Below are 112,788 nucleotides of genomic sequence, written 5' to 3'. Positions count from 1 at the left end.
TCGAGCCGCTCGCCCCGCAGACTCGGGTCGATACCCGCCGCCCGCAGCGCCGCCTCGGCCTTGTCGGCCGATCCGGCCCACCCGGTCAGGGCGGCCCGCAGCGTCTTGCGGCGCTGCGCGAAGGCCGCGTCGACGACGGCGAACGTCGCCTCCCGGGTGGCGGTCGTGGTGGGCGGTTCTCGCCTCACGAGCCGCACCAGGGCCGAGTCGACGTTGGGCACCGGCCAGAACACCGATCTGCTGACGCTCCCCGCGCGGGTCGCGTGCGTGTACCAGGCCGCCTTGGCGGAGGGCACGCCGTAGGTGCGCGAACCGGGCGGTGCGGCGAGGCGGTCGGCCACCTCGGCCTGCACCATCACCAGCGCGCTGGCGAGCGAGGGCAGCGTCGCGAGCGCGTGCAGCAGTACCGGGACCGCGACGTTGTAGGGCAGGTTCGCCACCAGCGTGGTCGGCGCACCGATCCTGGGGTCGTCGGCCGGGATCGTCATCGCATCGGCGTGCACGACCTGCAGCCGTGGCGCCGCGGCCGGCGCGATGGTCGCGACCGTGCCCGGCAGCGCCGCCGCGAGGCGGCTGTCGATCTCGACCGCGACCACCTCGGCGCCGGTGGCCAGCAGCCCCAGCGTGAGCGACCCGAGGCCCGGACCCACCTCGAGCACGCGGTCCGCCTCGGTCACCTCGGCGACGCGCACGATCCTGCGGATCGTGCCGCCGTCGAGCACGAAGTTCTGCCCGAGCGCCTTGGTGGGGCGTACGTCGAGGCGCGCGGCCAGTGCGCGGACGTCAGAAGGGGTCAGCAGCCCGGCCTCGGGGGCGGTCGGCTCGCTCGGCGTCACGCCGTGAGCCTGCCACAAGCGGTGCCGCAGCACACACCAGCCGGACACCTCGGTCGCCTGGACGTCGAGGGCGGCGCCTCCGGGCCGAGACGTGTCGCTAGCGCAACCCGAGCTTGGCGGAGCACGCGGGCCACTGGCCCCAGCCGGCGCGCGCCTGCAGGATCTGCGCGCGCTGCGTCTGCTCGGCTGCGCTCGCGTCCGAGGGCAGGCCGCTGCCACCGACCGCCTGCCACGTGGGCAGCGAGAACTGGTACAGCCCGTAGTAGCCGTTGCCGGTGTTGGTGCTCGGGTTGCCGCCCGACTCGCACTGCGCGAGCGCGGCCCAGACGTCGCCGCTCACGGAGCCGCTGCTGCCGCCGCTGCCGCCACTGGAGCTGCTGCTGGAGCTGCTGGAGCTGCTGGAGCTGGTCGTGCTGGTGGGCTGCGGCTTGGGCTTGGGCCGCTCGGCCGTGCCGTGCTCGACCACGCGGTCCTGCGGCTGGGTGGTGACCTCGGTGCGCACCAGCTGGCTCGAGGTGACCTCGCCGTCGACGAGGTACTGGACGTAGGTGTAGGTGCGCTCGCCCTCGGCGCCCTCGGAGACGACTCGCGACTGGTCCTCGTACAGGTCGTCGGTGTCCCGCTCGATGGTCTCGAAGTCGAGCGCCTCGGTGCGGGTGTCCTCCTGCGTGGCGATCCGCGTGATCGTGACCACGGGCGTGCCGTCCGTGGCCGTGCTGACCTTGACGCTGTCGAGGTCACCGACCTGGATCTCGGCGCGCAGCAGTGCGGTGCTGAGGTCGGCGACGCCGTCGAGCTCGACGGTGCGGGACTCGCCGTCGACCTCGAAGATGACCGGACCGTCGGCGACCAGCGGGAGATCGAGCGCGAGGCGGCCCTCGCTGCGGGAGGCGGCCATGCTGGCGGTGCGGCCGCTCGCGGCGAGATCGGCGAGCGCAGCAGCGGTGGTGTCACCCACGGTCCAGAGGCTGGTGGTCTCGCCGTCGATCGTCACCTCGATCTGGTCGGCGTACCGCACGACGACCTCGGCGCCGTCGGTGAGGGCCTCGTCCGCTCCGGGCACCACCAGGTCGTGCTCGCCGACCGTGATGCCCTGGTCGGCGAGGACACCGGCGACCGAGCCCGCGAACGTCGAGACGCTCACGGTCTCGCCGTCGACGTCCACCTCCACGGTCTTGTGGGCCGCGGCGACCGCAGCCCCGGCGCCGCCGATGACCAGGGCGGCTGCGGCGCCGAGCGCCAGCAGCGCGCGCTTGCGGCGCGGTGCTGGGGCCTGCGTCGAGGTCTCCTCGGCGGTCATGTCGGCCGCAGCGCCGGCGGGGGTGATCTCGTCGGTCTGCTCGGGTGTGTTCTCGGCGTGTTCAGGTGTAGTCACGTGGAGGGTCCTGATGCGATCGCGCGAGACACCGGTACGGTCTCGCTGAGGGGCCGCCGCTGCAGGTCGATCCGACCCGGGGCGTGCATGTACGGCGCAGTGCCGCGAGCCAACGTAACCGAATCGTGACCTGGGGCCAAGGCTGCGTGACGGACGTCACCCGGCCCGTGAAGGACCTGTGGGTGACGCGTGCTCAGTACCAGCCGACCGACTGACTGTGACCCCAGGCTCCGCACGGGCTGCCGTAGCGCCCTTGGATGTATCCCAGCCCCCAGGTGATCTGGGTAGCCGGGTTGGTGCGCCAGTCGGACCCGGCGGTCGCCATCTTCGATCCCGGCAGCGACTGCGGGATGCCGTAGGCACCGGACGACGGGTTCTGCGCGTACGGGTTCCAGTTGCTCTCGCGCTGCCAGAGCCGCTCGAGGCAGCTCCACTGGTCCGAGCCCCAGCCGTAGGCCGCCAGCATCGACTGCGCGATCGAACGCGGGTCCGCACCGGAGTAGGTAGGCATCGGCCCGCTGCTGCCACCGGAGGAGCCCGAGGACCCCGACGACGTCGAGCCGGTCCCCACCAGCACGACCTCGTTCACCGGCTGTGCCGCCACGACCGAGGCGAGCTCGGTGCGCTGGGTGACCTCGCCGTCGGCATAGGTGGTCTGGAACGTGGTGACCTGCGCGCCTTCGACGCCCTGCGTCTGCACCCGCGTGGTTCCGGCAGGAAGTCGTGATGTCTTCTTCTCGATCGTCTCGAACTCGAGCGTGGTGACCTCGGTCTCGATCTGGGTGCCCACGCGCTCGACGGCGATCTCGGCGCCCTCCGCCGGCGGCTGTCCCATCGGGGCGGAGACGACGTCGTCGAGGTCGACCACGATGCCCGCGTCGATGAGGGCGTCAGCGAGGGTCTGGGTGGTGGAGCCGGTGAGGTCGAGGGTCGTGCCGTCGACCGTGACGGCGAAGCTGACGTCCTCTCCGGCCTCCAGCGAGAGCGGCTCCCGGAACCCATCGGATCGGGAGACCTGAGCCCACACGTCGTCACGACCGGTGACATCGGCGATGTCGGCAGTGGTGTCGGCTGCCGAGCCCCCCGCACGGCTGGCATCGGCGAACAGCAACGAACCGACCAGCACCACCGAGAGCGCAGCGACGCCGAGCACGTACCGCAGGGGCCGCGGGATCGCGGGGCTGGCGGGGGTTTCCGCGCGGTGGCTGCGACGAGTTCCGGAGCGCACGTTCGATGCGCTCCCGTTGTCGGAGGGCACTGGAGGGGGTGTCCTTCGGTCGGGGGACGGGGTCATCGACCGGGAGGGCCGATAGGGCACCGTAACCGATTCGTGATCATCCGGGAAGTGCGGGTTGGTCGCCCTTCACACCTCCTCCACACGGCCAGGGGTATGCGCCGCCTCCTCGCGAGGCGCCTACCAGGGCCCGTAGATGCTGGTCGCGTTGGCGTGGAGCCTCTCGCACAACCACGCCAGGTCGTCGCCGCGGACCTCCGCGAGGCGCCGCACCGTCATCGGGAGCAGGTAGGGCGCATTCGGTGCGCCGCGGTGCGGTGCCGGGGTCAGGTACGGCGCGTCGGTCTCGACGAGCAGCTGCGTGGCGGGCACCACGGCGGCCGCGTCCCGGACGGCGTCGGCGGATGCGAACGTCACCGGGCCGGCGAACGACAGGTAGTACCCGCGGCGCGCGCACTCGGCCGCCATCTCGGCGTCGCCGGAGAAGCAGTGGAACACGGTGACCTCGGGTGCGCCGTCGCGGCTGAGCACGTCGAGGACGTCCGCATGGGCGTCGCGGTCGTGGATCTGCATCGGGAGCCCGAGCTCCTTCGCCAGCGCGATGTGGGCGCGGAACGACTCCCGCTGCACGGCCCTGCCCTCCTCGCCGGCGCGGAAGAAGTCGAGCCCGGTCTCCCCCACCGTGCGGACACGCTCCCCTCGCGCGAGCTCGGCGATGCGTGCGATCGCGTCGTCGAGCGAGGCCGTGTGGCGTGGCAAGGGGGCCGGCTCCAGCCCGTCGGGGGCGATCTCGCGCACCCCGGCGTGCAGCACCGCCTCGTTCGGGTGGATCGCGACGCCGGCCACCAGCCGGGGGTGCTCCTGCGCCCACCGCACGCTCACCTCGGCAGAGTCCAGGTCGCAGCCGATCTGCACCGCGGCCGCCACACCCACCGCCGCCGCCCGCTCGAGCTGGGCGGCGACGCCCGGGTCGGGCACCCCGTCGTCGAGCACCTCGGGGATCGACTCCAGATGCGTGTGGTTGTCGATCACCGGGGCCGGCAACGGCTCCGGGTCCGCCGGCCACTCACCTCGCCTGCGCGCCATGCTCCACCCCTCCGATTTCAACGCACTTTCGACCGGTTTCCGATTTCACCGCACTTCTGACCGCGCCTCGACTGCAACCTCGCTCGGTCGAAGGTGCGTTGAAGTCGCTGGGGTGGTCAGACGTGCGTTGAAATCGGTCAGGGCTCGTCGACGAAGCGGGGAAAGACACCGGCCGGGGCGGGCAGCGGCGATCCCGGCACCAGCGCCGTCGGCAGCTCGGCGAACGAGACCACCTCGGGAAGTCCGAGCTGGGCGAGAAGGCGACCAGCCGCCGTCGGCATCACGGGGTGGACCAGGATCCCCACGACGCGCACGACCTCGAGCGTCACCGACAGCACCGTGGCCATCCGAGCCGGGTCTTCTCTGCGCAGCACCCACGGCTCCTGCGCGGAGAAGTACCGGTTGGTCTCCCCCAGCACCGACCACAGCTCCTCGAGGTAGGCGCTGATCTGCTGCCCGTCGATGTGCTCGCGCGCGATCTCCAGCAGCGGCTCCAGCCGTGCCAGCAGGGCGCGGTCGTCGTCGGTGTGCTCGCCGGGGGTGGGGACCACGCCGTCGAGATTCTTCGCGACCATGCTCAGCGAGCGCTGCGCGAGGTTGCCCAGCTCGTTGGCGAGGTCCGCGTTGATGCGGGTGACGACCGCCTCGTGGCTGTACGAGCCGTCCTGGCCGTAGGTGAACTCCCGGCACAGGAAGTAGCGCATCTGGTCGAGGCCGTAGGTCTCGGCGAACGCGAGCGGGTCCACGAAGCCGCCGTCGGACTTGGACAGCTTCTTGCCCTTGTCGTACAGGAACCCGTGGATGAAGACGCGCTTGGGCAGCTCGATGCCGGCGCTCATGAGGAAGGCCGGCCAGAAGATCGTGTGGAACCGGGTGATGTCCTTGCCGATGATGTGCACGTCGGCAGGCCAGTAGCGCCGGAAATCCGCGCTCTCGGTGTCCGGGTACCCGACGCCGGTGATGTAGTTCGTGAGCGCGTCCACCCACACATACATGACGTGCGCAGGATCGTCAGGGACGGGGACGCCCCAGTCGAACGTGGACCGCGAGATCGACAGGTCCCGCAGCCCCTGCTTGACGAACTGCACCATCTCGTTGCGCCGGAAGTCCGGGCCGATGAACTCCGGTCGCTCCTCGTACAGCTCGAGCAGCTTGTCCGCGTAGGCGGAGAGCTTGAAGAAGTAGCTCGGCTCCTCGGTCCAGGTCACGGCGGTGCCCGACGACGTCGCGATCCTCGTGCCCTCGGGCGTCACCTCGGTCTCGTCCTCGGTGTAGTAGGCCTCGTCGCGGACCGAGTACCAGCCGGAGTAGCTGCCGAGGTAGATGTCGCCGTTCGCCTCCATCGCCCGCCAGATCGCCTGGCTCGCCTCGATGTGATCGGCGTCGGTGGTGCGGATGAAGCGGTCGAAGTCGATGCCCAGGCCACGTTGCATGGCCTCGAACCGGTCGGAGTTCCCGCGCGCGAAGTCGGCGGGTGACATGCCGAGGCTCTCGGCGGTCTGCATCATCTTGATGCCGTGCTCGTCGGTACCGGTGAGATGCCGCACGTCGTAGCCGTCGAGGCGCTTGAAGCGTGCCAGCACATCGGTGGTGATGTACTCGTACGCCGTCCCCATGTGCGGGGCGCCGTTCGGGTAGGCGATCGCGGTGGTGATGTAGAACGGCGGGCGCGCGGCGCCGTCGGGAGCAGGCTCGGTCATGATGTCCGGAAGCCTACCGACGCGCCGGTGCGCGTCCGACACTGCAACGATCTCGTGGCCAGATGCGGTCAATCGTCCGTGTGAGCGTTCACAGCGCGATCTGGCAACGAGTCTGGGTCACCGCTCAGGCGCGCAGGTACCGCAGGAACAGCATCGGACCGCCCGGCAGTGCGTGCGCCAGCCGCATCGGCACGGTGTGCTGCGGGCCGCGCGCGATCCGGGACGCCGCGCCCGACTCCAGCACCGGGCTGATCGTCAGGCACAGCTCGTCCACGGCCTCGAGCGCGATCAACGATCCGAAGAGCCTCGGCCCGCCCTCGCAGAGCACCTGCCGGAGCCCGCGTTCGGCCAGCTCGGCCCGCACCGCCACCAGGTCGACGGCGTCCTCGCCGTGGACCACGAGGTCGGCGACCTCCGCCAGCGCGGCATGACGCTCGCGTGGTGCCGCGTGGTGGGTGATGACCAGCGGCCGCACCGGTGCGCTGGTGAAGAGCGCGCTCGCCGGGTCGAGGTCCAGCGAGTGCGACACGATCGCCAGCGGCGGGTGCGCCGGCAGCCCGTTCTCGACGCGCCACCGTTGCGCGGGCGCGTCGAGCAGCGGCCCGACGTAACCCTCGACCCGGATCGTGCCCGCGCCGACCATGACGACGTCGGCGAGCCGCCGCAGCACCGCGAACACCTGCTGGTCCCACTCGTCGTTGAGGCCGCTCGAGCGGCCGTCGCGCCACGCCGCGCCGTCGAGGCTCGAGACGAAGTTCACGCGCAGGTGCGGCGCAGACCGGTCCGGCAGGGCGTAGTGCGCGAGCAGCGCGGCGTCGTCGAACATCAGAGCGGGTCGGCGTCGATGTTGTGCTTGAGGTACGCGGGCTCGCGCAGACCCAGCACGGCCTCGGTCATCCGCACCGCGTCCACGGTCTCGCGCACCTGATGCGCCCGGACGATCCGCGCCCCCGCCGCCACGCACAGGGCCGTGGCCGCGAGCGTGCCGTGCAGTCGCTCGCCCTGCGGCCGGTCGATGCTCTCGCCCACGAAGTCCTTGTTCGACAGCGCCACGAGCATCGGCAGCCCGATCGCCGCGACCTCACCCAACCGGCGGGTGATCTCCAGCGTGTGCATGGTGTTCTTGTTGAGGTCGTGCCCGGGGTCGATGACGATCCGGTCCTCGGCGATGCCCAGCGAGCGCGCGTGCGCGACCCGATCCCTCAGGTAGCCGACCACGTCGGTCACCACGTCGTCGTACTGCGGGCGGCGGTGGTGCCGGTGGGGCTCCCCGAGCGAGTGCGCCACGACGACCGTCGCTCGTGCCTCGGCCACCACCTCGCCCAGCCCGGGCACCCGCAGACCCATCACGTCGTTGATGACGTCGGCGCCGCCGTCGAGCACGGCCTGGGCGACCTCGGGCCGATAGGTGTCCACCGAGATCACCACGTCCGAGATCGCCCGGATCCCCTGCACCAGCGGGAGCACGCGGTCGATCTCCTCGGCCACGGACACGTCCGGGGTGTCGGGCGAGAACGGGATGCCGCCCACGTCGACCCAGTCGGCGCCGTCGGCAACGGCGCGCTGCGCCTGCGCGACCGCGGCCTCGAGCGCGAAGGTGGCGCCCTTGTCGAAGAACGAGTCGGGGGTCCGGTTGACCACCGCCATCACCGCGGTGCGGCGGGCGAAGTCGAACGTGCGGCACCCGATCGTGCGCGGCCGCAGGGCAGCGACCTCGGGCGGGGTCATGCGAGCCGGGTGAGGCCGCGCTTGAGGTTGCGCACGGCCTGCGCTATCCGCTGCTCGTTCTCGATCAGCGCGAACCGGACGTGCCGCTCGCCGCCCGGGCCGAACCCGACGCCCGGCGAGACCGCTACGTCGCACTCGTTGACCAGGTGCGTGGCGAACTCGATCGAGTCCATCTCGTCGTAGGCCTCGGGGATCCGCGCCCACGCGAACATCGTGCCCTTGGGCTTGAGGATGTCCCAGCCGATGCGCTGCAGTCCGTCGTAGAGGGTGTCGCGGCGGGACTCGTAGATCGCCGACAGCTCGGCCGGGTAGTCGACCGCCTCGTTGAGCGTGACCGTGGCAGCGATCTGGATCGGCTGGAAGGTGCCGTAGTCGAGGTAGGACTTCAGCTGCGTGAGCGCCTTGATGACATCGCGGCGCCCCACCATGAAGGCGACCCGCCAGCCGGCCATCGAGAACGACTTGGTCATCGAGTAGAGCTCGACCGCCACCTCCCGCGCGCCCTCGCACTGCATGATCGACGGCGGCTGCCAGCCGTCGAAGCACATGTCGGCATACGCGAGGTCGTGCACGAGTGCGACGTCCCGCTCGCGCGCCCAGTCGACCAGGCGCTGCAGGTCGGCGAGCTCCACGGTGGCGGTGGTCGGGTTGTGCGGGAAGCTCAGCACCACCACGCGCGGCTTCGGCCAGCCCAGCTCCCACGCCTCCATCACGCGATCGATGTACTCGGCACCGTCGCTGCCGTCACCGATCGGGACCTGTCGGGCGTCCGCACCGGCGAAGTACGGCCCCCAGATGTGGATCGGGTAGCTCGGGGTGGGCACGATCGCGGCGTCGCCGGCGCTGAGCAGCACCCACATCAGGTGGCTGAAGCCCTCCTTGGCGCCGATCGTCGAGATGATCTCGTGGTCGGGGTCGAGCGTGACGCCGAACCGGCGCTGGTAGTGGTTCGCGACCGCGAGCCGCAGGTTCGGGATCCCCCGGGACGAGGAGTACCGGTGGTTCCGCGTGTTGCGGGCAGCCTCCGCGAGCTTCTCGACGGCGATCTCCGGGCTCGGCAGGTCCGGGTTGCCGAAGCCGAGGTCGACGACGTCGCGACCGGCTCGGCGGGCCTCGAGCTTGAGGCCGTCGATGATCGTGAACACGTACGGCGGCAGGCCGTTGATCCGGCGGAACTCCATGGGTCCCGAGGCTACTCGTGCGATGGCAGAGTGGAGACATGGCAGCCACGCATCGGGCACTGATCGTCGTCGACGTGCAGCCCACCTTCTGCGAAGGTGGCGCGCTCGCGGTCGAGGGAGGCAACGCCGTCGCCGTGGCGGTGGCGGCCTACGCGGCCACGCACCGTGGCGGCTACGACGCGGTCGTCACCACGCAGGACTGGCACATCGACCCGGGCGCTCACTTCAGCGAGGCGCCGGACTTCGTCGACACCTGGCCCCCGCACGGGGTGGCGGGCACCGACGAGGCCGAGCTGCACCCGGCGCTCGCGGACCTCGCTCCCGACCACTCGGTCAAGAAGGGCCGCTACGAGGCCGCGTACTCGGGGTTCGAGGGCGTCGACGTCGCAGGCCGCTCGCTCGCGGAGCTGCTGGCGGCACGGGGGATCGAGAGCGTGGACGTCGTCGGGATCGCCGAGTCGCACTGCGTCAAGCAGACAGCGCTCGATGCCGCTGGACTCGGCCTGCGCACGCGCGTCCTCACCGACCTGACAGTGCCGGTCTCACCCGCGCAGGGCGAGACCGCACGCGCCGAGATGCGCTCAGCCGGTGTGGTGCTGGAGCGGTCGGCCTAGGACATCAGCAGGAACGTCACCACCACGGCGACGAGCGCCACGACCACGCCGATCCACTGCATCGGGATCCAGAACAGGGTGTGGATGTTGCGGAGCCGCTTGCCGATCACAGCGGACTCGTGGGCCAGCATCGCCTCCGCCTGGCCCTGCGCCTCGGCCTGCGAGGAGGGAGCGATACCGGGCGAGGCCTGGAACTGGCCGTTGGCGACCGCGAACTGCAGCTCCGCGCGGCGCTGCGCGACCCACTGCTGCGTCTTCTTCTCGGGATTGATGACGTTCAGCCACCAGCCGGCCGCGAACGTGCCGGCCGCGCCGATGAGGAGGCCGAGGCCGACGAGCGGCCCGTTCACCTCTCCCTCAGGTGCTACCAGGGAGCTCAACCCGAAACCGATCAGTGCCCCTACTGCCACGATGAGAACGGCAAGGAACCCGAAGCCACGCCAGATGATCATTCGCGGAGACTACTGGCGGTCAGCGACGTCGCAGCCACGCGTCCACGGGGAGCACTCCCCATGCCTCAGCGCTCGATCGTGGGGGTCCTCGCGTCGTCGGCCTTCTCGGCGATGAAGCCCGCGAGGATCTCCCCACGCAGCGCGATCAGCTTCTCGCGCACGGCATTCTTCTCGCGCCTGGAGCCGCCGTCGCGCAACAGGTGGGTGGCGCGCTCCAGGTTGTCCAGCCGGCGCGACCACTCGACCGCGCGCTGGGTCTCGTGCTCGTCGTCGGCGCTCGTGCGGATGTAGGAGACCTGCTCGCGCAGCACCGCGATCGTCTCGAGCATCCCGGCCGGCCCCCTGGTGCGCTTCGCGACCAGCTTGGTCACCGCCTCCTGCACGCTGTGCAGGATCTCGGGGTGATCCTTCAGATACTTCGTCACGACCGGACCGGCCGTACCGACGATCGTGGCCACGGTGCCGAGGAACTTGCGGTCGACCGCCATCAGGTGCCCTCCTTGCGCGACGTCGGGTCACGATAACCCGCGCCTGCTCTTCTGGCCGCGAGTGCGCCCTCGTAGAGCTCGCGACGGCTCACGCCGGTGCGTTCGGCCACCTCACCGGCCGCGTCCTTCAGCCGGGTGCCGGCCTCGACCAGCGCGAGCACCTCCGCCACGTGGTCGGCTGCCTCCGCAGCCACCGGCACCACACCGGCCACGACGACGGTGATCTCGCCTCGCACGCCGTCGGCTGCCCACTCGGCCAGAGAGGCGAGGCCACCGCGCTTGACCTCCTCGTAGGTTTTGGTCAGCTCGCGGCAGACCGCAGCCTCCCGGTCCTCGCCGAACGCCGCCGCCATCGCCGTCAAGGTGTCGGCGATCCGGTGGGTCGCCTCGAAGAACACCATCGTGCGCTGCTCGGCGGCCAGGTCCTGCAGTGCTCGACGGCGCTCCCCAGCCTTGCGAGGGAGGAAACCCTCGAAGCAGAACCGGTCGGTGGGCAACCCCGAGAGCGCGAGCGCGGCGAGCACGGCGCTCGGGCCGGGTACCGCCGTCGCCCGGATCCCGCCCTCGATCGCGGCGCGCACCACCCGATAACCCGGGTCCGAGACGCCCGGCATGCCGGCATCGGTCACGACGAGCACGGTGGCACCACCCTCGGCGGCCTCGACGAGCTCGGCGGCACGGGCGGCCTCGTTGTGCTCGTGGTAGCTGACGACCCGGCCCCCGATGCTCACGCCGAGCCTGGTCGCGAGCGCACGAAGGCGGCGGGTGTCCTCGGCGGCGACGACATCGGCCTCGGCCAGCAGCCGCAGCAGCCGCGGCGGGGCGTCCTCGGCATCGCCGATCGGAGTCCCGGCGAGCACGACAACCCCAGTGGATGGCACGGGCCGAGTCTGCCAGCACCCGCCGACCTCGGGACCTCTGTCCTAGGCAGTGCCTCGAAAGTCAGGACCTCGGTCCCTGAAACCGGGGGTGTGCAGCCGAAAGAATTCTCATGAGCGATCAACCAAGACACCGCTCGACCACCATCCCTACTCCGCTAGGACAGAGCAATGACCACCACCCGCGACCACGCAACTCAGGCCCCGACCGCCGCCCGCGCGGTCGTCACCCAGGAGTCGATCGTCACGAGCCCGCTCGCACGCAAGGTGCTCGCAGTCGCTCGCATCGTCATCGGCTTCTTCTTCCTCTGGCCCTTCCTCGACAAGACCTTCGGTCTGGGCTTCGGCACCCCCGCTGAGCGCGCCTGGATCAACGGCGGCACCCCGGCCCAGGGTTACCTCAACAACCTGGACCCGGCGCAGCCTCTCGCCGGCTTCTTCCAGTCCGTCTTCGCCAACCCGGTCGGTGACTTCATCTTCATGATCGGCCTGCTGGGCATCGGCGTCGCGATGATCGTCGGAGCCGGCATCCGCATCGCCGCCATCGGTGGCACGCTCCTCATGGCCTTCATGTACGTGGTGGCGCTGCCGTGGATCGCTGGCGGCACCAACCCGGTGCTCGACTCGCACTGGGTGGAAGCCCTCCTCCTCCTGATCGCCGCCGTCACCCTCGCGGGCGACACGTGGGGACTCGGCAAGTGGTGGGCGAACCAGAGCATCGTCCGCAAGAACCCCTGGCTCCGCTGAGCCACTCGTTCGAAGCCCTCGGCACCCGTGCCGGGGGCTTCGTCGTGCCCGACGGCGTGTGCCAGCACCTGCGCACTCACACCCGCCGAGTTCGTTGCAGATCGCCGAGTTCGTTTGGTACTCCCAACGAACTGGACGATGTGGAACGAACTCGGCGACAGGAGCGGCCGGGCAGGGTGCCCGAGGCGGCTGAGCCCCACACCGAGCACACCTACACTCGACGCCGTGAGGGGAGCCGACGACGACGCGCACGCGTCCGCCGACGACGAGGCGTGGGCACCCCAGATCGTGGAGGGGCCTGACGCGGCCGACAGGTCGGACGAACCCCCGCCCACGGTGAGCGAGCCCGCAGAACCCGAGGCTCCGCCGTCGAGAACCAAGCCTCCGCTCCCGGTGCGGCACTCGATCAAGGGTCAGAGCTGGAGCGAGCTGCGCACCCGCTGGTCGGCGCCGGCGGTCGCGGTGGCGGGGCGCAGCCGGGAGGTGATCGAGTCCGACCTGCTCTCCCGGCTGGTGCGGCCGATCCCCGGGTCGCGGCTGACCTCGTGGATCGTGACGCTGCTGATCACGGGCGTGGCCGCCGCCCTGCGGCTGCTGTACCTCGGCCGCCCGGGCCGGATCGTGTTCGACGAGACGTACTACGTCAAGCAGGCGTACTCGCTGCTGGCGCTCGGCTACGAGGGCGACTGGATCGAGGAGAACGAGGAGCAGCCGAACGAGCGGTTCGCCGCGGGTGACTACTCGATGCTCTCGGACGAGGCGGACTACATCGTCCACCCCAGCGTCGGCAAGTGGATGATCGTGGCCGGCCTGAAGCTGCTCGGTCCGAACGACCCGGTGTCCTGGCGGCTCGGCGCTGCGGTGGCCGGCACCCTGATGGTGCTGCTGCTGATCCGGATCGCGCGCCGGTTGTTCGCCTCGACCGTGCTCGGCGCGACCGCCGGCCTGCTGCTCGCGATCGACGGCAACCACCTCGTGATGTCCCGGATCTCGATCCTCGACATCTTCCTGGCCTTCTGGGCGCTGGTGGCGTTCGGCGCGATCCTGCTCGATCGTGAGCAGTATCGACGGCGGCTGGCCGCTCGCGCTGCCGCCGAGCTCGACGAGGAGGGCACCTACCGAGATCCGTGGGGGCCTCGCGTCGGTCCGCGCCCGTGGCTGCTGGTGGCCGGCGTCGCGCTGGGGCTCGCGTGCGGCGTGAAGTGGTCGGGCCTCTACTTCGCCGCAGCGTTCGGGCTGGCGGTGGTCGCCTGGACGATCAGCGCGCGACGCGCCGTGGGGGTGCGCTACTGGGTGGGCGCAGGCGCGCTGCGCGACGGTGTCCCCGCGTTCCTGGCGATGATCCCCGTGGCCGCCGCCACCTACGTGCTCACCTGGTTGCCCTGGTGGCGCAACCCCGACTCGTACATGCGGCAGTGGGCGGCCACCACCAACGCACAGGCGGAGGTCCCCGAGCGGCCCTGGATGCCGGACTGGCTGAACTCCTGGTGGGAGTACCACCTGAGGATGTGGGACTTCCACAACAACCTCACGACCGAGCACACCTACCAGTCGCACCCGATCGGCTGGCTGATCCAGTGGCGTCCCACCTCGTTCGCCTGGCGCTCGGTCGAGGAGGCCGACGGCGCCTGGCAGACCTGCGGCGCCGATCGCTGCGCCGGCGCGATCCTCTCGGTCGGCAACCCGGTGATCTGGTGGGGCGCGGCCCTGGCGCTGCTGCTGGTGATCTGGGCAGCGGTACGGCGCCGCGACTGGCGTGCCTGGGCCATCCTCGCGGGCTACGCGGGTGGCTACCTGCCGTGGTTCGCCTATGCCCACCGCACGATCTTCACGTTCTACACGGTCGCGTTCGTGCCGTTCGTGGTGCTCGCGCTGACCTACGGCCTGGGCGAGCTGATCGGATCGCGCGCACTGCCGCTGCGGGAGCGGCGGCCCGGCATCTGGGCCGCCACCGCCGTGGTGGTCGCTGCCGTGCTGGTGTCGGCCTTCTTCTGGCCGATCTGGACCAACCAGTGGGTCCCCTACTGGTTCTGGCGGCTCCACATGCTGCTGCCGACCTGGGTGTAGTCCAGCCCAGCCGGAGCCGGGCCGGTCAGGTCATGGCTGTCGGCTCCGCCGTCACTCCGGGGTCGGCTGGGCGAAGTCGGCCACGTCCGGGTCGCCACCGGTGCGCTCGCCGCGCTCGAGCCCCTCGATCGCGTCGATGTCCTCGGGCTCGAGGTGCACCCCGAGCGCAGCCCAGTTCTCCGCCATGCGCGACGGCGTCACAGACTTGGGGATGACGATGTTGCCCTGGGCGATGTGCCAGGCCAGCACGACCTGCGCGGGCGTGGCGTCGCGCCGCTCGGCGATCTGGAGCAGGACCGGGTCCTCGAGCAGGCCCTTCCCGGCGCCCAGCGGTGACCAGGCCTGCGTCGCGATCTGGTGGGCGGCGTTCCAGGCGCGCAGCCGCTCGATCTGGAGGTACGGGTGGCACTCGACCTGGTTGAGCACCGGCGTGACGCCGGTGGCATCGATGATCTGCTGCAGGTGCGGACCGTGGAAGTTGGAGACCCCGATCGAGCCGACCGCACCCTGCTCGTGCAGGTGGACGAGCGCCTTCCAGGTGTCCACGAATTTCTCGAGCGGCGGCGCCGCCCAGTGGATCAGGTACAGGTCGACCTTCTCGACCGCGAGCCGCTCGAGCGAGGCCTCGTAGGCGCGCAGGGTCGTGTCGTAGCCCTGATCGGCGTTCCACAGCTTGGTGGTGAGGTAGACATCCTCACGCGCCAGCCCGGACCCTGCGATCGCGCGACCGACGCCACGCTCGTTGCCGTAGATCGCTGCGGTGTCGATCAGGCGGTAGCCGACACGTAGCGCCTCCTCGACGGCGGGCTGCGCCTCGTCGTCGGGCACTCGCCACACCCCGTAGCCGAGCTGGGGGATGGTGGTGCCGTCGTTGAGATCGACGAGAGCGTGGCCGTGGTGGAGATCTGCTGAAGTCACGCGCAGCAGGCTAGGGCATCGGGCACGCTCGCCCGTTCGCCCAGCGCCTCAGCGTCCAGGAAGCGGGCGCTCGGTGTGAGCAAGCCCTCGCGACTCCCACAGCGGGACGTGCGCCGGCAGGTCCTCGGCGAACGCCTCCCAGTCCCGCACGTCGGGTGCCGACCACGCGACCTCGGCCACGGCGACGAGGCGCGGCAGCAGCATCGAGAACAGGTCGTCCTCGGTCTCGATCGTCTCGGTCCACAGCGCGGCCTCGACGCCGAGGATCGACTCGGGCGGGAGGTCCGGGATCACGGTCGCCGGGTCCCAGTCGTAGGAGTCGCGGACGTCGACCAGGCCGGCCCAGGTCTGGCCGAGCGGGGAGCTGGCGTCGTACTTCATGTCGAGATAGGTGCGGTTGCCGGGACTGAGGATGATCTGGTGGCCACGCCGGGCGGCCGCGATCACCTCCGCCGGGTCGGCGTTGGAGTCCCACCACTGCAGCACGGACCGTCTGTCCTGCAGGGCCGGCGCCGCCTCCTGCCAGAACACCGGGCGCTTGCCGAGCCCGAGCACCAGTGCCTCGACATGCCGGACGAACGCGGTGTACTCCTCCGGCGTCAGCAGCCTCACCTCGTCGCCCCCGACGTGCAGGAAGTCGCCGGGCGTCTGCTCGACCAGAGCACCGATGACGTCAGCGAGGAAGCCCTCGGTCTCGGCGAGCTCGAGCCGCAGCGTGGAGTGGCCCACGTCGATGCCGGTGTAGATCTCGCGAGCCTCGCCGTCGCTGTTGAGGCCAGGCACAGCGTGCAGCGCGGCGGCGGTGTGACCAGGGAGATCGATCTCGCCGACCACGGTGATCCCCTGCTCGGCGGCGTAGGACGTGACCTCGGCGAGGTCGGCCACGCTGAGGAACCCGCCCGGTCCGCCGCCGACCTCCGAGGAGCTGGAGCGCTCGATCAGCTCGGGGCGGGCCGGCACCTCCAGACGCCAGCCCTGGTCGTCGGTCAGGTGCAGGTGCAGCACGTTGAGCTTGTACCGCGCCGCGAGGTCGATGACCTTGCGCAACGTGTCGGGGCCGAAGAAGTGGCGGGAGATGTCGATCATCAGTCCGCGCCACGGGTAGCGCGGGGCGTCGATGATCTCCAGCGCCGGCACCACGCCGTCGACGGACAGCTCGAGCAGCTGCATCGCGGTGGCGCTCGCGGCCTGGGCCCCGGCGCTCTGGTTGGCGGTGAACTCGATGCCCCGCTCAGCGGTGACCGAGAGCGTGTAGGACGCGTCCTCACCGACCTCACCGAAGCCGCCGGAGACGACGAGCTCACCGTCCTCCGGCACCCGGTACTGCTCACCGTCGGCGAGGGTGAGAACGGTCGGGGCGGGGATCAGCGGAAGGCTCACACCCCCAGTCTGCCGACTCCCCACCCGCATCGCCACCGAGGGTCGTAACCTGCAGGCGTGGAGAACAGCTACGTATTGCCCGGCCAGGAGTACTCGCGCGACACCTCCTACATCGAGTCACGGATCACGCGCGACGGCGGTGACGGCTGGCCGGTGGAGCCCGACCGGTACCGCCTCGTGGTCGCACGTGCGTGCCCGTGGGCCAACCGCACGATCATCGTGCGGCGGCTGCTGGGGCTCGAGGGCGCGATCTCGCTGGGGATGTGCGGACCGACCCACGACATGCGGTCCTGGACGTTCGACCTCGACGAGGGCGAGCAGGACCCGGTGCTGGGCATCCACTGGCTCGCCGAGGCCTACTACCGCCGCGTGCCGGGGTACCTGAAGGGCATCACCGTGCCCGCGATCGTGGATGTCCCGACCGGCGCCGTGGTGACCAACGACTTCGCGCAGATCACGCTCGACCTGTCCGGCGAGTGGAAGGACTTCCACCGCGACGGCGCACCCGACCTCTACCCCGAGGCGCTGCGCGAGGAGATGGAGCCGGTGATGCAGCGGATCTACACGGAGGTGAACAACGGTGTGTACCGGTGCGGCTTCGCCGGCTCGCAGGAGGCGTACGACTCCGCGTTCGAGCGGTTGTTCACTGCGCTCGACTGGCTCGAGGAGCACCTGAGCACACGCCGCTACCTGATGGGCGAGACCATCACCGAGGCCGACGTGCGGCTGTTCACCACGCTGGTCAGGTTCGATCCCGTCTACCACGGGCACTTCAAGTGCAACCGGAACAAGCTGATCGAGATGCCTGTGCTGTGGGCGTACGCGCGGGACCTGTTCACGACACCCGGTTTCGGTGACACGGTCGACTTCGAGCAGATCAAGTCGCACTACTACGAGGTCCACACCGACGTGAACCCGAGCGGGATCGTCCCGGCCGGTCCTGATCTGGCGGGCTGGTTGGAGCCGCACGGGCGCGAGTCGCTCGGCGGCCGGCCATGGGGCGACGGCACGCCGCCCGCGCCGCCGCTGCCGGCCGAGACCGTGCCGCAGCACGCCACGCCGTTGCCCGGCGGCGTCGCGCCCGCCTGAACCGGTCGCTGACGGCGGCTCGTCCGCAGCGCCGTACCGGTCCGCGACCCCGCCTCGCGGAGTACCGTGCGGCTCGTGGACAGGGTGCGACGGCGCTTCCCGGTCGCCGTGATCGGTGGTGGTCCGGCGGGGCTCGCCGCGGCTGCGGCGCTCAGCGCTGCAGGGCTCGCGCCCGTGGTGCTGGAGCGCGGCGAGGGGGTGGGGACGAGCTGGCGGGCGCACTACGACCGGCTGCACCTGCACACGGCACGATGGCTCTCAGGCCTCCCGGGACTGCCCTTCCCGAGACGGGTCGGTCGCTGGCCCGCCCGTGACGACGTCGTGCGCTACCTCGAGGAGTACGCGGCTCACCACGATCTGGAGGTCCGTAGCGGCGTCGAGGTCCGGCGGGTAGACCCTGACCCGGGCGGGCGCGGCTGGGTGCTGCGCTCCCCGCAGGGCGATCTCGAGGCGGGAGCCGTGGTGGTCGCTACCGGCTACAACGCGGTCCCGAGGATCCCGGACTGGCCCGGGCAGGGCGGATTCACGGGCTCCGTGACGCACTCTCGCGACTACCGGTCCGGCGCTGCCTACGCGGATCGTGACGTGCTCGTCGTGGGGGCTGGGAACAGCGGCGCGGAGATCGCGGTGGACCTGGCCGAGTCCGGGGCGCGGCGAGTACGGCTCGCGGTGCGCCGGCCGCCGTACCTGATGCCCCGCTCGATGCTCGGGGTCCCCACGCAGCTGATCTCGGTGGCGATGCGCTACGTCCCCACCCCGGCGGCCGACGCCATCGCCGAACCCGTTCGCCGGCTCGCTGTCCCCGATCTGAGCGCATCGGGATGGCCACGCCCTGTCGGCGGTCTGTTCACCCGCGGGCGGGCGGGCGCGATCCCGATCCTCGATGTCGGCCTGGTCGCCGCGCTGCGGGCAGGCGACGTCGAACCGGTCGCAGCGGTCGCCGGTTTCGACGGTCGGGAGGTGGCGCTCGCCGACTCCAGTCGCATCACCCCCGACGCCGTCGTGGTCGCGACCGGCTACGGGCGCGGGCTCGAGCCACTGGTGGGGCACCTCGGCGTTCTCGACGGGCGTGGAGAACCGCTCGTCCACGGCGCTCGCACCGCACCGGCCGCGCCCAGGCTGCACCTCATCGGCTTCAGCAACCCGATGAGCGGGATGTTCCGCGAGTTCGGGATCGATGCCGGTCGCATCGCCCGTGCACTGTCCCGCGGGGGTGCCGCCGCCGCCCGTGGCCGGTTGACCACCCCTGCCACCTGCTAGGAGCTGAGCTGGGCTGCGAGGGTGGCCGGGGCCTGCACCCGGTAGGAGTCGGTCAGCAGCTCGGTGAGCTCCTGCCAATCGGTCGCGTCGTCGACGATCATCCCGATGACGTTCGCGCCCCAACCCGCGCGGAAGTAGGGGTGGCCGAGGTGCTCGAACGCGGCGACCTCATCAGGCTCGCCGTGGAACATGATCCGAAACTGCTGGTCCTCGCCGCCGAAGACGTGCGCGATCGTGCTGGTGCCCACGCGCCAGCGTTGCCCGACCCACGCATCCTCGCGCCGAGCCTTCGGGAAGCCGGACATGATCTGCTCGAGCCGGTCGAGGATCTCCTCGGGCACGTCGGGGCGGTCGCTCACGGTCCAGTGGTACCAGCCGGCGCCGACACCTCGAGGCCGAGCAGCGCGTTCTCCACCACCTCGGCGAGCGCCGGGTGGATCCAGTACTGCCCCCGCGCGATGTCCAGCACGTGCTGCCCGAAGCTCGCGCCCTGGATCAGCGGCTGGATCACCGTCGAGGCCATGGTGCCGACGCAGGCCGCGGCCAGGATCTGGCCCTCCGGCGTCGCATGCACCGTCAGGAACCCTTCCTGGTCCTCCAGCGCCCAGCCGTAGGCGATGTCGCCATAGCGCTGGGTCTTCGTGACGTAGGAGATCCCCGCGGCGTCGAGCTGCGGGGCGGTCGGCCCGAAGGACGCGACCTGCGGGTGCCCGAAGACGGCGTGCGGCACGAACCGGTGGTCGCTGGTCTGCGGGGCGGCATCGATCTTGCCGAGCGCGACCGCGAGGTTGTGCGCCACCACCCGCGCCTCGTGGTTGGCGACGTGCTTGAGCTGCCACGGCGAGCAGACGTCCCCGAGCGCCCAGGTGCCGGGCGCGGTGGTGCGCTGCTGGTCGTCGACCACCACGAAGCCGCCGGCGTCGACCTGCATGCCACCCTTCTGCGCGTCGAGGCGGTCACCGTTGGCGACCCGCCCGACGGCGAGCAGGATCACCTCGGCCTCGAGGACCTCGGTCTGACCGGCCTCGTCCTCGACCGTGACCCGCCAGACATCACCCACGCGCTCGGCCTCGCGAAGGTGGGTGGAGGTGCGAAGGTCGAACCGCCGTCGGGCCGCTTCGGTGACGGCCTGGGAGACAGAACGCTCCTCATGGGTCAGCAGCACGTCCGAACGCTGGACCTGCGTGAGCGCAACACCGAAGGCTGCGAACACGTGCGCCATCTCGCACGCGACGTAGCCACCGCCGAGGACGAGCATCCGGGGCGGCAGCGTCTCGAGCCGCATGATCGTGTCGGAGCTGTGGAGGCCGTTGTCAGGATCGAGCCGCTCGAGTCCGGGTACCTCCGGGAGGACGGCGGCGCGCGAGCCTGCTGCGACCACGACAGTCTCGCCGCTGATCTCGGTGCCGTCGGCGAGTCGCAGCGTCCGCTCCCGCACGAACGTGGCGTTCTGGTCGTACAGGGTCACGAAGTCCTGCGAGCGCCGGTAGGCCTCACCGCCGTCGGCGATCGGGTCGATGCGACCGAAGATCCGGTCCCGGATCGCGGGCCAGTCCACGGTCGGCTCGCCGAACGTGACACCCAGGCGCGCGGCGTCGGCCGCCTCGACCACGCGGTCCGCGGGCAGCACGAACATCTTGGTCGGGATGCAGCCGACGTTCAGACAGGTCCCACCGAAGCGCCCCTCCTCGATGATCGCGATGTCCAGACCCTCGAGCTCCGGCGTGACCAGCGAGTTCCCCGACCCGGTCCCGATGATGACGATGTCGTGATGCGGCATGAACCCAACCTAGGTGGTGACGACGGCGTCGCCTGCCGACGTCCTGCGCTGGCGCTCGACGGTGAGGCGGCGCCGGGTCTGATGGTGCGTGACTCGATCGCCACCACGGCATCCCATGACTGCTCGGGGACAGTGACGAGCCAGGGGGCGGGGCGAGCCGCTCCCTGCCGGTCAGCCGAGGAGAGACTCCAACAGGTCCGCGCCCCCGCGCCGTCCGTTCAGTCGGCGCACCCGCTCCCCCAGCTCGGCGGCTGCGTGCGAGTGCGGGCCGTCGGCGAGCAGCTGCTCGAGAGCGCTTCGTATCCGCACCGCGCTCGACCTCCGCGACAGTGACGCGCCCACGCCGGCGCGGGTCACCATCTCTCCGACGAAGGGCTGGTCGGACATCGGGTCGAGGGGCAGGACCAGCAGGGGAACCCCGTGCGCGAGCGTGACCATGGTGGTCCCGTGACCACCGTGGCCGACGACGGCGGACGCCCGCGGCAGGACGTCGACGTGGCGCAACCAGCGGTGCACCTCGACGTTCCCAGGCACCCGGAGAGTGGACGGGTCGAGAGTCGGACCCGTGGTCGCTATCACCCGGACGGCCATGCCGTCGACAGCGTCGAGCACGCGCTGCCACGTCGGCGCCAGAGCCGGGAAGCCGTAGGTGCTGAGACTGGCCAGCACGAGCGGTTCTGTCGGTTCCGCGGGCACGCCGAGACTGACCGGGCCGACGTGCACGACGTCCCCGTGGCCGGCGTCGAGCTCGGCGACCGAGGCAACCATGGTGACGCGGGCGGCGTCGAGCAGGTCGAAGGGGCGCAGCCCGAGCAGACGCAGCAGCGGACCGCCTGGGCGCAGGGAGGTGCGCAGGAAGCCGTCGAACGTGTGCCCCAGCACCACGTACGCATGGCTCGCCCTGCGCAGCTCGTCCATCACACCGAAGAGCACAGTGTCCACGACGACGACGTCCGCCGGCCGCTGCGCGAGCTCAGCGACCACGTCGCGCCCCATCGCCCGGTTGCTGATCAGTCGCAGCAGGGCCGCTGGGGAGACGCCGACCCGAAAGTCACCGGCTGTCGGGTACGGCGCGAGCGTCAGGCCCGCTTCCGCAAAGGTACCGACCTGGCTGGCGAGGCCGAGGAAGCGCACCTGGTGGCCCCGGTCCTGCAGCTCCTGGGCGATGGCGATCGACGGCGCCTGGTTGCCGCCGCCGTCCCAGGTCGCGAAGAGGTAGTCAGCCACGTCTCTCCTTCTCGCCCGGGGGCCGCGTGCTCGGCACCCGACAGCACTCTCGTCTCCACGGCACGTGCGCAGGTCGTCATCGTCCGATCACGACCACGCCTTCCCTACCGTACAGCGGTTGTGTACCATTTGGAACATGCCAGATACCCACCGCGACAGAAACGCGACCGGGCTGCCGGTCGCGCCGAGGGACGGCCTCGTTCTGCGGTCCGGGCACAGCACCGACACCCGCGGCCTCACTCGGGCCGCCCGGTGAGACGGCCCGGACCCGTGACGACGGCGGGACAGGGCGTCGGCGTCGGCACGCTCCTCGCCGAGGCAGTGCCGGCATGGGACACGCGGTCTCGCCACAGCATCCGTGTCGACGCGACACCCGCCGCACTGCTGGCCGCCGCCGACGCCCTGACCTGGCGCGAGGTCCCGGCATTCCGGCTGCTCCTGACGCTGCGGGGCATCGCCGGATCGAACACGACGTCCGCTGCCCCGGTGCTCAGCTGGTTCACCTCCATGGGGTTCAAGGAGGTCGCGCGGACCGGCGAGGAGCTCCTCGTCGTCGCCACCCAGCCGGTTCGCCGCGGGCCCTCTCCCACGACCCCACGGAGTCTCGAGGCCTTCTGTGCGTTCAACGAGCCGGGTTACGTCAAGATCGCCTTCAACTTCACGGTGACCGAGGGCGTACTGGCCACCGAGACCCGGGTGCTCGCGACCGACCCGCGTGCACGTCGACGCTTCGCGGTGTACTGGTTCCTCATCCGCGCAGGCAGCGGAGTGATCCGGCGGGTCTGGCTGCGGGCGATCCGCTCACGGGCACTGGCTCCCGCCCGGGAACGACCGCCTCGATCGTGCGACTCCTCGACGACCGCGTCGTGAAGCGAGCTGTGCGGCTCCTGCTCAGGCTCGGGCTGACCCCACGGGCATCTGCGCTGCTGGAGACGAGCAGGCGCCGCACCGAGCGGCCGAGCACGGGACCAGCGCCGGCGGCGCCCGATCCGCGTGGGGACTCATCGAGATCGGTGCGTCCCGCACCCTGATTCCCATCGACCCACCCGGGGCTCGGCGACGCTGCTCGCCCAGTCCTGACCGACGACCAAGGAGATCCCCATGCGGATAGCCATCGCGGGAGCGACAGGCAACATCGGCCGCCCAACTTCCGACGCACTCGAACGTGCTGGGCACGACGTGGTGCGGATCAGCCGCTCGCTCGGCATCGATCTGACCACCGGAGCGGGGCTCGAGGAGGCCCTGCGTGGTGCCGACGCGATCATCGACGTGACCAACGCGACCGCCGCGGACTCCGCGGAAGCGGTGCGACGCTTCGGCACGAGTACGCGCAATCTCCTCGCTGCAGGCGAGCGCGCGGGCGTCCGGCACCACGTACTCCTGACCATCGTTGGCCTCCACCGGGTCGAGGGCAACGCGCACTACGCCGGCAAGCGCGAGCAGGAGCGACTGGTCGAGTCCGGTCCGCTGCCGTGGACGATCGTCCCGGCTACGCAGTTCCACGACTTCGCCGAGATGGTGGCGTCGTGGACCGAGCACGACGGTGTCGCGACGATCCCACCATTGCTGGTCCAGCCGATCGCACCGGCCGACGTCGGGAAGATCCTTGCCGAGATCGCCGTCGGCGTTCCCCAGGGTCGACACGTCGATCTCGCCGGGCCGCAGACGCAGGACCTCGTCGACATGGCGCGGCGCACGCACCAGGCCCGTGGTCGCACGGTGCGGCTCGTGCCCACGTGGTCGGGGGTCTTCGGCCCCGCGATGGCCGGCGACGTGCTGCTCCCAGGCGACGGCGCGCGCATCGCGCCGACCACGTTCGAGGACTGGCTGAGCCAGCAGCACTGAGCCGATGGAGCGCCGAGAGCCAGCACCCCTCACCACTCCACCCACCGGAAAGGTCGAACGATGATCACCGTGACCCGCCGCATCGAGGCGACACCGCCGCAGCTGTGGCAGCTGGTCAGCGACGTGGAACGCTGGCCCGAGCTTGTCCCGACCGTCGACGACGTGGAGAACGTCGGCTGCACGGGGCCCACCAGGGAGGGATCGCGGTTCCGGGTGCGCCAACCTGGTCTCGTCCCCGCGACGTACGAGGTGACCGACTGGCGGCCGGGCGAGAGCTTCGCCTGGCGGGCATCGACGCCGGGCCTGCTCACCGTGGCCACCCACGAGCTCCTCCCCGACGGTGAGGGAACGCTCCTCCGGCTCAGCATCGGTTGGCACGGCCCGCTCGCGGTCGCGATCCGGGCACTGATCGGCAAGAAGGCCAGGCGCTACGTCGACCAGGAGGCGCTGGCCTTCGCCCGTGCCGCCTCGTCCATGTTCTCCCGGGAGCACCGATGAGCGCCGCGACGGTCCTCGTCGTCGGGGCCGGCCCGACCGGTCTGACGCTGGCGGTGGAGCTCGCTCGCCGTGGCATCTCGGTGAGGGTGATCGACAAGGCTGCGGCTGCCAGCACCGATACCCGCGCGCTGGGGATGCAGGCGCGGACCCTCGAGCTCTACGAGCGGCACGGAATCACCACCGCCCTGCTCGACAACGGGCTGCGGGCGCAGCGTTTCAACGTCTACAGCGAGGGCCGACGCATCCTGCGGGCCGACTTCCACAGTCTTCAGACGCGCTACCCCTATCTGCTCATGATCCCGCAGAACGACACCGAGGCCATCCTCGCGGCCAGGCTGGCCGACCTGGGTGTGAGGATCGAGAGGCGCGTTGCGCTCGACTCCATCACCCAGTCCCCCGATGGCGTCACCGCCGTCCTCACCCGTGCTGATGGAAGCGCCGAGACGGCCATACTCGACTGGGTCATCGGCGCCGACGGCGCGCACAGCACGGTCCGGCGCGCGCTCGACGTCGAGTTCATGGGCTCTGCCTTCGAGGAGAACTTCGCGGTGGCGGACCTGCGGATCGGCTGGGACCGCCCTGCCGAGGAGTTCTTCGCGTTCCTCAACCGTGGCCGGTTCGCCGCCTTCTTCCCGATGCTCGGCGGCTGGCACCGGGTCGCCATCGCCCAACCGCACGCCGCCGGGCGCCAGGACCGGAGCATCACGCACGCAGAGCTGCAGCAGTCGATCAGCGACTCCGTCCCGGGCAGCGCCGTCATCGAGGAGGTGCGACAGGCCGGGCTCTTCCGGATCAATCAGCGGCGAGCCGCCTCGCACCGCCTGGGCCGGGTGTTCCTCGCCGGGGACGCCGCACACATCCACTCAGTCATCGGCGCCCAGGGCATGAACACCGGCATCCAGGACGCGTTCAACCTGGGCTGGAAGCTGGCCGAGGTCATCACCGGGACCGCCGATCCCGGGCTGCTGGACACCTATGCCTCCGAACGTGCCCCCGTCGCCGAACGACTGGTGAGGGCCACACGTCGGGTGACCCGCTTGACGCTGGTGAAGCACCCGCTCGTCACAGCGGCGCGCCGTCACGTCGCACCGTTGCTGCTCGCCCGCCGCCCCGTGCAGGTCAAGCTCACTCGCGCGATCTCCCAGCTCGACGTCTCCTACCACGACCACCGGGGCTCGGCGCCGGCAGGCCGGGCAGCTGTAGGCGACCGGGCGCCGGACACGCCGGCCAGCACCGGCACGCGAGTGCACGAGCTCCTCCATCCCACCGCACACACCCTGTTCAGCGTGGCGGTGCCCGACGACGAGATCCGCTCCGCACTCGGAGACCACGACCGGCACGTCCATGTCGTGCCCCTCCCTGCCGGGTCACCGGCAGCGCGTGCGTACGGACTGCCGCGACCCGCCGTGGTCGTCGTCCGGCCCGACGGGTACGTCGCAGCGCGGGCGCCTCGGAACGACCTCAGTGCGGTCCGCGCGTACCTCGACCGAGTGTTCCTCCGTCGCGAGTCCCACGCTCGGTTGAGCTAGGGAGACCCCGCCGTCCTCGCTCCGCTGCGGCGGACTCCTCGAATCACTGGCCTTCTCAACGCAGAAGGACCAGGGCGAAAATCGTGCCCTGGTCCTTCTGTGTTGTGGAGCTAGGGGGACCCCGCCGTCCTCGCTCCGCTGCGGCGGACTCCTCGAATCACTGGCCTTCTCAACGCAGAAGGACCAGGGCGAAAATCGTGCCCTGGTCCTTCTGTGTTGTGGAGCTAGGGGGATTCGAACCCCCGACCTTCTCATTGCGAACGAGACGCGCTACCAACTGCGCCATAGCCCCAGGTCGGCGACAAGAATAACACCCTGCCGCCGTCGTGATGACGTCGGCTCAGCCTGCTGCGCGGCGGCGAGCGAGGACGGCCTGGACGTCGATCGCCGGCTCCACCGGGGTGCGCTTCTGAGCGGGCTCGACGGCGGGAGCTGCCTCGCCGCCCTCGGCCGCCACGGGCTCGATGACCTCGGTGGGGGCGCCCATCGCCAGCGGCGACACCTCGCGGCGCGGGGCGGACTGCTTGAGCGTGTAGGCGGGCGGAGGCACCGGGACCGGGGTCCAGGCACCCTCCCGCGGTGCGTGAGCGGCGGCCTCAGGCGCGATGGCCGGGGCGGCCTCGGCCACCAGGGTCGTCGGATCGACGTCGACGCGGAGCTGGGGCTTGCCGCACCTGCGGACGCTGGACGACGCGCGGTCGCGTGCGTGCGCCGCGATCGCCTCGAGCTCGCGCTCCCAGCGCGCGTCCGCGGCGTTACCGGCGGTCGCGGCCCGGCGGCCGAGCAGCACCACACCGGCCAGCGCGACGGTCGCGAGGATCGGAGCGACGATCGGCCACGTCAGCAGCGCGAAGCCTGCCCACAGGCCGGCGGCGCCCAGGAGCAGCAGCCCGGTGAGCGCGAGCCGACGGCGCGCAGCAGCAGCGCGACGGCTCGAGGCAGCAGCGCGGGCAGCGCGGGCGGCCGCGAGGCGGCGCGCGTCTGCAGCAGCGAGCTGGCGATCAGCCGGGGAACTCATGGGAACCTCCTCGTTCGCCCGCACCTGGTGGACGAACACTCTGCCTGTTGTCGGTGACGATCCCGCTCGACGCCCCGCCGTCGCGACGATCCGGAGATCGTCGGAGTAGCGGTCATCGACCCGGGAGTCGACCACCACCTGCCGCGATCGGATCGCGGTAGGGATGATGTACGCGAAGACGATGACCCCGATGCCGAGCAGAACCCAGCCTGCGATATCGCCCACGTCACGACGGTAGGTCCGGCGAGGGCCGCCGCCCCGCTACCGGCTCGGCGTGTCGAGCACTAGCCGCGTCTCGCGGCGAGTCTGCTGGTCAGACCGGTGCCGATCTCCTCGGCGGTGAGGGCGAACGTGCGGTGGTCGCACCACTGGCCGTCGATGTGCAGGTAGCGCTCCCGCACCCCCTCGTCACGGAAGCCCAGCTTCTCGACGACACGCAGGCTCGGGGAGTTCTCCGGCCTGATGTTGATCTCCACCCGGTGCAGCTCGAGCGAGAAGAAGCAGAAGTCGGCGGCGAGCGCGACCGCCCGCGGGATCAGTCCCCGCCCGGCCCAGCGCTCCCCGATCCAGTATCCGATCGCGGCACCCCGCAGCGAGCCCATCGTCACCCCCGAGATCGTCAGGTGCCCGACGAGCTCACCCTCGAACTCGACGCCGAAGCTGAAGCCCGCGCCACTGCGCGCCGCTCGCGCCTGGTCGCGCACGTACTGGCCGAAGGTCGGGCGCCGCGACCCCGGGTCGGGCGAGGTCGCCTCCCACCGACGCAGCCACCGCTCGTTCTCACGACGCAACCGGTCCCAGGCGGCACCGTCCCGGCGGCGCAGCGGCCGCAGACGCACGACGCCGTCAGTGAGGTCCACCGGAGCACCATAGGGCTATCCGAGCACCCGATGGCGTCAGGATCGTGAGATCCCGGGGTGCCGAGTGGCGTTCGGACCCCTCGGTAGGGGAAGGTGGATCCCATGTGGTCGGTGTCGTCCCTTGTCACGTCAGACGCGACCCTTGACACCGAGGACGCCAAACACCTGCTGCGCGAGGCGGTGCGCACCCACCGCAACGCCCGCAGCCCGCGTGAGCGCACCCAGGCCGGCGAGGCGATCGCCACGCACGCGAGCGAGATCGTCGCGGACGCCGGCTGCGTCGCCGTCTACGCGGCCCGACCCAACGAACCGGGCACCGGTCCGTTGATCGAGCACCTGCACTCGCGTGGCATCGACGTGCTGCTGCCCATCCTCGGTGCCGGGCTGAGCCGCGATTGGGCCCTCCACAAGCCCGGCGGCACGCTGGAGATGCGCGCGCCGGGCCGCCCGCCCGAGCCGGAGGGCCCCGGGCTGGGCATCACCGCGCTCCAGCGCGCCGACGTCGTGTTCGCACCAGCGCTGGCTGTCGACCGCGCCGGTGTCCGGCTCGGTCAGGGCGGCGGCTGGTACGACCGCGTGCTCGAGCACCGGCGCCCGGACGCCCCGGTGGTCGCGATCGTCTTCGAGGACGAGGTCTGCGACGCCCCGCTCCCCCGCGCCGCCCATGACCGCACGGTGGACGGCGTGCTCACCCCGGCGGGATGGTGGTTCGTCGGGGAGTGACCCCGACGGCTGGTCTCAGCCCGGCGGTCGCAGCGTCAGTCTGTCGGTGCCCGCTTCCTCGACCGCGTCGGAGCTGAACGCCCACGGGTACGTCTCGCCCTCGGCCCACGAGTGGAACTGGTCGGAGTAGTTCTGCGAGAGCGGGTGCCCCGAGTTCCCGGTCAGCTGCACCCAGGTGGAGGCGTCCCAGTCGGACAGATCGAGGACCATCCGCATCGCGGGCACCCAGGTGACGTCGAACACGGGGTAGGTCAGCTGGCCGTCGTCGGCGACCTCCCAGGTGGCGGCGTTCCAGCCGTTCGCGTTGACGATCGAGCTTCCGCCCGCCACCCCGACAGGGGCGGGGTTGACGAGGTTGCGGATGATGCCGGGCATCGCCTCGCCGCCCAGGCTCTGGTGCTCGGGCGCCGCCTGGTGCAGCGCACCCCAGCGCCACTCCTGCGGGTCCTTGCCCAGCAGGACGGTCAGCTGCGCGCGGGCGTCGATGAGCGCTTGCGCGAGCATCTGGTCGCGCTGCTCCACGACCGTGAGGGTCGCGCGATCGTCCCACCACGCACTCTCTGGGTCGGTCAGCAGCCCACGCACCGCCTCGAGCCACTGTGCGCCGCCGTCGGGGCGTTGCGCATCGGGCACCTGGTCCCAGAACGTGAGCCGCAGGACGTTCTGCCAGACGGCGGCGAAGTAGGCGGCCGCCGCCGAGTCGGTGTCGTTGCGGTAGTCCCAGTCGTCGAACAGGTCGACGGCACGCTCCGTGAAATCCGCGATCTCGGGCGACTCCGCCTGCGCGTCGATGTCGACGGCGTCGAGCGCCGGCACGAGCATCTCCGCGAACGGGTTCGCATCGATCAGCTGGATCTCGGTCATGTCGGCCGCGGTGAGGCCACCGCCGTCGGCGATCTTCGCCTCGAGCGCGTCGCGAATCGCCTGCGACCGGTAGCCGTAGTCGTAGTCGGCGGTGAGGAAGGGGGCGGCGCTCGGCTCCTGCACCGCCTGGTTGGCCGCCACGATGAAACCCTCGTCCGGGTTGATCGCGTGCGGCATATCGGCGGCCTCCACGTAGCCCTGCCAGTCGTAGCGCGGGTCCCATCCGGGCCGCGGCCACGAGCCGTCGCTGGGCACGACGCCGTCGCTCACCTTCGTGCGGATAGGCACCTTGCCGGGTGCCTGGTAGCCGATGGTGCCATCGGTCGTCGCGAACACGATGTTCTGCGTGGGAACCTCGAACACGGCGGCTGCAGCCGCGATCTCCTCGGCGTTCGTGGCGGTATCGAGCAGGAAGATCGCGTCGGCGGTACGGCCCGGGATCAGCGCGGTCCACTGCATCGCCACGGAGAAGCCGTTCACGCCCGCGGGCGGCTGGCCCTCGATCGAGGGGCGGTCCGAGGCGTCACGCGAACCGGTGAGGACATCGGAGATGATCGGCCCGTGCCCGGTCGTGCGGACCACGATCGTCTCGGGCTCACCACCGTTGACGGCGATGACCTCCTGCCGCTCGGTCAGCGGCACCCGTTCGCCGTCGTACAGGTAGGTGCCGTCCGGGTAGACCCGCTCCAGGAACAGGTCGGCCGCGTCGCTCCCCATGTTGGTGAAGCCCCAGCCGAGATCGGCGTTGTGCCCGATCACGACGCCGGGCAGCCCGGCGAAGCTGAACCCCGCGACGTCGAACTCGCAGTCGGGTCCCACCGTGGTGCAGTGCAGCCCGTTCTGGTACCAGATGCCCGGCTGCGAGATCCCGAGGTGCGGGTCGTTGGCGAGCAGCGGCAACCCGGACTCGGTGTGCTCGCCCGAGACCACCCAGCTGTTGGACCCGATCCCGTCACCGTTCCCGAGAAGGCTCGGAACGGCGTCGAGGGCAGCCTGCACATCGGCGAGCGCGCTGTGCATGCCGGCGTCCGGCAGCGGATCGCCGGTCGCTGTCTCCGTGGTCGGGGTCTCGTCGACCTGGGCGCTCTCCGCAGCCTCGAGGGCGGTGTTCGCCTCCAGCAGCGCGGGCGTCGTGAGGATCGGGAGGTTGCGCTCGGTCGGGTACGGCGGGAAGACCGTGCTCACCATCTCGAGCGCGACGTCGGCACCGTAGCCTGCCGCCTGCCCGTAGATGGCAGCCCGACCGAGCTCGTCGCCGTAGTTGCCGAGCAGGTCCCACGCCATCGCCTTGAGCCACGCGAGCGAGTCGATCGGCGTCCACGGCTCGATCTCGCCGACCTCGACCTGCATGTCGAGCACCGTGTACTCCAGCGCGAGCTGGCCTGGCTCGCGCGCCTCGATGTAGGCGTTGACACCCTCGGCGTACGCCTGCAGGTATGTGCGGGTCTCCTGCGACAGCAGCGGCCACTCCTGCTCGGCGACGTGCCGCCACCCGAGCGTGCGGATGGTGCGGTCGGCGCCCAGCCCGGCTGCGCCCACGAGCTCCGAGAGCCGCCCCGCGGTCAGGTGGCGCCGGAAGTCCATCTCGAAGAAGCGATCCTGCGCGTGCACGTAGCCCTGCGTCATGAAGAGGTCGTGCGACGTGGACGCGTAGATCTGCGGGACGCCCAGATCGTCCCGGACCACCTGCACCTCGGCATTCAGCCCGTCGATGCGGAACTCACCCGCGTGATCGGGCAACGCCCGCCGCGAGACCGTGAACAGGGTCACCGCACCGACGACCAGCACCACCGCGAGAACCGCGGCGACACCGATCCCGACGCGTGGCCACACCGACATCTTCGACACGACAGCGAGGGTAACCGGACCTGGGTGGGTCGTCGGACTGCCGCACCGGACGTAGAATCGCGCTTCGTGCCCACCTATGCCTATGCCTGCACGTCGTGCGGCCACCGTTTCGACATCTACCAGGCCTTCTCCGACGACGCCCTGACGGAGTGCCCCGAGTGCGGCGGCGCGCTGCGCAAGCAGTTCGGCAACGTCGGCGTGGTCTTCAAGGGTTCCGGCTTCTACCGCAACGATGCTCGTGGCACGAGCAGCAGCTCCTCCCCCGCCGAGCCGAGCAGCAAGGAGTCCGGCAGCAAGGAGTCCGGCAGCACCGCCCCCGCGAAGGAGTCGAAGCCCGCGAAGGAGTCGAGCAGCGCATCGACGGCCAGCGCCAGCTCGAGCAGCACCTCCGCGAGCAAGGCCTCCTGACCCGGCTGTCCACAGGTGCGCGCCGATGCGCGCCTGTCCACAGCACCCCCAGGTGCTTCCGGTGAGGGCTCGACGGCGGCCCTAGCGTCGCCCTCATGGCTCACCTCGCGCGGTCCTTCCGGCCGCTCCTGCGGCGCTACCGATGGTTCGTGGTGGCGCTCTGCCTCGCTCTCGCCGCATGGGTCGTCGTCGGCGAGCTGCGGCCGCCACCAGCACCGACCGTGCCGGTGCTGGTGACCGCACGCGACGTTCCGGCAGGCACCGTGCTCACAGCGGCGGACCTCCGGATGCAACCAGCCACGCACGCACCTGACGGAACCGTCGGGTCGGAGATCGCCGTCGGCTCCCGCCTGACCGTGGGACTGCCGGCGGGCGTGCCGGTCGTCGACACCATGCTGCTGGGCCCCGGGCTGGCCGACGCGGCGCCGCCCGGGTGGGTCGTGGTGCCGGTACCGCTCGCGGACCCGGTGCTGGCGGACCTCGTGCGCGTGGGCGATCGCATCGACCTCTATCTGGCGGCCGCCGACACCGGTGGACGGCTGACCGAGGCGGAGCTGGTCACCACCGGTGCGCTGGTGCTGGCACGCGCGAGCCCCGACGACCCGGGAGCCTCGTGGCTCGCTGGATCCGGTTCGAGCGACGACGGCGTGGTCGTGGTGGCGATCCGCCCCGACGATGCCTCGGCACTCGCGGGCGCGAGCGGCTTCGGACCGTTCCGGGCGGTTCTGGCCGCCGCCTGAGCACGACGACGGCCGGGACCCGCGCTCCGCCGGGTTCCGGCCGTGTGCGTCGGCTCAGCCCTGCTTCTGCGCCTTGAGCAGGTCGCGGATCTCGGTGAGCAGGTCGATGTCTGTCGGCGCCGGCTCGTCCTCGACGATGCCCCTGCGCTTCTTCTGCAGCTCGGTGAACTTGTTCATCGGCACGACGAACACGAAGTACACGACGAGTGCGGTGACCAGGAACACGATCAGCGCGTTGAGGATCGCCCCGATGTTGATCAGGGTCGGGTCGACGCCGTCGACGGTGTCGCCGGCGCGCAGGTCGATACCCCAGCCACCGGCGTCCGGGGGTCCGAACGCGTTCAAGATGGGCGTCACGATCGACGACACGAACGCGTTGACCACCGCGGCGAACGCGGAACCGATGACGACAGCGATCGCCAGCTCGACCACGTTGCCGCGCATGATGAAGTCCTTGAACCCCTGGATCATCGGGGCGCCTCCTCCTGGTGTGACGGGCGCCGGCCGGCGCCCGTGGCGTCCACGAGGGTAGCGGGCCGGCACCGGCACCGTGGGATCAACTCCAGTGAGGCGGTACGTCGCGCCGCAGGGCGTCCTCGCGGTTCTCTGCGCTGTCGCCCCAGGCGCGGTCGTCGTCCTCCCAGGCGCGCTCGTCCGTCGCGGGCTGCTCGACCCCGGGTCTGACGACGCGGCGACGTCGGCGTCGGCGGCCGTCTGGCGCAGGTGCAGCCGGGCTGTCGGGCTCGTTCACCCGCTCGTTGATCCGTTCCCGGTCTTCGGGTCATCCTCAGCGGCCTCGGCGAAGGCCTGGGGGGCCTCGTCGGACTCGTCGGCGTCGTCGTCGATGACGGCCGGCAGGGCCGGGCGGGTGAGCGTCGGGTCGGCAGCCCCGGTGCGCTCGGCGACGATCTGCTCCACCAGCTCGCGGATCGTGAGGGCCTCACCCTGGGGATCCATGAACACCGCCGTGGAGAACACCATCCGCACGTGCCAGCCCCGGTTCTCCAGCCGTTGCACCCAGTGGCGGTCCCGACGACGCAGGCTGGGTTCGGTGACGTAATCGGCGTCGTCGGTGAGCACGGCGAGCAGCAGCTCGTCCGGCAGCGCCGGATGGCCGATCGCGAGCGGGATCCGCACCCCGCCCACGGGGCCGTAGCGTGGCACCACCGTCAGGCCGAGCCGTTCCAGGCGGTCGGAGAGATCACGGAGCAACCGGTCCGGCACGTCCTCGTTCTCGTCGAAGACACTCCGGGCGGCGACGCCCTCACGCGCGAAGGCCAGCAGGTCGCGGAGCACCACGGCGCCGGCCGCGCGCAACCGGTCCGGGTCCAGCTCGTCGGCATCGAGGCAGGAGACCACGGTGAGGGTGTGGCGGCATGCGTCCAACGCGTCGACCAGCAGCTCCGCGCCGTGCGAGGAGCTGATCGCGCCGAAGCGGTACAGCACGCGGCCGTGCGGCGTCTTGCCGTACCCGACGGTGAGGATGACGGCATCGCGACGCAGCCCGGCGACCGACTCGATGTCCACCACCGTGAACGGCTCGGGTGCGGATGGGTCGAAGAACCGCGCCATGCTCGCGCCGGCTGCGGTCGACATCACGGCCTCACGCACCCGGTCGGCGTGGCGGGCGTTGAGAGCGATCACCGCGAGCGAGGAGTCCGGGCGTGTGAGCGCGTGCTCGATCACGAGGTCGACGACGCGGTCCACCTCGGCCTGCACGCTCTCGATCGACTCGGCTCCCGGCCCGGGCATACCGGTGCCGGCCACGAGCTGCAGGCTGATCCCCGGGGGGCGCGGCGGGCCGGGTACCGGGCGGATGACGTCGCCGTAGCCGTGCTCGGCGAGGAACCCGGCGATCTCGGCGTCCAGGTCCAGCCTGTCGCCGGGCAGCTCGACGCTGGGCAGCACGTGCGCTGCCGCCACGAGCCCGGCGCCACCGCGGCGCGTGTCACCGACCACGACGACCTGGCGACCTCGCGAGATCGCGGCGATCGCCTGCTCTGTGGGCAGGTGCTGCACGGCGTCGAGGACCACGAGGTCGACGCTGCGCTCGCTTCCCAGCACCTGCGGCACCAGCATCGGCGGCACGATCCAGATCGGTCGGGGCGCCCAGACCACGGGGCCGAAGCGCCGCTGCAGCTCCTTGAGATCGGTGACGCGGTTGCCGCGCACCGCACGGTAGAAGTCCTGCGCCGCAGGCTTGTCCGAGCCGATCGTGGTGCGCACGTGCTCGGCGACCCTGGTCAGCACCGGGTCGCGCAGCGAGGCGGTCTGGGCGGTGTCGAGCTCTCGCAGCCTCGCCGAGGCGACGTCGAGGGAGGAGGCATCGAGCTCGGCCAGCGCCGGGTCGCCCCGCAGCAGCTGCTCGAGCAGGCTGGACCACCAGGCGAGGTCGAACTCGGGGCCCACCAGCTCGGTGGGCACCCTGCGTGCGGTGAGGTCCTCGACCAGCGGCCCCAGCCCGAGCCGCTTCAGCACACCCAGCACTCCCGCCCGCTCGGGCATCTGCCGGAGCGTCGCGTCGTCGTCGCCGAGTCGGTCGAGCTTGCTGTGCAGATCGGCGAGCGGCACGTCCAGCAGATCGACGTCACCCATGGCGGGCGAGAGCACGTCCTGCAGGGGCTCCACGAGCCGCCTGACATCGTGCTCGGTGCTCAGGATGTTGGTCATGCCTTCGGGCAGCCGCGGCCAGCCACCACCGGCGCAGTGCCGGCGCCAGAGCTCACGACGGGCCTGCACCGCGAGCAGCTCGGCATGCACGTCGGCGACAGCGACACCGGGGCGCAGCAGATCCTTCGCCTGCTTCTTGAGGCGGCGGCGCTCGCCCCACGAGAGTGTGATCCCGTGCCGTTCGCGCCAGGCTCGGCTTGCAGCCGCGGCCGCCATGTCGTTGGCGCTGCGCTCGAAGACCTGCGGTACGAACACGTCGAGACTGGCGCGGATCCCCTCGAGAAGCTCGAGCTGCTCGGACCACTGGCCGAGCGTGTGCGCGACGTCGAGCCCCGTCTGGGCGGCCGTGGCCTCGACCTGCTCCCGCAGGGTCGGCAGCAGCGCCGCGAGCTCCCGGACCCGCTTCAGCGTCTCGGTGGCGTGCTCGGAACCGGTGAGCACCGCCCCGTACCAGGGGGTGTCGGAGGCGCGGAGCCGGAACGCTCCCAGCGCGGCGGCGTGGGCCAGCTCCTCGCGTGCGTGCTGACGCTCGGCGAGCGTCATCTCGACGGCCTTCGGGTCGAGCCGCACCTGCGTGCGGGGCCCCGGTCGTTGCGAGGTCAGCTCCGCGAGCTCCTGCATGGCGAGGTATGCCGAGGCATCCCACGGGCGGCGAGCGGTATGCAGGGCGTGGATGTAGTCGGAGAGCGCGGCGCGGGCCTGGCCGAGCTCGTACCGCATCTCGGCGACGTGCGGGTCGAACTCGGGAGCGCGGGCGTCCAGCCCGTCCACCAGACGATCCGCTGCGGTCTCGCGCCAGTGGGTGTCAGCGCCGAGGTCGAGCACGAGGTCGGCGAGGCCGAGCGACCGCAGGCTGGCGTGCAGGGACTCGCCGGCCCTCTTGGTGCCGGGCACGTAGAGCACCCGCTTGCCCTCCGCGGCGGCCTGGGCGGCCAGCGCTGCCACCGTGGCGGGCACGTCGACGCCGGGAGGCGCGTCGACGAGCAGGTGCCCACCACCCGCCACCGCGTCGAGCACGCGGTGCTGACCGGCGTCGAGATCACCGACCCCGAGCTCGCTCTCGGGGTCGGGGTCGGCCAGGCGTCGCACCGGGAGCGGGCGACGCAGGCTGCGGATGTCGGGCTCGCTGCCCGCGAGCGCGGCGACCACCTCGTGCCGGCGCAACCTGTCGGCGTCGAGGTCCTCCGCCAGCGCCTGGCCCGGGTGCACGAAAGCGCCGAGGACGACCCTCGGCTCGAGCTTGAAGCCCTGCACCACGCCCTCGGCGGCGTCGTCGAGCGCTGCGAGGGCGGGGGCGGGCGTGAAGCCGTGAGCGGCCTGGGTCGCAGCGATGAGATCGGCGGGGTCGAGGTCGACACCCCGTGCCCGCAGCGCACGGATCAGGACCGGGTTGATCTCCACGGCCGGATCCAGCTCGAGGTCCACCTCGGCGTCGGCCGGGTGCGCGGTGATCGTGACCGGCCGCAGCAGCACCGGGATGTTGACCGCACCCTCGGGCCCGTGTGCGGCGGACCCCTCTCCGGCGTCGGGCGGGGGAACGGTCCAGGAGGCCACGCCGATCGCGACATAGGTGGGGGCGAAGCCGTAGCGTTGCGCGAGCTCGTCGGTGCGAGCCCGCACGATCCGCGCCCGACGGCGGGCATGGGTCAGCGCCGAGCCCTCGCGCGCGAGGTTGCTGAGCCGCGTGGTGCGCCCGGCGAAGAGCTGCGCGATGCCGTTCGGGTGAGCGGCGGTGAGGTCCACGAGCGCATCCCCGAGGCTCTCGACGTCCCAGAGGGCGCTGCCCCCGGCGAGGTCACCCAGCCGGTTGCGCCAGGTGGTCGTCGCCTCGGCCACCGGGTCCTGCGGTGTGGGCTCCTGCTCGCCCCCGTCGCCCCCATGCTCCTCCGCAGCCGCCGCGGCGTCCTCGGAGGTGGTTTCGGCCCCGGCATGGAGGTGCCGAGGCGACTTGCGGGGCGGGCTCACCCACCCACGCTAACCGCGCTGCGCATGAATGCGCGCCCTGACGCGCGGAACCGCAGCGATCCAGCGCGGGCTGCGGCGCCTGAGCACGGTGCGCGCCGCGCAGGGGGCGAGCGGCACGCACCGGCTTGCACAGTGTGCGCCGTGCGGAGGGTTCGTGCAACACGTTGCGGTTTCACCGATGAGCGTGCCGCCGGATCCACGAGTGCTGTTGCCTCTCAGGTCGCGTTCGGTGGCGCGATGTCCGGCTCCGTGACGACCGGAACCGTGACGGTCGGCGGCGTCAGCCGGACCACCACCCACGGCAGCATCTTCTGCACGAGCGGGCCGATCGCGAGGGCGTAGAGCACGGTGCCGACACCGACCAGGCCGCCGAGCGCGAACCCGATCGCCAGCACCGTCACCTCGATAGCGGTCCGGACCAGGCGCAACGAGAACCTGGTGCGCCGGGCGATCCCGGTCATCAGACCATCGCGCGGACCGGTTCCCAGCTGGGCGCCGATGTACAGCGCGCCGGCCAGCCCGTTGAGCACGATGCCGCCGAGTATCAGCAGTACCCGGACCAGCATCGACTCGGGCACCGGCATCAGCCACAGGCTGACGTCGGTCGCGATGCCGATGACGAGGACGTTGGCCACCGTTCCCAGGCCCGGCATCTGCCGCAGCGGGATCCAGGCGAGCAGCACGAGCGCACCGACGATCGTCACGATCGCACCGAAGCTCAGCCCGGTCTTCTCCGTGAGCCCGCTGTGGAACACGTCCCACGGGTCGAGGCCGAGCGAGGACCGGATCATCATCGCCATCGAGGTGCCGTACAGCCACAGCCCCACGAGGAGCTGCACGAGCCGACGCGGCAACCGGCCGGCGCGCAGCTGCTCTCGCGGGCCGAGGTTCGCCAGCACGTCCGTGGTCACCGGATGACCCTGCCACCGTCGGCCGGTCCCGCCAAGCCCGATTCCGTACGTCTCAGCTCCCGCGGACCGAGTGATCTGCTCGCGCGTGCACCCAGGCTCGCCGCGCTGCGGAGGCGGGCATGTGTTGACACGTCGCGAATCTGCACCGAACTCGTGGCCAGATTCACGTTTCGCGCCGTTTTCGGCCAATCCTGGCGATCTGGACACGACTTTGGGTCACGACGCGCACATGCACCAAAGTCGTGGCTAGATTCACGTTTCGCGCCGTTTCGGCCAATCCTGGCGATCTGGACACGACTTTGGGTCACGACAGCCGGCGCACTCCGTCGCCAGCTCCTCCCGAATCACGCCGGGTCACGGCTGCGCAAGCGCCTTGTGCCCCCGGCGCACTCCGTCGCCAGCTCCTCCCGAATCGCGCGGGGGCCAGCGGCGCAAGCGCCTTGGTGCCCCCGGCGCACTCCGTCGCCAGCTCCTCCCGAATCGCGCGGGGGCCAGCGGCGCAAGCGCCTTGTGCCCCCGGCGCGATTCGAACGCGCGACCTACCGCTTAGGAGGCGGTTGCTCTATCCCCTGAGCTACGGGGGCGGGGACAGCGGGGACCATCCTCTCAGGTCTCTGGCACGCTGACGACATGGTGACCTCCGTCGCGAGTCGCACGATCGCCCTGCCTGCCGAGGTCTGCTTCGACAGGCTCACCGCGCTGCGCAACCACGAACGACTGATCCCGCTGACCAGGATCGATGCGCCGGACCGGCGACCGGAGGTGGGTGACGTCGTCGTCGCCACCACCGCGGCACTCATCAAGGACACCATGGAGCTGGTGCGGTACGAGCGCCCCGGCAGCGACGGCGTCGGGCGGGCAGCCTGGATCAAGCTCGGCCCGGCGCTCCACGGCGAGGCCGAGATCGTCGTCTCCCGCCTGCGCGAGGACTCGTGCCGCGTCGACTGGCTCGAGCGGGACATCCGCCTGCCAGGGCTCCCCCTGACCACCGTTCCGCTGACCGCTTCCCTCGGCGTCATGACCCGCCTCGCCCTGGCACGGTTCGAGAGGCTGCTCCGCCGCGCCGCGTGACGGAACCCTCGCGCCGGTCACGCCTCGGCGCGCCGCGGCGGCTTTGGTCATCGCCGACGTCTCGTGATGTGAGAATGGCGGCGCTCCGGCCACCCGTACCGAGGAGAACCTGCCCGTGCGCCACTACCTGATGTGCCCACCCACGCACTACACGGTCCGTTACCAGATCAACCCCTGGATGCACCCCGACGAGCCCACCGACGCCGCTCTCGCGATGCGGCAGTGGGAGACGCTGCGGGACACCTATCTCGACCTCGGTCACCAGGTGGACCTCATCGAGCCGCTACCCGACTACCCGGACATGGTCTACGCGGCGAACGGCGCGACCGTCGTCGACGGCGTGGCGTACAGCGCGAGCTTCACCTACCCGCAGCGTCAGGCGGAGGGACCGGCGTACCTCGCGCGCCTCGCGGAGCTGGGGTTCGAACCGGTCGCGGCGACGTCGGTCAACGAGGGTGAGGGCGACATGCTCGTCACCTCCAAGGCGATCCTCGCCGGCACCGGGTTCCGCAGCACCGTGGCCGCGCACCAGGAGCTCCAGGAAGCGGTGGGGCGGGCGGTGGTCTCGCTCACGCTCGTCGACCCGAGCTACTACCACCTCGACACCGCGCTCGCCGTGATCGACGACGACCTGATCGCCTACTACCCGCCGGCCTTCTCCGCCGGCAGCCGGTCGGCGCTGGAGCACCTGTTCCCGAACGCCATCATCGCCACCGACGCCGACGCGAAGGTCCTCGGGCTCAACGCGGTCTCGGACGGCAGCAACGTGATCGTCGCGCCAGCCGCCCACGACCTCGCGGAGGCGCTCACCGCCCGCGGCTACCACCCGATCCCGGTGGACACCAGCGAGCTGCTCAAGGGCGGCGGCGGTGCCAAGTGCTGCACGCTGGAGCTGCGCCGCTAGCGCAACCTCACCGCGCCCAGGGCGCGATGGGCGGCAGTCCCTCGTCCTGGGTGCGGGCCGGGACCACCATCACCGGGCACGCGCTGTGATGCAGCAGCGCCTGCGACGTCGACCCCAGCAGCATCCCTGCGAACCCGCCCCGGCCGCGGGTGCCGACCACGACCAGGTCGACCGCCGTCGAGAACTCCGCGAGCAGCGCGGCGCCGGTGCCGTCGAGGGCGTGCCGGCGTACCTCCAGGTCGCGACCCGCCAGCGCCCGATCGACCGTCACGTCGAGCCCGGCCTTGCAGTCGGCGAGCAGCGTCTCGCTGTCCACGCTCGTGGGCAACCAGCCGAGCAGGCCGGTCCCGGTGCCGATGGGGATGCCGGAGACGGCGGTGAGCTCGGCCTCCCACACCGTCGCCTCCTCGATCGCTCGGGACAGCGCGCCCTTGGCGGACGGCGAGCCGTCGACGCCCACGACGATGCGCCGGATCGGCAGCGGCAGCTCGGCGTTCTCCCGGTACGGCACCACCACGGTCGGGCAGTGCGCGTGGGCGGGGAGCGCCGAGGACACCGTCCCCAGGATCCGCTCGGCGAAGCCACCCTTGCCACGGGTGCCGACGACGGCGAGACACACCTCCTTGGACGCCTCCACGAGCACGCCGGCCGGGTCACCGGTCTCGAGCGCCGTCGTCACCTCGACGCCGGTGCCCGCGACGCGCGCGACGGCCTCGTCGAGCGCGGCCTGGGCCCCGTCCCGGATCGCGGCGTCGTCGAGGGTGGCGTATCCACCATCGAGGGACGCCGCGGCGAACGTCGGCAGCGCGTAAGCACACACGATATGCAGGCGCCAGCCGATCTTGGCAGCGTGCGCCGCGGCCCAGTCGAGCGCGTACAGGCTCGGTGCCGATCCGTCGACGCCTGCCATCACCACCTGGTCGTGGGTCATGACCGTTTCACCCCCATCGTGTGGGTATCTCTTGACTCGATTGTGCCCTGTCTCGAGACACTCGGGCGCCACAACGGAGAGTGGGTTCACCTCGAGAGACGCCGCGCCGCGCTCAGCGCGCGCCGCGTCGAGCGCGACACCCGGTCAGGAGCCGGCAACCACCGAGGGCGGCAGCTACCCCTGATCCCTCAGATATGCGTCCAGGCGGCGTTCTGCTCCGCGCTCTGCTCGACGGCGGTCAGCAGCCGCTGGATCGCTAGCCCCTCCTCGAAGGACGGGCTGGGGTCCTCGCCTGTGGCGATCGCCTCCAGGAAGTCGCGTGCCTGGTTGACGAACGTGTGCTCGTACCCGAGCCCGTGCCCGGCGGGCCACCAGCCGTCGATGTAGGGGTGGGTGGGCTCGGTGACGTCGATACGCGTGAACCCGGCGCGATCACCGGCTGCGGCGTCGTAGTAGCGCAGTCCGTTCATGTCCTCGAACTCGAACACGAGCGAGCCGGCCGAGCCGTTGACCTCGAGCACGATGTGGTTCTTGCGGCCGGTCGCGAACCGGGTGGCCTCGAACGTGGCGAGCGCACCGCCGTCGGTCCGGGCGATCAGCACCGCGGCGTCGTCGACCGTGACCTCGCCGGTCTCGCCGCCACCACCGGAGGTGGCAGCACCCAGCGCGCCGTCTCCCTCGGGCAGTGGCCGCTCCCGCACGAACGTCTCGGTCTGCGCGGCGACGCCGTTGATGCGCTGCCCGGTCACGAACTGCGCCATGTCGAGCACGTGCGCGCCGATGTCGCCGAGGGCACCGGAACCGGCGACCTCCTTGCGGAGCCGCCACACCAACGGGAAGTCCGGATCGGTGATCCAGTCCTGCATGTACTGGCCGCGCACGTGCCGGATCTCGCCGACCGCGCCATCGGCGACCATCCTGCGCATCAGCGCCACTGCCGGCACGCGCCGGTAGCTGAAGCCCACCATCGAGAGCGCGCCGTCCGCGCGGGCGGTCGCAGCCACCGCAGCCATCTCCTCGGCTTCGGCGACCGTGTTCGCGAGCGGCTTCTCGCACAGGACGTGCTTGCCCGCCTGCAGCGCCGCGATCGCGATCTCCGCATGCGTGTCGCCGGGCGTGCAGATGTCGACGACGTCGATGTCGTCCCGCGCGATCACCTCGCGCCAGTCCGTGGCGAAGGACTGCCATCCCAGCCGCTGGGCCGCCTCGGCGGCCTTGCCGCCGTCGCGCCCGACGACGACCGCCATCTCCGGGTGCACGCCCAGGTCGAAGAACCTGTGCACGTTGCGCCAAGCCTGCGAGTGAGCAGCCCCCATGAAGGCGTAGCCGATCATCGCGATCCGCACCGTGCGCTTCTCGCCATCCGTCATGTCCGTGACCTCCTCGTCCCGCCCCGCGCTCACGCCGTCGCGGGGTCGTCGCCCAGCGGCACCGGCTGCGGCCGCTCGCAGCGGCTGCGGACCGGGACCACCGCACCGGTCGCCGCCGACTCCAGGATCCGCTCCAGCACCTCGTACACGTGGTAGCCCAGCTCGAGCGACGCCCGGTGCGGCTCACCGGCCTCGTGCGCGCGCGCCAGATCGGCCAAGCCGTACCCGCGCCCGGCCCCGCGATAGCCCGCGATGTTCTCGACGGGCTCGAACGTACGCTTCCTGCCCAGGCTGACCTCGCCGTCGAACGTGTTCGGGTCGGGCACACTGATGCTGCCCTCGGTCCCGTAGACCTCGATGCGGGGCAGCGTGCTCGCGACGACGTCGAAGCTCACCACGAGCGTGCTGACCGCACCGTTGGTGTGGCGCAGCAGCGTCGAGACGGTCGTCTGGACCTCGACGGGGAACACCTCACCCGCACGCGGCGCGCCTACGGGCGCGACCCGGCTCTCGTGCGGGCTCACCGACATCGCGGCCACAGACTCGACCGCGCCGAGCATCGTGACGAGCGAGGTGACGTAGTAGGGCCCCATGTCCAGCAGCGGCCCGCCACCGACGGCGTAGTAGAACGCCGGGTTCGGGTGCCACGACTCGTGACCTGCGCTCAGCATGAACGCCGTGGCCGCCACCGGCTGCCCGATGTCGCCACGCTCGATCAGCGCCCGCGCGGTCTGGGTGCCGGTCCCGAGGACCGTGTCCGGGGCGGACCCGACACGGCGGTCGGCTGCCTTCGCTGCCGCCACCATCGCGTCCGCCTCGGCGAGCGAGGTCGCGAAGGGCTTCTCGAGGTAGACGTGCTTGCCCGCCTGCAGCGCCGCGATGGTCAGCGGCGCGTGCGCCTGCGGCGTGGTGAGGTTGAGGATCACGTCGACGTCGTCGCTGGTCAGCAGGTCCTCGACACTGCGCACCGGCACACCGTGAGACTCGCCGACGGCGGCGGCGTTCGCCTCCAGCGCGTCCGCGACCGCCACCAGGCTCAGGTTGGACAACCGGGGCAGCGCCTCCAGGTACTGCCGCGAGATGTTGCCGGCCCCGAGCAGACCGACCCTCATCGGCTGGCCCACAGCAGCCCGCGCTTGATGATCGTGTCGACGGTTTCGTCCTCGAGCACGTCGACGCGGTGGCCCGGCGTGCTCACGAAGATCTTGCCCTTGCCCCACAGCCGGGTCCAGACGGCGGGCGAGGTCACCTCGCGGTGCCACGGGTCCCACGGCCGCACCTTCTGGGTGGTGGTGGCGAGCACATCGATGTAGGAGTCGGCGAGCACCCAGTACTGCTCGGTGACCAGCGAGAACTGCTCGATGCCGGCCATGATCGGGTGCTCCCGGCCGAGATCGCTGATCTCGACGGTGTAGGGCACGTAGTTGTCCTCCATGCCGCCCACGCGATCCTCGGGCGCCTTGCCCGGGTGCGTCGCGAACTGGCCGCCCACGAGGTGCAGGTAGTCGCTGCTGTTCCGGTAGGAGTCGGCGATGCCGCCGTGCCACCCGGCGAAGCCGGTGCCTGCCTCGACGGCGGCGATGAGGCCCTTGAGCTGGTCGGGCTCGATGGTGCTCATGGTGTTGCACTGCACGATCAGGTCCGTCGCGGCCATCCGCTCGGCGTCGGCGTACGGGGCCGGGCTGTCGAAGACCTCGACCTCGAACCCGGCGGCTTGCAGGTGCGGGATGTAGCGGTCGGTGGCCTCGACCGGCTGGTGGCCGTCCCAGCCGCCACGCACCACCACGGCACGGCGGGAGATGGAGGGGTCGAACCCCGGGATCGTGGCGGTCAGCGTCACTGCAGAGCCCTCTATTTCGCGGATATCACAACAAATCAGGTAGATCGTAGCGCGACGACGGCGGTGGGACGACCCCTGCCCACCCAACGAGAACGGCCCGCACCGTGATCGGTGCGGGCCGTCGTCGTGATCGAGACCTGGATCAGCCGACGCGGATGAAGACCGGGTTCGACATGTAGATCTGGCTCTCGTAGAGCGGTGTGCCCGGGCTTCGAGCGGCGATGTGCATGCCGTTGCCGGTGTAGATGCCCACGTGGCCGGGCGCCCACACGAGGTCGCCGGGGCGTGCATCCGCGGCGGACACGACGGTTCCGGCGTAGCGCTGCGCCGAGGAGCTGCGCGGCAGGCTGATCCCCACCTGGGCGAAGACGTACATCGTGAAGCCGGAGCAGTCGAAGCCCGACGGGCTGGCACCGCCGTACACGTACGGCACGCCCGTGTACCGGCGGGCGATGTCGACGATGGCCGAACCGCTCGGGTTGGCCGGCGCGCTCGCCGTGGTCGCCGTCTCGACCGCGGTGCGCTCTGCCGTACGCGACGTGGTCGTGCTCGTGTACGTGGGGCGCTGCACCACCGGCGGCGGTGGGGGCGGGGGCGGGGGCGGGGGCTCGGAGCTGACGTCGGCTGCGGTGGACGAGAAGGCCCAGGTGGCGTCGGCAGCGACCGTGATGGTCGGCGACGTCGCGATCGCGTCGTCGTCGGCGATCGCTGTCAGGTTGGCCATCGGAACCGGCCCACGCGCCGCAGGGGCGGTGAGGCCACCGGCGACGCTCGCGGACGCGGTGAGCGTCAGCACGATGCCGGAGGATGCGGCGGCGACGACCGCACGGCGGGCAGCAGGGCCGGTGAGGGCCGAGCCGACCGAGCTGAGCGGGGTCGTCGGCCTGGCGGCCGCGCGATGTCTCGCGGAGGCGGATCGGGACACGTGTTACCTCTCCTGTCGCCTGCGAAGTGAGCTGTCGGGTTCGGGTGGGAGTACACCCGGTCCGCCGAGCCGGTCGAGACCGGCCCGGGAGGACTTCACCCCAAGGCGCCTGAGCGCCGGAAGTGGGTCCTCCGCCCCTGTCATGTCGGAATAGTTCGGCCTCGGACCGGTGACAGGGTTAGGCGCCGGATCAAGGACTCGCAGGAGGAGGGATCCGGCGAGCGCTGTCACGCTACCCGACGATTCACTCAAATGTCACGCTCAGGTCACGGCCTGGGGGTTGGGGTCGAGTGATATTCCTCACTCGGCGGCGACGAACAGGTGCCTGGCGAGGTCGTCGCCGAGCTCGAGCGAGGACTCGTTGCCAGCCGCACGCAGCACGATGACGGAATCCTCCAGGCGGACCTGGAGCTGCTCGCCCGGCCTGATGCCGAGCTGTTCCATCTCGGCGAGCAGCTCGACATCGACCTGCAGCGGCTCCCCCACGCGCACCAGCCGCAGCTGGGCCGTCGTGGTCGTCGCGACGCCCACGAGGCTGACGACCGCCTCGTCGGCGGCAGCCTCGAGGCCGAGCTCAGCGAGCCCGGGGATCGGGTTGCCGTACGGGTCGTGCTGCGGCTGCCCGAGCAGTCCGACGAGCCGACGCTCGACCTGCTCGCTCATCACGTGCTCCCAGCGGCACGCCTCTTCGTGGACGTGCGGCCAGTCGAGCCCGATGACGTCGACGAGCAGCCGTTCGGCGAGCCGGTGCTTGCGCATCACGTGCATCGCGCGGGCCTGCCCGAGCTCGGTGAGCTCCAGATGCCGGTCGTCGGTGACCACCATCAGGCCGTCGCGCTCGAGCCGCGCGACGGTCTGCGACACCGTGGGGCCCGAGTGGCCGAGACGCTCGGCGATGCGGGCGCGCATCGGGAGGATCCCCTCCTCCTGGAGCTCGAAGACGGTTTTCAGATACATCTCGGTGGTGTCGATCAGATCGGTCACGTCGACACCACTCCACCCCGGCTGCCCCAGCTCACGTTCTCGCGCACCGTTCCAGCCTAGCGACGGCCTCCGACGGCGTACCCATCCTTTCCAGGCTGTGGGCGTCCTGACGTGCGCGGGGCCGTACCTGGGATCATCGCCTGCATGACCGCGCTCGCCATCCCTCGTGACCTGCTCCCCGCCGACGGCCGTTTCGGTTGCGGACCGAGCCGGATCCGGCCGGCGCAGATCGACGCGCTCGCCGCGCTGGGGACCACGCTGCTGGGCACCTCGCACCGGCAGGACCCGGTGCGCTCGCTCGTGGGCCGTGCGCGCGAGGGGCTCGCGACGCTGCTCGGGGCGCCGGAGGGCTACGAGGTCGCGCTGGGCAACGGCGGGTCGACGGCGTTCTGGGACGTCGCGACGTTCTCGCTGATCCGCGAGCGCGCGCAGCACGCGACGTGCGGCGAGTTCGGGGCGAAGTTCGCCGCAGCGAGCACTGCGGCACCGTTCCTGGCCGAGCCGCAGGTGGTGGCGGCCGAGCCCGGCACCACGGCCACCCCTGTCGCGGCGCCCGGGATCGACACCTATGCCTGGACCCACAACGAGACCTCGACCGGGGTCCTCACGCCCGTGCTTCGACCGCGCGGCGCCGACGCCGACGCACTCACCGTGGTCGACGCGACGTCCGCCGCGGGTGGGGTGAAGGTCGACCTCGCGCAGACCGACGTCTACTACTTCGCCCCCCAGAAGGCGCTGGGGTCCGACGGCGGGCTCTGGTTCGCCATCCTCTCCCCTGCCGCTGTCGCGAGGGTGGACGAGCTGTCCTCCCGCTGGGCGCCCGCCTCGCTGTCGCTGTCGGCCGCGCTCGCGAGCTCGCGCAAGAACGAGACGCTCAACACGCCGGCACTCGCCACGCTGGTGCTGCTGGTCGATCAGGTCGAGTGGCTGCTGGATCGCGGCGGGCTCGACTGGGCCGCCGAGCGCACCGCGACGTCGTCGGCCGCCCTGTACGACTGGGCGGAGCAGCGTGACTGGACCACCCCGTACGTGGTGGATCCCGCCCAGCGCTCCCCCGTCGTCGGCACGATCGACCTCGACGAGAGGATCGACGCCAAGGCGGTCGCGGCGGCGCTGCGCGCGAACGGCGTCGTCGACGTCGACCCGTACCGCAAGCTCGGCCGCAACCAGCTGCGCGTGGGGATGTTCCCCTCGACACCGCCGGCGGACGTCGAGGCGCTCACGCGCTGCGTCGACTTCGTGGTGGACGCCCTCGCGTAACCACACCCCGATTTCAACGCACTTTCGACACCCCTCTCGATGTCAACGCAGTGTCGACCTGGTCGAAAGTGCGTTGACATCGGGCGTGCTACGCGGCCGTGCGGGTTCCCGACTCGTCGGCGGCGACATCGATCTGAGCCTGCTCGCGGGCGGCCCGCTCCTCGGGGTGCGTGAGCACCAGGTGGGGGCGGGGTCGCCGCTCGTAGGTGACCTCGATACCCCACCGGCGGCGGCTCCACGCCGCTGCGGCCACAGCGACGGCGATCGTGCTGATCGCGCCCACCAGGATCGACCACCGACCACCCCATGTCTCGGCGACCCAGCCCACGATCGGTGAGCCGATCGGCGTCGCGCCGAAGAGCACGAGCACGTACAGGCTCATGACGCGGCCACGCATCTCGGGGTCGGTGGAGAGCTGGATGGCGGCGTTCGCCGACGTGATCATCGTCAGCGAGAAGAAGCCGACCGGGATCGTCGCGATGGCGAACAGCACATAGGTCGGGGCGAGCGCCATCAGCGCCGAGGAGACGCCGAAGCCGAACGCGGCACCGACCACGAGTCGCACGCGGGGGCGCACCCGACGCGCCGACAGGAGCGCGCCGGCGAGGGAGCCGATGGCGAGGATCGACCCGAGGATGCCGTAGCCGTCGGCGTCCCGGTGGAACACCTCGGTGGCCATCACGGCAGAGGTGAGCTGGAAGTTGAGCCCGAAGGCCGCGACCACGAACAGGACGATCAGGATCACCACGATGTCGCTGCGGCCGCGCACGTACCGCACGCCGGCGCGGAGCGCTCCTGGGGCGCGCGGGGCGCGCGGGATCTTCTCCAGCTCGGCGGGCCGCATGGCGAGCATCGCCGCGATGGTGAAGGCGAACGAGGCCGCGTTGATGAGGAACACCCAGCCGGTCCCCACCGCAGCGATCGCGAGCCCGGCGATGCCGGGTCCGATCAAGCGGGCTGCGTTGAAGGAGGCGCTGTTGAGGCTGACCGCGTTGCCCAGCCGCTCCGCCGGCACCAGCTCGGAGACGAAGACCTGCCGTGCCGGCGCGTCGAGCGCCGAGACCACGCCGAGCCCGAGCGCGAGCGCGTAGACGTGCCACAGCTCCGCGTGCCCGCTCAGCACGAGCGCACCGAGCACCGCAGCGAGGACGCCGAGCAGCGCCTGGGTGACGATGAGGATCTTCCGCGGGTCGAAGCGGTCGGCGAGGATGCCGGCGATCGGGGTCAGCACCACCGCAGGTGCGAACTGGAGCCCGGTCACGACGCCGACGGCGAACCCGTCGTGGTCGGTCAGCTCGGTCAGTACCAGCCAGTCCTGCGCGATGCGCTGCATCCAGGTACCGACGTTCGCCACCAGGGCGCCGAAGAACCAGATCCGGTAGTTGCGGATGTTCAGCGAGGCGAAGGTCGTGCTCACGTGTGCGTTGTTGCCTGTCGTTCGTGGTCGGTCATTGGGAGTAGATGCGCCGCAGGATCTCCTCGGCCGCCGAGAGCGTCGCGCGCTCCTCGCGGGTCAGTGCGGCAAGGCGGCGCTGCAGCCACTCGTCACGACGCCGGCGCGTGGCAAGGATGTGCTCGCGACCCTGCGGCGTCGCGTCGACGAGAACCTGTCGACCGTCGCCGGGGTGCGCGTTGCGCTCCACCAGGCCGGCCTCCAGCAGGTGCTGGACGATCCTGGTCATCGACGGCGGCCGCACCCGTTCGCGCTCGGCCAGGTCGCCGGGCGTCATGGGGCCGTGCCCGACGAGCTGTCCCAGCACCGCCATCTGGGAGTCGGAGAGGTCGCCCACCCGCTGGTCACGCAGCCGCCGCGAGGTGCGCAGCAGCGTGGTCCGCAGTCGCGACGCGAGCGGTTCAGGGCGCCGCGGGCCCGGGGCGGGAGGGGTGACCGGTTCAAACATCGAAACGATTCTATATCATTAGTTAGACTAAGTAAATGTCGTCCTGGAGATGTGGGCGGAGGCACACCCGCCCGCCTCCCCTACGATCGATGGGTGCGCGCACTCGACCCCCAACGCAACCAGCAGGAGCTGCACCCCGCGCGCGTGAACACGAAGAAGCTCTTCTTCACGGGGTCGGCGTGCTGGCTCGTGGCGCTGACCGTCGTCGGCGCCCTCCACCTCGTGGGTCGATCGCTCGACGGTCGGCTCGCGCTGATGTGCCTGACCGGGCTGGTGCTCGGCGTGCTTGGGTACGTGTGGGCCCACGCCATCCAACGGGAGCAGCCCGACCTGTGAGAGACATGAAGATCCTCGTCCCCACCGTCATCCCGATCGATCTCGAGGCGCCCGACGGCGTCACCCGGGTCGACTACGACGTCACCCTCCCCATCCCGGACGAGCACCGCGACGCCGAAGCCGTGGTGGTGTGGCTCAACCCGGGCGAGCGGATGAAGGCACTGCCGGCCGAGCTGCCGAACGTCCGGTGGGTGCAGGGTCTGATGGCCGGCACCGACTCGGTGGAGGCTGCTTTCGCGGGGACCGATGTGGTGATCGCCGCCGGCACCGGGTTGCACGACCAGCCGGTGGCCGAGCACACGCTCGCGCTGATGCTGGCCGCGGCGCGGCGCCTCGACGAGGCGTTCGCCGCGCAGACGCAGCGGGAGTGGCTGGACGAGCACGGCGGGAACCAGATCCGCAACCGGCAGGGCCTGACCACGTTGTCGGGAGCGCGCGTGCTGATCTGGGGCTTCGGCGGCATCGGCGCCCGGCTCGCCGGTTACCTGAGCGCCCTCGGCGCCGAGGTCACCGGAGTCGCACGCAGCGCCGGGGAACGTCACGGCTACCCGGTGATCACGCCGGCGGACCTGCCGACCGAGCTCCCCCGTACCGATGTGCTGGTCGACATCCTCCCGGGCTCGGCCGAGACCGACGGCGCGGTCGGCGCCGAGGTGTTCGCGGCACTCCCGAGGCACGCCTGGTTCGTCAACGTCGGCCGAGGCGTCACGGTCGACGAGGAGGCGCTCGAGGCGGCGCTTCGCACGGGCGAGATCGCGGGCGCCGCGCTCGACGTGTTCCGCACCGAGCCGCTGCCGGCGTCCTCCCCGCTGTGGGCGGCACCCAACATCATCATCACCGCGCACGCCGCGGGTGGCCGCCCGCAGCAGCCCGGCGCGCTGATCGAGGAGAACCTGCGCCGCTATCGCTCCGGTCGGCCGCTCCTGGGCGTCACGGCCGGGGAGGCCAGCACGTCGTGACGAGCTACCGATGGATGTACCGCCTCGGCTTCACGCCGTGGGAGCGGTACGCGAGAGCCGCCGGGCCCGACGTCGAGGCAAGGATCGCCGGCGTCGGTGCCGAACGAGGCACCGCCCCAGGCCGTGCTCTGGACCTCGGGTGCGGGCGCGGCCTGCACACGCCGCGGCTCGCCCGCCACGGCTGGGAAGCCGTGGGCATCGATCTCGTCCCGGAGGCGATCGCGGCCGCCAGGGAGCACAGCAGCGATGGCGTGCGCTACGTCGTGGGTGACGTGACCGCCCTGCCGATGGCAGGGCTCGGCACCTTCGACCTGTTCCTCGACATCGGGTGCTTCCAGGGGCTCGAGGCCCAGCAGCAGACCGCGATGGGAGCCGGCGTCACCGCGCTCGCGACGCCAGGAGCGGAGTTGTTGATGCTCGCGTTCGGGCCGTCGCCGATGCGGCGCTTCGTCGAGGGCGTCAGCCGTGAGGAGGTGGCGGCAGCCTTCCCCGACTGGCAGCTCGTGCAGGTCTCGGACGCACCGGTCGAGGGGCTCGGCTGGCCGATGAACCGCACATCGCCGCAGTGGTACCACTTCCGGCGTCAGAACCGCTGACACCGAAGGAACCGAGCCGTTAGCGTCGGGCGCGAGTCCCGTCCGTCACGACGAAGTGAGATCTCGTGCGCTCCCAGCCCGCCAGCGCCCGTCGCGCGCACCGACCCGCACTCCTGGTCCTCGTCCTCGCGCTCGTCGCCTCGCTGCTGACCGCCGGGCCAGCGACGGCGGCCCCCACCACCTCTGGCGACGTCACCTCGCCCGTGGACGCCGGGACCTACCGGCTGTCCTCGGCACAGGGGCCTCGCTGCCTGCCGATCATCATGGCGACGACCTGGCACAACGGTCAGGATCTGGGAGGTGCGACCGGGAACCGGCTCTTCGCGATCGCCGACGGCGTGGTCACGCGAGCGCAACCGGACTCTGCAGCCGGGCAGTGGATCACGGTGCGCCACGTCATCGACGGCGTCACGATCACGGTGGGTTACTCGAACGTGGTCAGCGCGACCCAGTACGTGAGGGTGGGCCAGCGAGTCTCGCAGGGCCAGCGCATCGCGACCATGGGCAGCACCGGCGTCTCGACCTCGCCGCACCTGCACCTCGAGGTCTGGCGCGGCGACTACGGCGACACCCTCCTCAACCCCGAGACGTGGTTCCGCCGGCAGGGCATCGACCTGCGCGCGGACGCGGACCTGATCACCCAGGTGAAGACCCCCACCGAGTGCCGTTATTACGCGAACGGCACCACGCGCGTCTACCGCACCGCCTCGACATCCTCGACCGTGCTCGCCACGGTGCCCTCCCGCACGGTGCTGACGTCGACACCTGGTTCGCAGTCAGGAAGCTTCATCCGCGTCAGCGTCAACGGCGTCACCGGTTGGGCGCCCCGCGGCAACGTCACGCCGACCGACGACGCGTGGACCCAGCGGCACCTGCTCGGTGACCACGACTACACGGGCGACGGCGTCTCGGACCTGCTGGCCGTCACCTCCGGCGGCTCGCTGCGGCTCTACCCCGGCAACGGACGCGGCGGATTCCTCGCCTCGCGGCAGGTCGGTAACGGCTGGAGCGGGTTCGAGATCCTGACGCCGGGCGACTTCAACGGCGACAGGCGCGCCGACATCCTCGCGGTCGACCGGAGCGGGCGGTTGCGCCTCTACCCCGGCAACGGGCAGGGCGGATTCCGCAGCCACGTCCAGATCGGGCACGGCTGGGGGTCCTTCTCGCAGCTGTTCGCGATCGCCGACTTCAACGGCGACCAGCGCGCCGACCTGATCGCGGTCGACTCCTCGGGCCGGATGCTCCGGTACCCGGGCCTGGGCAACGGCCGCGTCGGCTCCCCCACCCAGATCGGCCACGGGTGGGGCGTCTTCGACCGGGTCATGGCGGGCGGGGACATCAACGACGACAGCTCGCCGGACATCCTGGCGATCGATGCGCGCGGTCGGCTGTTCGTGTACTTCGCGAACCCTCAAGGCACGATGAACGCCGGTCAGCAGATCGGTCACGGCTGGGCCAACATCACGATCGTGCCGGTCGGCGACTTCAACCGGGACACATACTCCGACGTGCTCGGGATCGACAACACCACCGGGCGCCTCTACCTCTACCACGGCGACGGCAACGGCCGGGTGCGGTCAGCGACCCAGGTCGGTCACGGCTGGCAGGTCTTCGTGCAGGTCGTCTAGGGCTGGGGAGCACTCGAGGACTCGAGGCCGGCGGCCACCTCGCACGCGTCGACGGGGTGGTCGACGCCACCAGTCGCCCTCGCGAGCAGGGCACGCAACTGGTCACGCTCGGCCACCGTGAGCTCGCCGAGCAGGGAGTCCTCGATGTCACGGACCTGCCGGCATGCCTCCGAGAGCGCTCGCGCGCCATCGTCCGTGGCGACCACCTGTCGCTGCCGGCGATCGCTCGGGTTCGGTCGCCGCTCGACCAGACCGGCCTCGGCGAGATCGTCGATCAGGTAGGTCATCACGGTGCGGTCGATCCCCAGGTGGGCCGCCAGCGCAACCTGGCTCGGCTGCGTCCCGGCGGCAACCTCGCGGAGGGTGTGATAGCCCCGCGGGCCGTGCGGCACGTTCTGCAGACATGGGCTGATGGCCTCGCGATAGCTGCGCAGCAGCGTCGCCAGCATCACACCCAGGTCCTTGTCCACGGGAACATCCTAAGCCAGATGTGTTGTTGAGCCAATCATCTGCTAGACATACGATCTGACTGGAAGAGGTACACATGACCGACCTAGGGATCGTGCTCGACCTGAGCGGCTCGCCGTCCGGCCCCACCATCGCCGAGATCGCGCGAGCCACCGAACGAGCCGGGCTCGACGTGATCGTGGTGCCCACGCCGGCCGAGGACGGCCTCGACGGCTGGACGGTGGCGACCTGGGTCGCTGCTGCAACAGCACGGATCGCGGTCGGACTGAGCCGCACCAGGCCGGTCATGCCACAGCCGACGGGTGCCGCGATCCCCATCCCCGCCGTCGCCGAGAAGGCTCGTGAGAGCCTCGACCTCCTGGTGGGGCCGCGTCTGCTGGAGAAGGGGTGGACGGAGGCGCCGGCCGATGCCGGCCCAGACCAGGTACGCGCACTCGCCAAGGACGGGCACACGGTCGTCGTTCCCGTGACCTCTGTCGCCGACGTCGAGCGAGTGGCCGGCCTGCTGCCCGACCGGCCACGCTCGACGCGCGGCGCGGCTGCGCGCGCCCGCCGACGGCCCGGGATCGACTACGACAACGTGCCCGCGTCGCTGGCCGACACCGCTGTCGAGCCGGGCGACCCCCGCTACCGTTCGGTGCGCTCCACCTACATGCGCGGCGGCTCCCCCGGTCTGGTGCTGCGACCTCGCACCGCGGACCAGGTCGCAGACGCGCTGGCGTTCGCTCGCGAGCATCGCGACCTGCCTCTCGGCATCCGCAGTGCCGGGCACGGACTCAGCGGCCGCTCCACGAACGACGGCGGGCTGATCATCGACGTGGGCGGTATCGACTCGGTCGAGGTTCTCGACGTCGAGCGCCGGCTCGTGCGCGCGGGCCCCGGGGCGACATGGAAGCAGGTGGCCACGGCGATCGCACCGCACGGCTGGGCGATCAGCTCCGGCGACCACGGCGGCGTGGGCGTGGGCGGTCTCGCGACCGCGGGTGGCATCGGGCTGCTCGGTCGCGCGCACGGGCTGACGATCGACCACGTCCGAGCCGTCGAGATGGTGCTCGCCGACGGCACCCAGGTGCGCGCCTCCGCCGAGGAGAACTCGGACCTGTTCTGGGCGGTGCGCGGGGCTGGCGCCAACTTCGGCATCGCGACCGCCTTCGAGCTCGAGGTCGACGAGGTCGCCGAGGTCGGCTGGGCGCAGCTGACGTTCGTGAGCGAGGACGTCGAGGCATCGCTGCTCGCGTACGCGCGGGCGCAGACGCAGTCACCTCGGGACACCACGGTCTTCCTGGTCACCGGATCGCCCCAGCGCGGGCAGTCGGTCATCCAGCTGTACGGGATGGTGGAGTCGGCTGACCCCGACACGATCATCGAGCGGCTCAACGCCTTCGTGCCGGTAGGACAGCTCGCACAGCAGCAGGTGGTGCTCACCACCTACGCGTCAGTGATGTCGACGGCAGCCGACGTGGGCCCGGACGGTCACCACGGTGCCGGTGAGCCGGTGGGGCGGTCGGGCTTCCTGCCCGAGCTGACGCCCGAGTTCGCCCGTGACGCGGCGGCGGCGCTGCGCGGGGGGCGGCTGCGCTGGTTCCAGCTGCGGGCGATGGGTGGCGCGATCGCTGACGTGGCACCGCAGGAGACGGCCTTCAGCCACCGTGACCCCGACTTCCAGGTGACCGGGCTCGGCGCGTTCCACGCGGAGATGGACGAGGTGTGGCAGCCGCTCGAGGCTCACATGGAGGGCCTCTACCTCAGCTTCGACACGGCGCCCGGGCCGGGCCGGGTCGAGCGCGCGTTCCCGCCGCCGGTGCTGGACCGCCTCCGCGACCTCAAGAGCCGATACGACGCCGACGGACTCTTCCGAGACAACTTCCCCCTCGCCCCAGGAGCACGAGCATGACGGACTACGGCCACGATCTCCTCTTCGGGAGCTTCATCACCCCCAGCGCGGCGGGAGCGCAGCAGGCGCTGCAGCTCGCGCAGCTCGCGGACGCCGAGGGGCTCGACCTGGTGTCGTTCCAGGACCACCCGTACCAGCCCGCGTTCCTCGACACCTGGACGCTGATGACGTGGGTCGCGGCGCAGACCTCACGTGTGCGGATCGTGCCGAACGTGATCAACCTGCCGCTGCGCCCACCCGCGCTGCTCGCACGCCAGGCGGCATCGCTCGACCTGCTCAGCGGCGGTCGCTTCGAGCTCGGTCTGGGTTCGGGTGCCTTCTGGGACGCCATCGAGTCGATGGGCGCCCGCAGGCTGACCGCGGGCCAGGCGGTGGCCGCGCTGTCCGAGGGCATCGACATCATCCGCGAGCTCTGGGACACCGGCACCCGTGGGGTTGCTCGCGTGCCGGGTGAGTACTACAGCGTCGACGGCGCCAAGCGAGGTCCGGCGCCCGCGCACCCGGTCGGGATCTGGATCGGCGCCTACAAGCCCAAGATGCTCGCGCTGACCGGCGCGAAGGGCGACGGCTGGCTGCCCTCGCTCGACTACCTCCCCGAGGGCGTCGACTCGCTGCCGACGCTGAACGCGCACATCGATGCGGCTGCGCAGGAAGCCGGGCGGCCAGTGACGGCGGTGCGGCGGCTGCTCAACCTCATGCGTGCGGAGTTCTCGACGAACGGCACTGGGTTCCTGGACGGCCCGCCGCAGATGTGGGCCGAGCAGCTCGCTGACGTCGCGCTCCTGCACGGCGTCTCCGGCTTCATCCTCGGGGGCGACGACCCCGTCAAGACGCAACGGTTCGCGGCCGAGGTCGCACCCGCGGCGCGGGAGATCGTGGCCGCCGAACGGATGTGACCTGCGCGTCAGTCCAGTGTGATGCGGACCGAGCGTGCGCGGCGAACGGCGTGCTCGAGGACCGCAGGCGTTGGGTCCGACAGGTCGTAGAGGTCGCGCGCGGGCAACGTGCGCAGTCCCGCCAACCGCGGATCCTCGATCACGGCCGCGACCAGCGTGCGATCGCCCCCGCGTACGAGCGCCTCCAGCCTCGCGTCGCGCAGGTGGGTCACCGCGTGCTCGGTGACCGCCGTGACCAGCTCGTCGGCCTGCTTGCCGCGGCGGCGTGCGAACCGCTGCTGGGACCAGCCACCTGCCGCGGTCCGGGACTGCACGTGGCGGCGGCCGACCTTGCGAGTGGCGAGCGCCGCGCCCTCGGCGACCGCCACGGCGTACCCACCGCGTCGGATCAGCAGCAGGCCGATCCGCCCGGGCGGCGCCGTCGCAGCGATCAGGTCCTCGACGGAGGCCGCGTGGACCGTGCCCCACGAGGCGAGCGTGGCCTGGGCACCGTCGGCACTGACGATGTGGCCGCCGTCGATCGCTATCGGACCGTGGCGGTCGGCGAAGCCGGCGAGCCAGCGACCGAGCCGGTCGTGATCGACCTCGACGGTGCGGGTCATGTCCGCTCCGGCGGCGGAGCCGGCCGCCCCGGCACCCAGCGTCCGAGTGCAGCGGCGGTGGCGGCGGCGATGGGACCCATCGCGGTGATACCGAGGGCGAGGGACCCGAGCGCGGCGCCGGCGGAGACGATCAGCGGGCCGCCTGCGTTGCCGGAGTCGGCGAGCAGGCGCCAGGCGCCGAGGAACTGAGCGCGCTCCCCGGGCGGCGCCGTGTCAGCACCGAGCGTCATGATGACGCCGGACCCGATGCCGTTGCCGAAGCCGAGCAGCATCGCCGCGGCGGCGAGGCCGCCCACCGTGCCGGTGAGCGGTATCAGCACCATCGCCACGCCCATGATCAGCATCGAGGGGATCGCGACCCAGCGGCGGCCCTTGAGGTCCATGACCTTGCCGGCCGGGTAGAAGAGCAGCATGTCGATACCGCCCGCGATACCGAACACGAGGCTCGTCGTCGCGGCACCGAGCTCGAGGTGCTCGGCCCACAACGGGATCACCGTCATGCGCGCGCCGCGCATCGCACCGACGAGCAGCACGGCCACTCCCAGGGTGCTGAGGACCCGGCGATGCGCCCTGACGACGTCGAGCAGCCTGGTCGGTCTGGGGCGGTCCTTGCGCGACCTGTCCGGGTCGGTCGCGACCGCGACGACGACGGCCGCGAGGATGCTCGTCGCGACGCCGAGCCAGTAGATCGACGCGGTCCGATCGGTGACGTGGGCGATCGCCGCCCCGGCGAACGGACCGATGAACAGGCCGATCCTGGCGACGCCGCCGAGCGTCGAGAGCGCGCGTGCTCGCCTCAGCACCGGCACCGACTCGGTCAGGTACGACTGCCTGGCCAGCCCGTACACCGCCTCGGTGGCGCCGAGCAGCAGTGCCCCGAGCCCCAGCACCAGCAGATGGGGCGCGAGCGCGAGCAGCGCCATGCCGACGACCGCGACGGCCGAGGCGATGATCATCGCGGCCCGGTCGCCGAGGCGTGCGGCCACGGCTCCCGCCGGCAGGTCGGCGAGTATCCGCCCGATCGGGAGCAGCGCCGTGATGACGCCGGCGGTCGCCAGATCGGCGCCGAGCTGTCCTGCGCTCACGGCCAGGACCGGCATCATCGCGCCGATCCCGATCTCGAAGACGAGGGACGGCAGGTAGACGCCCGGGATCAACGCCGTCCATGACGGCGTCGGGCCCGGGCGTTCGTCAGTCACGCCGAGCGATCATGCCAGGCACGCCTGACGGCGTGCCCGTGCGGATCAGCAGATGAACTCGTCGCCATCCTTGCCGCCGCCGGCGAACGCCAGCTCGCCACGGATGAACTCGTCACCATCCTTGCCACCGAACGCAGCAGCGATGAACTCATCACCATCCTTGCCGCCCAGCGCCGCACGGATGAACTCGTCACCATCCTTGCCACCGAACGCAGCAGCGATGAACTCGTCACCATCCTTGCCACCGAACGCAGCAGCGATGAACTCGTCACCATCCTTGCCACCCAGCGCCGCACGGATGAACTCGTCACCGTCCTTGCCGCCCAGCGCCGCACGGATGAACTCATCACCATCCTTGCCACCGAACGCAGCAGCGATGAACTCGTCACCGTCCTTGCCACCGAACGCAGCAGCGATGAACTCATCGCCATCCTTGCCACCGAACGCAGCAGCGATGAACTCATCGCCATCCTTGCCACCGAACGCAGCAGCGATAAACTCATCGCCATCCTTGCCACCGGCATAGGCCAGCTCGGCACGGATGAACTCGTCTCCATCCTTGCCACCGGCGAGGGCGGCGCGGATGAACTCGTCACCGTCCTTGCCACCGGCGAGGGCGGCGCGGATGAACTCGTCACCGTCCTTGCCACCGGGCAGGATGGGGCCGTTCGAGGGTGCAAGACGGGTGACGGAAGTGACGTACTTCGTCGTCAGGGCAGTAACGACCGAGGGGTACATGGGGGCTCCTTCTCAGGACCGTGTGGAGTTGTCAGGGGGTAAGTGCCGGGATGGCACTTCACGGTAACGCGCGCGCGACAACTCCTACGAGGTGACCTGAAAGTCCGCTCGGGGTGAGAAGGGGGTGGAAAAAGAGGACGCTATTCGCTATTCAGAGGGAGGGTCCGTGCGGATGACCTCGATGTCGAGCTCGTCGATCAGCGGCTCCGCCTGCTCCCAGTCGTGGCCGCTGCGCGAGACATCGGTCTCCGAGTGCGCACCGCAGCCGTGATCGAAGCTGACGACCTTGCCGTCATCGGGCGACCACTCGTTCGCGCAGACCCCGAAAAGCGTGCCGAGGGGCCCTGCGAGGGGGATGATGAAACCGCAGGTGGCGCAGTCCGCGCCAGCCGCACGGGCGCCGGCGCTGGCCGGGCCGTGGACGCCGTCGTACCAGCGGGCGGCTGCGGCGTCGATCGCCGCGGAGGTCATCACGCGCTCGCGGTCAAGGCCGAGCTCGTGGATCGCGACGCGGTCGATCTCCGGGTCGCCCGTGGGGACGACGCCGCTCTCGAGACGCTCGTCGGAGCCGTCGAACGGCAGCCGGTCGGTCGGGCTGAGGTCGCCAGGTGCGAGGCGCTCGGCCCAGGGCAACCACACCTTCGCGAGCAGCGCACCGTCGCCAGGGAGCAGCCCGGTCTCGCACACGGTGGCCGTGCGGGCGCGGGGTGCGCGAGCGACGGTGACGATCCAGTGCCAGCCCGAGTAGCCCGGCATCAGGCACGCGAATGCGTGGGTGCCGAACCGCTCGCCGTCCAACGTGAAGCCGAGGTGCTCACCCACCTGACCGGGGTCGGTCTCGCTCTCGATCACCTCACGAGCGAGGTCGACGGCGCCCGCGAGGACAGCGTCCTTCGCGGGACGGCGGGTGCTGGTCTCGGTCGTCGTGCTCACCTCAGGCGTCGAACTCGTCAGCGACGGCGCGCATCACGGCCGCGATCTTGGTGGCCTCGGCGCGCTCGGGGTAACGCCCCGCTCGGAGGCGGTTGCCGGAGCGGTCGAGGAGCTTGATGAGATCCTCGACGATCGGCACCATGTCCTCGGCGGGCTTGCGGTGACCGCGCGAGATGGTCGGCGCCGGTTCCAGCACGGTGACCGAGAGGGCCTGCGGGCCACGGCGGCCATCGGCCACGCTGAACTCGACGCGGGTGCCCGGCTTGGGAGCAGCGGCACCAGCAGGCATCGCCGAGGCGTGCAGGAAGACCTCACCACCGTCGTCGGACGCGATGAATCCGAAGCCGCGGTCGGCGTCGAAGAACTTGACCTTGCCGGAGGGCACCGTGTTCCTGCCTGTTCGTGCGAGGGCGCGCGAGAGCGCACCGGATGGACCTGGGGACAAGCGTACGTCACTACGATCGTCAGAATGGCCACCAGCGATCCCGCGCTCGTCGAGGCACTTCGCGCGGCCGACGACGCCTGGCTGGCAGCGTTGCTGGAGCGCCGACCCGATCTTGCGCGCCCCGTCCCGTCCTCGCTGACGGCGATGGCGGCACGGGCGGGCACACGGGCCTCGGCGAGCCGGGCCGTGGCAACCCTCGACGTGCGCGACCTCACCGCTCTCGAGGCTCTCGTGGTGATGTGCGGCGGCGGTGGCACGACGACGGTCTCGGCGCTCACCACGGGTCTGGGGGTCGATCCGGAGGGCTCGCTCGAGCGACTTCGCGCGCTCGCTCTCGTGCTCGGCGCCGATGACGCGCTCATGCCTGCGCCAGGGGCTGCCGAGGCTGTGGGCCCCACCCCGCTCGGGCTCGGACCGCGGCTGCGGTCGCTCCAGGTGAGCAGCTTCGAGGGCTGGCCGACCACGGTGCCCGCGCTGCGCACCCTGATGGGCTCGGCGCCCGAGGGTGCTCGCAAGCTGCTCGAGGCACTCACCTGGGGTCCACCGGTCGGCACGCTCGGCACCGAGATGCCGCCCGCCGCCCGGTGGCTCCTCGACCACCAGGTGCTGCACCGAGCCAGCGCCACCGAGGTGGTGCTGCCGCTAGAGGTGGCCGTTGCTGCGCGTGGCGGGCGGCTCGCCCGGGACGTGCGGCAGGAGCCACCGCTGGGCGATGCCGCCACGCGGCGGGCCGATGTGGTGGCGTCCGAGGTCGTGACCGCCGCGGACGGCATCCTGCGACATCTGGAGATGCTTCTCGCCGGCTGGGCCAAGGAACCACCGACCACGCTGCGTGCCGGTGGCATGGCGGCACGGGACATCAAGCAGCTGGCGACCACTCTGGCGGCGACCACCGAGCACGCCGTGCTCGTGTGCGAGCTCGCGGGCATGATCGACCTGGTCGGGCACGTGCACGAGGACGAGGGCACGCGTTGGGCGCCCGCCCCGGCCGCCGAGACGTGGCCCGAGCGCACTCCGGAGGACCGCTGGGCTGACCTGGTGACGGCGTGGCTGGGCTCGGCGCGCGTGCCGTGGCTCGCGGGCACCCGGAACGACCGCGGGGCCCTGCGTTCGGCCCTGGCGCCGGACTTGCACCGGTCCTGGGCCGCACCGCTGCGGCGCCGGGTGCTCGACGCCGTGGCGGCCTGGCCCGAGAACACGGCACCGTCGGCGGCGCAGGTGCGCGCCTACCTGCAGTGGCAGGCACCGCGCTCGGTCCCGCCTGCCGCCACGGTGGTCGCCGTGCTCGCCGAGGCCGAGACCATCGGCCTGCTGGGCGCCGGGGCTCTGGGGCCGGCCGCACGCACCTTGCTGGAGGGTGGCGACCACGACGCCGTCGCGGCCGCGCTCCGGGGCCTGTACCCGGCCGCCGTCGAGGAGATGATCGTGCAGGGGGATCTCACCGGCATCGTGCCCGGGCGACCCAGCGCCGAGCTGGCCCGGCTGCTGGACTCGTGCGCCGACGTCGACAGCCGCGGCGCCGCGCTCACCGTCCGGTTCACACCGACCTCGATCGCGCGAGCCTTCGCCGCGGGCGGCTCGGCCGAGGGCCTGCTGGAGCGGCTGCAGCGGGCCTCGCTGGCACCGCTGCCGCAGCCCCTGGAGTACCTGGTCCGCGACATCGCGCGGCGCCACCGGCGAGTCCGCGTGCAGCCGGCGTCAGCGATCATCCAGGCCGACGACGAGGCCGCCGTCGCGGCCCTGCTGAGCGACCCGCGGCTCGCCGACCTGGGGCTCCGGGCGATCGGCCCCACGGCGCTGGCCGCCGATGCGACCCCGCTCACGGTGCACGAGGCGCTGCACGGCGCCGGGGCTGCGCCGCTCCTGGAGTCGGCTGAGGGTCGGCCGCTGCAGCTCACCTCGGGGCGGGCGCGCGCCGCACGTCCTGCGGAGCTGGAGGGCCCGCCACGCGAGGGGCCGGTCGCCGTGCCTGAGGCCATCGCCACGATGCGCGCCGGCGAGCGCCGGGCGGCCGCGCTGCTGGCCGGCACCGAGACGAGCTCGACCCCCTCCGACGAGCTCGACCTTCTGCGTGCCGCCGCCGCTCAGGGCACGCAGGTCCGGATCGTCGTGGCAGGCAGCGGCGGCATGCGGCAGGAGCGTGTGGTGCGGCCGCTGTCCGTCGAGGCCGGGCGTATCCGCGCTCTCGATGCCGCCCGCGAGGCCGAGATCACCGTCGCGACGCACCGGATCGTGGGTGTCCGCCCGGCCTAGGCATGTCTCGTGACTACGTGCCCGAGCGCAGCACCTCGGCGACCTTGACGCGCTTGCCGGTCCGCAGCAGCGACCTGTCGTAGATGAGCGCGGCCACCCGGAGCGCGATCACCGTGGCGACCACGAGCACGCCGAGCGCGAGGAGCGACTCCCACACCGTCGTCGTGCCGAGGAACACCCGCATCGGCACCGCGACCGGGGCCGAGAACGGGACGTAGCTCATCACAGCGAGCGCCGTCGGGTTGTTGTTGAAGACGATCACCAGCACGTACGGGATCATCACCAGCATCATGATCGGGCTGGTCGCGCTGGCGAGATCCTCGACGCGGGACACGAGCGAGGCCGTCGCCGCGTACAGGGCGGCGATCATCACGAACCCGACCGTGAACAGGGCCACGAACCAGAGCAGCGGGATGCCGAGGCCGTCGAGGAGGAGCGAGCTCCCGGTCGCAGCGCCGGCCCCGATGACCATCAGCGCCACCAGTGCGATCTGCGCGAACGCCAGCAACGAGTTGCCGATCACCTTGCCGGCGAGCAGCGCCCGGGCCGGGATGGTCGCGAGCAGGATCTCGACGATCCGGGTCTGCTTCTCCTCGACGACGCTCTGCGCGATCGTGTTGCCGTAGGTCATGGCGGACATGAAGAACACCAGCCCGAAACCGAGCCCGATGAAGTACGTGAGGAACGGGTTCGGTGCGTGGGGATCGAGCAGCTCGACCTGCGGCGTGATGCTGAGCGCCTGGATCAGCCCTTCCGGCGCGGAGCGCTCACCGATCACGGTGAAGCCCTCGGTGCCCGAGCCGACGACGCCGGCCTCGACCGTGCCGTCAAGGATCAGGTCACGGACCTCGTCCTCGGTGCCGACCTCGGTGACCTCGTAGCCCTCCAGGGCCGAGACCGCCCCGGCGGCGTCCGCGGTGGCCGCGACCGTCGTCGTGCTCTGGAACAGGCTGCCTGCCTGGGTGCCGATGACGGCGGAGGCGAGCACAGCCGCGAGGAAGATGATCGTGGAGATGATGAACGCCTTCGAGCGCAGCCGCACCATGATCTCGCGCTTGGCGACGATGCTGACGGCACGGCTGAAGGAGAGCCCGCGCTCGGCGGTCTGAGGGGTGGTCAGGGTTGTCATCGGACGACCTCCGCGAAGATCTCGGTCAGGGGGCGGTTGAGGGGGCCGAACGACGTCACGGAGCCGCGCTCGACCGCCTGGCGCAGCACGGTGTCGGCCAGCTGCGGGGAGTCCGCAGCGAACCGGACGTGGCCGGCGTCGAACTCCACGACCTGCACGCCGGGGACGTCGCGCACCCAACCCGTGTCGGCCGAGGTGACGAGCATCCACTCCGGGCTGCTGTGCCGGGCGCGGATCTCCTCGCGGCTGCCGGCGGCCCGGACGCGGCCGTCGGCGATGATGACGAGGTCGTCGCAGAGCCGCTCGACCAGGTCGAGCTGGTGGCTGGAGAACAGCACGGGCGCCCCGGCGTTCGCGACGTCGCGCAGCACCTCCAGCGTGGTCTCCACGGCCATCGGGTCGAGACCCGAGAAGGGCTCGTCGAGGATCAGCGCGATCGGGTCGTGCACGAGCGCCGCCGCGATCTGGGCACGCTGCTGGTTGCCGAGGCTGAGCGCCTCGACCGTGTCCTTGAGGCGCTCGCCGAGCCCGAGCCGCTCCAGCAGGTCCGTGCCCCGTGCGCGTGCAGCTGCCGCGGTCATGCCGTGCAGCTCGCCGAGGTAGACCAGCTGGTCGATGACGCTCATCTTCGGGTAGAGCCCGCGCTCCTCGGGCATGTACCCGATGCGCGAGCGGTAACCCGGGCCCATGGGGACGCCGTCGACCTCGACGGTGCCTGAGCTCGGGGCGAGGACGCCGAGGACGATGCGCATCGTCGTCGTCTTGCCCGAGCCGTTGGCTCCGACGAAGCCGGTCATCCGGCCGGGCGCGACGTCGAAGGACACGTCGTGGAGAACCTGATGGTTCCCGAAGGAGCGGTTGATACCGCGGAGCGAGATCATGCGACCACGCTAGGGCCGCGCCGCACCCCACCGGATCGCCCGCGCGGCGGAAGCGTGGCTCTCGCGGATTCCCCCGCGCGGCGGAGCCACGCCGCTGTCGGGCTACGATCCCGGCGCCACGACACCGTGCTCGTAGGCCCAGATCACCGCGTGGATCCGGTCACGCACGCCGAGCTTCATCAGCACGTTGGAGACGTGGGTCTTGATGGTCGCCTCGCCCAGGAACAGCTCCGCCGCCATCTCGGCGTTGGACCGACCGCGCGCCAGGTGCATGAGCACCTCGCGCTCGCGCTCGGTCAGTCCCTCGAGCCTCGACGGCGCAGCCGGCGCCTGGGGTGCCGCCGCCGCCGCACCCTGGCCGGCATAGCGCTCGATCACCCGCCGGGTGACGGCGGGCGAGAGCAGCGCGTCACCGCGTGCGAGCGCGTGCACCGCCTCGATGAGCTGCTCGGCCTCCGAAGACTTCAGCAGGAAGCCACTGGCCCCGGCATCGATCGCCTCGAACAGGAAGTCGTCGCGGTCGAAGGTCGTGAGGATCATCACCGCGGCACCGCTGCCGCCGGCAGTGATCTCGCGGGTGGCCGCGAGTCCGTCCATCACGGGCATCTGGACGTCCATGCAGATCACGTCCGGCTGCAACGCGGCGGCCTGCTCGATCGCGACCTTGCCGTCGGACGCCTCCCCCACGACCTCGAAGCCGGGCTCGGTCTCCAGGATGGTGCGAAACCCCACCCGGACGATCGACTGGTCATCGACCAGCAGAATGCGTGTCACGTGTCCCTCTCGGTGGTGCTCGAGACCAGATCCTCCCGCACGGCCGCGCCCGTGGGGATCGCTGCCCGCACCAGGTAGCCGCCCCGGCTCTTGGGCCCCATCTCGATCCTGCCGCCCAGCGCGGCCACACGCTCGGCCATGCCCCGCTGGCCCACCCCGAGACCGGGCGCACGCGAGCTGATCGAGGCTGCGCCGTCGTCTCCGATCTCGACCTCGAGAGCCTGTGCGAGGTAACGGATGCGGACATCGGCACCGGCACCGAGGCCGGCGTGCTTGCGGGTGTTGGTGAGGGCCTCCTGGATGACCCGATAGGCCGTGAGCTCGACGGCGGGGCTCAGCTCGCGTCGCTCCCCCACCACCTCGAAGTCGACCGGACCGTGGGCGCGGGCCTGGTTCACGAGGTCGCGCACGTCGGCGAGCGTCGGCATCGGCGCGTTCGACTCGTCCGTGCTGCGCAGCGCCCCGACCATCGTGCCGAGCTCGGAGATCGCCGTGCGTGCACTCTCCTCGACCGAGCGCAGCGCGGTGGCGGCGCGCTCGGGGTCACGCGATAGCACGCGGCGGGCCGCACCGGCCTGGATGCCCATCGCGGAGACGTGGTGCGCGACGACGTCGTGGAGCTCACGCGCGATGCGGAGCCGCTCGAGCGAGATCGCCTGCTCGGTCAGCTGCACCTGCTGGGCGCGGACCTCCGCCTGCGCCTGCTCCAGCGCCTCACGCTCGACCGCCTGCTGCCAGGACCGGTCCCCGAACACCCACCCGGCTGCGAAGTAGGCCGCGTTGACCATGACCTGGACCATGAACCACGAGAAGAACGCCTGCACGCCGTGCTCGCCCGTCTCGGGCGAGTAGAAGCCCCGGATGCCGGCGCTGGCGAGCCAGATCGCCATGACGATCACGGTGGCCAGCCGTGCGCGGAAGGCGAGCGTCCGATTCGTGCACCAGGCACCGACCGAGTAGAACGGCAGGAACAGCACCACCTGCGAGACCGTGATCTCCATGGCGCCGAGCTCGCCGCCCACGGCATAGGCGACGCTCGTCGCCACCATGGCGACCACGGGGTGGGTGCGCCGCACCGCCAGCGGAGCGGCGATCAGCACCGAGAACGGCGCGGCCATCCACATCGGCTGCTGGAACTGCTGGATCTGCGCCGTCCACACCAGCACGGCGACCAGCGCACCGGCGAATGCCAGCGCGAGCGCGGTCAGCGCGTCGGCGCGCACCATCGCGGCGTCGGCGGGTCGGCGCAGGTCTGCCATCCGGCCAGGGTAGGGCGGGTGCAGCCGGACCGCCCATCCGCCTACCGGCGGGACCGCCTCCCCCGCGTGACGGAGAGAGCGGTAGCGTCAGGATCGTGAAGATCACCAAGCATGAGCACGCCTGTCTGGCCGTCGACGGCGACGCCGGCACCCTCGTCATCGACCCCGGCTCGTTCTCTGGTCGTCTCGTCGACCTGGAGGCGGTCCGCGCCGTCGTCATCACGCACGAGCACGCCGACCACTGGACCTCCGAGCACGTGGCCGACCTGCGCCAGCGGTTCCCGGAGGCTCCGATCTACGGCCCCGCGGGCGTGGCTGCCGCGGTCGCGGCCAGCGAGGCCGGTGACGTGGTCGAAGCCGTGGCACCCGGCGACATCCGTGAGGTGGGCGGCTTCCGGCTGGAGTTCTTCGGCGGCACGCACGCCGAGATCCACCGCACGCTGCCACGGGTCGACAACGTGGGCGTGCTGATCGACGGCCGGCTCTACCACCCAGGCGACTCGCTGGTGGCGCCAGGGGTGCCGGTCGAGATCCTGGCCGCGCCCGCCGGCGCGCCGTGGCTGAAGATCGGCGAGACGATGGACTTCGTGCTCGAGGTCGCCCCGAAGCAGGCGATCGCGATCCACGACGCCGTGCTCTCCGAGGCCGGGCTGCGCATCTCCGAGGCACGCATCACCGGTGCGGTCGAGAGCGTCGGCGGGACCTACGTGCAGCTCCGCGCGGGAGATGCCGTCGTCGTCTGAGGCGCGCTCGGACGCCCGCGGCCAGCTCGCGCCTCCCCGAGCGGTGACTGCGCCACGCGGCCGGCCCCGCCGGGTCGGCTCCGGCTGCCGAGCGCGCACATCGCCGGTGAGCTAGCACCGCGCAGTGTGCGATCTCACCGTGGATGTGCGCAGTCAGCCCGAGCAGGGCACGCAGCGCGAGAGACAATGGTCGGATGCCCGATGGCCCCCTGATCGTCCAGTCCGACAAGACCCTGCTGCTCGAGGTCGACCACGAGCAGGCTGCGGCGTGCCGTCGCGCGATCGCTCCGTTCGCGGAGCTCGAGCGCGCGCCCGAGCACATCCACACCTACCGCCTCACCCCGCTGGGGCTCTGGAACGCCCGCGCCGCGGGCCACGACGCCGAGCAGGTCGTCAACACCCTGCTCGACTACTCGCGCTACCCGGTGCCGCACGGGCTCCTCGTCGATATCGCGGAGACCATGGCCAGGTACGGGCGGCTGCAGCTGCTCAGCCACCCCACGCACGGGCTGGTGCTGCACGCGACCGACGTCGCCGTGCTCACCGAGGTGCTGCGCTCCAAGCGCACCTCGGGGCTGGTCGGCATGCGGATCGACGAGAGCACCGTGATCGTGCACCCGAGCGAGCGCGGGCACCTCAAGCAGGTGCTCGTGAAGCTCGGCTGGCCGGCGGAGGACCTGGCGGGCTACGTCGACGGTGAGGCGCACGAGATCGATCTCGACGACAGGGACTGGTCGATGCGGCCCTACCAGGCGGAGGCGGTCGAGACGTTCTGGCACGGCGGGAGCGGCGTCGTCGTGCTCCCGTGCGGTGCGGGCAAGACGATCGTCGGGGCGGGCGCGATGGCCGAGGCCAAGGCGACCACCCTGATCCTGGTGACCAACACGGTCAGCGCGCGGCAGTGGCGCGACGAGCTGGTGCGGCGCACCACGCTGACCGCCGAGGAGATCGGCGAGTACTCCGGCGCCCGCAAGGAGGTCCGCCCGGTCACGATCGCGACCTACCAGGTGCTCACCACGAAGCGGAAGGGCGTCTACACGCACCTGGAGCTGCTCGACGCGCGTGACTGGGGCCTGATCCTGTACGACGAGGTGCACCTGCTCCCGGCCCCGATCTTCCGGATGACGGCGGATCTGCAGGCCCGGCGGCGGCTCGGTCTCACCGCGACGCTCGTCCGCGAGGACGGCCGCGAGGACGAGGTGTTCAGCCTCATCGGCCCCAAGCGCTACGACGCCCCCTGGAAGGACATCGAGAGCCAGGGCTGGATCGCGCCGGCCGAGTGCGTCGAGGTGCGGCTCGACCTGCCGCACGCGGTGCGGATGGCGTACGCCTCCTCGGAACCGGAGGACCGTTATCGGATCGCCTCGACGGCGAAGGCCAAGACCGACGTGGTCCGCCACCTGGTCGACTCGCACGAGGGCGAGCAGGTGCTCGTGATCGGTCAGTACCTCGACCAGCTCGAGCACCTGTCCGAGACGATCGGGGCGCCGCTGATCACCGGTGCGACCACGGTCAACGAGCGGCAGCGCCTGTTCGAGGGGTTCCGACAGGGCGAGATCAGCACGCTCGTGGTCAGCAAGGTCGCGAACTTCTCGATCGACCTGCCGGAGGCCTCGGTCGCCATCCAGGTCTCGGGCACGTTCGGGTCACGCCAGGAGGAGGCGCAGCGGCTCGGCCGCATCATGCGCCCCAAGGCCGACGGCAAGACCGCGCACTTCTACACGGTCGTCACGCGCGACACGGTGGATGCGGAGTTCGCTGCGCACCGGCAGCGCTTCCTCGCCGAGCAGGGCTACGCGTACACGATCGTGGACGCGGAGGACCTGCTGGCGCAGGCGTAGCCAGCTGCCCTAGGCGAGCACCCGGTCGCAGACCAGCTGGGTGAAGGTGCGGCCGATGACGGCGGCGAGCTTCTCCAGCTGCTCGCCCGCCTCACGATGGCGGGCACGGGCCGCCTCGACGTCGCCGCCGTGACGCTCGGTCCATGCCGCGAAGGTGTCCTCGCCCGCCTCCGGATGGAACTGGACGCCCCATGCGGAGCCGACGCGGAACGCCTGGAACGGGTACTGGCGTGAGCTCGCGAGCCACACCGCGCCCTCGGGCAGCACGCTGATCGCGTCGTTGTGGCTGGATGGCGCCAGCACGTCGCGACCGAGCGCGTCGACGATCGGCGAGAACAGCGGGTCTGCCTCGCCGTCGGGCCGGACGCGCACCTCGACGACCCCGCGCTCGGGCCCGCTCGGGGCGTTGACCTCGACCTCGCCGCCGAGCGCGACGGCGAGGAGCTGCGCCCCGAGGCAGACGCCGAGCGTGGTGGTGCCGTGCTCGACGGCATCGCGCAGGTAGGTGCGGACGGCCGGGAGCCAGGGGGCGCGCTCGTCGTCGTAGGCAGACATCGTCCCGCCGAGGACGAGGAGACCATCGATCTTGGAGATCGGGGGCAACGTCTCACCGGCGTCCGGTCGGACGACCACGAGCTCGGCGGAGCCGAGGGCGGGGCGCAGGAGGTCGAGCGGGACGGCGTCCTCGTGCTGGATCACGGCGATGCGGGGAGTGGTGTTCTGCACGGGCGGGAACCCTACCCCAGTGCGCTGGAGCGCTCCCAGGAGCGGTGTACGCAGGACTCACCATCGCGCCGCGTTGCGCCCTCCGTGACCAGGCGCGAAGATCACCAGGTGAGCAAGCAGACAGCAGTCCGCGCGGTGGCGGCCGTCGGAGTCGCGGCGGCAGCGGGGCTCGTGCTCGCTGCACCGGCCTACGCCGAGCCCCCGTTCGCCCTGGACGACCGGGTGGTCGACCGCTCGAGCGAGCAGGTGGCGGCGGCCGATCTCGAGGACCTCGCCGCCGCTGCTGACGAGGTGGTCGCCGAGACCGACTACGACCTGTGGACCGTCTACGTGGACTCCTTCGACGGGATGCGCGCGGTCGACTGGGCGAACGAGACGGCGATCGCGACCAACGCGAACACGGACGTGCTGCTGCTTGCGATCGCCGTCGAGGACCGCGAGGTGGCTCTCTCGGTCGCTCAGGAGGCCCCGCTGTCCGACGCCGACATCAGCGACATCGAGGCTGCGGCTCGGAGCGAGGTCGGCAGCGGCGACTGGACCGGCGCCTCGCTGGCGGCCGCCGGCGCGGTCATCGAGGTCACGACGGGGAGCGCGGCGCCGACCACGGAGCCCGACGACGAACCCTCCGGCGGCAGCAACGGCCTGGGGTGGGTGCTGGGCGGCGTCGCGGTGCTGGCGGTCGGCGGCGGGGTCGTCGCGATGGCACGCCGCTCCCGCAGGAGCCCGGAGCCCGGGCAGCCACCACAGCCGAGCGGGCCGCCGACGCCCGAGCAGCGATGGGCCTCGGTGAGCACGGCCGAGCTCGGCCAGCGCGCCGGGTCGGCGCTGGTGGCGCTCGACAACGACGTGCGCTCCTCTGCCAACGAGCTCGCCTTCGCGGAGGCGCAGTTCGGCATCGAGGCCACCCGCGACTTCAAGGCCGCGCTGGCGCAGGCGCAGCAGCAGCTGGCCCACGCGTTCACGATCCAGCAGCAGCTCGGCGACTCGACGCCGTCCGAGGACGCCCAGCGCAGGGGCCTCGTCGAGATCCTGGGGCTGTGCGAGGCAGCTGACGAGGCGCTCGACTCCCAGACGGAGGCGCTCGCCGACCTGCGGTCCCTGCAGGAGAACGCGCCCGCGGTCCTGGACGAGCTCGAGACCCGCGCCCGCGAGCTCGCGGGTCGGGTGCCCGCCGCGAGGGGCACGCTCGGCCAGCTGGGGGCGATCTACCCTGCCACGGCGCTCACCACCGTGGCGCGGGCGCCCGACCAGGCCGAGGCGCTGCTCGCCTCGGCGCGGCAGTCGATCACCGAGGGCCGGTCCCGTGTGCAGGCCGACGACCGCGGCACCGCCGTCGCCTTCGCGCGGACCGCCGAGGATGCGCTGCAGCAGGTGGGCACGCTGCTGGAGATGGTCGCGCACGCGGGCGACACGCTGGCCGAGGCCAGCTCCGCCCTCGACGGCGCGATCGCCTCGCTGACCTCCGACGTCTCCGATGCCGGCAGGCTGGCGCCGAACGACTCGACGGTCACGCCGGCCGTCGAGCGCGCGCAGGCGGCGCTGCAGGCCGGTGCGGCGGCCAGGAACGGCGGCGACCCGATCGCTGCCCTGTCCGAGCTGGCAGCGGCTGAGCAGGCCCTCGACGCCGCGCTCGCACCACGCCGCGAGCAGGAGCAGGTCCACCGGAAGGCGGCCGGCCAGCTCGCCGGACAGCTCGCTGCGGCCGAGGCGGCCATCGGCCGGGCGAACGCCTTCATCGAGACCAACCGCGGTGCCGTGCAGACCACCGCGCGGACCAGGCTCGCGACCGCGTCGGAGTCGCTAGCGCGGGCGCGCAGCCTGCAGGAAAGCGATTCACAGGGCGCGCTCACAGCGTCGCGGGCTGCGCACGACGCGGCCACGAGCGCCCTCCAGCTCGCGCAGAACGACGTCAACGGCTGGCGCCGGAGCACCGAGAGCATCGGCGGTGGTGGCTACTACGGCCGCTCGGGCGGCATCGACGCCGGCTCGCTGATCCTCGGTGGCATCCTCAACGAGGTTCTCGGTGGCGGCCGGCGATCGGGCTGGGGCGGCGGATCCTCGTGGGGTGGCGGCGGTAGCCGCTCGGGCGGGGGCTGGGGCGGCAGCCGCTCCGGCGGCGGGCGCACCAGCATGGGCCGCAGCATGGGATCGATCGGCCGCAGCAGCTCTCGGCGCAGCGGTGGCAGCAGTCGCCGCGCGGGCGGCGGGAGGCGCCGATAGACCTAGACCTTGTTCCGCCTCAGCACGAACTCACGAAGGGCAGTACCTCATGACCGAGAAGCAGACCATCCTCGGGCGCATCGCTCAGCTCACGCGCGCCAACATCAACTCGCTGCTCGACCGGGCCGAAGACCCGGAGAAGATGATCGACCAGCTCGTCCGCGACTACACGAACAACATCGCCGAGGCCGAGCAGGCGATCGCGCAGACGATCGGCAACCTGCGCCTCGCCGAGCAGGACTACAACGAGGACGTCGCAGCGGTGCGGGAGTGGGGCAGCAAGGCGCTCGCAGCCTCGCAGCGGGCCGACCAGGCCCGCGCACAGGGCGATGCTGCTGCTGCCGATCGCTACGACAACCTCGCGAGGATCGCGCTGCAGAAGCAGATCGGATTCGAGAGCGAGGTCAAGGAGGCCGAGCCGATCCTTGCGTCGCAGAACCAGGTCGCCGAGAAGCTCAAGCAGGGGCTGGCGATCATGAAGGATCGCCTGGGCGAGCTCAAGACGAAGCGCGACCAGCTGGTCGCCCGCGCGAAGTCGGCCCAGGCCCAGCAGCAGGTGCAGGAGGCCATCGGGTCGATCAACGTGCTCGACCCCACGAGCGAGCTCGGCCGGTTCGAGGACCAGGTTCGCCGTCAGGAGGCACAGGTGGCCGGCCAGGCCGAGCTGCAGGCCTCCTCGCTCGACGCCCAGTTCTCCGAGCTGGAGCAGCAGGGCGACATGCTCGAGGTCGAGGCCCGGTTCGAGGCGCTCAAGCGCGGCGGCACGGTCCAGGACGCACCCGCTCAGCCCGCTATCGAGGATGCACCGGTCGACCAGCAGCAGTGACGGCGACCACCAGCTGAATCGCCTCGACGCGACGGCCCGACTCCCTCCGGGGGCCGGGCCGTCGGCGTCAGGCGACGAACGAGCGCATGGGCAGGGTCTCGCGCGGCGGGGCTCAGCGACCGGCCGCACGCTCCTCGATCCTCGCGACCTCCTCGGGCTTGCCGTGGAAGCGCCGCACGCTCCACACCAGCAGCGCGATCCCGATGAGGCCCGAGAGCACGAGGGTGCTGCCGGTGCCCCGACCGCCTGGCAGCCACAGGATCTCGGGCAACGGCCACCACGGCGGCATCGGCGGCTTGAGGAGCCACAGCACGCCGAACCCGATGATCGTCAGCGCGAACAGGGTCGAGACCACGATCCGCGGCACGGTCTCGACGCCCTCGGCGGCACCCTTCATCGCCCGGATCTCGATCGGGCGCAACCGCTTCTCTGCCCACGTGTAGTGCTGGGAGAGGATCGCAAGGCCGGCGAACACCATCACCAGGCCGGGCCCGGGCAGCACGAGCGCGGCGATGCCAGCCACCACCAGTACCCAGCCCAGCACCAGCAACGCGATGTCGCGGGCCTTCGCCATGCGTTGCTCCCTGTCGTCGCCTTGCCATGAATCTGGGTCACGGTACCCGGCTGCGGGACCAGGTGGGCGACGCCGTCCAGGATGCCTCGCTCGGGGCGTCAGCGCGCGACGGCCACCACCAGCAGAGCGAAGGCGACGACGAGCAGCACGACCCTGACGGCGTGCCCACGGTCCCAGCGCCGCATCACCTGCTGCCAGTCGCTGGGTGGCTGTTCGGGATCCCACCGCGTCGCACGCGTGTTCATGGGGACGAGATAGCCGAGCGACAGCGCGGTGATCGCCCCGTACGCCACGACAGCCCCCGTGAGCGGCCCGCGAGCGCCGTCGTCCCATCCGACCAGCAGCGACGCGACCACGAGGACCAGCGCGACGCCGTAGGCCACCGGCATGGCGCGTCCCAGCGCGCCCGCACCCTGCGTGCGGCCGCGGAGCATGCTGGTCTGGTCGAGGGTGGCGAGGATCGGGCCGACGACGACGCTGACCGCGAGCTCGAGCCCGGCGAGCAGGCCTGCGACGACGGCGGTGGCGATGACGAGATGTTCCATAGGTGTCATCGTGACTTTAAACTGCCACGCATGGAAGTACTGTCTTCAGTGTCAGTGTCCCTTGATCGCCCGGTCGCTCAGCTGACACAGCCGGACGAGCGCGAGCTGCGGGAGTGTCCCGTGGACACGGCGCTGTCGGTGATCGGCGGCCGGTGGAAGGCCACGATCCTGTGGCGGCTCTCCGAGCGGCCGATGCGGACGAGCGAGCTGCGGCGCAGCATCCCGGCGATCACCGAGCGGATGCTGATCCGGCACCTGCAGGAGCTCGTGCGAGACGGCGTGCTCACCAGGATCGACGCGGGCACGGTGCCTCCCCACGTGACGTACGAGCTGTCCGAGTACGGCCAGACCCTGGCTCCCGTGGTCGGGGCGCTGTGCGAGTGGGGCCGCGGTCACCAACGGCGCGGCGGAGCGTGAACCAGCAACCCGACGCCCGGAGCCGGTCGAAACCATAGGCTTGCCAGGTGACGGAGACCGAGGAGACGCCGCAGAGTGCGCGACAGACCTACCTGCTCGTCGATGGCGAGAACATCGACGCGACGCTCGGGCTGAGCGTCCTCGGGCACCGCCCCGCCCCCGAGGAGCGGCCACGCTGGGACAGGATCACGGAGTTCGCCTCACGATCCTGGCAGCAACCGGTGCGAGGCCTGTTCTTCCTCAACGCGAGCACCGGTCAGATGCCGATGAGCTTCGTGCAGGCGCTGCTCGCCATGAGCTACCACCCGATCCCGCTGGCCGGCTCGGGCTCGGAGAAAGTCGTCGACATCGGTATCCAGCGCACCCTCGAGGCGCTCAAGGACCGCCCCGGCGACGTGCTGCTGGCCTCGCACGACGGTGACTTCCTGCCCCAGCTCGAGTCGTTGCTCGACGGCGAGCGCCGGGTGGGCGTGCTGTGCTTCCGCGAGTTCGTCAACGCCAAGATCACCGAGCTGACCGGCGCCGGGTTGGAGGTCTTCGACCTCGAGGACGACGTGGCCGCCTTCAACGTGCCGCTGCCGCGGGTGCGGATCATCCCGCTCGAGGCGTTCGACCCGAACCGCTACCTCTAGACATCTCCCCAGGCGACTCTCAGGAATCTTCCAGTCTGGGCGCGCACACTGGTTCGCATGAGTACTGCAGCACCCGACCGGGCCGAGGCGCGCCTGCTCGTGGTCGACGACGAGCCCAACATCCGCGAGCTCCTGGCAGCAAGCCTGCGGTTCGCGGGCTTCGAGGTCGACACCGCTGCTGACGGCCAGCAGGCCGTGAAGAAGGCGCTCGAGGCCGAGCCCGACCTCGTGGTGCTCGACGTCATGCTCCCCGACCTCGACGGCTTCACCGTCACCCGCCGGCTGCGCGAGCAGGGCAAGCTGATGCCGGTCGTGTTCCTCACCGCGCGTGACGACACCACCGACAAGGTCGCCGGGCTCACGGTCGGGGGCGACGACTACGTCACCAAGCCCTTCAGCCTCGACGAGGTGATCGCGCGCATCCGTGCGGTGCTGCGCCGCGCCAAGGCCGCCGCCGCGATGACCGAGGACTCGCTGCTGCGGGTCGGTGACCTCGAGATGGACGAGGACGCGCACGAGGTCCGGCGCGCCGGTGAGCCGATCGACCTCTCCCCCACCGAGTTCACGCTGCTGCGGTACCTGATGCTCAACGCCGGCCGCGTGCTCAGCAAGTCGCAGATCCTCGACCACGTGTGGGCCTACAACTGGGGCGGCGACGGCGCGATCGTCGAGTCCTACATCTCCTACCTGCGCCGCAAGGTCGACAACCCCTTCGACGCGGAGCCCTTGATCCACACCAAGCGCGGCGTCGGATACATGCTGCGCGCGCCCCAGTGACCGGCGCGGCGCCCCAGCCGCACCCTGAGGGGCTCCGGGCACTGCCGCTGCGCTGGCGACTCTCGCTCATCACCGCGGTGCTGATCATCGTGGCGCTCACGCTGTCCGGCGCCGCGGTCGTCGCGCTGCTGCGCAACTCGCTGATCCAGCAGGTCGACGACCAGCTCTTCTCGGCCGCCCAGTCCTACGCGAACGACGTCAGCCTGTCTCCGGAGTACGTCTGCCCCTCCAACCAAGCAGGAGGATCCACCGACAGCCAGGCAGCACAGCCCACCGACTACTTCGTGCAGGTCGAGCTCGTCAACGGCTGCGACCTGCACGTGCCCTCCACCACGGCGGCCGACGGCTCCGAGCCCGACATCCCCGACCTGCCGGCGCCGCTCGGTCGCGGCGAGGAGTTCACGGTCTCGTCGACGGCGGGCCCGGCGCTCTGGCGCGTCGGCAGCTACTCGCTCTCCACCCCGGACGGCCTCGAGGTCGGCACCATGGTGATCGCGGTGCCGCTGGCGTCGACGCTCGACACGATCGCGAACATGATCAAGACGATGGTGCTGGTCGGACTCGCCGTCGTGGTGGCCGGGGCGCTCGCGGGCTACGCCGCCGTGCAGAAGTCGCTGCAGCCGCTGCGCGACATCGAGACGGCAGCGGGTGCCGTGGCCGCCGGGGACCTCTCGCAGCGCGCGCCCTTGCAGCCGCCCACCACCGAGGTGGGTCGCCTCGGGATGTCCTTCAACGCGATGGTCGCCGAGCTGGAGCGCGCCTTCGCCGAGCGCCAGGCCTCGGCGGCCCGCATGAGCCGGTTCGTCTCCGACGCCTCGCACGAGCTCCGCACGCCGCTCGCCTCGATCCGGGGCTACGGCGAGCTCTACCGCATGGGTGCTGTCCCGCCCGAGGAGGTACCGACGACGATCGGCCGCATGGAGGACGAGGCCACCCGGATGGGCGGGCTCGTCAACGACCTTCTCGCCCTCGCCCGCCTCGACGAGGGCCGCGGCCTCCGGCTCGGCAGCGTCGACCTCATCTCGATCGCCTCCGACGCGGTCGCCGACCTCGGCGCTCTCGACCCCTCCCGCCGGACCCAGCTCATCGCCGACGGGCCGGTAACGATCCACGCCGACGGCGACAAGATCCGCCAGGTGGTCACGAACCTCGTCGGCAACACCGTGCAGCACACGCCGCTGGGCACGCCGGTCGAGATCGCCGTCCATGCCGACGGCGGCTGGGCCGTTCTCGAGGTCCGCGACCACGGCCCCGGCATCGCCCCCGAGGACTCCGCGCGAGTGTTCGAGCGCTTCTACCGGCCAGACACGTCCCGCACCCGGGCCAGCGGCGGCAGCGGTCTCGGGCTCGCGATCGTGGCGACGATCGTGGCCGCGCACGGCGGGTCGGTGCGGCACGAGCCGACGCCCGGGGGCGGGGCAACGATGGTGGTCCACCTGCCGCTCGCCGGTCCGCCCGGGCAGCACGCCTAGCTGGCCCCGCCCTTCCACCCCGAGCGGGCGTCGTCGGCGTCCATCGCGCGCCTGCGTGTGGACTCGCGCACCCTGCGGCTCAGAGGGGTTGGACCGCCTCGGCCGGCACGTGCGCCCACACTCTCGCACCCGGGCTCAGATGGCTGACGCTCGCCGCGTCGACATCGGCGAGCACGTCGGGGTGGTCGGGGGTCGCGAGCCGCACCCGTACCCCGCCGGTCACGGGCTCGAGCCACCGCACGGTCGCCTCCCAGGAGTTCTCCCGCCGGTCCCGTTCCTCGGACACGACGACGGCGGCCGGCCGGAACCGGAGCTTTGTCACCTTCGCGCGACTCGCCCTGGGCGCGGGCCGCAGCCCGCCAAAACCGGCCGGGACCAGGTTGACGCCCACGAACGCGGCGGTGAACGCGGTGCGCGGCGCCCCGAGCACCTCGGCACGCGGTCCGCGCTCGACCACCTGCCCCTCGCGCAGCACCGCGACCTGATCGGCGAGCAGCGCGGCGTCGAGCACGGCGTGGGAGACCAGCACGGTGGTGAGTCCGGTCTCGCGCAGCACCTCGCCGAGCAGGTGGCGCAGCTCGGGGGCGGCCGAGGCGTCGAGAGCGGCAAGCGGCTCGTCGAGCAGCAGCACCTCGGGCTCGGCCGCGAGCGCCCGTGCCAGCGCGACACGCGCGGCCTGCCCACCAGAGAGCTGGCGTGGGCGGCGGTCGGTGAGAGAGGCGACCCCGAGCCGGTCCAGCCAGCCGTCGGCACGAGCCAGCGCGTCCCGCTTCCCTCTGGCGCGCAGCCCGAACGCCACGTTCTCGCGCACCGTCAGGTGCGGGAACAGCAGCGGGTCCTGCCCGAGCAGCCCCACCCGGCGCTCCGACGGCGGTACGAGGCGACCGGTCGCCGTCGAGAGGGCGCGGCCCTTCCAGCTGATCTCGCCCCGGTGGGGCGCGAGAAGACCGGCGACGACGTCCAGCAGCGTGGACTTGCCCGACCCGTTGGGTCCGAGCACGGCGAGCACCTCACCGGCCGGGACGTCGAGGCACACCTCGAGCGTGAACGATCCGCGCCCGGCGGTGACGTCGACGAGCAGGCTCACCATGCCTCCCGACGCCGCACCGCCGGCACCAGCACGAGGATCGCCAGCGCGGTGGCGACCAGCAGCACCGACAGCACGAGCGCCACGTCGCGTGTCACGCCCGCGCCGTTGAAGGCGGTGTAGATCGCCATCGGGACCGTCTGCGTGACGCCGGGCCGGTTGCCCGCCACCAGCGCGGTGGCGCCGAACTCACCGAGCGCACGCGTGAACGCCAGCACGGTGCCCGCGAGCAGGCTCGGGGCGATCAGCGGCAGGCTGACCCGCCGCAGCACGGTCGCCGGGCGGGCGCCGAGGGTCGCGGCGACCACCTGATAGCGGTCCCCGACCGTGCGCAGGCTGCCCTCGACCGTGATGACGAGGAACGGCAGGCTCACGAACGTCTGCGCGAGCACCACCGCCCACGGCGTGAACGCGATCGAGACACCCGTCGCCTCGAGCCAGCGCCCGAGCACCCCGGTTCGCCCCACCACCGCGAGCAGCGCCACACCCCCGACCAGCGGCGGCAGCACCAGTGGCAGCGTCACGAGCGCACGCAGGATCGCGGCGGCGCGCGGGCGGGCGCGCGCCATCGCGAGAGCGAGCGGGACACCCAGCAGCAGGCACAGGAGCACGGCGAGGGTCGCCGTCCGGACCGAGAGCCACAGCGCGTCGAGGGCGGCCGGCGAGGTGATCGTCGCGGGCAGCCGGGCCCAGTCGACGCGCGGCAGCATGGCCAGCAGCGGGATCACCAGCAGCGCGAGCCCCAGCCCGGCGGGCACGAGGATCCAGGCCGGCAGCCGCGCGCCGGTGCGCGCCTCTTGCGCCATCACGGCCCGCCGAAGCCGTGCTCGGCGAGCACGGCGCGACCCTCGTCGGACAGCACGAAGTCGACGAACGCCGCCGCTGCCTCGTCTGCGCCGGCCAGCGTGGTGATCGGGTACTGGTTGACCACCTGGCCGGCGCCGCTCGGGACCACGGCCTCGAGCACGTCCGAGCGCGCGACCACGTCGGTGGCGTAGACCAGGCCGGCGTCGACCTCGCCGCGTGCGACCCGCTCGGCCACAGCCGTGACGTTCTGCTCCTGGCTCACCGCCTCGACCGTGAGGGCGTCGACGTCGAACAGCGACCACGTGGCCGCGCCACATGGCACCTCGGGCGCGCACACCACGTAGTCGAGGCCGTCCAGATCCTCCAGCTCGGCGATGCCGAGCGGGTTGCCGGGCGCGACGGCGATCACGAGCGTGTTGGTCGCGAACACCACCGGGTCGCTCGCGTTGAGGCCAGCGCTGACGAGGTCGTCCATGGTGGCCGTGTCGGCGGAGGCGAGCACATCCGCGTCCGCACCCTCGGTCAGCTGGGTGACCAGCGTCGCGGAGCCGTCGTACACCGGCGGCGCCACCGTCGCCGGGCTCACCTGCTCGAACTCGGTGATCAGGTCGGTGAACGCCGCCTGCAGCGAGGCGGCCGCGTAGACCGTCACGGTGCCGCTGACCTGGTCTGCGGGGTCGCCGTCGATCTCGGCACCGCCCGCGCAGCCCGCGAGCACGACGACGGCGGTCGCCGCGGCGAGCGCTGAACGCAGGGCTCGGGTCGTCACCGGGCGCGTTCCTTCTCGACGATGACCGTCGTCGCCTTGACGACGGCGACCGCCGTCGACCCGACCTCGAGCCCCAGGTCGCGCACGGCTTCCGACGACATCAGCGACACCACGCGGAACGGCCCGCACTGCAGCTCGACCTGCGCCATCACCGTATCGGCGGTGATCGCGGTGACGAGCCCGACGAACCGGTTGCGCGCGCTCGAGGCGTGCGGGTCGTCCTGGGCCGCGGTCGCGACCGCCTGCGCGTGCGCGGCGAGCTCGGCGCCGTCGACGACCGCCCTGCCCGCCGAGTCGGTCGTCGTGGCGAGCTTTCCCTGCTCGACCCATCGGCGCACGGTGTCGTCGCTGACCCCCAGCAGCCGAGCCGCCTCGCTGATCCGATGTTGCGCCACGAAGCAGAGAATACCGCCGCATCTGCGGGCCCGAGCCCAGGATTGTCACCGGCCGCTCGTGACGAGATCGCACGTCTGGTTCGAGATCGCACTCCCGGGGGTGCGATCTCGAACCGAGAGTGCGATCTCGACTCGCCGGGCGTGGCCGACGGCGGCGCTCACCTCAGGCGGTCGGCGGGCCGTCGATCTCGTAGGCGGCAGCCCTGGTCTGGATGGCGTGCAGGCGGGCGAGGTCGAACTTCGGCTTGCGGTCGAAGTCGTAGATCCCGTTCTCCTCCTGGAAGGTGTCGGTCAGCTGCGTGTAGCAGTAGCCGAACATCCGGGGGTCGTCGAGGAGGGCGTCGGTGAGCCCGGCGAACCGGACGTAGAACTCCTCGAGGTCGCGCACGCGCTCGCCGTATCCCCAGGACTCGCTGCGGTCCTTGGCCTGCGCGGCCGCCTTGGCGGCCTCCTCGGCGTTCCACCAGATCCCGCCGTACTCGGAGCAGAAGTAGGGCTGACCCGCATAGGGCAGCGAGATCGAGCGCCCGTCGTGCTCGTTCGCGTACGGCTCGTCCTGCGCCAGCCCGGACATGATCTCGGCGAACGTCGCCGGGTCCTGCTCGTAGTTGTGGGAGTCGTAGACGTCGACGTCCGGCACTCGGTGCGAGTAGCCGGAGGCGTCGATCACCGGGCGGGTGGGGTCGGCCAGCTTCGTCGCCTGGTACATGGCGTGCGTGACGTCGTCGAGCTGGGTGATGCGGTCGCTGATCGCCTGGAACGTCTCGTTCAGAGGGCACCAGCCGATGATGGCCGGGTGGTTGATGTCGCGCCGCAGCGCCTCCAGCCACTGGGTCACGAACGAGGCGGTGGGCTGCTGGTGGTCCTCGATGTGGCCGGGCACGCGGGCGCCCCAGTCGCCGAACTCGCCCCACACCAGGTAGCCGAGGCGGTCCGCGTGGTAGAGGTAGCGCTCCTCGAACACCTTCTGGTGCAGCCGCGCGCCGTTGAAGCCGGCCTGCATGCTCAGCTCGATGTCGGCCACCAGCGCCTCGTCGCTCGGCGCGGTCATCAGCGTCTCGGCCCAGTAGCCCTGGTCGAGCACGAGGCGCTGGAAGACACGCTCGCCGTTGATCAGCACCTGCTGGCCCCGGATCGCCACCGAGCGCAGCCCCGCGTAGGACTCGACGGCGTCGACGACCTCCCCGGCGGCGTCGAGCAGCCGCACCTGCACCTCGTACAGGTGCGGGTCCGTGGTCGACCATGCCCGCCGGCGCCCCTCGGGCAGCACGAGCCGCACCGAGGGCGCAGCCTCCGCCCCCGCCTCGGCGCGCCCACGGACGGCCACCCCGTCGGCGTCGGCGATCTCGACCTCCACCGCCAGGTCCGAGCGCCCGGTCCGCAGCACGGCCGCGACGTCGAACGCACCGTCCGTGAAGCGTGGTGTGATCTGGATCCGTTCGATGCGGCTGCTCGGCACCGGCTCCAGCCACACCGTCTGCCAGATCCCGGTGGTGCGGGTGTAGTTGCAGGCACGGTTCGCGTACTCCACCGACTGCTTGCCGCGTGCCTGCGGGCCGTCGGCCGCGTCCCGGGCGCGCACCACGATGGTGACGTCCTCGCCTGCGCGGGCCACCCCGGCCAGGTTCGCCGTGAACGGCGTGAACCCGCCCCGGTGGCGCGCCACCTCGGTGCCGTTCGCCCACACGGTCGCGTCGTGGTCCACGGCGCCGAGGTGCAGCAGCACGTCCTCGCCCGCCCAGTCGGCCGGGATCGTCACCGTGCGGCGGTACCAGACCGCGTGCAGGTAGTCGACGTCCTCGATCCCCGAGGCCTGCGACTCGGGCGCGAACGGGACCGTGATCTCGCGCTCGAGGTCGCGCTCCAGCAGCCCCCGCTCCAGCCCGGAGTCGCCGCGGTCGATCTCGAACTGCCAGGCGCCGTTCAGGTTCAGCCAGCGCTCACGCACGAGCTGCGGGCGGGGGTACTCGGGGCGGGGGATGCTCATCGTCGAAACTCCGGGGTTGCGGGGTACCAGGATTGGATTGCTACGTAGCATTGTACGAGAAGGTAGGTTGGCGCAACCCCCGCGGGTGCGGGTCGCGATCCGAGCGAAGGAGGTCCCGTGGCCGTCACGATGCGCGACGTCGCCGAGCACGCGGGCGTCTCCCAGCGCACGGTCTCGAACGTGGTCACGGGCTCGGTGCCGGTGCGTCCCGAGACCCGCGAGAGGGTCATGGCGAGCATCCGTGCGCTCGGGTATCGCACCTTCGCGCCGGCCCGGCAGCTGCGGCAGGGGCGCACCTCCACGGTGGCGCTGGCCCTCCCCCGGTTGACCGAGCCGTACTTCGCCGAGCTCGCGCAGTGCGTGATCGATCGCGCCGCGCAGGAATCGCTGCGGGTCACCGTCGTGACGACCGCGTCACGGCGTGAGGACGAGCTCGCGATCCTCGCAGGCGACCAGGTGTTCGCCGACGGCGTCATCATGTCCTCGGTCGCGCTCACCCCCGAGGACGAGTCGCTGCGACATCCTGCCTTCCCCCTGGTGCTGATCGGGGACCGGGGCCTGGGCGGAGAGGTCGCGCACGTCGGCCCCGACAATCGCCTCGCCGTGCGGGACGCCGTGCGTCACCTCATCGGCCTGGGCCGACGGCGGGTCGCTCTCCTGGGCGCCGACCGCGGTGCCGCACTCACGTGCGAGCAGCGGACCGCCGGCTATCTGGACGCGCTCGCCGAGGCGGGCATCGCCGTCGAGCGCGAGCTGCTCATCCCTGCGGGCTGGGACTTCGACGGCGGTCTGGCGGCCACCCTCGGGGCGCTCGAGCGGACCTCGGGCATCGATGCGATCTTCGCGATGAACGACTCCTCCGCCCTCGGCGCGATGAAGGCGGTCGCGCGCACCGGGCGCTCGGTGCCCGCCGACATCGCCGTCGCCGGCTTCGACAACATGAGCGAGGGTGCGCGTGCGACACCGAGCCTCACCTCCGTGGGCCCGCTTCCCGACGAGGTGGCCGCTGCGGCGCTGCGTGAGCTGAGTGCCCAGTTCGAGGGCCGGGCCGAGCCGGCGCGGCATGTCCTGCCGCACCGCCTCGTCGAGCGGGACAGCACCGCCGTCATCACGGCGAGCCCGCGATGAGGCAGCAGGTGGCGCTCGTGGGCGCCGGCGCCATGGGCACGATCATGGCGCGCGACATCTACCCCTGCCTCGCGCCCGAGATCACGGTGGCCGCCGTCGTCGACCGTGACGCGGACCGCGCCGAGGCGCTTGCCGCGGATCTGGGCGTGCGCGCCTTCACCACGCTCGCCGATGCGGTGGCGCACGAGCACCTCGACGGCGCGGACATCCGGGTCCCGCACGGCGCCCACGCCGAGGCGGCGCTCGAGGCGATCGCGCTCGGCCTCCACGTCCTGGTCGAGAAGCCGCTCGCGCTGTCGCTGCAGGACTGCGACCGGATCGCACAGGCCGGTGCCGCAGCCGATCGGGTGGTGGCGGTCGCCGAGAACTATCCGCACCTGCAGGCGGTCAGGGCTGCGCGATCGGCGATCGACGCCGGGCGTGTCGGCGAGGTGCTCGCACTGCGCAGCACCCGCGCCTACACGCTCGCCGGCGTCTGGGCCGCCTCGGCGTGGCGGCGGGGTGACGAGGCGATGGCCGGGCTGCTGTGGGACCAGGCGACCCACCACATCAGCCTGTTGCGAGCGCTCGCCGGGCCGGTCGCCACGGTGGCGGCGCACCGCAGCACCGGCCGCTCCACGCCCGGCGCCGAGGTGTACTCCCTCGACCTCACCTTCGCCTCCGGGCTGCTCGCGCAGTCGCTGTACTGCTGGGGCACACCGGCCCGCGCTGTCGAGGTGGAGGCGACCGTGCTCGGCAGCACCGGCATGATCGACATCGGGGTCGACTACGACTCCGACGGCGGCTCCGCCCGCCTGGTGATAGGTGCCGAGGCCGTGCCGCTGTCGGCGCCGGAGTGCTACTACGACAGCCATGCAGCAATCGTCCGCGACTGGGTCGCCGCCGTCCGCGACGACGCAGCGCCGTTGGTGCCGCCGGCCTCGGCGAGGGCGGACGTCGCCGTCGTGCTGGCGGCACAGGCCTCGCTCGCGGCCGGAGGCGCCCCGGTCAGCCCTTGATCCCCGTGAGGGTCACGCCCTCGACGAAGTAGCGCTGCAGCACGAAGAACAGCAGCACGATCGGCAGGATCACGACCAGGGACGCCGCCATCAGCAGCCCCCACTGCGCGGTGTAGGCGCTCTGGAAGGTCGCGAGGCCGAGCGCAAGCGTGAAGTTCTCGCTCGAGCTCAGGTAGAGCAGCGGTCCGAGGAAGTCGTTCCACACCCCGATGAAGGTGAAGATCACCACGACCACGATCACCGGCTTCGACAGCGGCATCACGATGCTGATGAACACCTGCCACGGGTTCGCGCCGTCGATGTAGGCCGCTTCATCCATCTCGTACGGGATCGTCAGGAAGAACTGCCGGAACAGGAAGATGTTGAACACACCGCCACCAGCGCCCGCGAACCAGGCCGGCACGGTCAGCGGGATGAAGGTGTCGAGCGCACCGAGCGCCGCCCAGCCCACGAACGTGGGGATCAGCGTCACCGCATAGGGCAGCATCACACCGGTCAGCAGCACCCCGAACACGAGGTTCCGGCCGCGCCACCGCAGCCTCGCGAAGCTGAAGGCCGTCAACGAGCACGTGAGCACCGTGCCGGTGACGACGACCGCCTCGATGATCATCGTGTTGAGGAAGTAGCGCGCGAACGGTTGGGCCGTCAGCGCGTCGGGGAAGTTCTCCCACGCGACCGGGTTCGGGAACCACTGCGGCGGATTGATGAAGATCTGGGCGTCGGTCATGAGCGCGCTGCGGATCAGCCAGGCGAACGGAGCCAGCATCGCCAGTGCGCCGAGCGCGAGGACGAGGAACATCACCCCGCGCGAGACGCGGAGCCCGCGCGCTGGCCTCGACTGCGTGGCGGCGCTCATCGGGTGTCTCCCGTCTCGTAGTAGACCCAGCTGCGGGCGTTGCGGAACAGCAGCGCCGTGATCACCAGCACGATGACGAAGAGCACCCAGGCGAGAGCGCTGGCGTACCCCATCTCGCTGTCGGTGAAGGCCTTCGTGTACAGGTAGTAGATGTAGAAGAGGGTGGCGTTGTTGGGGCCGCCGCTGGTCATGATGTATGCCTGGTTGAAGACTTGGAAGGTGCCGATCACCCCGGTCACGAGGTTGTAGAAGATCACTGGCGTCATGAAGGGCAGCGTGACGTGGCGAAACTTGGACCACGCGCCGCCGCCGTCGAGCGCCACCGCTTCGTACAGCTGTCGCGGCACACCCTGCAGCCCGGCCAGGAAGATCACCATCGCGTTGCCGAAGCCCCAGGTGCTCATGATGATCAGCGAGGGCACCGCCGTCGACTCGGAGTAGATCCAGTTCGACGTCGGCAGCCCCACGGCGCGCAGCACCGAGTTGAAGAGCCCGGAGTCCGGGTTGAAGATCCAGATCCAGAGCACGGCGCTGGCCACCGCCGGTACCAGCGTGGGCAGGTAGTAGACGGTCCGCCACAACGACTGCAGCCGCCACCCGGCATTGACCAGCAGCGCGACGACGAACCCCACGAGCAGCGCCAGCGGGACCGCAGCCAGCGTGTAGTAGGTGGTCACGCCGAGGGACTTCCAGAACAGCTTGTCCTGCGTCAGGGCGACGTAGTTGTCGATGCCGATGAAGGCAGGGGTGCCACCGACGGTCCAGTCCGTGAGGCTGAGGATGAAGGACGCGATCATCGGGCCGATCGTGAAGATCACGAAGCCCAGGATCGCCGGCATCGCGAACAGCACACCCCAGCGCGCCTCTGCCCGACCGGTGTTCCCGCGGCGACCCCGGCGGCCTGCGCCGTTCGGGGCCGCCTCGGCGCTGACGCCGCTCACACCAACGGGTTGGGGTAGAAGCCCTGCAGCACGCCGTCATTGAGCTCGGCGGCGATCTCGTCCATCACCGCCTGGACCTCCTCCTCGCCGGTCTGCACACGCTCCAGCGCTGGCGAGATGATCTTGTCGATCGCCTCGTAGTTCCTCATCGTCTCCGCGAAGTACCGCTTGGAGCTCGACATCGTGTAGTCGACGACGGCGGTCCGGTACTCCTGCGGGTGCACCTCGTTGTCGGTCCAGGTCGCGATCAGCTCCTCGTCCGTGTAGTACTTCTCCTCCACGGGCATCCAGAGGCCTTCACCGAACAGCCCGACCACGGTCGGGTCGGACTGGTGGACGTACAGCGCGAGCGCCTCCTCGAGGTGCTCGGTCTCCGCCGAGATCCCGATCGCGCCGCCCATCGAGGCGGTCATCGGGGTGCCGTAGCTGGGGAGCACGCCGATCCCGTAGTCGAAGTCCGACTTGCTGATGTCGAGCAGCGCCCACTGACCGTCGATCGCCATCGCGAGCCGGTTCGAGGCGAGCTGGGCCGGGGTGGAGGGTGCGTTGTTGCCCAGCTGCGTGGGCGATGGCGCGACCCGGTGCTCGTGCATGAGGTCCACGAGGTTCTGCAGCACCGCCACGGCTTCAGGGCTGTTGAGCTGCGTGGTGGTGCCGGAGGCGTCGACGACGTCCACGCCGTTGCTGAGCAGCAGTCCGTACCAGGCGGCCGACCACATGTTCGCGAGCGTGCCGAACCGCGCCACCTGGGTGGTGTCGAAACCGTCCTCGTCGGGCCGGCGCCCGCTCTGGTCGACGGTCAGCCGGTAGGCGGCGTCGACGAAGTCGTCCCAGCTCCAGGCGTCGGCGGCGGTGACCGGTGGCAGCTCGACGCCCGCCTCGCTGAAGGCCGCCTTGTTGGTGAACAGGCACATGATCTCCAGCGCGGCCGGGGTTCCGAACGTCTGGGTCTCCGACCAGAAGTTGTAGGCCTCGGGCAGCCGGCCACCGATCCCGGGGTGGTCCTCGAAGTAGGGGCTGAGGTCGAGCAGCTTGCCCTGCTCGGCCAGCCGGTACGCCATCCCGTTCGAGATGTAGGCGACGTCGGGCATCCGGTTGCTCGCGACCAGCGCGTTGAGCTTCGTGTCGTAGTCGTCCGGCGTGTACAGCGGCTCGACGGTGAGCTCGCCGTCCAGCGTGCCCTCGAACGAGGCGAGCATGGACTCGACGGCCTCCTGCTCCGCCGTCGACCCCCAGAACATGTACTGCAGCTGAGGTCCTGCCGAGCTGCAGGCCACGAGGGAGCCCCCGAGGGCTCCGCCGAGTGCGGTGACGCCGCCGAGTCGAAGGACGTCACGGCGGTTGAGGACGAGCGGCTTCATTGTCGGGCTCCTTGCGGTGGGTGGGTAGGGCGGACCGACGCGCCGGGGGCCCGGCACGTGGGAGAGGTGGTCCTGTGTTGTCAGGCGTCCAGCGGTAGCCAGACCTTCATCGGTCCGACCTCCCGGTTCGCCCACATGAAGTACGGGATGGCGACGAGGCGGCCCACCTCGCCGTCGGGAAGGTTGCGTGCCGGGGCTGTGACGACCGGGATGCCGCCGAAGAGGTCACCCCGCCACTCCTCGGCCAGCTCGGTCGAGGCGAGCGCGACGTCGTCGACCGTGACGCCCTCCTGGTCGAGGTGCTCGATCGCGTAGACCAGCGGACCACGCTCGATCGCCGCCGCACCCCGGACGGCGTCGACGCGGTGGTGACCGCGGGTCAGGCGTGCCGGCATGGGCAGCAGGAGGCGCACGACGTCGCCCGCTCGCCAGACCCTGCTGACCCGGGCGTAGGACCCGGGCTCGACGGCGACAGGCTCACCCTCGATCTCGAGGGTCGCCGAGCGCGCCCATGCCGGGATGCGCAGGCTGAGCTCGCGCACGTCCTGCGGCGCGGCCTCGATGCTGAGCTCGATCTCGCCGTGCCACGGGTAGTCGGCCCCCATCCGCACGTCCAGGCCGCCGCCGCTGAGCTGCGCCGAGGCGTACTGGTGCACCTGGAGCCCGGCGTCCGAGCTGGTGGCGAGGTAGTGGTGCCACGAGGCGAGCGTGCGCATGAGGTTGGTGGGGCAGCACGAGCAGCCGAACCACTCCTGCCGCCCGGCGGCGCCCATCCGGTCGTCGTAGGCGATCGCGCCCTCGCGGACCTGGAGCGTGTTGACGTAGAAGTAGCGGTCGCCGTCGAGGGTGACACCCGAGAGCACCGCGTTGTAGAGCTGCCGCTCGATGAGGTCGGCGTACCTGGGCTCGCCGGTCGCGAGCAGCAGCCGCCAGCTCCACTGGATGCTGGCGATCGCGGCGCAGGTCTCGCCGTACCCGCGGTCGGTCGGGAGCTCGTAGGGATCGCCGAACGCCTCGCCCTCCCAGCGCGAGCCGAGGCTGCCGTTGACGTACATCTTGGTCTCGACCATGTTGTCCCACTGCCGCCGGAGCGCGTCGAACAGCTCGGCGTCGCCGGTCTCGATCGCCACGTCGGTGGCGCCGGAGGCGAAGTAGACGGCCCTGACGGCGTGGCCCTCGGGATACACGGTCTCGCGCACCGGGATCCGGTCGCTGAAGTACACCGACGTCCAGCCCTGCCAGGTGGGATCGGTCAGGGTGCCGTGGCCGCGGATCTCGACGAAGAACGAGGCCAGGTCCAGGTAACGCTGCTCGCCGGTCACGCGGTACAGCTCGACGAGTGCCATCTCGACCAACGGGTGGCCACAGGTCTCGCGGCGCTTGTCGAAGCCGAACACCTCAGCGAGATGGTCGGCCGCGCGGCAGGCGACGGCGAGGAGGTCACCTGATCCCGAGGCGCGGTAGCGCGCGACCGCGGCCTGGATCATCGTGGCCATGTTGAAGATCTCGTGGTCGTAGGAGATCCACTCGTAGCGACCGCGCTTGCCGGCGGACTGGTTGAACGTCGAGAGGTAGCCGTCGTCGGCCTGCGCGGAGGCGACCAGTGCGACGCTCTCCTCGAGCCACTCGGCGAGCTGGGCGTCGTCGGAACGTCCGTGCTCCCACGCGGTGGCCTCGAGCCACTTGAAGGCCTCCCCGTCCTCGAACACCGGGCCGTGGTACGTGCGGCCGACCACGCGGGCAGCGGCGTTCTCGAAGTTGGTCCAGGCCTGCTGGCGCTCGAGGTGCTCGTGACCTCGCACGATCGAGGTGCTCGCGTTCTCCTGCTGGAGCCTGGCCAGGAAACCCTCCGTGAGCCGGACGTCGGCGAAGCCCAGCGGCTGCAGCGGCGTGGTCGCGCGGGGCTGGACCGGCCCGCCGCCTGCGCGCTGGAGACGCTCAGCGGTGGCGACAGGGTGACTGCGGTGCTCTGACACGAGGCTCCTCGATGATGCGGATCGTGCGACGACGACGCCGTTTCCTCGCCGGCGTCGGCGGGTGGTGTCAGCCATGCTGACACGTCGGCAACGGCGATGCAACATGTTTCCGTTGTTTCCTTGTCGGGTTCCGCCGGCGCGTCTGGCAGGCACCCCGGCAATGGCCTCCAGAGCGATGGGTACGGGCTAAGGTTTCCGGAAACCCGGGAAGGAGCAGCGGTGACCGACGGACAACGGAGAACCACGATCCGTGATGTCGCCGCGCGCGCCGGGGTCTCCCCCGGCACGGTCTCGAAGGCGCTCAACGGCACGGGGCAGATCAGCGCCCAGACCCGCCAGCGGATCCTCGCGGCCGCGGCCGAGACCGGCTTCCGGCCGAACGAGCTCGCGCGGAGCGTCTTCGAGCGACGCAGCTACACCGTGGGCATGATCACCACCGACAGCTTCGAGCGGTTCAGCGTGCCGGTCATGCTCGGCGCCGAGGACGCGCTCGGCGCCGGCCGCATCTCGGTGTTCCTGTGCGACAGCCGCGACGACCCGATCCGTGAGAAGCACTACATCGACGTGCTGCAGGGGCGCCGGGTGGACGGGTTCATCGTGACCGGGCGAAGCTCGAACATCAGGCAGCCGCTCACCGTCGAGCCGGGCACCCCTGTCGTCTACGCGCTCACCCCCTCGGCGAACCCCCGGGACTGCTCGATCGTCGTCGACGACCAGGCCGTGGGCCGGGTGGCAGGCGAGCATTTCCTCCGGATGGGCCGCACGCGGATCGCGCACATCACGGGGCCGGAGCGCTTCGATGCCGCGCGGGAACGGCTCACAGGGCTGGAGCAGGCGCTCGCTGCGGGTGGCGCCCAGCTCGTCGCTCCTGCCTACTTCGGCGGCTGGGGCGAGGACTGGGGCCGGCAGGCTGCGCAGATGCTGCTCCGCGCCCACCCCGATGTCGACGCGATCTACTGCGGCAGCGACCTGCTCGCACGCGGCGTGACCGACGGCCTGCGCGAGGGCGGGCGGAACGTCCCGCACGACATCGCTGTGATCGGCACGGACAACTGGGAGATCATCGCGACCGGTGCGCGCCCACCGCTCACGACCGTGGACACCTCGCTCACCGAGGTGGGTCGCATCGCTGCAGAACGCCTGCTCGACGCGATCGCCGGACGCCCCCACTCCGGCGTCGAGCTGGTGCCGCCGCGCCTCGTGCTGCGAGCCTCCACGGACGACTCAGCGACCTAGACGGTTCGCGGGCTCTGCACCTGCTGGGGCGCCGCCCCGCCCTCGGCCTCGACCAGCTCCGGGTGGTAGCGCCCCGTGTCACGCAACCACCGCTCCGCGCGGGGATCGCCCTGATCCCCTGGCCCCCAGGGGAGCCGCTCGGGCGGTTCGGGAAGGTCACGGCCGAACCACAGCACCTCGGCGAGCTCGGTCCGACCCCAGGGCGCGTGCTGGAGCTGTACGCGTTCGGCGGCGGGAAGCACCTCAGCGACGTCGCGCAACGCGCACACCCGATCGGCCAGACCCCACCACTTCGCGAGGAAGTAGCCGTGCTGCAGCACCGCGGGCGCGGCAGCCGAGCCGGGCGGCCGGACCTCGCCGTCGAGCAGCATGTCGAGAACGTCGTGCGGGTGACGAGCGCGCTCGAGGTACGGGATCACGACGTCGTCGCAGAGCGTCTGCATCTGCTGAGCGTTCCAGCGCCCGGGGACCGACGCACCCTCCGGATGGACCTGGCTCCCGACGTCGAGGCGGAAGGCGATGGCCTGACCGCCCTGCGGCAGCGGATAGCTCGACTCGACCGTGAGGATGTCGATGCGCCGACCCCAGCGTGGGAACGGCACGACGGCTGCACGGTGACCTGTCTCGGCGTCGACGAAGGCATCGGCCTCGCCCCGCGACTCCAGCTGCCGGTAACCCAGCGCCGTCACGCGTGCGCGAAGCCTCGTGCGCACCTCGCGAGCGGACACGACTTTCCCCTTTGCGGCTTGCTAGCGGTCACTCAGTCATTGACGCTACAGCCATGATGGCGGCTTATCCAATCGAGAGATGCGGGTCACGCAGCTCACCCCGTACCGTGCATGTTATGCACATCACACCTCATACCGTAGCGCTGGTCAGCGGCGGTGCGTCAGGTCTGGGGGCAGCGACCGCGAGTCGGCTTCATGCGGACGGCGCATCGGTGGTGGTTCTCGACCTCCCGGGCTCCCCCGGGGCGGCCCTGGTGGAAGCTCTCGGCGAGCGCGCCACCTTCGTGCCGGCGGACGTGCGCGACGAGGACGAGGTGCGCGCCGCCGTCGAGCGCGCGAGCGATCTCGGCGACCTCAGGATCGCCGTCACGTGCGCGGGCGTGGCGACGCCGGGGCGGCTCCTCGGCAAGCGCGGCGTGCTGCCGCTCGAGGACCTGCGCCGCGTGATCGACATCAACCTGGTCGGGACCGCGAACGTGCTGCGGCTGAGCGCCGAGGCGATGGCCGCTCTCGAGCCGGTCGACGGCGAACGGGGGGTCGTCGTGATGACCTCCTCGGTCGCGGCATACGACGGGCAGGTCGGCCAGGCCGCGTACGCCGCCTCGAAGGGCGGCGTGGCCGCCCTGACGCTCCCGGCGGCGCGGGACCTCGCCCAGCACCTGATCCGTGTCGTCTCGATCGCCCCCGGCACGTTCGCGACACCGTTGCTCGCCGGGCTGCCGAGCGAGGCGATGGCCGCGCTGGAGGCGCAGACCCCGCATCCGGCGCGCCTCGGGAAGCCGGAGGAGTACGCCGCACTGGCCGCACACATCGTGTCGAACCCGATGCTCAACGGCGAGACGATACGGCTCGACGGCGCCCTGCGGATGCCACCGCGGTGAGCCGCTGGGCGAAGACCGCCAGCCGCTAGTCGACCGACCGCCGGGTGCTGCCCTCGCGCCCGCGGCGCAGCCAACCCCCGCCGTACAGCGCCCACAGCACCAGCAGCGGCTGGAAGAACAACCGCACCAGGCGCTTGCGATCGGTGTCCAGCCCGAAGGCGTCGGTGCCCTCGACGTACTGCGCGACATTGCCGGGGAAGATCACCACGTAGAACGCGGCCAGCAGCCCACCGATCAGCCTGCCGTGCCGCGGCAGCGCGATGAACGAGGCGCCGAGCGCGATCTCCACGACCCCGGACCCGACCACCGTGAGGTCCTCGTCCAGGGGGAACCACTGCGGCACCTGGGCACCGAACTCCTGCCGTTGGGAGGTGAGGTGCGCGATCCCGGCACCGATCATCGCGGCACCGAGCACGATGCGGGCGGCCGTGCGCAGGGCGGGCATGGCCCGAGTCTAGGTCTGATCCGCGGTGGCGCCCGGGTCGAGCCGAGCCCCGGCGGGAACGACCGCGCCGCGCCGGATCGTGCAGTCCTGGCCGATGAGCGTGATCGCCTCGTCGGTCAGCCGTGTGCCCGCCGGGGCGTCGCCGACGCGTGCACCGCGCCCGACCCGGACGCCGGTGTCCACGATGGCGGTCCGGATGATCGCCCCCGCCTCGACCACCGTGTCACCCAGCAGCACGCTGTCCTCCACGACGGCGCCCGCCTGCACCTCGACGCCCGGCCCGAGCACGGAGCGCCGGACCGAGCCGCGCACCCGGGAGCGCGGTGCCACCATCGCGTCGCGGACCTCGGCCTCGTCCCCGAACCAGGCGGCCGGGCCCTCGGTCGTGCCGGACCGGATCGGGCGGTCGGCGTGGCTGAACACGTCCACCCGACCCGCCAGCAGGTCGCGGTGCGCCTGCAGGTAGGCCTCCGGCCGGCCCAGGTCCTTCCAGTAGCCGGGCAACGGCTCGGCATACACCTGTCCTCGACCCACCAGCGCGGGCAGCAGGTGCTCGGCGAAGTCGCCCAGGCCCGTGTCGGCCCCGTCGGCCTGCAGCTGGGCGTGCAGCCGATCCAGCGCCTCGATCAGCACGTCAGGGTCGTAGAGAACGATCTCGGATGCGACGGTGCCGATGTCTGTCGACGACGGCTTGGGACGGACGGCGCGGACCCGGCCGTCGGCTCCGGCGCTGACCACCACCTGGTGGGTCGCCTCCTGGACGCCGACCTCGGCGGTCAGCAGCGTGCACTCCGCCCCGCGGTCCAGGTGCCGGGAGATGACCGGGCGCAGGTCGACATTGAACAGGTGGTCAGCGGAGAGCACCAGCAGCACGTCCGGCGCGAAGGCCCGGATGTCGTCCCGGATCCGGAAGAGCCCGTCGGCGTTGCCCTGACTGAAGCCGTCCTCATCCGGTGATCCTGAGCCCTGCTCCGGCGTCAGGCGGCGGAAGCCACCGCGAGTGCGGTCCAGGTCCCAGGGGCGCCCGCCGGCCAGGTAGGTGTCCAGGGTGCCGGACTGGAACTGGACGCTCACCCAGACGTCGGAGATGTTGCTCGCCACGAGCACGGACAGCGGGAAGTCGATCAGCCGGTGGGTTCCCGCCACCGGCATCGCCGGCTTCGCGCGCTCCTGGGTGAGCACCTCCATCCGGCTGCCTGCACCGCCCGCCTGCACGACGGCCAGCGTGCGCAGGGTCGCGGGCAAGGACGTGGCCACGGCGTGATGCTATCCCGGCAGCGGGCCCCGGTCTCGGGGCAGCCGGATGTGGCCTAGCGTGGGCGTGTGGAACCGCTCGTCGAGCCCGGACCGCCGCTGACCCCCGACCAGGCGGAGACCTACTCGCGTCACCTGCTGCTGCCGGCGCTGGGCGAGATCGCGCAACGACGGCTGCTCGCGGCACGGGTCTGCGTGATGGGCGCCGGCGGCCTCGGCTCGCCTGCGCTGCTCTACCTGGCCGCGGCGGGCGTGGGCACGATCGGGATCGTGGACGACGACGTCGTGGACACCACCAACCTGCAGCGCCAGGTGCTGCACGGGGTCGCGGACGTGGGGCGTCCCAAGCTCGACAGCGCCACCCGGCGGCTGCGTGACATCGCGCCGGACGTCGTGATCGAACCCTGCGCCGAACGCCTCACCGCGGACAACGCCACCGAGATCCTCGGTGGCTACGACCTCGTGCTCGACGGCACCGACACCTTCGAGACCCGATACGCGGTCTCCGACGCGTGCGCCGAGCTCGGCATCCCGCTCGTGTGGGGGTCCGTGCTGGGTTTCGACGCGCAGATCTCGGTGTTCTGGTCCCGTCAGGGCACCGTGCCCGGTGGCGTGACCCTCCGCGACCTGTTCCCGGACCCGCCACCGGCCGGCTCCGTCCCCTCGTGCGCCGAGGCAGGCGTGCTCGGCTCGCTGACCGGGCAGGTGGGCTCGGTGATGGCGACAGAGGCGATCAAGCTGATCACCGGCGTGGGCGAGCCGCTGCTCGGCCGGCTGCTCGTGCTCGACGGCCTGCAGCAGCGCTGGACCGAGGTGCCGCTGCGCCCGCGCGACGCCGCTGCCGCGCCGCGGCAGCCGGCGCCTGCAACGGCCCCGCTCGCTCAGCCCGCGCCCGACGATGCCGTAGACGTCGCGCAGGTTCGCGACGCGCTCGAGCGTGGTCTGGCGATCACGTTCCTCGACGTCCGGGAGCCGTTCGAGCTCGCCGGCGGCACGATCCCCGGAAGCGTGCACGTGCCGCTGGCGCACGTGATGACCGAGGTGGGCCGGCGCTCGATCCCGCGCGAGGGCATCGTGGTGGCCTACTGCCGGGTCGGCCCGCGCGCCGAGCTGGCCGCCGGCCAGCTCCGCGGCGCCGGCATCGACGCCCGTTGGCTCGTGGGCGGCTACCCCGCCTGGGCCGCCGCAGCCGAGAGCGCGAGCACATGACCCCGATATCCGCGGACGACTACCGGGCCCGCCTGCTCGCCGACCTCACACCGACGGCCACGGTCCGGACCCAGCTGGGCGACGCCGTCGGGATGGTGCTGGCGAAGGATCTGCTCGCTCGCGAGCAGATCCCGCCGTTCACCAACTCGGCGATGGACGGCTACGCCGTGAGGGCCGACGACGTCGCGGGGGCGAGTACCGAGCATCCGGTCGTGCTGCCGGTCGCCGACGACGTGCCGGCCGGCCGCACCGACCGGCTCACCCTGGTCGCGGGCACGGCGATCCGCATCATGACCGGGGCACCGCTGCCCGACGGGGCCGACACGATCGTGCCGGTCGAGGCCACCGACGGCGGCACCAGCACGGTGGCGATCACCGAGGCGCGTGCGCTGGGCGCTCACGTGCGCAGCGCGGGCGACGACCTCGCGGCCGGCGACCTGGTGCTGCGGGCCGGGACCCGCCTGACCGCGCGGCACCTGGGCGCAGCGGCGGCAGCCGGGCACGGCGAGCTCGAGGTGCACGCCCGGCCGCGGGTGGCCGTCATCTCGACCGGCTCCGAGCTGGTGGAGCCGGGGCAGCCGCTGGCGTTCGGGCAGATCCCGGAGTCCAACAGCCACGTGCTCGCCGCAGCGGTGGCCGAGACCGGGTCCGTCGCGGTGCGGGTCGCCGCGGTCCCGGACGACGAGGACGCGCTGCGCGAGGTGCTCGCGCGGCTCTCCCCCGACGTCGACGCCATCATCCTCTCCGGCGGCGTCAGCGTGGGCGCGTACGACGTGGTCAAGGCCGTGCTCGCGCCGCTGCCCAGCATGTGGTTCGGCCCGGTGCGGATGCAGCCGGGCAAGCCGCAGGGGTCGGGGCGGCTGGAGGACGGCACGCTCGTGATCACGCTGCCGGGCAACCCGGTGAGCGTGTACGTCTCGTTCGAGGTGTTCGTGCGGTCGACACTGCGGCGGCTCGCGGGCGAGGGCGACGTCGAGCCGCGGTTCCTGCCCGCGCGTGCGGCGGTGGACTGGTCGAGCCCCGCCGGGCGAGAGCAGTACATGCCGGTCACGATCAGCCGCGACGGCATCACCCCGCTCGTGCATCCGGCCTCCCGGCGCGGGTCCGGCAGCCACCTCGTGGGTGGCCTGGCCGGCGCGGACGGTCTGGCGCGGGTGCGTGCCGAGGTGACGCGGATCGACGCTGGCGACGAGGTCGAGGTCCTGGAGGGCGCACGATGAACCACTTGACGCACATCGACAGCACCGGCGCGGCGCGCATGGTCGACGTCACCGAGAAGACCCCCACCGTGCGATCGGCCACTGCAAGCGCGCTCGTGCTCTGCGCGCCCCATGTGGTCGAGGTGCTGCGCGATCACGCCGTACCCAAGGGCGACGTGCTCGCCGTCGCCCGGATCGCCGGGATCGCGGCTGCGAAGAAGACCCCCGAGCTGCTGCCGCTCGCGCACGTGATCGGCGTGCACGGCGCCGTCGTCGACCTCGAGATCACCGACGAGGGCATCGCGATCCGGGCGACCGTGCGGACCGCCGACCGCACCGGCGTCGAGATGGAGGCGCTCACGGCCGCGTCGGTGGCGGGGCTCGCCGTCGTCGACATGGTCAAGGCCCTCGACAAGGGCACCGAGATCGCCCACGTGCGGCTGGAGGCCAAGACCGGTGGCAAGTCGGGCGACTGGACCCGCTGACGCGCTCGCCGCCGTGGTGCTCGCCGGCGGTCGCAGCACCCGGCTCGGCGGGCAGGACAAGGCGGCGCTGCTGCTCGACGGCGCCCGCCTGGTCGATCGGGTCGTGGCCGCCGCGCAGGCGGCCGGGGCCCGCGAGGTCGTCGTGGTCGGGCCCGCCTCGCTGGTACCGGGCGTGCCGGTGGTGCAGGAGGAGCCGCCGTTCGGTGGTCCTGTCGCCGGCGTCGCGGCCGGGCTCGCCGCGTTGGGCGGGGGCTCGACGGCGGTGCTCGTGCTGGCGTGCGACCTCGCCGACCCGAGCGCGGCCGTGGGTGCGCTGACGGCGGCGTGGGATGGGGGTGCCGAGGAGGCCGGTGTGCACCTGCTCGACGAGGACGGGCGGCCGCAGTGGCTGACGGGGATCTACCGGCTGGACTCGCTCGAGTCGGCGCTGACCGCGCTCGGCGACCCCGCAGGGCAGTCGGCGCGACGGCTGCTCTCCGCGCTCCCTGTGCGCGGGGTCGAGGGGCCTGCTTCGGCAGCGGCCGACATCGACACCTGGGAGGATTGGGAGATCGTCCGTCGCCGCCACGACTCGAGGAGGGCCCGTTGAGCGACCTGCCCCCGATCCAGGCCTGGGTGGAGCACCTGTGCACCACGCTGGGAGTGGACAGCTCCGCCGTCGACCTGCGAGCGCTGCTGGACATGACCAGGGAGGTCGCGCATCACGTCGACCGGCCAGCGGCGCCGGTGAGCGCGTTCGTCGTCGGACTGGCTGCGGCACGCGAGGGTGGCAGCCCGGAGGCCGTGGCGGCAGCCTGCGAGCGCGCCGCCGACGCGGCGCGAGCATGGGAGGCGTCATGACCCAGGTGCGTTACTTCGCGGCGGCCGCCGAGGCGGCGGGCACGTCGAGCGAATCCATCAGCGCGAGCACGGTCGGTGATCTGCGCGCCAAGCTGATTGCCGCGCACGGGCCCGATCTCGAGCGCGTGCTGTCACGGTGCGCGCTGCTGGTGGACGGTCGCCGGGAGGACGACCCGCAGGCGCCGATCGCCGACGCCGACGTGGTCGACGTGCTCCCGCCCTTCGCCGGCGGCTGAGCCCCTGGGTTGCCCCCGCCCCGGCGAGGGCGGCACGAGATCGCTGGCGCGGTACGAGATCGCCGTCGCGCGAGGGCGATGTGGTGCCGAGACGACGCTCTCGTGAGCAGCGGCCCGCTCGTGCTCAGGCGACGAGGGCGCCGGCCATCCGGGCGCGCACGCCCTCGGCCACGGTCGGGCTCGCTGCGCCGACGAGCCAGGGCCGCGGCGCAGCAGGGTTGTACGTGCTGCCGTCACCGGCCTGGAGCACGCCGCCCACCTCGCTGATCAGCAACATCCCGGGCGCGTGGTCCCAGGGCTTGGCGTGCGCGAACACGATGACGTCGACGTCGCCCGCGGCCAGGTGCGAGTAGTCGACACCGGCGCAGAACCAGGTCTCCGTCATCGGGGAGAGCCCCTCGAAGCTGCCGTCGCGGATCTGCGCCTGCGAGCTGATGCCGCGCCACGCCGTCGAGTCGGCGGCCGGCTCGAGCACGGGCAGCCGCTCGCCGTTGCGGTAGGCGCCGGCGCCCTTCTCGGCGACGAATGCCAGCTGGTGCTCGGGCTGCCAGATCCAGCTGCGGACGACCTCGCCGGAGCGGAGCTCGGCGACCATCACGGCATGATCGGCCTTGCCGTGCACGAAGTTGTAGGTGCCGTCGATCGGGTCGATCGTGAAGGAGTGCTCGGCGGCGGCGAACGCCCGCATCAGGCTCGGGTCCGCCGAGGCCGCCTCCTCGCCGAGGATCATCGCGTCCGGGTAGGCGCGCCGCAGGGCGGTCGTGATGACCTCCTCCGACTCCCTGTCGGCCACGGTGACGAGGTCGCCGGGGTGGGTCTTGGTGAACACCTCGCCCTCGGCGAGTGCGCGGAAGCGCGGCGTGATCACATCAATCGCGGTCTGGCGCAGCAGGTCCAGGACGGCATCGGTATCCACGTGCCCCCACGTTAGTCGAGCGGTGATCGGGCGGGGACCGCGTGCCGACTACGACGCCGCGCGGATGCGGCCCCGGAGGAACGGGAGCACAGGCGCCCGGTACTCGACCGCTGCCTGCTCCGGCGCCAGCACGAGCTCCGCCCGGCCGAAGCGCCACACCCGGTTGTACAGGTACACGCCCACCGGCTCGGGCCTGTCAGCGGGCACCTGCCACGTCCCGAGCCCCCACTGGACCGGTTGCGAGCGCCCAGAGACCACGAGCGTCGGCTTGATCAAGCCGTACAGCGCGAACCACGGCTTGCGCAGCGTGATCTCGATCCGACGGGTCGCCGGGGCGTCCGCGCTCATGGAGTGGTTCATCTCAGGTGCGGGCCGGGCTGTTCCAGACCCGCACAGCGGGCTCCTCCCGCTCGTACTCGAGCACGCTGAGCGAGCCGGCGTCGAGCAGCAGCTTTGCTCCCATCCGCGGCTCCTGCTGCAGGAACACCGTGGCGAGCACGCGTGAGTAGTGGCCGTGCCCGACGAGCGCCACGTCACCAAGCTCCATGGCCTCGAGCGCGCGCTTGACCACCCGGGAGGCGCGCCCCGCCACCTCCTCCACGGTCTCGCCCGGGGTGTCACCGGGGACCACGCCGTCGCGGAACACGCTCCAGTCGTAACCGAGCCGCTCGCGGATCTCGGGCGTGGTGAGGCCCTCGTAGCCGCCGTAGTCCCACTCGATCAGGTCGTCGTCGATCTCGGGGGTGAGACCGGCGAGCTCGGCGGTGCGGCGGGCGCGCTGCAGCGGTGAGCTGAGGGTCAGCACGAACGAGAACTCGGTGAGCGGCTCCGCGACCGCGCGCGCCTGCTCCTCGCCGTGCGGGGTCAGCGGGATGTCGGTGACCCCGGTGTGCTGGCCGGAGCGGGACCACTCGGTCTCGCCGTGGCGCAGCAGGACGAGGCGGCCAGAGGGCGTCTTGCGCATGACTGTCACACCCCCACTCTCGCATCGGTGACAGCGCCACCGTGCCCGATCCGGCGGGTCAGCCCCCGATCGCGGACATCGGGCGGTCGGGCTGCAGGAACCCGGGCTCGTCGATGCCGTGCCCGGGCAGCTTCCCGGCGATGCAGGTGTGCATGAGGCGGGCGATGTCGTCGTCCGAGCCGCCGCCGCGCATCAGCCCGGCGAGGTCGGACTCGGTGCGCGCGAATAGGCAGTTCCGCAGCTGGCCGTCGGCGGTGAGCCGCACCCGGTCGCAGGCGCCGCAGAACGGTCGGGTGACCGAGCGGATCACACCGACCGTGCGAGGTCCGCCGTCGACCAGGAATCGTTCGGCCGGCGCGGCCCCGCGGCCGGCGACCTCGGTGAGCGTGAACTCCTTGCCCAGCGCATCGAGGATCTCCTCGCCCGTCACCATCTCGGGGCGCGACCAGATGTGACCGGCGTCGAGCGGCATCTGCTCGATGAAGCGCAGCTCGAGGCCCTTCTCGACGGCGAAGTGCAGCAGCGCTGTCATCTCGCCGTCGTTGACGCCTCGCATCGCGACCGTGTTGAGCTTGATCGGGGCGAAGCCCTGCTCGATCGCGGCCTCGATGCCAGCGAGGGTGTCGTCGAAGCGGTCGCGCCGAGTCAGATCCTTGAAGACCTCACGGTCGAGCGTGTCGAGGCTGATGTTGAGGCGGCTCAGCCCGGCCTCCTTGAGCGGCCCGGCGAGCGTGGGCAGCCGCAGCGCGTTCGTGGTCATCGAGACCTCCAGCGGACCGCTCTCGCCCTCGATGGCGGCCATCCGTGCGACGACGTCCACGGCGTCGGGGCGCAGCAGCGGCTCTCCCCCGGTCAGCCGCACCTCGACGATCCCGAGCGCGGCCGCGATCTCGGCCACCCGGACGAGCTCGTCGGTGGTGAGGATGTTCTCGCGCGCGAGCCACGGCACGCCCTCGGCGGGCATGCAGTAGGTGCAGCGGAGGTTGCACACGTCGGTCAGGGAGATCCGCAGGTCGCGGTGCACGCGCCCATGGGTGTCGACGAGCGGGCCGCGCAGCTCCTCGGAGACCTCGACGCTCATGCGGAACCCACCCAGGTGTGGGAACCGTCGGCGACGACCTGCTTCTTCCAGACCGGGAGCTCGGCCTTGACCGCCTCGACGAGCGCGCGGCAGGCGTCGAAGGCCTCGCCGCGGTGGGAGTCGGCGGCTGCCGCGACGATCGCGACGTCCCCGACCGCCAGCACCCCGGTGCGATGGCTGACGGCGAGCCGGACGCCCTCGAACTGCGCCGCGACGCGGTCGGCGATGGCCGCGAGAGCCGCGGGCGCGTCCGGGTGCGCGGAGTACTCGAGCTCGACGACCTCACCGGCCGCGTCCGGGCTGTGGTCCCGCACGGTGCCGACGAAGGAGGCGACCGCACCCACGGTCGAGGTGCGGACCATGTCCAGGTGACCCCCGACGTCGAGCGGCTCGGCACTCAGGTCTGCGCGCAGCACGATGCCGGGCTCAGCCATGATCAGCACCCTCGAGCTGGGCGAGCAGGTGCCCGAGCAGCGGCGTCACCACGGACAGGGTGTCGGCGACCCCACCGGGCGACCCGGGGGCGTTGATGACGACCGACGTGCCCACGGTGCCGATGAGACCCCGCCCGAGCAACGCCGTCGGCACGGTGCGTGAACCGACCCGGCGGATCTCCTCGGAGATCCCAGGGAGGACACGGTCGAGCACGGCGCGGGTGGCCTCGGGGGTCTGATCCCGGGGTGAGACCCCGGTGCCGCCCGTGGTCAGCACGACGCGTGCTCCGCCGTCGACGGCGGCTCTCAGGGCTTGCTCCACGATGTCGAGCCCGTCCGGGACCACCTGGACCGGCTCGACGGCGTAACCCGCCTCCTGCAGGAGGCTCGCCGCGCGCGGTCCGGACCTGTCCTCGGCCGTGCCGGCCGAGCAACGGTCGGAGACCGTGATCACGACGGCGCGGTGGCTGCTCACCCTGTCAAGAGTAGGCCGAACCGCGCGAAGAGTTTGTCCGCGTGAGCGGCGTACCATGGCACGGCCCGACGGGATGAGGGGAATGAGCAACGGTGGGTAGCACCGAAGCGCCGCAGTGGCTGATCGCAGCCTGGCGACGCAGCGTCGAGGCGGTCGGCGCCACAGCCGACCGCGAGGCGATCGAACGCACCGGTCACGAGCTGATCGAACGATGGCGGTCCGAGGAGCGGGTTCACCACAACCTCAAGCGGCTGATCGCCGTGCTGGCGCGCGTGGACGAGGTCGCGGCCGAGACGCACGAACCCGATGTGGTGCGCATCGCCGCCTGGTACCACGGCGCGGTCTTCACGAGCACCGCGCAGCACGCGTACGCGCACCGGGGCGGGGCGGATGCCGAGGGCTCGGCGGCGCTGGCCCGCGAGGAGCTGGGCGAGCTGGGCGTGCCCGGCGAGGTGATCGAGCGGGTGGGACAGCTGGTCCAGTGCCTGTCCAGGCACGTCGCGCCGCCGGACGACATCGATGCCCAGGCGCTGTGCGACGCCGACCTCGGCGGGCTCGCCGCGGAGCCGCAGCGGTACGAGGCGTACCGGCGCGAGGTGCGCGCGGAGTACAGCCACATCCCTGAGCGTGACTACGTGGAGGCCAGGCTCGCGATCGTGAGCAGGCTGCTCGACCGGAAGACGCTGTTCGCCAGCCCCCTCGGGCGGTCGTGGGAGAACGCGGCTCGGGACAACCTGCGGGCCGAGCTGTCGCGGTTGCGGAGCGAGCTCGAGACGCTGCCGGAGCGGGCCGAGGGCGAGTCGTCGCACGTCGAGGACCTCGTGGCGGCGAAGATGTCGGCTTTCGACGAGGCGGACGCGGCGGGGCGGCCGGTCGAGGCCGAGCCTGATCCTGCGCCGACGGCGGCCGATCGGGTGGACGTGGCTCGCCGTGCTGCGCGCGAGCGGGCGACCGAGCGACGTGCGGCTGCTGCTGCGGACCGCGAGCGCCGTCAGATCGAGAAGCAGGAGCGCATCGAGCGCAAGGCGCGCGAGCGTGAGGCCCGCAAGCGGGGGCTGAGCGGCGACGACGGTTCGTCGATGTCGAGGCCGCCGACGCGCTGAGCTCCCGCTGTCCACAGGTGCACGCTGATGCACCGGCGTCCACAGCACCCCCTCCCTCGTGCCCCGCTCGGGGCCTGACCGTCCCTAGCGTCGTGGCAGCGGGGTCGCACCAGCGGCCCTGACGGCGAAGGGATGGACACATGGCACGGTTCGAGGTCGACAGCGGCGAGATCATGCGGGCCAGCGGCAGCACGCGCACGTCCGCGGCGGCGATCCGCAGCGAGGTGAGCGCGATGATGGGCCACCTGACCGCGCTGCAGGACTCGTGGCGGGGTGGCGCATCTGCGGCGTTCAGCGCGGTGCTCGCGGACTGGCGCGCCACGCAGCAGCAGGTCGAGAGCTCGCTGGACTCGATCGCTCTGTGTCTCGATGCCGGGTCCCGGCAGTACGAGGAGGCCGAGACCAGTGCGATGCGGATGTTCGCGCGGTGACCGGGGCTGGCCGCCGCACGGCCTAGCCTGGCCGGGTGGTGGTGCTGATCGATCCTGCGCAGTGGCCGGCGCACGGCACGGTGTTCTCGCACCTGGTCTCGGACGACTCGCTCGCCGAGCTGCACGCGTTCGCCGAACGGGCCGGGCTGAGCCCGCGGGCGTTCGACCGCGACCACTACGACGTGCCGCTGGCGCGCCGGGAGGAGCTGATCGCGCTCGGAGCGCAACCGGTGGGCGGGAGCGAGCTGATCCGGCGGCTGCGGGCGAGCGGCCTGCGGGTGACGTCTCGGGAGCGGTCGGAGCACGCCTCGTTCGTGCTCCGACGGCGATGGCCGGCGGCGCTCGAGCGCGGTGCCGCTGTGCGCGACGAGCTGCTGGATCGGTGGTCGCAGCCGCACCGGCACTATCACGACGTCACGCACCTGCTCGCGGTGCTCGACGCCCTCGCGCTGGTGGCGGGACGTGGGTCGGTGCCGCTGGTCGTGGAGCTGGCTGCGTGGTTCCACGACGCTGTCTACGAGGGCGTTCCCGGTTCCGACGAGGAGGCGTCCGCTGCGCTCGCGGAGAGCGTGCTGGCTCCTCTGCTGGCCGCGGACCAGGTGGCCGAGGTGGCACGGCTCGTGCGGCTCACGGCCGATCACCGCCCAGCCGACGGCGACGAGCACGGCGCCCTGCTGTCCGACGCCGACCTCGCGGTGCTGGGTGGCGAGCCTGCCCGCTACGACCGGTACGTGGCTGCGGTGCGGCAGGACTACGCGCACGTGAGCGACGACGACTGGCGCCGCGGGCGGGCAGGCGTGCTGCGGCAGCTGCTCGCCCTGGATCCGCTGTACCGGACCGAGCGCGGCCGGGACCTGTGGCTGGCGCCTGCTCGGGAGAACCTGCGCCGGGAGCTGGCTGCGCTCAGCGGCTGATCGCCGCGGGCGGCGAGGCCGCTGCCAACCGCCCGTGAGCTAGCACTTCTTCCACCCGAATGTGGCCGCGAGCCCGCAGGCCGCTGCTCCGACGCTGATGACTGCCGCCCCTACCTGCCGGTGGTCCGGCCCGGTGGGGCACGGGTAGCGCACCGGCGCGCTCACGGCTGCGCAGGCGATCGGTTCGACCGCGATCGCCCAGGCCACGGCCACGACCATCACGACGGCGAACCACAGGGTGGCCACCAGGTCGGCCCTGCGGTCGGCGACCGTCGATCCCGCGACATCCAGAGGCTCCTCGTGAGCCCGTCGGCCGACCTCGTCCATGTCGAGGCTGTGTCGGTCACCACCGTCGTGCTTCGTCCGGGGCGCGACCCACCGAGGAAGAGGAGAAGCACCATGTCCGAGACAACCCGAGAGGCGACGATGCTCGAGGAGCCTGGAACACCCGCGGACCGGGCTGCGCGGCTGGTCCGCGAGTCCAGGACCTTCGCCGCCGACGCGGGCATCGATCTGCGTGAGACCCCGGCGCCGTTGTTCCGGCTGCTGGTCCTCGCCTGCCTGCTGGCCGCGCCCGTGCAGCACACGACCGCGATCCGTGCCTCGGCGTCGCTCAAACCCCTGTCCCGCACCGCGGCGACTCTCGCGCGAGCCGAGCCCGAGGAGGTCGCGAGGGCGATGACCCGTGCCGGCTACTGGCGCTTCCACCACACCAAGGCGGGCCTGCTGGTGCGGGCAGCCGACGACGTCGTCGATCGCTTCGGCGGCGACCTCCGTGAGCTGTACCGCGACGCCGACTCCGCCGCCGATCTGCACCGCCAGCTACGCCGGATTCCCGGGGTGGGCGCCCACGCCGCGCACATCTGGCTGCGCGAGACCCAGACGGTGCTGCCCGACCTCGCTCCCTACCTGGACGAGCGGGTGCTCGCGGGTGCGGAACAGCTCGGCCTGCCCACGGATCCGGATGAGCTGGCCTCGCTCGTGGATCCCCTCGATCTCGCTCGGCTGGCCGCCGGCTGCGTGCGCGCCACCCTGGGGTCCGGCAGCGTCAGCAAGGCCACGGTGCCGGGGTGATGGCCACGACGCACTCGTGACCAAGCGCCGGCATCGGCGCCTGCATCACCACGGTGTGTTCGCTCTCAGCGAACGCGACTAGCACATGCGTACGATGATGCCGTAGTGTCGTTCTATGGAGGACGTAGCGGCGGGCAACGACCTGCTCGATCTGGCGAGACAGGCCGAGCAGGCGCTCGCCGCCGCTGTGGCCGAGATCGGAGAGATCGGCTCGCTCGCCGATGACGACCTGCTGGAGATCGCCCGGCTGGCGGGCAGCGTGCAACGGCTGAGCGATGCGGCGATGGTGCGCGTCGTGCACGCGGTGGAGCGGCAGTGCCGAGCCGCTGAACCGGAGGACTCGCTGGCTGCCAGGTACGGCCTCCGTGATGGCATGTCGCTCCTCATGGTGCTGACCGGGTCGAGCCGCCACACGTTGAGCAAGCACCGACGGATCGCTGCCGCCACCAGCTCGCGAGGCGTGGGGTCCACCGGCGTGCTCGCGCCGTCGATGCCACACCTCGCGACCGCGGTGCTCGCCGGGGCCATCGGTCTCGACCAAGCGCTCGTGGTCCGGGATGCCCTGCACCAGAGCGGGAGCCGCGCCCACCCCGACGCTCTCGACGCCGCCGAGCTCGCGCTCGTCGCCGCCGCGACCGGAGCGCCTGACCCCTTCGCCGACACGGCTGATGATCCCGATGGTGCCGCCGCCGGCCAGGAGACGGCGCCGGAGGACGTCGGCCTGCATGGCCTGAACCGAGTGCCGCTCTCGCCGGACCTGCTGGCGATCCAGGCGCGCGCCTGGCGCGATGCGATCGACCCGGATGGCGCGGAGCCCTCGTACGACCTGCAGCGGCAGCGGCGGTCGTTCACGCTCGGCCAACGGCCGGACGGCATGTGGGTCGGCAGACTGCTGCTGCCTACGGATCAAGGCGCCGCGCTGCGCCTCGCCCTCGACGCGCACAACGCACCCCGGAGCAAGACTCGCCACGACAGCATCCACGAGTCGCCCGCCGGCACGCATGACCGCACCACGAGCGGCGATGGGGATGATGAGCCCGTCCAGCCGGGCGGGCTCGGCGATACGCGCGCCGGCCGCACCGGGAACGACGACACCCGGACGAGCGCGCAACGCCAGGCCGACACCCTGGTGGGTCTGGCCATGCGGGCTGCCGAGCTCGCGACCGCGCCCCGCATCGGCGGGGAGGCGCCGACCCTGGTCGTGACGATCACAGCCGACCAGCTGCGCGAGCACGCCGCCACGGGCGGTGGCACGGCTCAGGTGGAGCACAGCGGAGACGCGGTCCCCGCCCACGTGGCCGCGCGCATCATCTGCGACGGTCTGATCCAGACCTGCCTGCTCGACGACGCAGGGCTCCCGCTCAAGCTCGGCCGAGCCAGACGCTCGCACACCAGGCACCAACGACGAGCGATCCTGCTCGCTTATCCGGGCGGCTGCCAGAACCCCGGATGCGACGCTCCACCGGGGTTCACGGAGATCCACCACCCGGTCTGGTGGAGCCACGACGGCCCCACGGACACCGACAACGGCGTCCCGCTGTGCCAGCACTGCCACGCGGAGGTGCATGCCGGGCGGCTGATCTGCGTGCGAGGTGCCGGTGGCCGGTGGACCGTGCGACCAACGGTGGCGCTGCCGCCCCGCGTCTCGCTGCGCTGGGCGGGCTGACCGACCCGCACGGTGGTGCCCGCTCACGTGGCTCACGACATGACAACGGCCCCCGGGTCTCCCCGGGGGCCGCTGTGGTGATGCGTCAGAGCGTCAGGCTCAGAAGCCCATGCCGCCCATGCCACCCATGTCGTCACCGCCGCCACCGGCAGGCGCTGCGGCCTTCTCCGGCTTGTCGGCCACGACGGCCTCGGTGGTGAGGAACAGACCAGCGATCGAGGCGGCGTTCTGCAGAGCGGAACGGGTCACCTTGACCGGGTCGTTGATACCAGCGGCAAGCAGGTCCTCGTACACGCCGGTCGCGGCGTTGAGGCCCTGGCCCGCGGGCAGGGTGCGCACGCGCTCGACGACCACGCCACCCTCGAGACCGGCGTTGATGGCGATCTGCTTCAACGGAGCGTCCACCGCAACCCGCACGATGTTCGCGCCGGTCGCCTCGTCGCCCTCGAGCTCGAGGGAGTCGAGCGCCGTCTTGGCGGCCTGGATGAGGGCCACGCCACCACCGGCGACGATGCCCTCCTCGACGGCAGCCTTCGCGTTGCGGACGGCGTCCTCGATGCGGTGCTTGCGCTCCTTGAGCTCGACCTCGGTGGCCGCGCCCGCCTTGATGACGGCCACGCCGCCGGCGAGCTTGGCGAGACGCTCCTGGAGCTTCTCGCGGTCGTAGTCCGAGTCGCTGTTCTCGATCTCGGCACGGATCTGGGACACGCGGCCGGCGATCGCGTCGGCCTCGCCGGCGCCCTCGACGATCGTGGTCTCGTCCTTGGTCACGACGACCTTGCGGGCCTGACCGAGCATGTCGAGCGTGGCGTTCTCCAGCTTCAGGCCAACGGTCTCGCTGATGACCTGACCACCGGTGAGGACCGCGATGTCGGCGAGCATCGCCTTGCGGCGGTCACCGAAACCGGGGGCCTTGACGGCGATGGACTTGAAGATGCCGCGGATCTTGTTGAGGACCAGCGTCGCAAGCGCCTCGGACTCGACGTCCTCGGCGATGATCAGCAGCGGCTTGCCGCTCTGGATGACCTTCTCCAGCAGCGGGAGCAGGTCCTTGACGTTGCTGATCTTCGACTCGACGATCAGGACGTAGGCATCCTCAAGGACGGCCTCCTGACGGTCACCATCGGTCACGAAGTAGGCCGACAGGTAGCCCTTGTCGAAGCGCATGCCCTCGGTGAGCTCGAGCTCGAGACCGAGCGCGTTGGACTCCTCGACGGTGATGACGCCTTCCTTGCCCACCTTGTCAAGCGCCTCGGCGATCAGCTCGCCGATCGCCTGGTCACCGGCGGAGATGGCAGCGGTGGCCGCGATCTCTTCCTTGGACTCGATCTCCTTGGCGGAGGTGAGCAGCTGCGCGGTGATCGCCTCGACAGCCTTCTCGATGCCCTTCTTCAGGGCGATGGGGTTGGCGCCGGCGACGACGTTGCGCAGCCCCTCGCGCACGAGCGCCTGGGCGAGCACGGTGGCGGTGGTGGTGCCATCGCCTGCGACGTCGTCGGTCTTCTTGGCGACCTCCTTGACGAGCTCGGCACCGATCTTCTCGTACGGCTCCTCGAGCTCGATCTCCTTGGCGATCGAGACGCCGTCGTTCGTGATGGTGGGAGCGCCCCACTTCTTCTCGAGAACGACGTTGCGGCCCTTCGGGCCGAGGGTGACCTTCACGGTGTCGGCGAGGGTGTTGAGCCCACGCTCCATCCCGCGACGGGCCTCCTCGTTGAAGGCAATGATCTTGGCCATGGGGGTTGGGTTCCTCCGGTTATGGCGTGGATGGCAGATTCGCGCCCGCGACGGACGGCGTCGGTCTCGGCGGTCACGTCCCGCCTTGCCCGGCGCCTCGCTCGGCTGCCTGGTACGACTCTGGGGTTATCACTCTCACCCCGAGAGTGCTAATGCCATGTTGGCACTCTCACCTGGAGAGTGCAAGATCGACGGGCCTGGTTCGCCCGAAGCGATCACGCAGCGCACGTTCGGCGGCCCACTGACCGGACATCCCGTGGACGCCGGGTCCGGGTGTCGCCGCCGCACTGCACAGGTACACACCCGGGATGCCCGCCGAGTACGGGTTCAACGCCCACCGCGGCCGCTGCGCCATCGACAGCGCGCTCAGCGAGCCCATCGCGATGTCACCACCGAGGTAGCCCTGGTTGTGGCGGTGCATCTCGCTCGCCGGGACGCCACGCGCGGCGACGACCACGTCCCGGAACCCCGGCGCATACCGCTCGATGTTGCGTGTGATGAGCTCGACAGGATCGACGGGGCAGTCGTTGGGCACGTGCGCGTACGCCCAGCCCGGCCGCAGCCCGCCGACCTCGCGCGCGGGGTCGGCGATCGTGGGGTCCGAGAACAGCACCAACGGATGCTCCGAGAGCCGTCCGGCAACGGCGTCGTCCTCGTTCTGGGCCATCTGCGCCCGCGTCCCGCCCACGTGCACGGTCCCCGCACGGCCGACCTCCGGGTTCGCCCAAGGCACAGCCCCCGACAGCACGAAGTCCACCTTCGCCGCCGCCGGACCGGGCCGCACGCGCGTGAGCGAGCGCCGGATCCCCGAGGGCATCCGGTCACCCCAGATCTGTGCCAACGCCTGCGCGCTGGTGTCGAACAGGTAGGTGCGTGCACGCGGCAGCTCGCGCCAGCTCTGCACCGACCGGTCGCACACGACCGTGCCGCCGTGCGCGTCGAGGTCCGCCAGCAGCGCCTGGATGATCGCAGCCGACCCGCCGACCGGGATCGGCCAGCCGCCGGCGTGCGCGAGCGTGCCGAGCATCAGGATGCTGCCCGCCGCCACCGGCGAGGGCAGCCGGCCGATCGCATGCCCGGCCACACCCGTGAGCAGGGCGGCGGCCTCCTCGGTCGCGAACCGGCGATCCCACAGCGGCGTGCCCTGCTCGAGGAGCCGCACGCCCACCTCGAGGAGCCGCCGCGCCCCTACGTCCGCCAGCGTCTCGGTGATCCCCCGGGTCCGCTCACCGAGCGCCAGCGCGACCAACGGCTGCCAGCCCTCGACCAAGGGCGCGAACAGATCGAACCAGGCGTCGCCGTCGGGCCCCAGCCCCTCGGCGGTGCGCTCGAGGGAGGTATGCGCAACACCCGCACGGCCGCCGTCGAGCGGGTGCGCGTACGCGATCTCCGGGACGACCAGGTCGACCCCGCGCGCCGGAAGATCGAACGCCCGGAAGAACGGGCTCGCGAGCGCGAGCGGATGGACGGCAGAGCAGATGTCGTGCACGAGACCCGGCGCGAGCCCCAGATCGAGCGTGCGCGCACCCCCGCCCGGCGTCGGCTCGGCCTCCAGCACCACCACCTCGAGCCCGGCGCGCGCAAGAATGACCGCCGCGGCCAGCCCGTTGGGACCTGAGCCCACGACGACCGCATCGGTCGCCTGCTTCATACCCCGAGCCTATGCCGCCCGGTCGACCGCCGCTCGCGTGCCTGACGGCGACCACCTCCGCTCGCGCACCCACCCGGGCAGCCGCTCGAGCGGCATGAACGCCGTCCAGCAGATGACGGTCGGCAGGAAGTGGATCCCCAGCAGCAGGAACGTCACCAGGTGGAAGCTGAGGAACGCCCCGATCGCCAGCGCCAGCCACGGGCGCCGCAGCAGGAACACCAGCGGCGAGCAGAGCTCGAGCAGCAGCCCGCCCCACTGCGCCGCACGCAGCAGCCACGCATGCGTGACGAGCATCTGGTTGAGATCGTTCGGCCGCCGGATGAACGACCACGCGAGCGTGCCGGAGCTCGCCCAGCGCAGCAACGACCCGCCGCTGATCACGTACTTGGCCAGCACCGAGCCGGCATAGGTCATGACGGTGAGGACCTGCACCATCCGCAGCGGCCAGCCGGCGGCGGTGTCGGCGGCGTCGCCGCCGCCGTACCTGGCCGTGCCGGCCGTCGCGAGCACCAGGAGACCCACGGTGATCGCCATGTGGTCGTGCGACACGTAGCCGTAGCTCATGGCCCACACCGCCCACAGCCCGAACGCCACCGCGAGGAGCACGCTGCCCAGGTTCTGCACGAGCGCCGGAAGCCTGCGGAACCCGCCCACCACGACCGCGGCGGCGCCCACGTGGACGCCGACGAAGAGCGCTGCCGCGATCTCGTCCGTCACCGGCGGCAGGTGCAGCCACCTGGCCACGACGACCGGTGCGAAGAACTCCGGCGTACCCGCGCGGTCGTCGGTGCTGTTGAGGAACAGCCGGATGTCGATCACGGCCATGACGGCGAGCGCGGCCCGCACCCAGGCGACCCGCGCCCGCGGCAGCTCGGGGACCCACCACCGGACGAAGCCGCGCAGCATCCTCATTCCACGACCCAGGTGAGCACGACGCGATCCTCCGGCTCGCCGACGAGCGCTCCGCCGGCCATCTGGTGCACCGTCTGGCGCACGGTCATGCTCTCGAGCTCGACACCGGGATGGTTGCCCTGCCAGACCTCCGCGATCCCGGCGAGCATGCTCGGGTCCTGCTCGAGCTCGCCCAGGTGAACCTCGAGCTCGACCCTGGTGACGCCGGCCGACCGCGCGGTCAGACCGATCCGCACCTCCTCGCCGTCGACCGTGGTTCCGGTGAGGTAGGTGTTGAGAACCGTGCCGTCGGGGTCACGGGGATAGGCGTACTGGCCCAGCGTGCCGAGCGGGAACCAGTCGTCGCCGCGACCGAGCTGAGCGGCGACGAGGACGGCGACGATCGCCAGGCTCACGACCAGCCTCGCCCCCGTCTTCATGCGCGCATGCTGCCACAGCCTCGCCGGCCCCCGACACCGGTCCCTACACTGGTCGGATGCGCCGCCGGGTCCTGTCGCGGGCGATCCTCGCGGTCGCCGTGGTCGTGCTCATCAGCGGCACGGCACTCTTCGAGCGGCCCCGGCGTGACGACGCGGGAAGCTACTCGGACGGCGTCGCTCTCGATGCCGAGGGCAGGGTCCAGCTGCTCGCGGCGAACTCGGACCCCCAGCTCCTGATCGGGTCGCGCGTGCTTGACCCGGGTGCCGATGCCGATCCCACCACCATCGACGCTGCCCTCGAGCTGGCTCAGCAGCAACGCGACTGGCTGGCCTCCGGCTGGCTGCCGCAGGGCGAGTACCGGGAGCTGGTCTCGACGGCGCTGCTCGACCTGCACGTGCTCAGCACCGGCGGCGGCACGCTGGCCGCGATGAACCAGAACTGGCGATACGTGTGGCCGCGGGACGCCTCGTTCGCCGCGGTCGCCTTCGCCGCGACCGGCCACCTCGACGACGCGGTGGAGGTGCTCGGGTTCCTCCAGCGGGTCCAGGCCCCGGACGGCTCGTTCGAGGCCCGGTACCTGCCCGACGGCTCCGGGCCTCCCGACGGCAGGCTGCCGCAGACCGACGGCACCGGCTGGGCGCTGTGGGCCCTGGACTCGGTGGTCTCCGCCGCTCCAGCCGCTCAGCAGCGGGCTCTGCTCGCCGAGCTCGACCCCCTGCTACAACGATCGACGGACTATCTGCTGGGTCTGGTCGACAACGGCCGGTCGCTGCCACCGCCCTCACCGGACTACTGGGAGCACCGCGAGCGCCTGCTGACCCTCGGCACCGCCGCGCCGGTGCTCGCGGGCCTGGAGGCGGCCTCCCGCATCCACGACCGCGCCGGGCGCCCGGAGCGGTCCGCCGCCCTGGCGAACACCGCGGCCGAGGTGCGGGCGTCGGTCGAGCTCTTCTTCGGGTCGCACTCCTACGGCCGCTACGCCGGCCCCTCGCACGCGGACGCCGCGAGCGCGTTCGTGCTGCCGCCGTACCAGCCCACACCGCTCGACGGCGCACTGCAGGCCTGGAGCGGTTCGGCCACCTCGATGCTCCGCCCCGCCGGCGGTATCGCTCCCGGCGCGGGGTGGCGCGAGCTCAACCTGTCCTGGACGCCCGAGACCGCGCTCTACGCGCTGGCCGCCGCCTCGAACGGCGACCACGAGCAGGCACGCCACTGGCTCGACTGGCTCGCCGCGCACCGCACCCCGATCGCAGCCCTCCCCGAGAAGGTGAACGCCGACGGCGCCCCCTCCGGGCCTGCTCCCCTCGCCTGGACCTGTGCGCTG

General features: G+C 71.5%; 112 protein-coding genes, 2 tRNA genes and 1 riboswitch (2 of these 115 only partly in view). Of the genes, 46 read left to right on the top strand and 68 right to left on the bottom strand.

Annotated elements, in window-relative coordinates:
* From rsmA to GPA03_RS09310, 8 genes are all read right to left on the bottom strand, one after another.
* Nucleotides 1–836, bottom strand: partial view of a 16S rRNA (adenine(1518)-N(6)/adenine(1519)-N(6))-dimethyltransferase RsmA gene (gene rsmA / locus GPA03_RS09345; RefSeq protein ID WP_206673503.1) — the 5' portion only. Its footprint begins 49 nt before the window's first position; 836 of the gene's 885 nt are visible here — the first part of the coding sequence; the start codon lies at nt 834–836; its stop codon lies off the left edge, out of view.
* 97 nt (nt 837–933) lie between these two features.
* Entirely contained in the window at nt 934–2,211 is a 1,278-nt protein-coding gene (locus tag GPA03_RS23020; protein ID WP_277755031.1) for a resuscitation-promoting factor, read from the bottom strand.
* 193 nt (nt 2,212–2,404) lie between these two features.
* Complete coding sequence (locus GPA03_RS22645; RefSeq protein ID WP_206673502.1) at nt 2,405–3,469, bottom strand: aggregation-promoting factor C-terminal-like domain-containing protein; 1,065 nt, start codon at nt 3,467–3,469, stop codon at nt 2,405–2,407.
* 156 nt (nt 3,470–3,625) lie between these two features.
* Nucleotides 3,626–4,531, bottom strand: coding sequence for a TatD family hydrolase (locus GPA03_RS09330; protein WP_156251711.1), 906 nt, complete (start codon nt 4,529–4,531; stop codon nt 3,626–3,628).
* A gap of 137 nt (nt 4,532–4,668) precedes the next feature.
* Entirely contained in the window at nt 4,669–6,231 is a 1,563-nt protein-coding gene (metG, locus tag GPA03_RS09325; RefSeq protein ID WP_156251710.1) for a methionine--tRNA ligase, read from the bottom strand.
* A 124-nt stretch (nt 6,232–6,355) separates the two neighbouring features.
* Complete coding sequence (locus GPA03_RS09320) at nt 6,356–7,057, bottom strand: pyrimidine reductase family protein (protein WP_156251709.1); 702 nt, start codon at nt 7,055–7,057, stop codon at nt 6,356–6,358.
* The gene (folP, locus tag GPA03_RS09315) at nt 7,057–7,959 is read right to left on the bottom strand and encodes a dihydropteroate synthase (RefSeq protein WP_156251708.1); all 903 of its coding nucleotides are present in this window, start codon (nt 7,957–7,959) and stop codon (nt 7,057–7,059) included. The genes GPA03_RS09320 and folP overlap by 1 nt, the downstream gene beginning before the upstream one ends.
* Nucleotides 7,956–9,140: an aminotransferase class I/II-fold pyridoxal phosphate-dependent enzyme gene (locus GPA03_RS09310; RefSeq protein ID WP_156251707.1), complete on the bottom strand. Its 1,185-nt coding sequence runs from the start codon at nt 9,138–9,140 to the stop codon at nt 7,956–7,958. The genes folP and GPA03_RS09310 overlap by 4 nt, the downstream gene beginning before the upstream one ends.
* Nucleotides 9,141–9,178: 38 nt before the next feature.
* Between GPA03_RS09310 and GPA03_RS09305 the strand changes: the two genes are divergently transcribed.
* Nucleotides 9,179–9,754 carry an isochorismatase family protein gene (locus GPA03_RS09305; RefSeq protein WP_156251706.1) on the top strand — a complete coding sequence of 192 codons (576 nt, stop codon included), beginning with the start codon at nt 9,179–9,181 and terminating at the stop codon, nt 9,752–9,754.
* Here the strand turns inward: GPA03_RS09305 and GPA03_RS09300 are convergent.
* The 3 genes from GPA03_RS09300 to rsmI form a co-directional block, all read right to left on the bottom strand.
* Complete coding sequence (locus GPA03_RS09300) at nt 9,751–10,206, bottom strand: hypothetical protein (RefSeq protein WP_156251705.1); 456 nt, start codon at nt 10,204–10,206, stop codon at nt 9,751–9,753. The two genes, GPA03_RS09305 and GPA03_RS09300, sit on opposite strands and share 4 nt — an antisense overlap.
* 65 nt (nt 10,207–10,271) lie before the next feature.
* On the bottom strand, nt 10,272–10,694 hold the full coding sequence (locus tag GPA03_RS09295; protein ID WP_156251704.1) for a hypothetical protein: 423 nt from the start codon (nt 10,692–10,694) through the stop codon (nt 10,272–10,274).
* A complete protein-coding gene (gene rsmI, locus GPA03_RS09290; protein ID WP_156251703.1) occupies nt 10,694–11,575 on the bottom strand; it encodes a 16S rRNA (cytidine(1402)-2'-O)-methyltransferase in 882 nt (293 codons plus the stop codon). Before rsmI ends, GPA03_RS09295 begins: the two co-directional genes overlap by 1 nt.
* 168 nt (nt 11,576–11,743) lie before the next feature.
* On the opposite strand from rsmI, the gene GPA03_RS09285 reads away from it, so the two are divergent.
* Nucleotides 11,744–12,319, top strand: a complete 576-nt coding sequence (locus GPA03_RS09285) for a DoxX family protein (RefSeq protein ID WP_206673501.1) — start codon at nt 11,744–11,746, stop codon at nt 12,317–12,319.
* Nucleotides 12,320–12,544: 225 nt separating this feature from the next.
* On the top strand, nt 12,545–14,386 hold the full coding sequence (locus GPA03_RS09280; RefSeq protein ID WP_156251702.1) for a dolichyl-phosphate-mannose--protein mannosyltransferase: 1,842 nt from the start codon (nt 12,545–12,547) through the stop codon (nt 14,384–14,386).
* A 51-nt stretch (nt 14,387–14,437) separates the two neighbouring features.
* Here GPA03_RS09280 and GPA03_RS09275 read toward each other — a convergent pair whose 3' ends face one another.
* Nucleotides 14,438–15,304: an aldo/keto reductase gene (locus GPA03_RS09275; RefSeq protein ID WP_156251701.1), complete on the bottom strand. Its 867-nt coding sequence runs from the start codon at nt 15,302–15,304 to the stop codon at nt 14,438–14,440.
* A gap of 48 nt (nt 15,305–15,352) precedes the next feature.
* The gene (locus GPA03_RS09270) at nt 15,353–16,684 is read right to left on the bottom strand and encodes a family 20 glycosylhydrolase (RefSeq protein WP_162458316.1); all 1,332 of its coding nucleotides are present in this window, start codon (nt 16,682–16,684) and stop codon (nt 15,353–15,355) included.
* Nucleotides 16,685–16,741: 57 nt separating this feature from the next.
* On the opposite strand from GPA03_RS09270, the gene GPA03_RS09265 reads away from it, so the two are divergent.
* Together GPA03_RS09265 and GPA03_RS09260 are read left to right on the top strand one after the other, a co-directional pair.
* Nucleotides 16,742–17,773, top strand: coding sequence for a glutathione S-transferase family protein (locus tag GPA03_RS09265; RefSeq protein ID WP_156251699.1), 1,032 nt, complete (start codon nt 16,742–16,744; stop codon nt 17,771–17,773).
* Between the two features lie 75 nt (nt 17,774–17,848).
* The gene (locus GPA03_RS09260; RefSeq protein WP_206673500.1) at nt 17,849–19,033 is read left to right on the top strand and encodes a flavin-containing monooxygenase; all 1,185 of its coding nucleotides are present in this window, start codon (nt 17,849–17,851) and stop codon (nt 19,031–19,033) included.
* On the opposite strand, the gene GPA03_RS09255 is transcribed toward GPA03_RS09260, so the two are convergent.
* The 3 genes from GPA03_RS09255 to GPA03_RS09245 all read right to left on the bottom strand — a co-directional run bounded on the left by GPA03_RS09255 (nt 19,030) and on the right by GPA03_RS09245 (nt 22,040).
* A complete protein-coding gene (locus GPA03_RS09255; protein ID WP_156251697.1) occupies nt 19,030–19,392 on the bottom strand; it encodes an MmcQ/YjbR family DNA-binding protein in 363 nt (120 codons plus the stop codon). The genes GPA03_RS09260 and GPA03_RS09255 overlap by 4 nt on opposite strands.
* On the bottom strand, nt 19,389–20,813 hold the full coding sequence (locus tag GPA03_RS09250; protein WP_156251696.1) for a mycothione reductase: 1,425 nt from the start codon (nt 20,811–20,813) through the stop codon (nt 19,389–19,391). Before GPA03_RS09250 ends, GPA03_RS09255 begins: the two co-directional genes overlap by 4 nt.
* Nucleotides 20,814–20,984: 171 nt before the next feature.
* A complete protein-coding gene (locus tag GPA03_RS09245; protein WP_156251695.1) occupies nt 20,985–22,040 on the bottom strand; it encodes a glycosyltransferase in 1,056 nt (351 codons plus the stop codon).
* A 270-nt stretch (nt 22,041–22,310) separates the two neighbouring features.
* Between GPA03_RS09245 and GPA03_RS09240 the strand changes: the two genes are divergently transcribed.
* From GPA03_RS09240 to GPA03_RS09225, 4 genes are all read left to right on the top strand, one after another.
* Entirely contained in the window at nt 22,311–22,910 is a 600-nt protein-coding gene (locus tag GPA03_RS09240) for a hypothetical protein (RefSeq protein ID WP_156251694.1), read from the top strand.
* Between the two features lie 231 nt (nt 22,911–23,141).
* Entirely contained in the window at nt 23,142–23,885 is a 744-nt protein-coding gene (locus GPA03_RS09235) for an SDR family oxidoreductase (RefSeq protein WP_156251693.1), read from the top strand.
* A 60-nt stretch (nt 23,886–23,945) separates the two neighbouring features.
* Complete coding sequence (locus tag GPA03_RS09230) at nt 23,946–24,383, top strand: SRPBCC family protein (protein WP_156251692.1); 438 nt, start codon at nt 23,946–23,948, stop codon at nt 24,381–24,383.
* Complete coding sequence (locus GPA03_RS09225; protein ID WP_156251691.1) at nt 24,380–25,912, top strand: FAD-dependent oxidoreductase; 1,533 nt, start codon at nt 24,380–24,382, stop codon at nt 25,910–25,912. The genes GPA03_RS09230 and GPA03_RS09225 overlap by 4 nt, the downstream gene beginning before the upstream one ends.
* 219 nt (nt 25,913–26,131) lie before the next feature.
* Here GPA03_RS09225 and GPA03_RS09220 read toward each other — a convergent pair.
* From GPA03_RS09220 to GPA03_RS09210, 3 genes are all read right to left on the bottom strand, one after another.
* Nucleotides 26,132–26,204 (bottom strand) — tRNA-Ala (locus tag GPA03_RS09220).
* A gap of 48 nt (nt 26,205–26,252) precedes the next feature.
* Nucleotides 26,253–27,155 (bottom strand): hypothetical protein, encoded by a 903-nt coding sequence (locus GPA03_RS09215; protein WP_156251690.1) that lies wholly within the window; start codon nt 27,153–27,155, stop codon nt 26,253–26,255.
* Between the two features lie 59 nt (nt 27,156–27,214).
* Nucleotides 27,215–27,790 carry a GNAT family N-acetyltransferase gene (locus GPA03_RS09210; protein WP_156251689.1) on the bottom strand — a complete coding sequence of 192 codons (576 nt, stop codon included), beginning with the start codon at nt 27,788–27,790 and terminating at the stop codon, nt 27,215–27,217.
* Nucleotides 27,791–27,892: 102 nt separating this feature from the next.
* Here GPA03_RS09210 and GPA03_RS09205 point away from each other — a divergent pair, with 102 nt between their 5' ends.
* On the top strand, nt 27,893–28,513 hold the full coding sequence (locus GPA03_RS09205) for a 5-formyltetrahydrofolate cyclo-ligase (RefSeq protein ID WP_156251688.1): 621 nt from the start codon (nt 27,893–27,895) through the stop codon (nt 28,511–28,513).
* A gap of 15 nt (nt 28,514–28,528) precedes the next feature.
* Here GPA03_RS09205 and GPA03_RS09200 read toward each other — a convergent pair whose 3' ends face one another.
* Entirely contained in the window at nt 28,529–31,216 is a 2,688-nt protein-coding gene (locus tag GPA03_RS09200; RefSeq protein WP_156252000.1) for a penicillin acylase family protein, read from the bottom strand.
* A gap of 75 nt (nt 31,217–31,291) precedes the next feature.
* On the opposite strand from GPA03_RS09200, the gene GPA03_RS09195 reads away from it, so the two are divergent.
* Together GPA03_RS09195 and GPA03_RS09190 are read left to right on the top strand one after the other, a co-directional pair.
* Nucleotides 31,292–31,633 carry an FmdB family zinc ribbon protein gene (locus GPA03_RS09195; protein ID WP_156251687.1) on the top strand — a complete coding sequence of 114 codons (342 nt, stop codon included), beginning with the start codon at nt 31,292–31,294 and terminating at the stop codon, nt 31,631–31,633.
* Nucleotides 31,634–31,728: 95 nt separating this feature from the next.
* Entirely contained in the window at nt 31,729–32,373 is a 645-nt protein-coding gene (locus tag GPA03_RS09190; protein ID WP_156251686.1) for an RcpC/CpaB family pilus assembly protein, read from the top strand.
* 54 nt (nt 32,374–32,427) lie between these two features.
* Here GPA03_RS09190 and mscL read toward each other — a convergent pair whose 3' ends face one another.
* The 4 genes from mscL to GPA03_RS09170 form a co-directional block, all read right to left on the bottom strand.
* Entirely contained in the window at nt 32,428–32,844 is a 417-nt protein-coding gene (gene mscL, locus GPA03_RS09185) for a large conductance mechanosensitive channel protein MscL (protein ID WP_156251685.1), read from the bottom strand.
* Between the two features lie 276 nt (nt 32,845–33,120).
* Nucleotides 33,121–37,008 (bottom strand): hypothetical protein, encoded by a 3,888-nt coding sequence (locus GPA03_RS09180; protein ID WP_156251684.1) that lies wholly within the window; start codon nt 37,006–37,008, stop codon nt 33,121–33,123.
* 215 nt (nt 37,009–37,223) lie between these two features.
* Nucleotides 37,224–37,919, bottom strand: coding sequence for a membrane protein YczE (yczE, locus tag GPA03_RS09175; protein ID WP_241681191.1), 696 nt, complete (start codon nt 37,917–37,919; stop codon nt 37,224–37,226).
* A gap of 511 nt (nt 37,920–38,430) precedes the next feature.
* Nucleotides 38,431–38,503, bottom strand: a tRNA-Arg gene (locus GPA03_RS09170).
* A gap of 46 nt (nt 38,504–38,549) precedes the next feature.
* On the opposite strand from GPA03_RS09170, the gene GPA03_RS09165 reads away from it, so the two are divergent.
* Nucleotides 38,550–38,990, top strand: coding sequence for a hypothetical protein (locus tag GPA03_RS09165; RefSeq protein WP_156251683.1), 441 nt, complete (start codon nt 38,550–38,552; stop codon nt 38,988–38,990).
* A gap of 109 nt (nt 38,991–39,099) precedes the next feature.
* Nucleotides 39,100–39,894 carry a dimethylargininase gene (ddaH, locus tag GPA03_RS09160; RefSeq protein ID WP_338325730.1) on the top strand — a complete coding sequence of 265 codons (795 nt, stop codon included), beginning with the start codon at nt 39,100–39,102 and terminating at the stop codon, nt 39,892–39,894.
* A gap of 7 nt (nt 39,895–39,901) precedes the next feature.
* Here the strand turns inward: ddaH and GPA03_RS09155 are convergent, their stop codons facing one another.
* The 6 genes from GPA03_RS09155 to GPA03_RS09130 form a co-directional block, all read right to left on the bottom strand.
* Complete coding sequence (locus GPA03_RS09155) at nt 39,902–40,825, bottom strand: universal stress protein (RefSeq protein WP_156251682.1); 924 nt, start codon at nt 40,823–40,825, stop codon at nt 39,902–39,904.
* Nucleotides 40,826–41,013: 188 nt separating this feature from the next.
* The gene (locus GPA03_RS09150; RefSeq protein ID WP_156251681.1) at nt 41,014–42,195 is read right to left on the bottom strand and encodes a Gfo/Idh/MocA family protein; all 1,182 of its coding nucleotides are present in this window, start codon (nt 42,193–42,195) and stop codon (nt 41,014–41,016) included.
* 29 nt (nt 42,196–42,224) lie between these two features.
* Complete coding sequence (locus GPA03_RS09145; RefSeq protein ID WP_206673499.1) at nt 42,225–43,307, bottom strand: Gfo/Idh/MocA family protein; 1,083 nt, start codon at nt 43,305–43,307, stop codon at nt 42,225–42,227.
* Nucleotides 43,304–44,035: a ThuA domain-containing protein gene (locus tag GPA03_RS09140; protein WP_241681190.1), complete on the bottom strand. Its 732-nt coding sequence runs from the start codon at nt 44,033–44,035 to the stop codon at nt 43,304–43,306. The genes GPA03_RS09145 and GPA03_RS09140 overlap by 4 nt, the downstream gene beginning before the upstream one ends.
* A 142-nt stretch (nt 44,036–44,177) precedes the next feature.
* Nucleotides 44,178–44,960 carry a C40 family peptidase gene (locus GPA03_RS09135; RefSeq protein WP_156251679.1) on the bottom strand — a complete coding sequence of 261 codons (783 nt, stop codon included), beginning with the start codon at nt 44,958–44,960 and terminating at the stop codon, nt 44,178–44,180.
* 2 nt (nt 44,961–44,962) lie between these two features.
* Nucleotides 44,963–45,131, bottom strand: a riboswitch (cyclic di-AMP (ydaO/yuaA leader).
* 129 nt (nt 45,132–45,260) lie between these two features.
* Nucleotides 45,261–45,944: an iron-dependent transcriptional repressor DtxR gene (locus tag GPA03_RS09130; protein ID WP_156251678.1), complete on the bottom strand. Its 684-nt coding sequence runs from the start codon at nt 45,942–45,944 to the stop codon at nt 45,261–45,263.
* 144 nt (nt 45,945–46,088) lie between these two features.
* Between GPA03_RS09130 and serC the strand changes: the two genes are divergently transcribed.
* Complete coding sequence (gene serC / locus GPA03_RS09125; protein WP_194239508.1) at nt 46,089–47,204, top strand: phosphoserine transaminase; 1,116 nt, start codon at nt 46,089–46,091, stop codon at nt 47,202–47,204.
* An 88-nt stretch (nt 47,205–47,292) separates the two neighbouring features.
* Here the strand turns inward: serC and GPA03_RS09120 are convergent, their stop codons facing one another.
* A complete protein-coding gene (locus tag GPA03_RS09120) occupies nt 47,293–48,621 on the bottom strand; it encodes an MFS transporter (RefSeq protein ID WP_156251677.1) in 1,329 nt (442 codons plus the stop codon).
* A 31-nt stretch (nt 48,622–48,652) separates the two neighbouring features.
* Complete coding sequence (locus tag GPA03_RS09115) at nt 48,653–49,105, bottom strand: MarR family winged helix-turn-helix transcriptional regulator (protein WP_156251676.1); 453 nt, start codon at nt 49,103–49,105, stop codon at nt 48,653–48,655.
* 93 nt (nt 49,106–49,198) lie between these two features.
* Between GPA03_RS09115 and GPA03_RS22445 the strand changes: the two genes are divergently transcribed.
* The 4 genes from GPA03_RS22445 (at nt 49,199) to GPA03_RS09095 (ending at nt 52,624) form a co-directional block, all read left to right on the top strand.
* Nucleotides 49,199–49,441 (top strand): DUF2530 domain-containing protein, encoded by a 243-nt coding sequence (locus tag GPA03_RS22445; RefSeq protein ID WP_162458315.1) that lies wholly within the window; start codon nt 49,199–49,201, stop codon nt 49,439–49,441.
* A 5-nt stretch (nt 49,442–49,446) separates the two neighbouring features.
* A complete protein-coding gene (locus GPA03_RS09105) occupies nt 49,447–50,400 on the top strand; it encodes an NAD(P)-dependent oxidoreductase (protein WP_156251674.1) in 954 nt (317 codons plus the stop codon).
* Nucleotides 50,397–50,996, top strand: coding sequence for a class I SAM-dependent methyltransferase (locus tag GPA03_RS09100; protein ID WP_206673498.1), 600 nt, complete (start codon nt 50,397–50,399; stop codon nt 50,994–50,996). The genes GPA03_RS09105 and GPA03_RS09100 overlap by 4 nt, the downstream gene beginning before the upstream one ends.
* 65 nt (nt 50,997–51,061) lie before the next feature.
* Nucleotides 51,062–52,624, top strand: a complete 1,563-nt coding sequence (locus GPA03_RS09095) for an FG-GAP-like repeat-containing protein (protein ID WP_156251673.1) — start codon at nt 51,062–51,064, stop codon at nt 52,622–52,624.
* Here GPA03_RS09095 and GPA03_RS09090 read toward each other — a convergent pair.
* Nucleotides 52,621–53,094, bottom strand: a complete 474-nt coding sequence (locus GPA03_RS09090) for a MarR family winged helix-turn-helix transcriptional regulator (protein ID WP_241681189.1) — start codon at nt 53,092–53,094, stop codon at nt 52,621–52,623. The genes GPA03_RS09095 and GPA03_RS09090 overlap by 4 nt on opposite strands.
* Before the next feature lie 74 nt (nt 53,095–53,168).
* Here GPA03_RS09090 and GPA03_RS09085 point away from each other — a divergent pair, with 74 nt between their 5' ends.
* A complete protein-coding gene (locus GPA03_RS09085) occupies nt 53,169–54,986 on the top strand; it encodes an FAD-binding oxidoreductase (RefSeq protein ID WP_156251672.1) in 1,818 nt (605 codons plus the stop codon).
* Nucleotides 54,983–55,882 carry an LLM class flavin-dependent oxidoreductase gene (locus GPA03_RS09080; protein ID WP_156251671.1) on the top strand — a complete coding sequence of 300 codons (900 nt, stop codon included), beginning with the start codon at nt 54,983–54,985 and terminating at the stop codon, nt 55,880–55,882. The genes GPA03_RS09085 and GPA03_RS09080 overlap by 4 nt, the downstream gene beginning before the upstream one ends.
* Nucleotides 55,883–55,890: 8 nt before the next feature.
* Here the strand turns inward: GPA03_RS09080 and GPA03_RS09075 are convergent, their stop codons facing one another.
* The 5 genes from GPA03_RS09075 to GPA03_RS09055 form a co-directional block, all read right to left on the bottom strand.
* Nucleotides 55,891–56,484, bottom strand: a complete 594-nt coding sequence (locus GPA03_RS09075) for an acVLRF1 family peptidyl-tRNA hydrolase (RefSeq protein WP_156251670.1) — start codon at nt 56,482–56,484, stop codon at nt 55,891–55,893.
* Nucleotides 56,481–57,683 (bottom strand): MFS transporter, encoded by a 1,203-nt coding sequence (locus tag GPA03_RS09070; RefSeq protein WP_241681188.1) that lies wholly within the window; start codon nt 57,681–57,683, stop codon nt 56,481–56,483. Before GPA03_RS09070 ends, GPA03_RS09075 begins: the two co-directional genes overlap by 4 nt.
* Nucleotides 57,684–57,728: 45 nt before the next feature.
* The gene (locus GPA03_RS09065) at nt 57,729–58,421 is read right to left on the bottom strand and encodes a hypothetical protein (RefSeq protein ID WP_156251669.1); all 693 of its coding nucleotides are present in this window, start codon (nt 58,419–58,421) and stop codon (nt 57,729–57,731) included.
* Between the two features lie 147 nt (nt 58,422–58,568).
* A complete protein-coding gene (locus GPA03_RS09060; protein WP_156251668.1) occupies nt 58,569–59,354 on the bottom strand; it encodes a DUF3027 domain-containing protein in 786 nt (261 codons plus the stop codon).
* A gap of 1 nt (nt 59,355) precedes the next feature.
* Complete coding sequence (locus tag GPA03_RS09055; RefSeq protein WP_156251667.1) at nt 59,356–59,739, bottom strand: cold-shock protein; 384 nt, start codon at nt 59,737–59,739, stop codon at nt 59,356–59,358.
* A gap of 84 nt (nt 59,740–59,823) precedes the next feature.
* On the opposite strand from GPA03_RS09055, the gene GPA03_RS09050 reads away from it, so the two are divergent.
* Nucleotides 59,824–62,052: a helicase-associated domain-containing protein gene (locus tag GPA03_RS09050; protein ID WP_156251666.1), complete on the top strand. Its 2,229-nt coding sequence runs from the start codon at nt 59,824–59,826 to the stop codon at nt 62,050–62,052.
* A 13-nt stretch (nt 62,053–62,065) separates the two neighbouring features.
* Here the strand turns inward: GPA03_RS09050 and GPA03_RS09045 are convergent, their stop codons facing one another.
* The 4 genes from GPA03_RS09045 to GPA03_RS09030 all read right to left on the bottom strand — a co-directional run bounded on the left by GPA03_RS09045 (nt 62,066) and on the right by GPA03_RS09030 (nt 66,095).
* Entirely contained in the window at nt 62,066–63,181 is a 1,116-nt protein-coding gene (locus tag GPA03_RS09045) for an ABC transporter permease (RefSeq protein WP_156251665.1), read from the bottom strand.
* The gene (locus tag GPA03_RS09040) at nt 63,178–64,062 is read right to left on the bottom strand and encodes an ABC transporter ATP-binding protein (protein ID WP_156251664.1); all 885 of its coding nucleotides are present in this window, start codon (nt 64,060–64,062) and stop codon (nt 63,178–63,180) included. Before GPA03_RS09040 ends, GPA03_RS09045 begins: the two co-directional genes overlap by 4 nt.
* A 102-nt stretch (nt 64,063–64,164) precedes the next feature.
* Nucleotides 64,165–64,836 carry a response regulator gene (locus tag GPA03_RS09035; protein ID WP_156251663.1) on the bottom strand — a complete coding sequence of 224 codons (672 nt, stop codon included), beginning with the start codon at nt 64,834–64,836 and terminating at the stop codon, nt 64,165–64,167.
* Nucleotides 64,833–66,095, bottom strand: coding sequence for a sensor histidine kinase (locus GPA03_RS09030; RefSeq protein ID WP_156251662.1), 1,263 nt, complete (start codon nt 66,093–66,095; stop codon nt 64,833–64,835). Before GPA03_RS09030 ends, GPA03_RS09035 begins: the two co-directional genes overlap by 4 nt.
* Nucleotides 66,096–66,190: 95 nt before the next feature.
* Here GPA03_RS09030 and GPA03_RS09025 point away from each other — a divergent pair, with 95 nt between their 5' ends.
* Both GPA03_RS09025 and GPA03_RS09020 read left to right on the top strand, forming a co-directional pair.
* On the top strand, nt 66,191–66,838 hold the full coding sequence (locus GPA03_RS09025) for an MBL fold metallo-hydrolase (RefSeq protein ID WP_156251661.1): 648 nt from the start codon (nt 66,191–66,193) through the stop codon (nt 66,836–66,838).
* Between the two features lie 194 nt (nt 66,839–67,032).
* The gene (locus GPA03_RS09020) at nt 67,033–68,679 is read left to right on the top strand and encodes a DNA repair helicase XPB (protein ID WP_156251660.1); all 1,647 of its coding nucleotides are present in this window, start codon (nt 67,033–67,035) and stop codon (nt 68,677–68,679) included.
* Nucleotides 68,680–68,688: 9 nt separating this feature from the next.
* On the opposite strand, the gene GPA03_RS09015 is transcribed toward GPA03_RS09020, so the two are convergent.
* A complete protein-coding gene (locus tag GPA03_RS09015; RefSeq protein WP_156251659.1) occupies nt 68,689–69,405 on the bottom strand; it encodes a type 1 glutamine amidotransferase in 717 nt (238 codons plus the stop codon).
* Nucleotides 69,406–69,513: 108 nt separating this feature from the next.
* On the opposite strand from GPA03_RS09015, the gene GPA03_RS09010 reads away from it, so the two are divergent.
* Together GPA03_RS09010 and GPA03_RS09005 are read left to right on the top strand one after the other, a co-directional pair.
* Nucleotides 69,514–71,625 (top strand): TPM domain-containing protein, encoded by a 2,112-nt coding sequence (locus GPA03_RS09010; protein ID WP_162458314.1) that lies wholly within the window; start codon nt 69,514–69,516, stop codon nt 71,623–71,625.
* A 49-nt stretch (nt 71,626–71,674) separates the two neighbouring features.
* The gene (locus GPA03_RS09005) at nt 71,675–72,451 is read left to right on the top strand and encodes a PspA/IM30 family protein (protein ID WP_156251657.1); all 777 of its coding nucleotides are present in this window, start codon (nt 71,675–71,677) and stop codon (nt 72,449–72,451) included.
* Between the two features lie 112 nt (nt 72,452–72,563).
* Here GPA03_RS09005 and GPA03_RS09000 read toward each other — a convergent pair whose 3' ends face one another.
* A complete protein-coding gene (locus tag GPA03_RS09000) occupies nt 72,564–73,025 on the bottom strand; it encodes a PGPGW domain-containing protein (RefSeq protein ID WP_156251656.1) in 462 nt (153 codons plus the stop codon).
* Nucleotides 73,026–73,123: 98 nt separating this feature from the next.
* Nucleotides 73,124–73,570 (bottom strand): anthrone oxygenase family protein, encoded by a 447-nt coding sequence (locus GPA03_RS08995; RefSeq protein ID WP_162458313.1) that lies wholly within the window; start codon nt 73,568–73,570, stop codon nt 73,124–73,126.
* A gap of 120 nt (nt 73,571–73,690) precedes the next feature.
* Between GPA03_RS08995 and GPA03_RS08990 the strand changes: the two genes are divergently transcribed.
* Genes GPA03_RS08990 through GPA03_RS08975 form a run of 4 tightly spaced genes read left to right on the top strand, consistent with a single transcriptional unit; the run spans nt 73,691 to nt 76,868 of the window.
* The gene (locus GPA03_RS08990; protein WP_241681187.1) at nt 73,691–73,987 is read left to right on the top strand and encodes a winged helix-turn-helix transcriptional regulator; all 297 of its coding nucleotides are present in this window, start codon (nt 73,691–73,693) and stop codon (nt 73,985–73,987) included.
* A 47-nt stretch (nt 73,988–74,034) separates the two neighbouring features.
* The gene (locus GPA03_RS08985) at nt 74,035–74,619 is read left to right on the top strand and encodes an NYN domain-containing protein (RefSeq protein ID WP_156251653.1); all 585 of its coding nucleotides are present in this window, start codon (nt 74,035–74,037) and stop codon (nt 74,617–74,619) included.
* 57 nt (nt 74,620–74,676) lie between these two features.
* Nucleotides 74,677–75,396 carry a response regulator transcription factor gene (locus GPA03_RS08980; protein WP_156251652.1) on the top strand — a complete coding sequence of 240 codons (720 nt, stop codon included), beginning with the start codon at nt 74,677–74,679 and terminating at the stop codon, nt 75,394–75,396.
* Nucleotides 75,393–76,868 carry a sensor histidine kinase gene (locus GPA03_RS08975; protein WP_156251651.1) on the top strand — a complete coding sequence of 492 codons (1,476 nt, stop codon included), beginning with the start codon at nt 75,393–75,395 and terminating at the stop codon, nt 76,866–76,868. The genes GPA03_RS08980 and GPA03_RS08975 overlap by 4 nt, the downstream gene beginning before the upstream one ends.
* 79 nt (nt 76,869–76,947) lie before the next feature.
* Here GPA03_RS08975 and GPA03_RS08970 read toward each other — a convergent pair whose 3' ends face one another.
* From GPA03_RS08970 to GPA03_RS08950, 5 genes are all read right to left on the bottom strand, one after another.
* The gene (locus tag GPA03_RS08970; RefSeq protein ID WP_156251650.1) at nt 76,948–77,958 is read right to left on the bottom strand and encodes a sulfate/molybdate ABC transporter ATP-binding protein; all 1,011 of its coding nucleotides are present in this window, start codon (nt 77,956–77,958) and stop codon (nt 76,948–76,950) included.
* The gene (locus GPA03_RS08965) at nt 77,952–78,761 is read right to left on the bottom strand and encodes an ABC transporter permease (RefSeq protein WP_156251649.1); all 810 of its coding nucleotides are present in this window, start codon (nt 78,759–78,761) and stop codon (nt 77,952–77,954) included. Before GPA03_RS08965 ends, GPA03_RS08970 begins: the two co-directional genes overlap by 7 nt.
* Complete coding sequence (gene modA, locus GPA03_RS08960) at nt 78,761–79,531, bottom strand: molybdate ABC transporter substrate-binding protein (RefSeq protein WP_206673497.1); 771 nt, start codon at nt 79,529–79,531, stop codon at nt 78,761–78,763. Before modA ends, GPA03_RS08965 begins: the two co-directional genes overlap by 1 nt.
* Entirely contained in the window at nt 79,528–79,926 is a 399-nt protein-coding gene (locus tag GPA03_RS08955) for a TOBE domain-containing protein (protein ID WP_156251648.1), read from the bottom strand. Before GPA03_RS08955 ends, modA begins: the two co-directional genes overlap by 4 nt.
* Nucleotides 79,927–80,089: 163 nt before the next feature.
* Nucleotides 80,090–81,913 carry a glycoside hydrolase family 2 protein gene (locus GPA03_RS08950; RefSeq protein ID WP_241681185.1) on the bottom strand — a complete coding sequence of 608 codons (1,824 nt, stop codon included), beginning with the start codon at nt 81,911–81,913 and terminating at the stop codon, nt 80,090–80,092.
* Nucleotides 81,914–82,030: 117 nt separating this feature from the next.
* On the opposite strand from GPA03_RS08950, the gene GPA03_RS08945 reads away from it, so the two are divergent.
* Nucleotides 82,031–83,041 carry a LacI family DNA-binding transcriptional regulator gene (locus tag GPA03_RS08945; protein ID WP_156251646.1) on the top strand — a complete coding sequence of 337 codons (1,011 nt, stop codon included), beginning with the start codon at nt 82,031–82,033 and terminating at the stop codon, nt 83,039–83,041.
* Nucleotides 83,038–84,039 carry a Gfo/Idh/MocA family protein gene (locus GPA03_RS08940; RefSeq protein WP_156251645.1) on the top strand — a complete coding sequence of 334 codons (1,002 nt, stop codon included), beginning with the start codon at nt 83,038–83,040 and terminating at the stop codon, nt 84,037–84,039. Before GPA03_RS08945 ends, GPA03_RS08940 begins: the two co-directional genes overlap by 4 nt.
* Here the strand turns inward: GPA03_RS08940 and GPA03_RS08935 are convergent.
* The 4 genes from GPA03_RS08935 to GPA03_RS08920 form a co-directional block, all read right to left on the bottom strand.
* Entirely contained in the window at nt 84,029–84,895 is an 867-nt protein-coding gene (locus GPA03_RS08935; protein ID WP_156251644.1) for a carbohydrate ABC transporter permease, read from the bottom strand. The two genes, GPA03_RS08940 and GPA03_RS08935, sit on opposite strands and share 11 nt — an antisense overlap.
* Entirely contained in the window at nt 84,892–85,836 is a 945-nt protein-coding gene (locus tag GPA03_RS08930; RefSeq protein WP_241681184.1) for a carbohydrate ABC transporter permease, read from the bottom strand. The genes GPA03_RS08935 and GPA03_RS08930 overlap by 4 nt, the downstream gene beginning before the upstream one ends.
* Nucleotides 85,833–87,197, bottom strand: coding sequence for an ABC transporter substrate-binding protein (locus GPA03_RS08925; protein WP_156251643.1), 1,365 nt, complete (start codon nt 87,195–87,197; stop codon nt 85,833–85,835). Before GPA03_RS08925 ends, GPA03_RS08930 begins: the two co-directional genes overlap by 4 nt.
* An 80-nt stretch (nt 87,198–87,277) precedes the next feature.
* The gene (locus tag GPA03_RS08920) at nt 87,278–89,173 is read right to left on the bottom strand and encodes a glycoside hydrolase family 127 protein (protein WP_162458312.1); all 1,896 of its coding nucleotides are present in this window, start codon (nt 89,171–89,173) and stop codon (nt 87,278–87,280) included.
* A gap of 219 nt (nt 89,174–89,392) precedes the next feature.
* Here GPA03_RS08920 and GPA03_RS08915 point away from each other — a divergent pair, with 219 nt between their 5' ends.
* A complete protein-coding gene (locus tag GPA03_RS08915; protein ID WP_241681182.1) occupies nt 89,393–90,409 on the top strand; it encodes a LacI family DNA-binding transcriptional regulator in 1,017 nt (338 codons plus the stop codon).
* Here GPA03_RS08915 and GPA03_RS08910 read toward each other — a convergent pair.
* A complete protein-coding gene (locus GPA03_RS08910) occupies nt 90,406–91,137 on the bottom strand; it encodes a hypothetical protein (RefSeq protein WP_156251640.1) in 732 nt (243 codons plus the stop codon). The genes GPA03_RS08915 and GPA03_RS08910 overlap by 4 nt on opposite strands.
* A 116-nt stretch (nt 91,138–91,253) precedes the next feature.
* On the opposite strand from GPA03_RS08910, the gene GPA03_RS08905 reads away from it, so the two are divergent.
* Nucleotides 91,254–92,018: an SDR family NAD(P)-dependent oxidoreductase gene (locus tag GPA03_RS08905; protein WP_156251639.1), complete on the top strand. Its 765-nt coding sequence runs from the start codon at nt 91,254–91,256 to the stop codon at nt 92,016–92,018.
* A 25-nt stretch (nt 92,019–92,043) separates the two neighbouring features.
* Here the strand turns inward: GPA03_RS08905 and GPA03_RS08900 are convergent, their stop codons facing one another.
* The gene (locus tag GPA03_RS08900; RefSeq protein WP_156251638.1) at nt 92,044–92,463 is read right to left on the bottom strand and encodes a DoxX family protein; all 420 of its coding nucleotides are present in this window, start codon (nt 92,461–92,463) and stop codon (nt 92,044–92,046) included.
* A 9-nt stretch (nt 92,464–92,472) separates the two neighbouring features.
* Nucleotides 92,473–93,720, bottom strand: coding sequence for a glucose-1-phosphate adenylyltransferase family protein (locus GPA03_RS08895; RefSeq protein ID WP_206673496.1), 1,248 nt, complete (start codon nt 93,718–93,720; stop codon nt 92,473–92,475).
* Nucleotides 93,721–93,786: 66 nt separating this feature from the next.
* On the opposite strand from GPA03_RS08895, the gene GPA03_RS08890 reads away from it, so the two are divergent.
* From GPA03_RS08890 to GPA03_RS08865, 6 genes are read left to right on the top strand one after another with little or no spacing between them, the layout of a single operon-like run.
* The gene (locus tag GPA03_RS08890) at nt 93,787–94,926 is read left to right on the top strand and encodes a ThiF family adenylyltransferase (RefSeq protein ID WP_156251637.1); all 1,140 of its coding nucleotides are present in this window, start codon (nt 93,787–93,789) and stop codon (nt 94,924–94,926) included.
* Nucleotides 94,923–96,146 carry a molybdopterin molybdotransferase MoeA gene (locus tag GPA03_RS08885; protein ID WP_156251636.1) on the top strand — a complete coding sequence of 408 codons (1,224 nt, stop codon included), beginning with the start codon at nt 94,923–94,925 and terminating at the stop codon, nt 96,144–96,146. Before GPA03_RS08890 ends, GPA03_RS08885 begins: the two co-directional genes overlap by 4 nt.
* A complete protein-coding gene (gene moaC / locus GPA03_RS08880; protein WP_156251635.1) occupies nt 96,143–96,610 on the top strand; it encodes a cyclic pyranopterin monophosphate synthase MoaC in 468 nt (155 codons plus the stop codon). The genes GPA03_RS08885 and moaC overlap by 4 nt, the downstream gene beginning before the upstream one ends.
* Complete coding sequence (mobA, locus tag GPA03_RS08875; protein WP_241681180.1) at nt 96,582–97,199, top strand: molybdenum cofactor guanylyltransferase; 618 nt, start codon at nt 96,582–96,584, stop codon at nt 97,197–97,199. Before moaC ends, mobA begins: the two co-directional genes overlap by 29 nt.
* Nucleotides 97,196–97,450 (top strand): DUF6457 domain-containing protein, encoded by a 255-nt coding sequence (locus GPA03_RS08870; RefSeq protein ID WP_156251634.1) that lies wholly within the window; start codon nt 97,196–97,198, stop codon nt 97,448–97,450. Before mobA ends, GPA03_RS08870 begins: the two co-directional genes overlap by 4 nt.
* Nucleotides 97,447–97,686 carry a MoaD/ThiS family protein gene (locus tag GPA03_RS08865; protein WP_156251633.1) on the top strand — a complete coding sequence of 80 codons (240 nt, stop codon included), beginning with the start codon at nt 97,447–97,449 and terminating at the stop codon, nt 97,684–97,686. The genes GPA03_RS08870 and GPA03_RS08865 overlap by 4 nt, the downstream gene beginning before the upstream one ends.
* Nucleotides 97,687–97,810: 124 nt before the next feature.
* Here GPA03_RS08865 and GPA03_RS08860 read toward each other — a convergent pair whose 3' ends face one another.
* From GPA03_RS08860 to GPA03_RS08835, 6 genes are read right to left on the bottom strand one after another with little or no spacing between them, the layout of a single operon-like run.
* Entirely contained in the window at nt 97,811–98,602 is a 792-nt protein-coding gene (locus GPA03_RS08860; RefSeq protein ID WP_156251632.1) for an inositol monophosphatase family protein, read from the bottom strand.
* A gap of 48 nt (nt 98,603–98,650) precedes the next feature.
* Nucleotides 98,651–98,950 (bottom strand): hypothetical protein, encoded by a 300-nt coding sequence (locus tag GPA03_RS08855; RefSeq protein ID WP_156251631.1) that lies wholly within the window; start codon nt 98,948–98,950, stop codon nt 98,651–98,653.
* Nucleotides 98,951–98,963: 13 nt separating this feature from the next.
* Nucleotides 98,964–99,566, bottom strand: a complete 603-nt coding sequence (locus GPA03_RS08850; protein ID WP_156251988.1) for a histidine phosphatase family protein — start codon at nt 99,564–99,566, stop codon at nt 98,964–98,966.
* A gap of 58 nt (nt 99,567–99,624) precedes the next feature.
* Complete coding sequence (moaA, locus tag GPA03_RS08845) at nt 99,625–100,647, bottom strand: GTP 3',8-cyclase MoaA (protein ID WP_156251630.1); 1,023 nt, start codon at nt 100,645–100,647, stop codon at nt 99,625–99,627.
* Nucleotides 100,644–101,081 (bottom strand): molybdenum cofactor biosynthesis protein MoaE, encoded by a 438-nt coding sequence (locus tag GPA03_RS08840; RefSeq protein WP_156251629.1) that lies wholly within the window; start codon nt 101,079–101,081, stop codon nt 100,644–100,646. The genes moaA and GPA03_RS08840 overlap by 4 nt, the downstream gene beginning before the upstream one ends.
* Complete coding sequence (locus GPA03_RS08835; RefSeq protein WP_241681179.1) at nt 101,074–101,556, bottom strand: MogA/MoaB family molybdenum cofactor biosynthesis protein; 483 nt, start codon at nt 101,554–101,556, stop codon at nt 101,074–101,076. Before GPA03_RS08835 ends, GPA03_RS08840 begins: the two co-directional genes overlap by 8 nt.
* Before the next feature lie 92 nt (nt 101,557–101,648).
* Between GPA03_RS08835 and GPA03_RS08830 the strand changes: the two genes are divergently transcribed.
* The 3 genes from GPA03_RS08830 to GPA03_RS08820 all read left to right on the top strand — a co-directional run bounded on the left by GPA03_RS08830 (nt 101,649) and on the right by GPA03_RS08820 (nt 104,004).
* Complete coding sequence (locus tag GPA03_RS08830; RefSeq protein WP_156251627.1) at nt 101,649–102,659, top strand: HD domain-containing protein; 1,011 nt, start codon at nt 101,649–101,651, stop codon at nt 102,657–102,659.
* A 140-nt stretch (nt 102,660–102,799) separates the two neighbouring features.
* Nucleotides 102,800–103,090 (top strand): WXG100 family type VII secretion target, encoded by a 291-nt coding sequence (locus tag GPA03_RS08825; protein WP_156251626.1) that lies wholly within the window; start codon nt 102,800–102,802, stop codon nt 103,088–103,090.
* Nucleotides 103,091–103,125: 35 nt separating this feature from the next.
* Nucleotides 103,126–104,004: a DUF4031 domain-containing protein gene (locus GPA03_RS08820; RefSeq protein WP_156251625.1), complete on the top strand. Its 879-nt coding sequence runs from the start codon at nt 103,126–103,128 to the stop codon at nt 104,002–104,004.
* Between the two features lie 39 nt (nt 104,005–104,043).
* Here GPA03_RS08820 and GPA03_RS08815 read toward each other — a convergent pair whose 3' ends face one another.
* Nucleotides 104,044–104,331, bottom strand: coding sequence for a hypothetical protein (locus tag GPA03_RS08815; RefSeq protein WP_156251624.1), 288 nt, complete (start codon nt 104,329–104,331; stop codon nt 104,044–104,046).
* Nucleotides 104,332–104,403: 72 nt separating this feature from the next.
* Here GPA03_RS08815 and GPA03_RS08810 point away from each other — a divergent pair, with 72 nt between their 5' ends.
* The gene (locus tag GPA03_RS08810) at nt 104,404–105,078 is read left to right on the top strand and encodes an HhH-GDP family DNA glycosylase (protein ID WP_156251623.1); all 675 of its coding nucleotides are present in this window, start codon (nt 104,404–104,406) and stop codon (nt 105,076–105,078) included.
* Between the two features lie 115 nt (nt 105,079–105,193).
* Nucleotides 105,194–106,744 carry an HNH endonuclease signature motif containing protein gene (locus GPA03_RS08805; protein ID WP_156251622.1) on the top strand — a complete coding sequence of 517 codons (1,551 nt, stop codon included), beginning with the start codon at nt 105,194–105,196 and terminating at the stop codon, nt 106,742–106,744.
* A gap of 99 nt (nt 106,745–106,843) precedes the next feature.
* On the opposite strand, the gene groL is transcribed toward GPA03_RS08805, so the two are convergent.
* The 4 genes from groL to GPA03_RS08785 all read right to left on the bottom strand — a co-directional run bounded on the left by groL (nt 106,844) and on the right by GPA03_RS08785 (nt 111,463).
* On the bottom strand, nt 106,844–108,481 hold the full coding sequence (gene groL / locus GPA03_RS08800) for a chaperonin GroEL (protein ID WP_156251621.1): 1,638 nt from the start codon (nt 108,479–108,481) through the stop codon (nt 106,844–106,846).
* Nucleotides 108,482–108,650: 169 nt separating this feature from the next.
* Nucleotides 108,651–110,132, bottom strand: a complete 1,482-nt coding sequence (locus GPA03_RS08795; RefSeq protein ID WP_156251620.1) for a phytoene desaturase family protein — start codon at nt 110,130–110,132, stop codon at nt 108,651–108,653.
* 9 nt (nt 110,133–110,141) lie between these two features.
* Nucleotides 110,142–111,044: a hypothetical protein gene (locus GPA03_RS08790; RefSeq protein WP_156251619.1), complete on the bottom strand. Its 903-nt coding sequence runs from the start codon at nt 111,042–111,044 to the stop codon at nt 110,142–110,144.
* On the bottom strand, nt 111,041–111,463 hold the full coding sequence (locus GPA03_RS08785; protein ID WP_156251618.1) for a hypothetical protein: 423 nt from the start codon (nt 111,461–111,463) through the stop codon (nt 111,041–111,043). The genes GPA03_RS08790 and GPA03_RS08785 overlap by 4 nt, the downstream gene beginning before the upstream one ends.
* A 56-nt stretch (nt 111,464–111,519) precedes the next feature.
* Between GPA03_RS08785 and GPA03_RS08780 the strand changes: the two genes are divergently transcribed.
* Nucleotides 111,520–112,788: the 5' portion of a glycoside hydrolase family 15 protein gene (locus tag GPA03_RS08780; RefSeq protein WP_156251617.1), read on the top strand. Its footprint extends 33 nt past the window's final position; only the first 1,269 of its 1,302 coding nucleotides appear in the window; the start codon lies at nt 111,520–111,522; the stop codon falls past the right edge of the window.

Source organism: Pseudactinotalea terrae (assembly GCF_009733845.1).
GTDB classification, from domain to species: Bacteria; Actinomycetota; Actinomycetes; order Actinomycetales; family Beutenbergiaceae; genus Pseudactinotalea; species Pseudactinotalea terrae.
The sequence above is the reverse complement of the archived record's forward strand: the minus strand, read 5'-3'. Positions and strand labels throughout refer to the sequence as shown.

Excerpts from the sequence above, each read along its gene's own strand:
- GPA03_RS09330 (WP_156251711.1), bottom strand. The coding sequence starts at position 4,531 with ATGGCGCGCAGGCGAGGTGAGTGGCCGGCGGACCCGGAGCCGTTGCCG.
- metG (WP_156251710.1), bottom strand. The coding sequence starts at position 6,231 with ATGACCGAGCCTGCTCCCGACGGCGCCGCGCGCCCGCCGTTCTACATC.
- GPA03_RS09320 (WP_156251709.1), bottom strand. The coding sequence starts at position 7,057 with ATGTTCGACGACGCCGCGCTGCTCGCGCACTACGCCCTGCCGGACCGG.
- folP (WP_156251708.1), bottom strand. The coding sequence starts at position 7,959 with ATGACCCCGCCCGAGGTCGCTGCCCTGCGGCCGCGCACGATCGGGTGC.
- GPA03_RS09310 (WP_156251707.1), bottom strand. The coding sequence starts at position 9,140 with ATGGAGTTCCGCCGGATCAACGGCCTGCCGCCGTACGTGTTCACGATC.
- GPA03_RS09305 (WP_156251706.1), top strand. The coding sequence starts at position 9,179 with ATGGCAGCCACGCATCGGGCACTGATCGTCGTCGACGTGCAGCCCACC.
- GPA03_RS09300 (WP_156251705.1), bottom strand. The coding sequence starts at position 10,206 with ATGATCATCTGGCGTGGCTTCGGGTTCCTTGCCGTTCTCATCGTGGCA.
- GPA03_RS09295 (WP_156251704.1), bottom strand. The coding sequence starts at position 10,694 with ATGGCGGTCGACCGCAAGTTCCTCGGCACCGTGGCCACGATCGTCGGT.
- GPA03_RS09285 (WP_206673501.1), top strand. The coding sequence starts at position 11,744 with ATGACCACCACCCGCGACCACGCAACTCAGGCCCCGACCGCCGCCCGC.
- GPA03_RS09250 (WP_156251696.1), bottom strand. The coding sequence starts at position 20,813 with ATGCCGCATCACGACATCGTCATCATCGGGACCGGGTCGGGGAACTCG.
- GPA03_RS09235 (WP_156251693.1), top strand. The coding sequence starts at position 23,142 with ATGCGGATAGCCATCGCGGGAGCGACAGGCAACATCGGCCGCCCAACT.
- GPA03_RS09230 (WP_156251692.1), top strand. The coding sequence starts at position 23,946 with ATGATCACCGTGACCCGCCGCATCGAGGCGACACCGCCGCAGCTGTGG.
- GPA03_RS09225 (WP_156251691.1), top strand. The coding sequence starts at position 24,380 with ATGAGCGCCGCGACGGTCCTCGTCGTCGGGGCCGGCCCGACCGGTCTG.
- GPA03_RS09205 (WP_156251688.1), top strand. The coding sequence starts at position 27,893 with ATGTGGTCGGTGTCGTCCCTTGTCACGTCAGACGCGACCCTTGACACC.
- GPA03_RS09200 (WP_156252000.1), bottom strand. The coding sequence starts at position 31,216 with ATGTCGGTGTGGCCACGCGTCGGGATCGGTGTCGCCGCGGTTCTCGCG.
- GPA03_RS09190 (WP_156251686.1), top strand. The coding sequence starts at position 31,729 with ATGGCTCACCTCGCGCGGTCCTTCCGGCCGCTCCTGCGGCGCTACCGA.
- mscL (WP_156251685.1), bottom strand. The coding sequence starts at position 32,844 with ATGATCCAGGGGTTCAAGGACTTCATCATGCGCGGCAACGTGGTCGAG.
- GPA03_RS09165 (WP_156251683.1), top strand. The coding sequence starts at position 38,550 with ATGGTGACCTCCGTCGCGAGTCGCACGATCGCCCTGCCTGCCGAGGTC.
- GPA03_RS09155 (WP_156251682.1), bottom strand. The coding sequence starts at position 40,825 with ATGACCCACGACCAGGTGGTGATGGCAGGCGTCGACGGATCGGCACCG.
- GPA03_RS09150 (WP_156251681.1), bottom strand. The coding sequence starts at position 42,195 with ATGACGGATGGCGAGAAGCGCACGGTGCGGATCGCGATGATCGGCTAC.
- GPA03_RS09145 (WP_206673499.1), bottom strand. The coding sequence starts at position 43,307 with ATGAGGGTCGGTCTGCTCGGGGCCGGCAACATCTCGCGGCAGTACCTG.
- serC (WP_194239508.1), top strand. The coding sequence starts at position 46,089 with ATGACCGCGCTCGCCATCCCTCGTGACCTGCTCCCCGCCGACGGCCGT.
- GPA03_RS09115 (WP_156251676.1), bottom strand. The coding sequence starts at position 49,105 with ATGTTTGAACCGGTCACCCCTCCCGCCCCGGGCCCGCGGCGCCCTGAA.
- GPA03_RS09105 (WP_156251674.1), top strand. The coding sequence starts at position 49,447 with ATGAAGATCCTCGTCCCCACCGTCATCCCGATCGATCTCGAGGCGCCC.
- GPA03_RS09085 (WP_156251672.1), top strand. The coding sequence starts at position 53,169 with ATGACCGACCTAGGGATCGTGCTCGACCTGAGCGGCTCGCCGTCCGGC.
- GPA03_RS09080 (WP_156251671.1), top strand. The coding sequence starts at position 54,983 with ATGACGGACTACGGCCACGATCTCCTCTTCGGGAGCTTCATCACCCCC.
- GPA03_RS09075 (WP_156251670.1), bottom strand. The coding sequence starts at position 56,484 with ATGACCCGCACCGTCGAGGTCGATCACGACCGGCTCGGTCGCTGGCTC.
- GPA03_RS09065 (WP_156251669.1), bottom strand. The coding sequence starts at position 58,421 with ATGTACCCCTCGGTCGTTACTGCCCTGACGACGAAGTACGTCACTTCC.
- GPA03_RS09050 (WP_156251666.1), top strand. The coding sequence starts at position 59,824 with ATGGCCACCAGCGATCCCGCGCTCGTCGAGGCACTTCGCGCGGCCGAC.
- GPA03_RS09045 (WP_156251665.1), bottom strand. The coding sequence starts at position 63,181 with ATGACAACCCTGACCACCCCTCAGACCGCCGAGCGCGGGCTCTCCTTC.
- GPA03_RS09040 (WP_156251664.1), bottom strand. The coding sequence starts at position 64,062 with ATGATCTCGCTCCGCGGTATCAACCGCTCCTTCGGGAACCATCAGGTT.
- GPA03_RS09030 (WP_156251662.1), bottom strand. The coding sequence starts at position 66,095 with ATGGCAGACCTGCGCCGACCCGCCGACGCCGCGATGGTGCGCGCCGAC.
- GPA03_RS09020 (WP_156251660.1), top strand. The coding sequence starts at position 67,033 with ATGCCCGATGGCCCCCTGATCGTCCAGTCCGACAAGACCCTGCTGCTC.
- GPA03_RS09005 (WP_156251657.1), top strand. The coding sequence starts at position 71,675 with ATGACCGAGAAGCAGACCATCCTCGGGCGCATCGCTCAGCTCACGCGC.
- GPA03_RS09000 (WP_156251656.1), bottom strand. The coding sequence starts at position 73,025 with ATGGCGAAGGCCCGCGACATCGCGTTGCTGGTGCTGGGCTGGGTACTG.
- GPA03_RS08995 (WP_162458313.1), bottom strand. The coding sequence starts at position 73,570 with ATGGAACATCTCGTCATCGCCACCGCCGTCGTCGCAGGCCTGCTCGCC.
- GPA03_RS08980 (WP_156251652.1), top strand. The coding sequence starts at position 74,677 with ATGAGTACTGCAGCACCCGACCGGGCCGAGGCGCGCCTGCTCGTGGTC.
- GPA03_RS08970 (WP_156251650.1), bottom strand. The coding sequence starts at position 77,958 with ATGGTGAGCCTGCTCGTCGACGTCACCGCCGGGCGCGGATCGTTCACG.
- GPA03_RS08965 (WP_156251649.1), bottom strand. The coding sequence starts at position 78,761 with ATGGCGCAAGAGGCGCGCACCGGCGCGCGGCTGCCGGCCTGGATCCTC.
- GPA03_RS08950 (WP_241681185.1), bottom strand. The coding sequence starts at position 81,913 with ATGAGCATCCCCCGCCCCGAGTACCCCCGCCCGCAGCTCGTGCGTGAG.
- GPA03_RS08940 (WP_156251645.1), top strand. The coding sequence starts at position 83,038 with ATGAGGCAGCAGGTGGCGCTCGTGGGCGCCGGCGCCATGGGCACGATC.
- GPA03_RS08935 (WP_156251644.1), bottom strand. The coding sequence starts at position 84,895 with ATGAGCGCCGCCACGCAGTCGAGGCCAGCGCGCGGGCTCCGCGTCTCG.
- GPA03_RS08925 (WP_156251643.1), bottom strand. The coding sequence starts at position 87,197 with ATGAAGCCGCTCGTCCTCAACCGCCGTGACGTCCTTCGACTCGGCGGC.
- GPA03_RS08905 (WP_156251639.1), top strand. The coding sequence starts at position 91,254 with ATGCACATCACACCTCATACCGTAGCGCTGGTCAGCGGCGGTGCGTCA.
- GPA03_RS08900 (WP_156251638.1), bottom strand. The coding sequence starts at position 92,463 with ATGCCCGCCCTGCGCACGGCCGCCCGCATCGTGCTCGGTGCCGCGATG.
- GPA03_RS08885 (WP_156251636.1), top strand. The coding sequence starts at position 94,923 with ATGACCCCGATATCCGCGGACGACTACCGGGCCCGCCTGCTCGCCGAC.
- moaC (WP_156251635.1), top strand. The coding sequence starts at position 96,143 with ATGAACCACTTGACGCACATCGACAGCACCGGCGCGGCGCGCATGGTC.
- GPA03_RS08865 (WP_156251633.1), top strand. The coding sequence starts at position 97,447 with ATGACCCAGGTGCGTTACTTCGCGGCGGCCGCCGAGGCGGCGGGCACG.
- GPA03_RS08855 (WP_156251631.1), bottom strand. The coding sequence starts at position 98,950 with ATGAGCGCGGACGCCCCGGCGACCCGTCGGATCGAGATCACGCTGCGC.
- GPA03_RS08850 (WP_156251988.1), bottom strand. The coding sequence starts at position 99,566 with ATGCGCAAGACGCCCTCTGGCCGCCTCGTCCTGCTGCGCCACGGCGAG.
- moaA (WP_156251630.1), bottom strand. The coding sequence starts at position 100,647 with ATGAGCGTCGAGGTCTCCGAGGAGCTGCGCGGCCCGCTCGTCGACACC.
- GPA03_RS08840 (WP_156251629.1), bottom strand. The coding sequence starts at position 101,081 with ATGGCTGAGCCCGGCATCGTGCTGCGCGCAGACCTGAGTGCCGAGCCG.
- GPA03_RS08825 (WP_156251626.1), top strand. The coding sequence starts at position 102,800 with ATGGCACGGTTCGAGGTCGACAGCGGCGAGATCATGCGGGCCAGCGGC.
- GPA03_RS08815 (WP_156251624.1), bottom strand. The coding sequence starts at position 104,331 with ATGGACGAGGTCGGCCGACGGGCTCACGAGGAGCCTCTGGATGTCGCG.
- GPA03_RS08810 (WP_156251623.1), top strand. The coding sequence starts at position 104,404 with ATGTCCGAGACAACCCGAGAGGCGACGATGCTCGAGGAGCCTGGAACA.
- GPA03_RS08805 (WP_156251622.1), top strand. The coding sequence starts at position 105,194 with ATGGAGGACGTAGCGGCGGGCAACGACCTGCTCGATCTGGCGAGACAG.
- groL (WP_156251621.1), bottom strand. The coding sequence starts at position 108,481 with ATGGCCAAGATCATTGCCTTCAACGAGGAGGCCCGTCGCGGGATGGAG.
- GPA03_RS08795 (WP_156251620.1), bottom strand. The coding sequence starts at position 110,132 with ATGAAGCAGGCGACCGATGCGGTCGTCGTGGGCTCAGGTCCCAACGGG.
- GPA03_RS08790 (WP_156251619.1), bottom strand. The coding sequence starts at position 111,044 with ATGAGGATGCTGCGCGGCTTCGTCCGGTGGTGGGTCCCCGAGCTGCCG.
- GPA03_RS08785 (WP_156251618.1), bottom strand. The coding sequence starts at position 111,463 with ATGAAGACGGGGGCGAGGCTGGTCGTGAGCCTGGCGATCGTCGCCGTC.